The sequence below is a fragment of the Citrobacter sp. C6_1 genome (assembly GCF_014596835.2).
Taxonomy (GTDB): domain Bacteria; phylum Pseudomonadota; class Gammaproteobacteria; order Enterobacterales; family Enterobacteriaceae; genus Citrobacter; species Citrobacter pasteurii.
In genome coordinates this window covers 345,051-457,528 of record NZ_CP115031.1, presented here as the reverse complement: position 1 = coordinate 457,528, position 112,478 = coordinate 345,051, and the positions used below count along the sequence as shown (strand labels likewise).

At 51.8% G+C, this 112,478-nt stretch carries 127 protein-coding genes, 3 tRNA genes, 4 rRNA genes and 1 pseudogene (2 of these 135 cut by a window edge); 41 read left to right on the top strand and 94 right to left on the bottom strand.

The features are described 5' to 3' along the window. The 7 genes from yhdP to csrD all read right to left on the bottom strand — a co-directional run. A protein-coding gene (gene yhdP, locus IB196_RS02305) for an AsmA2 domain-containing protein YhdP (RefSeq protein WP_188231853.1) crosses the window boundary here: on the bottom strand, positions 1-528 show its 5' end (the start). 3,273 nt of this gene lie to the left of the window's left edge; only the first 528 of its 3,801 coding nucleotides appear in the window; the start codon lies at positions 526-528; its stop codon lies off the left edge, out of view. A 111-nt stretch (positions 529-639) separates the two neighbouring features. Next, a complete protein-coding gene (rng, locus tag IB196_RS02300; protein WP_005121368.1) occupies positions 640-2,109 on the bottom strand; it encodes a ribonuclease G in 1,470 nt (489 codons plus the stop codon). Further along, positions 2,099-2,692 carry a nucleoside triphosphate pyrophosphatase gene (locus IB196_RS02295; protein ID WP_005121369.1) on the bottom strand — a complete coding sequence of 198 codons (594 nt, stop codon included), beginning with the start codon at positions 2,690-2,692 and terminating at the stop codon, positions 2,099-2,101. The genes rng and IB196_RS02295 overlap by 11 nt, the downstream gene beginning before the upstream one ends. Before the next feature lie 8 nt (positions 2,693-2,700). Continuing rightward, positions 2,701-3,189 carry a rod shape-determining protein MreD gene (gene mreD / locus IB196_RS02290; RefSeq protein ID WP_040234168.1) on the bottom strand — a complete coding sequence of 163 codons (489 nt, stop codon included), beginning with the start codon at positions 3,187-3,189 and terminating at the stop codon, positions 2,701-2,703. Next, positions 3,190-4,212 carry a rod shape-determining protein MreC gene (mreC, locus tag IB196_RS02285; protein WP_040234170.1) on the bottom strand — a complete coding sequence of 341 codons (1,023 nt, stop codon included), beginning with the start codon at positions 4,210-4,212 and terminating at the stop codon, positions 3,190-3,192. 63 nt (positions 4,213-4,275) lie between these two features. Further along, positions 4,276-5,319: a rod shape-determining protein MreB gene (mreB, locus tag IB196_RS02280; protein WP_000913396.1), complete on the bottom strand. Its 1,044-nt coding sequence runs from the start codon at positions 5,317-5,319 to the stop codon at positions 4,276-4,278. 306 nt (positions 5,320-5,625) lie between these two features. Beyond that, positions 5,626-7,566 (bottom strand): RNase E specificity factor CsrD, encoded by a 1,941-nt coding sequence (csrD, locus tag IB196_RS02275; protein ID WP_005121373.1) that lies wholly within the window; start codon positions 7,564-7,566, stop codon positions 5,626-5,628. Positions 7,567-7,791: 225 nt separating this feature from the next. Between csrD and IB196_RS02270 the strand changes: the two genes are divergently transcribed. From IB196_RS02270 to IB196_RS02215, 12 genes are all read left to right on the top strand, one after another. Next, positions 7,792-8,766, top strand: coding sequence for an MDR family oxidoreductase (locus IB196_RS02270; protein WP_005121374.1), 975 nt, complete (start codon positions 7,792-7,794; stop codon positions 8,764-8,766). 119 nt (positions 8,767-8,885) lie between these two features. Further along, on the top strand, positions 8,886-9,890 hold the full coding sequence (gene msrP / locus IB196_RS02265) for a protein-methionine-sulfoxide reductase catalytic subunit MsrP (RefSeq protein ID WP_005121375.1): 1,005 nt from the start codon (positions 8,886-8,888) through the stop codon (positions 9,888-9,890). Beyond that, positions 9,891-10,490 carry a protein-methionine-sulfoxide reductase heme-binding subunit MsrQ gene (gene msrQ / locus IB196_RS02260; RefSeq protein ID WP_005121376.1) on the top strand — a complete coding sequence of 200 codons (600 nt, stop codon included), beginning with the start codon at positions 9,891-9,893 and terminating at the stop codon, positions 10,488-10,490. A 392-nt stretch (positions 10,491-10,882) separates the two neighbouring features. After that, entirely contained in the window at positions 10,883-11,353 is a 471-nt protein-coding gene (gene accB / locus IB196_RS02255) for an acetyl-CoA carboxylase biotin carboxyl carrier protein (protein WP_005121378.1), read from the top strand. A 10-nt stretch (positions 11,354-11,363) separates the two neighbouring features. Then, positions 11,364-12,713 (top strand): acetyl-CoA carboxylase biotin carboxylase subunit, encoded by a 1,350-nt coding sequence (accC, locus tag IB196_RS02250; protein WP_003828838.1) that lies wholly within the window; start codon positions 11,364-11,366, stop codon positions 12,711-12,713. A 107-nt stretch (positions 12,714-12,820) separates the two neighbouring features. After that, complete coding sequence (locus IB196_RS02245) at positions 12,821-13,063, top strand: YhdT family protein (RefSeq protein ID WP_005121379.1); 243 nt, start codon at positions 12,821-12,823, stop codon at positions 13,061-13,063. After that, positions 13,053-14,504: a sodium/pantothenate symporter gene (gene panF / locus IB196_RS02240; protein WP_005121380.1), complete on the top strand. Its 1,452-nt coding sequence runs from the start codon at positions 13,053-13,055 to the stop codon at positions 14,502-14,504. The genes IB196_RS02245 and panF overlap by 11 nt, the downstream gene beginning before the upstream one ends. A gap of 11 nt (positions 14,505-14,515) precedes the next feature. Beyond that, complete coding sequence (gene prmA / locus IB196_RS02235; RefSeq protein WP_005121381.1) at positions 14,516-15,397, top strand: 50S ribosomal protein L11 methyltransferase; 882 nt, start codon at positions 14,516-14,518, stop codon at positions 15,395-15,397. Positions 15,398-15,757: 360 nt separating this feature from the next. Beyond that, positions 15,758-16,723, top strand: coding sequence for a tRNA dihydrouridine synthase DusB (gene dusB, locus IB196_RS02230; protein WP_003025224.1), 966 nt, complete (start codon positions 15,758-15,760; stop codon positions 16,721-16,723). Positions 16,724-16,748: 25 nt separating this feature from the next. After that, complete coding sequence (gene fis, locus IB196_RS02225; RefSeq protein ID WP_000462905.1) at positions 16,749-17,045, top strand: DNA-binding transcriptional regulator Fis; 297 nt, start codon at positions 16,749-16,751, stop codon at positions 17,043-17,045. An 88-nt stretch (positions 17,046-17,133) separates the two neighbouring features. Further along, the gene (gene yhdJ / locus IB196_RS02220; protein WP_005121383.1) at positions 17,134-18,018 is read left to right on the top strand and encodes an adenine-specific DNA-methyltransferase; all 885 of its coding nucleotides are present in this window, start codon (positions 17,134-17,136) and stop codon (positions 18,016-18,018) included. A gap of 82 nt (positions 18,019-18,100) precedes the next feature. Continuing rightward, a complete protein-coding gene (locus IB196_RS02215) occupies positions 18,101-18,265 on the top strand; it encodes a DUF2556 family protein (RefSeq protein WP_003025279.1) in 165 nt (54 codons plus the stop codon). A 45-nt stretch (positions 18,266-18,310) separates the two neighbouring features. Here IB196_RS02215 and envR read toward each other — a convergent pair whose 3' ends face one another. Next, the gene (envR, locus tag IB196_RS02210; RefSeq protein WP_040234175.1) at positions 18,311-18,967 is read right to left on the bottom strand and encodes an acrEF/envCD operon transcriptional regulator; all 657 of its coding nucleotides are present in this window, start codon (positions 18,965-18,967) and stop codon (positions 18,311-18,313) included. A gap of 408 nt (positions 18,968-19,375) precedes the next feature. On the opposite strand from envR, the gene IB196_RS02205 reads away from it, so the two are divergent. The 7 genes from IB196_RS02205 to IB196_RS02175 all read left to right on the top strand — a co-directional run bounded on the left by IB196_RS02205 (position 19,376) and on the right by IB196_RS02175 (position 28,770). After that, complete coding sequence (locus IB196_RS02205) at positions 19,376-20,536, top strand: efflux RND transporter periplasmic adaptor subunit (protein WP_121585126.1); 1,161 nt, start codon at positions 19,376-19,378, stop codon at positions 20,534-20,536. 11 nt (positions 20,537-20,547) lie between these two features. Continuing rightward, positions 20,548-23,661: an efflux RND transporter permease subunit gene (locus tag IB196_RS02200; protein ID WP_040234177.1), complete on the top strand. Its 3,114-nt coding sequence runs from the start codon at positions 20,548-20,550 to the stop codon at positions 23,659-23,661. A gap of 271 nt (positions 23,662-23,932) precedes the next feature. Further along, positions 23,933-24,154: a lipoprotein gene (locus tag IB196_RS02195; protein ID WP_003025292.1), complete on the top strand. Its 222-nt coding sequence runs from the start codon at positions 23,933-23,935 to the stop codon at positions 24,152-24,154. 460 nt (positions 24,155-24,614) lie between these two features. Further along, positions 24,615-25,640, top strand: coding sequence for an amino acid ABC transporter substrate-binding protein (locus tag IB196_RS02190; protein ID WP_005121390.1), 1,026 nt, complete (start codon positions 24,615-24,617; stop codon positions 25,638-25,640). Positions 25,641-25,709: 69 nt separating this feature from the next. Further along, the gene (locus tag IB196_RS02185) at positions 25,710-26,891 is read left to right on the top strand and encodes an amino acid ABC transporter permease (RefSeq protein WP_005121391.1); all 1,182 of its coding nucleotides are present in this window, start codon (positions 25,710-25,712) and stop codon (positions 26,889-26,891) included. 9 nt (positions 26,892-26,900) lie between these two features. Then, positions 26,901-28,004 carry an amino acid ABC transporter permease gene (locus tag IB196_RS02180; protein WP_155021905.1) on the top strand — a complete coding sequence of 368 codons (1,104 nt, stop codon included), beginning with the start codon at positions 26,901-26,903 and terminating at the stop codon, positions 28,002-28,004. A 7-nt stretch (positions 28,005-28,011) separates the two neighbouring features. Beyond that, complete coding sequence (locus IB196_RS02175) at positions 28,012-28,770, top strand: amino acid ABC transporter ATP-binding protein (RefSeq protein WP_040234179.1); 759 nt, start codon at positions 28,012-28,014, stop codon at positions 28,768-28,770. A gap of 88 nt (positions 28,771-28,858) precedes the next feature. On the opposite strand, the gene rrf (IB196_RS02170) is transcribed toward IB196_RS02175, so the two are convergent. The 7 genes from rrf (IB196_RS02170) to IB196_RS02140 all read right to left on the bottom strand — a co-directional run bounded on the left by rrf (IB196_RS02170) (position 28,859) and on the right by IB196_RS02140 (position 34,298). After that, positions 28,859-28,974, bottom strand: a 5S ribosomal RNA gene (rrf, locus tag IB196_RS02170). Positions 28,975-29,012: 38 nt separating this feature from the next. After that, positions 29,013-29,088 (bottom strand) — tRNA-Thr (locus IB196_RS02165). Between the two features lie 14 nt (positions 29,089-29,102). Then, positions 29,103-29,218, bottom strand: a 5S ribosomal RNA gene (gene rrf, locus IB196_RS02160). Positions 29,219-29,312: 94 nt separating this feature from the next. Continuing rightward, positions 29,313-32,219, bottom strand: a 23S ribosomal RNA gene (locus IB196_RS02155). A gap of 208 nt (positions 32,220-32,427) precedes the next feature. Continuing rightward, positions 32,428-32,503 (bottom strand) — tRNA-Ala (locus IB196_RS02150). A 105-nt stretch (positions 32,504-32,608) separates the two neighbouring features. Next, positions 32,609-32,685, bottom strand: a tRNA-Ile gene (locus IB196_RS02145). A 71-nt stretch (positions 32,686-32,756) separates the two neighbouring features. Further along, positions 32,757-34,298 (bottom strand): 16S ribosomal RNA (locus IB196_RS02140). The 16S, 23S and 5S rRNA genes sit together here with 3 tRNA genes alongside, the layout of an rRNA operon. Positions 34,299-34,768: 470 nt before the next feature. Between IB196_RS02140 and IB196_RS02135 the strand changes: the two genes are divergently transcribed. Beyond that, a complete protein-coding gene (locus IB196_RS02135) occupies positions 34,769-35,323 on the top strand; it encodes a gamma carbonic anhydrase family protein (protein WP_188232189.1) in 555 nt (184 codons plus the stop codon). Here the strand turns inward: IB196_RS02135 and IB196_RS02130 are convergent. Genes IB196_RS02130 through dprA form a run of 6 tightly spaced genes read right to left on the bottom strand, consistent with a single transcriptional unit; the run spans position 35,299 to position 39,091 of the window. Next, positions 35,299-35,556: a DUF1488 domain-containing protein gene (locus tag IB196_RS02130; RefSeq protein WP_005134093.1), complete on the bottom strand. Its 258-nt coding sequence runs from the start codon at positions 35,554-35,556 to the stop codon at positions 35,299-35,301. The two genes, IB196_RS02135 and IB196_RS02130, sit on opposite strands and share 25 nt — an antisense overlap. After that, positions 35,553-36,374, bottom strand: a complete 822-nt coding sequence (gene aroE, locus IB196_RS02125) for a shikimate dehydrogenase (protein WP_040232022.1) — start codon at positions 36,372-36,374, stop codon at positions 35,553-35,555. The genes IB196_RS02130 and aroE overlap by 4 nt, the downstream gene beginning before the upstream one ends. A 1-nt stretch (position 36,375) precedes the next feature. Next, positions 36,376-36,948, bottom strand: a complete 573-nt coding sequence (gene tsaC / locus IB196_RS02120; RefSeq protein ID WP_005134086.1) for an L-threonylcarbamoyladenylate synthase type 1 TsaC — start codon at positions 36,946-36,948, stop codon at positions 36,376-36,378. Between the two features lie 4 nt (positions 36,949-36,952). Then, entirely contained in the window at positions 36,953-37,495 is a 543-nt protein-coding gene (locus IB196_RS02115) for a type I DNA topoisomerase (RefSeq protein ID WP_101743186.1), read from the bottom strand. Positions 37,496-37,521: 26 nt separating this feature from the next. Then, positions 37,522-37,995: a DUF494 family protein Smg gene (gene smg, locus IB196_RS02110; protein ID WP_005134083.1), complete on the bottom strand. Its 474-nt coding sequence runs from the start codon at positions 37,993-37,995 to the stop codon at positions 37,522-37,524. Next, on the bottom strand, positions 37,967-39,091 hold the full coding sequence (gene dprA, locus IB196_RS02105) for a DNA-protecting protein DprA (protein ID WP_188232188.1): 1,125 nt from the start codon (positions 39,089-39,091) through the stop codon (positions 37,967-37,969). Before dprA ends, smg begins: the two co-directional genes overlap by 29 nt. A 129-nt stretch (positions 39,092-39,220) precedes the next feature. Here dprA and def point away from each other — a divergent pair, with 129 nt between their 5' ends. The 5 genes from def (at position 39,221) to mscL (ending at position 43,988) form a co-directional block, all read left to right on the top strand. Beyond that, positions 39,221-39,730 carry a peptide deformylase gene (gene def, locus IB196_RS02100; protein WP_040232019.1) on the top strand — a complete coding sequence of 170 codons (510 nt, stop codon included), beginning with the start codon at positions 39,221-39,223 and terminating at the stop codon, positions 39,728-39,730. A 14-nt stretch (positions 39,731-39,744) separates the two neighbouring features. After that, complete coding sequence (gene fmt / locus IB196_RS02095) at positions 39,745-40,692, top strand: methionyl-tRNA formyltransferase (RefSeq protein WP_005134080.1); 948 nt, start codon at positions 39,745-39,747, stop codon at positions 40,690-40,692. 53 nt (positions 40,693-40,745) lie between these two features. Continuing rightward, positions 40,746-42,035 (top strand): 16S rRNA (cytosine(967)-C(5))-methyltransferase RsmB, encoded by a 1,290-nt coding sequence (gene rsmB, locus IB196_RS02090; protein ID WP_149692335.1) that lies wholly within the window; start codon positions 40,746-40,748, stop codon positions 42,033-42,035. Positions 42,036-42,056: 21 nt separating this feature from the next. After that, positions 42,057-43,433 carry a Trk system potassium transporter TrkA gene (trkA, locus tag IB196_RS02085; protein ID WP_003031153.1) on the top strand — a complete coding sequence of 459 codons (1,377 nt, stop codon included), beginning with the start codon at positions 42,057-42,059 and terminating at the stop codon, positions 43,431-43,433. Positions 43,434-43,574: 141 nt separating this feature from the next. Continuing rightward, on the top strand, positions 43,575-43,988 hold the full coding sequence (mscL, locus tag IB196_RS02080; RefSeq protein ID WP_003031152.1) for a large-conductance mechanosensitive channel protein MscL: 414 nt from the start codon (positions 43,575-43,577) through the stop codon (positions 43,986-43,988). On the opposite strand, the gene arfA is transcribed toward mscL, so the two are convergent. From arfA to rpsJ, 31 genes are all read right to left on the bottom strand, one after another. After that, entirely contained in the window at positions 43,985-44,203 is a 219-nt protein-coding gene (gene arfA / locus IB196_RS02075) for an alternative ribosome-rescue factor ArfA (protein ID WP_040232015.1), read from the bottom strand. The genes mscL and arfA overlap by 4 nt on opposite strands. A gap of 57 nt (positions 44,204-44,260) precedes the next feature. Then, positions 44,261-44,686 (bottom strand): Zn(2+)-responsive transcriptional regulator, encoded by a 426-nt coding sequence (gene zntR, locus IB196_RS02070; protein ID WP_005134075.1) that lies wholly within the window; start codon positions 44,684-44,686, stop codon positions 44,261-44,263. 10 nt (positions 44,687-44,696) lie between these two features. Further along, positions 44,697-45,065, bottom strand: a complete 369-nt coding sequence (locus IB196_RS02065) for a DUF1992 domain-containing protein (RefSeq protein WP_040232014.1) — start codon at positions 45,063-45,065, stop codon at positions 44,697-44,699. A gap of 107 nt (positions 45,066-45,172) precedes the next feature. Continuing rightward, positions 45,173-45,556, bottom strand: coding sequence for a 50S ribosomal protein L17 (rplQ, locus tag IB196_RS02060; RefSeq protein WP_001216370.1), 384 nt, complete (start codon positions 45,554-45,556; stop codon positions 45,173-45,175). Positions 45,557-45,596: 40 nt separating this feature from the next. Continuing rightward, positions 45,597-46,586, bottom strand: a complete 990-nt coding sequence (gene rpoA, locus IB196_RS02055) for a DNA-directed RNA polymerase subunit alpha (RefSeq protein WP_003031139.1) — start codon at positions 46,584-46,586, stop codon at positions 45,597-45,599. Between the two features lie 25 nt (positions 46,587-46,611). After that, positions 46,612-47,232 (bottom strand): 30S ribosomal protein S4, encoded by a 621-nt coding sequence (gene rpsD, locus IB196_RS02050; RefSeq protein ID WP_003031138.1) that lies wholly within the window; start codon positions 47,230-47,232, stop codon positions 46,612-46,614. A gap of 33 nt (positions 47,233-47,265) precedes the next feature. Further along, positions 47,266-47,655 carry a 30S ribosomal protein S11 gene (rpsK, locus tag IB196_RS02045; RefSeq protein ID WP_003031137.1) on the bottom strand — a complete coding sequence of 130 codons (390 nt, stop codon included), beginning with the start codon at positions 47,653-47,655 and terminating at the stop codon, positions 47,266-47,268. A 16-nt stretch (positions 47,656-47,671) separates the two neighbouring features. After that, on the bottom strand, positions 47,672-48,028 hold the full coding sequence (gene rpsM / locus IB196_RS02040) for a 30S ribosomal protein S13 (protein ID WP_003031135.1): 357 nt from the start codon (positions 48,026-48,028) through the stop codon (positions 47,672-47,674). 146 nt (positions 48,029-48,174) lie between these two features. Beyond that, a complete protein-coding gene (rpmJ, locus tag IB196_RS02035) occupies positions 48,175-48,291 on the bottom strand; it encodes a 50S ribosomal protein L36 (protein WP_000868187.1) in 117 nt (38 codons plus the stop codon). 30 nt (positions 48,292-48,321) lie between these two features. Further along, positions 48,322-49,653: a preprotein translocase subunit SecY gene (secY, locus tag IB196_RS02030; protein ID WP_001118864.1), complete on the bottom strand. Its 1,332-nt coding sequence runs from the start codon at positions 49,651-49,653 to the stop codon at positions 48,322-48,324. A gap of 7 nt (positions 49,654-49,660) precedes the next feature. Beyond that, positions 49,661-50,095 (bottom strand): 50S ribosomal protein L15, encoded by a 435-nt coding sequence (rplO, locus tag IB196_RS02025; RefSeq protein ID WP_003031132.1) that lies wholly within the window; start codon positions 50,093-50,095, stop codon positions 49,661-49,663. Positions 50,096-50,098: 3 nt separating this feature from the next. After that, a complete protein-coding gene (gene rpmD / locus IB196_RS02020; protein ID WP_001140434.1) occupies positions 50,099-50,278 on the bottom strand; it encodes a 50S ribosomal protein L30 in 180 nt (59 codons plus the stop codon). 3 nt (positions 50,279-50,281) lie between these two features. Further along, positions 50,282-50,785: a 30S ribosomal protein S5 gene (gene rpsE / locus IB196_RS02015; RefSeq protein ID WP_003031131.1), complete on the bottom strand. Its 504-nt coding sequence runs from the start codon at positions 50,783-50,785 to the stop codon at positions 50,282-50,284. A gap of 14 nt (positions 50,786-50,799) precedes the next feature. Further along, positions 50,800-51,153, bottom strand: a complete 354-nt coding sequence (gene rplR / locus IB196_RS02010) for a 50S ribosomal protein L18 (protein WP_000358960.1) — start codon at positions 51,151-51,153, stop codon at positions 50,800-50,802. Between the two features lie 9 nt (positions 51,154-51,162). Next, complete coding sequence (gene rplF / locus IB196_RS02005; RefSeq protein WP_003031129.1) at positions 51,163-51,696, bottom strand: 50S ribosomal protein L6; 534 nt, start codon at positions 51,694-51,696, stop codon at positions 51,163-51,165. Between the two features lie 12 nt (positions 51,697-51,708). Beyond that, positions 51,709-52,101 carry a 30S ribosomal protein S8 gene (gene rpsH / locus IB196_RS02000; protein ID WP_003031127.1) on the bottom strand — a complete coding sequence of 131 codons (393 nt, stop codon included), beginning with the start codon at positions 52,099-52,101 and terminating at the stop codon, positions 51,709-51,711. A gap of 30 nt (positions 52,102-52,131) precedes the next feature. Then, positions 52,132-52,437 carry a 30S ribosomal protein S14 gene (gene rpsN / locus IB196_RS01995; protein ID WP_003031125.1) on the bottom strand — a complete coding sequence of 102 codons (306 nt, stop codon included), beginning with the start codon at positions 52,435-52,437 and terminating at the stop codon, positions 52,132-52,134. Positions 52,438-52,451: 14 nt separating this feature from the next. Beyond that, a complete protein-coding gene (gene rplE / locus IB196_RS01990) occupies positions 52,452-52,991 on the bottom strand; it encodes a 50S ribosomal protein L5 (RefSeq protein WP_003031123.1) in 540 nt (179 codons plus the stop codon). Between the two features lie 14 nt (positions 52,992-53,005). Then, the gene (gene rplX, locus IB196_RS01985; RefSeq protein ID WP_003031122.1) at positions 53,006-53,320 is read right to left on the bottom strand and encodes a 50S ribosomal protein L24; all 315 of its coding nucleotides are present in this window, start codon (positions 53,318-53,320) and stop codon (positions 53,006-53,008) included. A 10-nt stretch (positions 53,321-53,330) separates the two neighbouring features. Next, the gene (gene rplN, locus IB196_RS01980; protein ID WP_000613954.1) at positions 53,331-53,702 is read right to left on the bottom strand and encodes a 50S ribosomal protein L14; all 372 of its coding nucleotides are present in this window, start codon (positions 53,700-53,702) and stop codon (positions 53,331-53,333) included. A 163-nt stretch (positions 53,703-53,865) separates the two neighbouring features. Further along, the gene (gene rpsQ / locus IB196_RS01975) at positions 53,866-54,120 is read right to left on the bottom strand and encodes a 30S ribosomal protein S17 (protein WP_003031120.1); all 255 of its coding nucleotides are present in this window, start codon (positions 54,118-54,120) and stop codon (positions 53,866-53,868) included. Next, the gene (gene rpmC, locus IB196_RS01970) at positions 54,120-54,311 is read right to left on the bottom strand and encodes a 50S ribosomal protein L29 (protein ID WP_000644742.1); all 192 of its coding nucleotides are present in this window, start codon (positions 54,309-54,311) and stop codon (positions 54,120-54,122) included. The genes rpsQ and rpmC overlap by 1 nt, the downstream gene beginning before the upstream one ends. Continuing rightward, complete coding sequence (gene rplP, locus IB196_RS01965) at positions 54,311-54,721, bottom strand: 50S ribosomal protein L16 (RefSeq protein WP_000941208.1); 411 nt, start codon at positions 54,719-54,721, stop codon at positions 54,311-54,313. Before rplP ends, rpmC begins: the two co-directional genes overlap by 1 nt. A 12-nt stretch (positions 54,722-54,733) precedes the next feature. Next, a complete protein-coding gene (gene rpsC / locus IB196_RS01960) occupies positions 54,734-55,435 on the bottom strand; it encodes a 30S ribosomal protein S3 (protein WP_000529945.1) in 702 nt (233 codons plus the stop codon). 17 nt (positions 55,436-55,452) lie between these two features. Beyond that, entirely contained in the window at positions 55,453-55,785 is a 333-nt protein-coding gene (rplV, locus tag IB196_RS01955) for a 50S ribosomal protein L22 (RefSeq protein WP_000448832.1), read from the bottom strand. A 14-nt stretch (positions 55,786-55,799) separates the two neighbouring features. Further along, on the bottom strand, positions 55,800-56,078 hold the full coding sequence (gene rpsS, locus IB196_RS01950; RefSeq protein WP_001138115.1) for a 30S ribosomal protein S19: 279 nt from the start codon (positions 56,076-56,078) through the stop codon (positions 55,800-55,802). A 16-nt stretch (positions 56,079-56,094) separates the two neighbouring features. Further along, on the bottom strand, positions 56,095-56,916 hold the full coding sequence (gene rplB / locus IB196_RS01945) for a 50S ribosomal protein L2 (RefSeq protein WP_000301869.1): 822 nt from the start codon (positions 56,914-56,916) through the stop codon (positions 56,095-56,097). A 17-nt stretch (positions 56,917-56,933) separates the two neighbouring features. Continuing rightward, complete coding sequence (gene rplW / locus IB196_RS01940) at positions 56,934-57,236, bottom strand: 50S ribosomal protein L23 (protein ID WP_000617546.1); 303 nt, start codon at positions 57,234-57,236, stop codon at positions 56,934-56,936. Next, complete coding sequence (gene rplD / locus IB196_RS01935; protein ID WP_003031119.1) at positions 57,233-57,838, bottom strand: 50S ribosomal protein L4; 606 nt, start codon at positions 57,836-57,838, stop codon at positions 57,233-57,235. Before rplD ends, rplW begins: the two co-directional genes overlap by 4 nt. A 10-nt stretch (positions 57,839-57,848) precedes the next feature. Next, positions 57,849-58,478 carry a 50S ribosomal protein L3 gene (gene rplC / locus IB196_RS01930; RefSeq protein WP_003031117.1) on the bottom strand — a complete coding sequence of 210 codons (630 nt, stop codon included), beginning with the start codon at positions 58,476-58,478 and terminating at the stop codon, positions 57,849-57,851. Between the two features lie 32 nt (positions 58,479-58,510). Beyond that, on the bottom strand, positions 58,511-58,822 hold the full coding sequence (gene rpsJ, locus IB196_RS01925; RefSeq protein ID WP_001181005.1) for a 30S ribosomal protein S10: 312 nt from the start codon (positions 58,820-58,822) through the stop codon (positions 58,511-58,513). Positions 58,823-59,201: 379 nt separating this feature from the next. Here rpsJ and IB196_RS01920 point away from each other — a divergent pair, with 379 nt between their 5' ends. Further along, positions 59,202-59,669 carry an A24 family peptidase gene (locus tag IB196_RS01920; protein ID WP_040232012.1) on the top strand — a complete coding sequence of 156 codons (468 nt, stop codon included), beginning with the start codon at positions 59,202-59,204 and terminating at the stop codon, positions 59,667-59,669. Here IB196_RS01920 and bfr read toward each other — a convergent pair. The 11 genes from bfr to fkpA form a co-directional block, all read right to left on the bottom strand. Next, positions 59,666-60,142 carry a bacterioferritin gene (bfr, locus tag IB196_RS01915; RefSeq protein WP_040232010.1) on the bottom strand — a complete coding sequence of 159 codons (477 nt, stop codon included), beginning with the start codon at positions 60,140-60,142 and terminating at the stop codon, positions 59,666-59,668. The genes IB196_RS01920 and bfr overlap by 4 nt on opposite strands. Before the next feature lie 71 nt (positions 60,143-60,213). After that, positions 60,214-60,408, bottom strand: coding sequence for a bacterioferritin-associated ferredoxin (gene bfd / locus IB196_RS01910; RefSeq protein WP_003031111.1), 195 nt, complete (start codon positions 60,406-60,408; stop codon positions 60,214-60,216). 185 nt (positions 60,409-60,593) lie between these two features. Then, the gene (gene tuf / locus IB196_RS01905; protein ID WP_003031109.1) at positions 60,594-61,778 is read right to left on the bottom strand and encodes an elongation factor Tu; all 1,185 of its coding nucleotides are present in this window, start codon (positions 61,776-61,778) and stop codon (positions 60,594-60,596) included. Between the two features lie 69 nt (positions 61,779-61,847). Then, a complete protein-coding gene (gene fusA, locus IB196_RS01900) occupies positions 61,848-63,962 on the bottom strand; it encodes an elongation factor G (protein WP_188232021.1) in 2,115 nt (704 codons plus the stop codon). Positions 63,963-64,058: 96 nt separating this feature from the next. Continuing rightward, positions 64,059-64,529, bottom strand: coding sequence for a 30S ribosomal protein S7 (rpsG, locus tag IB196_RS01895; protein ID WP_003023657.1), 471 nt, complete (start codon positions 64,527-64,529; stop codon positions 64,059-64,061). A 95-nt stretch (positions 64,530-64,624) separates the two neighbouring features. After that, complete coding sequence (rpsL, locus tag IB196_RS01890; RefSeq protein ID WP_003023654.1) at positions 64,625-64,999, bottom strand: 30S ribosomal protein S12; 375 nt, start codon at positions 64,997-64,999, stop codon at positions 64,625-64,627. A 125-nt stretch (positions 65,000-65,124) separates the two neighbouring features. After that, positions 65,125-65,412 (bottom strand): sulfurtransferase complex subunit TusB, encoded by a 288-nt coding sequence (gene tusB / locus IB196_RS01885; protein WP_005121679.1) that lies wholly within the window; start codon positions 65,410-65,412, stop codon positions 65,125-65,127. A gap of 7 nt (positions 65,413-65,419) precedes the next feature. Further along, positions 65,420-65,779, bottom strand: a complete 360-nt coding sequence (gene tusC, locus IB196_RS01880) for a sulfurtransferase complex subunit TusC (protein ID WP_005121678.1) — start codon at positions 65,777-65,779, stop codon at positions 65,420-65,422. Then, positions 65,779-66,165, bottom strand: coding sequence for a sulfurtransferase complex subunit TusD (gene tusD / locus IB196_RS01875; RefSeq protein ID WP_005121677.1), 387 nt, complete (start codon positions 66,163-66,165; stop codon positions 65,779-65,781). The genes tusC and tusD overlap by 1 nt, the downstream gene beginning before the upstream one ends. Continuing rightward, complete coding sequence (locus IB196_RS01870; protein ID WP_003023643.1) at positions 66,165-66,887, bottom strand: transcriptional regulator; 723 nt, start codon at positions 66,885-66,887, stop codon at positions 66,165-66,167. The genes tusD and IB196_RS01870 overlap by 1 nt, the downstream gene beginning before the upstream one ends. Before the next feature lie 167 nt (positions 66,888-67,054). Next, positions 67,055-67,873 (bottom strand): FKBP-type peptidyl-prolyl cis-trans isomerase, encoded by an 819-nt coding sequence (gene fkpA / locus IB196_RS01865; RefSeq protein WP_003023641.1) that lies wholly within the window; start codon positions 67,871-67,873, stop codon positions 67,055-67,057. A 232-nt stretch (positions 67,874-68,105) separates the two neighbouring features. Here fkpA and IB196_RS01860 point away from each other — a divergent pair, with 232 nt between their 5' ends. Then, positions 68,106-68,324, top strand: coding sequence for a protein SlyX (locus tag IB196_RS01860; protein WP_003023639.1), 219 nt, complete (start codon positions 68,106-68,108; stop codon positions 68,322-68,324). A 113-nt stretch (positions 68,325-68,437) separates the two neighbouring features. On the opposite strand, the gene slyD is transcribed toward IB196_RS01860, so the two are convergent. From slyD to kefG, 4 genes are all read right to left on the bottom strand, one after another. Further along, positions 68,438-69,043, bottom strand: a complete 606-nt coding sequence (slyD, locus tag IB196_RS01855; protein WP_003023634.1) for a peptidylprolyl isomerase — start codon at positions 69,041-69,043, stop codon at positions 68,438-68,440. 94 nt (positions 69,044-69,137) lie between these two features. Next, a complete protein-coding gene (locus tag IB196_RS01850) occupies positions 69,138-69,338 on the bottom strand; it encodes a YheV family putative zinc ribbon protein (RefSeq protein ID WP_005121675.1) in 201 nt (66 codons plus the stop codon). Between the two features lie 9 nt (positions 69,339-69,347). Further along, entirely contained in the window at positions 69,348-71,153 is a 1,806-nt protein-coding gene (gene kefB / locus IB196_RS01845) for a glutathione-regulated potassium-efflux system protein KefB (RefSeq protein WP_040231766.1), read from the bottom strand. Continuing rightward, complete coding sequence (kefG, locus tag IB196_RS01840; protein ID WP_005121673.1) at positions 71,153-71,704, bottom strand: glutathione-regulated potassium-efflux system ancillary protein KefG; 552 nt, start codon at positions 71,702-71,704, stop codon at positions 71,153-71,155. Before kefG ends, kefB begins: the two co-directional genes overlap by 1 nt. Positions 71,705-71,836: 132 nt before the next feature. Between kefG and IB196_RS01835 the strand changes: the two genes are divergently transcribed. From IB196_RS01835 to IB196_RS01820, 4 genes are all read left to right on the top strand, one after another. Continuing rightward, entirely contained in the window at positions 71,837-73,738 is a 1,902-nt protein-coding gene (locus IB196_RS01835) for an ABC transporter ATP-binding protein (RefSeq protein ID WP_188232020.1), read from the top strand. An 81-nt stretch (positions 73,739-73,819) separates the two neighbouring features. After that, a complete protein-coding gene (locus IB196_RS01830) occupies positions 73,820-74,842 on the top strand; it encodes a hydrolase (protein ID WP_040231765.1) in 1,023 nt (340 codons plus the stop codon). Continuing rightward, positions 74,839-75,057 carry a YheU family protein gene (locus IB196_RS01825; protein ID WP_040231763.1) on the top strand — a complete coding sequence of 73 codons (219 nt, stop codon included), beginning with the start codon at positions 74,839-74,841 and terminating at the stop codon, positions 75,055-75,057. The genes IB196_RS01830 and IB196_RS01825 overlap by 4 nt, the downstream gene beginning before the upstream one ends. A 53-nt stretch (positions 75,058-75,110) precedes the next feature. Further along, positions 75,111-75,980, top strand: a complete 870-nt coding sequence (locus IB196_RS01820) for a phosphoribulokinase (protein ID WP_003827751.1) — start codon at positions 75,111-75,113, stop codon at positions 75,978-75,980. A gap of 98 nt (positions 75,981-76,078) precedes the next feature. Here IB196_RS01820 and IB196_RS01815 read toward each other — a convergent pair whose 3' ends face one another. Further along, positions 76,079-76,483, bottom strand: coding sequence for an OsmC family protein (locus IB196_RS01815; RefSeq protein WP_040231761.1), 405 nt, complete (start codon positions 76,481-76,483; stop codon positions 76,079-76,081). A 306-nt stretch (positions 76,484-76,789) separates the two neighbouring features. On the opposite strand from IB196_RS01815, the gene crp reads away from it, so the two are divergent. Continuing rightward, positions 76,790-77,422, top strand: coding sequence for a cAMP-activated global transcriptional regulator CRP (gene crp / locus IB196_RS01810; RefSeq protein WP_000242758.1), 633 nt, complete (start codon positions 76,790-76,792; stop codon positions 77,420-77,422). Positions 77,423-77,473: 51 nt separating this feature from the next. Then, positions 77,474-79,561: a YccS/YhfK family putative transporter gene (locus IB196_RS01805; RefSeq protein WP_005121667.1), complete on the top strand. Its 2,088-nt coding sequence runs from the start codon at positions 77,474-77,476 to the stop codon at positions 79,559-79,561. 95 nt (positions 79,562-79,656) lie between these two features. On the opposite strand, the gene argD is transcribed toward IB196_RS01805, so the two are convergent. The 5 genes from argD to ppiA all read right to left on the bottom strand — a co-directional run bounded on the left by argD (position 79,657) and on the right by ppiA (position 82,993). Continuing rightward, complete coding sequence (gene argD / locus IB196_RS01800) at positions 79,657-80,874, bottom strand: bifunctional acetylornithine/succinyldiaminopimelate transaminase (protein WP_188232019.1); 1,218 nt, start codon at positions 80,872-80,874, stop codon at positions 79,657-79,659. Between the two features lie 85 nt (positions 80,875-80,959). Next, positions 80,960-81,523 carry an aminodeoxychorismate synthase component 2 gene (gene pabA / locus IB196_RS01795; RefSeq protein ID WP_040231757.1) on the bottom strand — a complete coding sequence of 188 codons (564 nt, stop codon included), beginning with the start codon at positions 81,521-81,523 and terminating at the stop codon, positions 80,960-80,962. A gap of 31 nt (positions 81,524-81,554) precedes the next feature. Beyond that, positions 81,555-82,157, bottom strand: coding sequence for a putative adenosine monophosphate-protein transferase Fic (locus tag IB196_RS01790; RefSeq protein WP_040231756.1), 603 nt, complete (start codon positions 82,155-82,157; stop codon positions 81,555-81,557). Then, positions 82,147-82,314: a YhfG family protein gene (locus tag IB196_RS01785; protein WP_188232018.1), complete on the bottom strand. Its 168-nt coding sequence runs from the start codon at positions 82,312-82,314 to the stop codon at positions 82,147-82,149. The genes IB196_RS01790 and IB196_RS01785 overlap by 11 nt, the downstream gene beginning before the upstream one ends. A gap of 106 nt (positions 82,315-82,420) precedes the next feature. After that, complete coding sequence (gene ppiA, locus IB196_RS01780; protein ID WP_003023595.1) at positions 82,421-82,993, bottom strand: peptidylprolyl isomerase A; 573 nt, start codon at positions 82,991-82,993, stop codon at positions 82,421-82,423. Between the two features lie 264 nt (positions 82,994-83,257). Here ppiA and tsgA point away from each other — a divergent pair, with 264 nt between their 5' ends. The 6 genes and pseudogenes from tsgA (at position 83,258) to IB196_RS01750 (ending at position 90,426) form a co-directional block, all read left to right on the top strand. Beyond that, positions 83,258-84,439 (top strand): MFS transporter TsgA, encoded by a 1,182-nt coding sequence (gene tsgA / locus IB196_RS01775; protein ID WP_005121661.1) that lies wholly within the window; start codon positions 83,258-83,260, stop codon positions 84,437-84,439. A 303-nt stretch (positions 84,440-84,742) separates the two neighbouring features. Continuing rightward, positions 84,743-87,286: an NADPH-nitrite reductase large subunit gene (gene nirB, locus IB196_RS01770; protein ID WP_188232017.1), complete on the top strand. Its 2,544-nt coding sequence runs from the start codon at positions 84,743-84,745 to the stop codon at positions 87,284-87,286. Next, entirely contained in the window at positions 87,283-87,609 is a 327-nt protein-coding gene (nirD, locus tag IB196_RS01765) for a nitrite reductase small subunit NirD (RefSeq protein WP_005121659.1), read from the top strand. Before nirB ends, nirD begins: the two co-directional genes overlap by 4 nt. 180 nt (positions 87,610-87,789) lie before the next feature. After that, entirely contained in the window at positions 87,790-88,599 is an 810-nt protein-coding gene (nirC, locus tag IB196_RS01760) for a nitrite transporter NirC (RefSeq protein ID WP_005121658.1), read from the top strand. Positions 88,600-88,610: 11 nt separating this feature from the next. Continuing rightward, positions 88,611-89,984: a siroheme synthase CysG gene (gene cysG, locus IB196_RS01755; protein WP_188232016.1), complete on the top strand. Its 1,374-nt coding sequence runs from the start codon at positions 88,611-88,613 to the stop codon at positions 89,982-89,984. A gap of 272 nt (positions 89,985-90,256) precedes the next feature. Further along, positions 90,257-90,426: pseudogene (locus tag IB196_RS01750) on the top strand (YhfL family protein). 67 nt (positions 90,427-90,493) lie between these two features. Here the strand turns inward: IB196_RS01750 and IB196_RS01745 are convergent. From IB196_RS01745 to IB196_RS01650, 20 genes are all read right to left on the bottom strand, one after another. After that, positions 90,494-91,588: an aminotransferase class I/II-fold pyridoxal phosphate-dependent enzyme gene (locus tag IB196_RS01745; RefSeq protein WP_182289722.1), complete on the bottom strand. Its 1,095-nt coding sequence runs from the start codon at positions 91,586-91,588 to the stop codon at positions 90,494-90,496. A gap of 13 nt (positions 91,589-91,601) precedes the next feature. After that, complete coding sequence (locus IB196_RS01740; protein ID WP_005121654.1) at positions 91,602-92,906, bottom strand: YhfT family protein; 1,305 nt, start codon at positions 92,904-92,906, stop codon at positions 91,602-91,604. 11 nt (positions 92,907-92,917) lie between these two features. Further along, the gene (locus IB196_RS01735; RefSeq protein WP_040231750.1) at positions 92,918-93,271 is read right to left on the bottom strand and encodes a DUF2620 domain-containing protein; all 354 of its coding nucleotides are present in this window, start codon (positions 93,269-93,271) and stop codon (positions 92,918-92,920) included. 10 nt (positions 93,272-93,281) lie between these two features. Next, entirely contained in the window at positions 93,282-94,160 is an 879-nt protein-coding gene (locus IB196_RS01730; protein ID WP_188232015.1) for a phosphotriesterase-related protein, read from the bottom strand. Beyond that, positions 94,157-95,383 carry a phosphopentomutase gene (locus IB196_RS01725; protein ID WP_188232014.1) on the bottom strand — a complete coding sequence of 409 codons (1,227 nt, stop codon included), beginning with the start codon at positions 95,381-95,383 and terminating at the stop codon, positions 94,157-94,159. Before IB196_RS01725 ends, IB196_RS01730 begins: the two co-directional genes overlap by 4 nt. Beyond that, positions 95,383-96,546: a YhfX family PLP-dependent enzyme gene (locus tag IB196_RS01720; protein ID WP_155021669.1), complete on the bottom strand. Its 1,164-nt coding sequence runs from the start codon at positions 96,544-96,546 to the stop codon at positions 95,383-95,385. The genes IB196_RS01725 and IB196_RS01720 overlap by 1 nt, the downstream gene beginning before the upstream one ends. 83 nt (positions 96,547-96,629) lie before the next feature. Further along, positions 96,630-96,992, bottom strand: coding sequence for a PRD domain-containing protein (locus IB196_RS01715; protein ID WP_182289718.1), 363 nt, complete (start codon positions 96,990-96,992; stop codon positions 96,630-96,632). 15 nt (positions 96,993-97,007) lie between these two features. Further along, positions 97,008-97,913 carry a GntR family transcriptional regulator YhfZ gene (gene yhfZ, locus IB196_RS01710; protein WP_182289716.1) on the bottom strand — a complete coding sequence of 302 codons (906 nt, stop codon included), beginning with the start codon at positions 97,911-97,913 and terminating at the stop codon, positions 97,008-97,010. A 165-nt stretch (positions 97,914-98,078) separates the two neighbouring features. Then, positions 98,079-99,083, bottom strand: a complete 1,005-nt coding sequence (trpS, locus tag IB196_RS01705; RefSeq protein ID WP_155021671.1) for a tryptophan--tRNA ligase — start codon at positions 99,081-99,083, stop codon at positions 98,079-98,081. Beyond that, positions 99,076-99,834: a phosphoglycolate phosphatase gene (gph, locus tag IB196_RS01700; protein WP_182289714.1), complete on the bottom strand. Its 759-nt coding sequence runs from the start codon at positions 99,832-99,834 to the stop codon at positions 99,076-99,078. Before gph ends, trpS begins: the two co-directional genes overlap by 8 nt. Then, positions 99,827-100,504, bottom strand: a complete 678-nt coding sequence (gene rpe / locus IB196_RS01695; protein WP_040231743.1) for a ribulose-phosphate 3-epimerase — start codon at positions 100,502-100,504, stop codon at positions 99,827-99,829. The genes gph and rpe overlap by 8 nt, the downstream gene beginning before the upstream one ends. 17 nt (positions 100,505-100,521) lie before the next feature. Beyond that, positions 100,522-101,358 carry an adenine-specific DNA-methyltransferase gene (dam, locus tag IB196_RS01690; protein WP_040231742.1) on the bottom strand — a complete coding sequence of 279 codons (837 nt, stop codon included), beginning with the start codon at positions 101,356-101,358 and terminating at the stop codon, positions 100,522-100,524. 117 nt (positions 101,359-101,475) lie between these two features. Beyond that, complete coding sequence (gene damX, locus IB196_RS01685) at positions 101,476-102,780, bottom strand: cell division protein DamX (RefSeq protein ID WP_188232013.1); 1,305 nt, start codon at positions 102,778-102,780, stop codon at positions 101,476-101,478. A gap of 96 nt (positions 102,781-102,876) precedes the next feature. Continuing rightward, entirely contained in the window at positions 102,877-103,965 is a 1,089-nt protein-coding gene (gene aroB / locus IB196_RS01680; protein ID WP_005121642.1) for a 3-dehydroquinate synthase, read from the bottom strand. Between the two features lie 57 nt (positions 103,966-104,022). Beyond that, complete coding sequence (gene aroK / locus IB196_RS01675; protein WP_003023552.1) at positions 104,023-104,544, bottom strand: shikimate kinase AroK; 522 nt, start codon at positions 104,542-104,544, stop codon at positions 104,023-104,025. 404 nt (positions 104,545-104,948) lie between these two features. After that, a complete protein-coding gene (gene hofQ, locus IB196_RS01670) occupies positions 104,949-106,187 on the bottom strand; it encodes a DNA uptake porin HofQ (protein ID WP_005121641.1) in 1,239 nt (412 codons plus the stop codon). Then, the gene (locus IB196_RS01665; protein ID WP_072041457.1) at positions 106,099-106,503 is read right to left on the bottom strand and encodes a HofP DNA utilization family protein; all 405 of its coding nucleotides are present in this window, start codon (positions 106,501-106,503) and stop codon (positions 106,099-106,101) included. Before IB196_RS01665 ends, hofQ begins: the two co-directional genes overlap by 89 nt. Next, positions 106,493-106,960 carry a hypothetical protein gene (locus tag IB196_RS01660; protein ID WP_005121640.1) on the bottom strand — a complete coding sequence of 156 codons (468 nt, stop codon included), beginning with the start codon at positions 106,958-106,960 and terminating at the stop codon, positions 106,493-106,495. The genes IB196_RS01665 and IB196_RS01660 overlap by 11 nt, the downstream gene beginning before the upstream one ends. Beyond that, on the bottom strand, positions 106,944-107,483 hold the full coding sequence (locus tag IB196_RS01655) for a PilN domain-containing protein (protein ID WP_188232012.1): 540 nt from the start codon (positions 107,481-107,483) through the stop codon (positions 106,944-106,946). The genes IB196_RS01660 and IB196_RS01655 overlap by 17 nt, the downstream gene beginning before the upstream one ends. Beyond that, positions 107,483-108,262: a hypothetical protein gene (locus IB196_RS01650; RefSeq protein ID WP_005121638.1), complete on the bottom strand. Its 780-nt coding sequence runs from the start codon at positions 108,260-108,262 to the stop codon at positions 107,483-107,485. Before IB196_RS01650 ends, IB196_RS01655 begins: the two co-directional genes overlap by 1 nt. Before the next feature lie 120 nt (positions 108,263-108,382). On the opposite strand from IB196_RS01650, the gene mrcA reads away from it, so the two are divergent. After that, on the top strand, positions 108,383-110,935 hold the full coding sequence (gene mrcA, locus IB196_RS01645; protein ID WP_005121637.1) for a peptidoglycan glycosyltransferase/peptidoglycan DD-transpeptidase MrcA: 2,553 nt from the start codon (positions 108,383-108,385) through the stop codon (positions 110,933-110,935). A gap of 120 nt (positions 110,936-111,055) precedes the next feature. Here the strand turns inward: mrcA and nudE are convergent, their stop codons facing one another. Next, a complete protein-coding gene (gene nudE, locus IB196_RS01640; protein WP_040231782.1) occupies positions 111,056-111,616 on the bottom strand; it encodes an ADP compounds hydrolase NudE in 561 nt (186 codons plus the stop codon). A 322-nt stretch (positions 111,617-111,938) separates the two neighbouring features. On the opposite strand from nudE, the gene igaA reads away from it, so the two are divergent. Then, positions 111,939-112,478, top strand: the beginning of a protein-coding gene (gene igaA, locus IB196_RS01635; RefSeq protein WP_188232011.1) for an intracellular growth attenuator protein IgaA. It continues 1,596 nt past the right edge of the window; 540 of the gene's 2,136 nt are visible here — the first part of the coding sequence; its start codon is at positions 111,939-111,941; the stop codon falls past the right edge of the window.

Here is a 112,478-nt window from a genome sequence, read left to right as displayed (position 1 = left end):
TTTACCGTTCAACCAGGTTAGCTGAGGGATCGCCAGTTCCGCGCGCTGGCCTGACAGGGTCAAAAAACTGACCTGGCTGTCGCGAAGATCAAAATGGTCAAACTGGCGCAGGAACAGATCGCTGATGTGGCTGGTTTCAATCCCGTCGCCGCTATCGCCGCGTTGGATCGGCGTATTGGTGCGCAACTGCAGTTGCCAGAAGGTGAGATCGCGAAACTGCCAGCGCATGTGCAGCAAACTTTGCCAGACATCCAGCGCCAGCGTGACACGCTTTACCGAGAATTCGCCACCGTCTTTCAGCTGTGCATGAATATCGAGTGCTTCGAGCGTAGGGCCAAAATTTTGCCAGTTAGCAGAAAGCTGGCTGGCGGAAACGGGAATACCGGTGGCAGATTCGATCTTACCCAGAATGGTCGGACGCCAGCTATCGAGATGCGGCAGAGCAAGGCGCAGCCCACTGACCAGCAGCGCTGCGACGACAACGAATGCGGCTCCAGTGAGCAGTAAAATCCCCGGCAATCGCCTCACGCGCCTCTCCTTGTCTGCCAAAAAATGTGACTCACACCCCTTGAGTGAATATTGCCGGATAGCGGCGCTTATGCCTTATCCGGCCTACATGCGCGGGTGCCACTACACGATTTACATCATGACCACGTCAAACTGCTCCTGGTTATAGAGCGGTTCGACTTGTACTTTGACCTGTTTGCCGACAAAGATTTCCACTTCCGCCAGCGCATGCGATTCTTCACTCTTCAGGGCTTCAGCCACCGCAGGAGAGGCATAAACCAGGAAACGATCGGATTCATATGCATGGTGAACGCGCACAATTTCACGCATGATTTCATAGCACACGGTTTCCACCGTTTTCACCGTGCCACGTCCGTGGCAGGTTGGGCACTCGTTACACAGCACATGCTCCACGCTTTCGCGCGTGCGTTTGCGCGTCATCTCTACCAGACCCAGCTGTGAAAAACCGTTGATACTGGTTTTTACGCGATCCTTGCTCAGCGCCTGCTCCAGAGAGTGCAGCACCCGGCGACGGTGGTCTTCATTATTCATGTCGATAAAATCGATAATAATAATGCCGCCGAGGTTACGCAGACGCAGCTGACGGGCAATGGCCTGCGTTGCTTCAATATTAGTATTAAAGATAGTGTCGTCGAGATTACGATGCCCAACAAACGCGCCGGTATTGATGTCGACGGTGGTCATCGCTTCGGTTTGGTCGATGATCAGATAGCCGCCGGACTTCAGCTCAACTTTACGTTCGAGCGCGCGCTGGATTTCATTCTCAACGTCAAAGAGATCAAAAATAGGCTGGCGTCCGCTGTAATGTTCCAGTTTGCTGGTCATCTCAGGGATGTATTCCGCCGTAAATTCCAGCAACGCTTCATAGGTCAGGCGGGAATCGACACGAATTCGGTCTAACTGAGCATCGGCAAAATCACGCAGAACGCGCTGCGCCAGTGCCAGTTCACCATACATCTGGTAGCGCGTTTGCGGGCGCTTCTTACGCTCCATGACCTTCGTCCAGACACGCTTCAGGTAAGCAGCATCAGAGGCAAGGTCTTCTTCACATACGCCTTCAGCCGCCGTGCGAATGATGAATCCGCCCTGCTCGTCGCAGTAATCCGCCACCACTTTCTTCAGTCGCTCGCGTTCAGTTTCGCTCTCGATTCGCTGAGAAACCCCCACGTGCGAGGCGCCAGGCATAAAAACAAGATAACGGGAAGGAAGCGTGATATCCGTCGTCAGGCGTGCGCCCTTCGTGCCCAGAGGATCTTTCACCACCTGTACCATCAGGTCTTGCCCCTGACGCACCAGTTCGGAGATATCGCGCACAGTGAACTGTTTTTGTTCTTCACCCGCTACGCATTCGGTATGCGGCATGATGTCTGATGCGTGGAGAAATGCGGCTTTATCCAGCCCAATATCTACAAAAGCCGCCTGCATACCCGGAAGTACACGACTTACACGACCTTTGTAGATATTGCCTACGATTCCGCGTCGCGCCTCACGTTCAATATGAATTTCCTGCAGAATACCGCCATCAATGTACGCCACCCGCGTTTCCGATGGCGTTACGTTTACCAACAATTCAGCCGTCATGTTTATCCCTTTTCTCACGCAGTGCGTTAAAATTGCTCAGCAACTCATACGTTTCTACCAGCGGTAAGCCGACTACGGCGTGATAGCTGCCATTGATCTTCCTGACAAAACAGCCACCCAACCCTTGAATACCGTATGCACCTGCTTTATCCATAGGCTCACCGCTGGCAACATAACCCGCGATGTCCTCATCTGTTAGTGCTCTGAATGTCACTTCCGTCACCACCAGACAGTCCAGGCTGTGCTGGCGATCGGCTAATGCGACAGCCGTCATGACCTGATGCGTTTTACCTGACAGTTTGTGCAGCATCGCTGCTGCATGGTCGGCATCATGTGGTTTTTCCAGCACTTCGCCATTAAGGATCACAATGGTATCCGCTCCCAGCACAGGTAAATCGCGCTCAGCCAGTGCTACGCCCGCTTGCGCTTTTTCACGCGCCAGACGAACAACATACTGCTGGGCGCTTTCCTGCGGGTGCCGCTGTTCTTCAATTCCAGGAACCACCCGTTCAAACGTAACACCAAGCTGAGCGAGCAACTCCTGACGACGTGGAGAACCTGAAGCAAGATACAGAGTATTCATATCAACCTTTATTGCACCGCAAACTGCTGGCGGACTTTACGCATCAGTAAGAATAGCCATGGCCAAAGCACACCATTTACTACACTACTCCAGAACACTTCAGGTCTGAAAGAGACGTTGATCACTAAAAACTCGGCCCAGAAAACAATAATATCCACGACCAGTGACAACAACATAACTACCAGCGCCTGCTGCCAGAGCGCGAGGTTACGGAAGAGCTGAAATTTCAGTGCGACCAGATAAGCAATGATACTCATCGACAATGCCCGCACACCAAGCGTAGAGCCGCTAATGAGATCCAGTATGGCACCCACGATAAATCCTGTGCCCACATTTACGCGATGCGGCAGCGCCAGGATCCAGTACAGCAGAATGAGCAGCACCCAGTTCGGCCGGAAAACGAGGATCTCGTCCGGCCAGGGCATGACTTGCAGCAGAAATGCAATTAGGAACGAGAGCCAAATGACCCAACGTCCCTGGTGACGGATGCTTGCCACTTACTGCCCTCCCGGCTTACGCGGAGCAGGTTGTGACGGCGTGGTTGTTGCAGGAACCGGCGTTACACCTGTCGCCGGAGCAGGAACTGGCGCAGGAGGCCCCATGGCATCCGGTGCCGGCAGGACTTGCGGCATCATTTGCATCAGACGTTCATTAGCTACACGGTGCACTTCTTCCGGCGTCATCGGGTTAGCGCCATTGCGATCGGCCCCCCACAGCAGCAGCAGATAACGTAAACGCTGTAAACCCGCCGTCGGACGCGCCTGAATCACGGTGTATGCGCGCTGGGTATCCAGCTTCACAGAGGAAACGACACCGACGGGATAGCCTTCAGGGAAACGCCCACCCAGACCGGAGGTCACCAGCACATCGCCAACGCGAATGTCAGTATTAGCCGGCAGGTGTTCAAGCTGAAGATCGTCCGTGCAACCGTTACCGGCAGCGATCACGCGAATATCGTTACGCAATACCTGGATTGGCAGCGCATGCGTCGCGTCACAAATCAGCAGTACGCGGCTGGTCAGTTTAGCCACCGCAACGACCTGGCCCACTACGCCTTTATCGCTGATGACCGGCTGACCTTCATAAACGCCGTTAACACTCCCTTTGTCGATCACAACCTGATCGCTGTAAGGATCGTTAACCGTTGAGATGACCTGCGTCACCATTTTTTGTTCGTCCTGGCGCAGCGGCGATCCCAGCAGCTCACGCAAACGCGCATTCTCCTGTTTATATTGCCCCAGCATCAGCAGTTCACTGTTTTTCAGCAGCAGTTCCTGACGCAACGCCCGGTTTTCAAGTTCGAGTTGGTCACGAGAAGCCAGCGTTTGCGACACGCCGTCGAGTAATTCACGGGGACCATTAGAGATAAAGTAGAAAGGACTGACGGCGGTATCCATATACGTTCGGATTTGACTAAACGTACCCAGGCGGCTGTCGGCAATAATAACGCCGAGCGCCACCAGCACCGCCAGAATAAGGCGAATCTGTAGCGACGGGCCACGGCTAAAAATTGGCTTCATAGTCTATGCGTATTCTCGCATCAGAGCGGAAGAGCAACCCATGGCTACCCTTCCTGCATCCGATTACTCTTCGCTGAACAAGTCGCCGCCGTGCATATCGATCATTTCCAGTGCTTTACCGCCACCGCGAGCCACACAGGTCAGCGGATCTTCGGCAACAACAACTGGAATACCGGTCTCTTCCATTAACAGACGATCAAGGTTACGCAGCAGCGCACCACCGCCGGTCAGGACCATACCGCGTTCTGAGATGTCAGACGCCAGCTCTGGCGGGCACTGTTCCAGTGCAACCATCACCGCGCTTACGATACCGGTCAGGGGTTCCTGCAGCGCTTCCAGGATCTCGTTAGAGTTCAGGGTAAAGCCACGTGGAACACCTTCTGCCAGGTTACGACCGCGAACTTCAATCTCGCGTACTTCGTCGCCAGGATAAGCAGAACCGATTTCGTGCTTAATACGTTCCGCGGTAGCTTCACCGATCAGCGAGCCGTAGTTACGGCGAACATAATTAATGATGGCTTCGTCGAAGCGGTCACCACCAATACGCACGGAGGAGGAGTAAACTACGCCGTTCAGAGAGATAACGGCGACTTCTGTGGTACCACCACCGATATCGACAACCATTGAGCCGGTTGCTTCAGAAACAGGCAGGCCCGCACCGATCGCTGCCGCCATCGGCTCTTCGATCAGGAACACTTCACGAGCACCTGCGCCCTGAGCGGATTCACGGATGGCACGGCGTTCAACCTGAGTTGCTCCAACCGGTACACACACCAGTACGCGCGGGCTTGGGCGCATGAAGCTGTTGCTGTGCACTTGTTTGATAAAGTGCTGGAGCATTTTTTCAGTCACGAAGAAGTCAGCGATAACGCCATCTTTCATTGGGCGAATTGCAGCGATATTGCCCGGCGTACGACCCAGCATCTGCTTCGCATCATGACCTACTGCAGCCACGCTTTTCGGCGAACCGGCACGATCCTGACGAATGGCCACAACGGAAGGCTCATTCAATACGATGCCTTGTCCTTTTACATAAATAAGGGTATTCGCGGTACCCAGGTCAATGGACAGGTCATTGGAAAACATGCCACGAAATTTTTTCAACATACTAAGGGATAATCCTGAAAGCTGGGGCGGAAAACAAAATCCGCTTACTTTACCAACCACACGCAGCAGCGACAAGGCGCAAAAATCATCTGCTACGGTGAAAATTAGTGCAGTTCGTTTCCTTTGTTACAAAACCGGCCTGAGTCCATCAGGGCTGAAAAACTCAGCAGCAGTCCTCGCTTTTGTTTGCAACCTGTCAAAGGTCATTCACCTGCATGTTTGCTGTTACAACCTGGCGAGCAGACAAGCACACCCCCAGAAGGCACAGCGCGCGTTATTCTACGTGAAAACAAATTAAACGGCAGGTTAAACCGAGTATCTTTGCGAATATTTTTTCACGTTTGTGTCAAGTGGCTGTGATGCGGCAAAAAAATCACCCTGCCCACCCGCGACTCCACGTTCGGTCAGGGTATGCCACTCGCTGCGCGAACGAACGCCCGTGGCATAAACCTGCGTTGGCGTTCCGGTACACGTCTCTACCAGGCTCTGAACCAGCAACTGATTTTCCGTTCGCTTATCAATGTTTCTCACCAGACTGGGATGAAGCTTCAACAATTCGACATTCAGCTCTTTGATCCAGCTGGTACTCACCAACGTTAAACCGGCCTGCGTAACGGCGATACGTACGCCAAGCGCATCCATCAATCGGATAACCGGTTGTAACCGGCTGATGTGTTGACAAACATCCGCCTCAGCAAGTTCAATAATTATGCGTTTACGTAGCGATTTTTCGCACTGCATCAGCGTATCTCGCAGCCAACGCTGAAAACGTGGGCGAATGAGCGATTCAACCGTCGTCTGCATCGCCAGATTTTCCTGCGGCCAGTAACCCAAAAGCAGGATGAGACGGCTTAACTGCAGACGGTCATACTCTTCCGCCAGACCAAATTGCAGCACCATCGGCATATATTCCGCCGAGATGACCTCTTCGCTGCCATCGAAAATACGGCACATAAGCTCGCGATGGTGCACCCGCCCTTCACGCGTTACGGCAGGTTTTTGATAAATTCGCGGTCCGCCCCGACTGAGCATCTGCTCAATCAGCGTTCGCCAGCGCACATTGCCCCGGCCTTTTTCCGGCAGAGAGTCGTCATACACCGACCAACTGTTCCCGCCTTGTAATACTGAATTCCGGGTGGCCGCCTCAGCGTGATCCATAACTTGTTCAGTAGATTGACCGCTGCGACAGACACAAATGCCAATATGAACCATATCGGCACGATCGATCATTTTATTAGCCGGAAGTGCATCCACCGCCTTTAAGAGTTGCCCGGCAATGCTTTCCGCTTCTTTTAACGTGCGGTGTGGCAGCAGGATGGCAAAATCACTTCGGTGGTAACGCGCTAACAGTGCGCCTGGATAGCGCATCATAAAGGTGGACAACAAATTGATAAGCGTTGAAATTTGTTCTTCCGCCTGGGTAATGCCCCAGCTCTCGCGTAGCAGCGTAAAGTCCGGCAGACGAACCATCATCACCACACCATGCGAGCCGACTTTTTCCTGATCCTCCAGCAGCGTCGCCAGTTGGTTATCAAAGAACAAGCGGTTGCTCAGCCCCGTTTTTGTATCCTGCGCGACATAGGAGCGAATTAGCGTATCCAACCTGCTGCGCTGCTCACGAGCATTTTGAATTTCGGTCAGTAGCATGTCGAGCGCACTACTGGTACGCGCTGGCCACTCATAGACCGTTCCCCGCACATTTGGCCCGCGTTCACCGTTGAGGATCCGCGTTGAACGAATCTCCAGTAATTCCTGTCCGGACAGTTGACGTTGAAGCCAGCGTACCGACAAAAACAGCATCAGGATAATAAAGCCTATCGATAGCGTAAGCGGTGCCGTGGTCATCAACGAATGGAAATAGTTGCCCATCGGATCCTGGTAAACCATACGCAGCGACATCCCCGGATGCTTGACCAATGGCACGGTGAGATCGCGATAAAGGTTATTCGTCCCCGCCGGGCGGTAGCTGCTGGTTCGGGAATGGCTATAAACAACGCGGTCACCCTGAAGCAATTCAATACGGACGATATCAACCGAAATCATTAATTCATCAATTTGCGGCGTTAAGGACACGACATCCCTGGTGACCAGATGGGTATCGATCGCCGTCGCGACGGCATGGACGCGAGTGGTGAACTTATATTGAATAGCGTTATAGAAACTCAGCGAGCAACCTATCAGCGTCACGAAAATCGTTAACCCGGTAAGCAGCGTGACAAAGGCTGAAAATTTCGTCGTTAATCGCATCCTTGTGTTAACTCCGACAGTGATGAATCAGGTGTGAAAGTGAAAAAGCGACACGAAAATGCAAAACTGAACGCGAAATCCGTCAATTTACACAAATAATGTGGGCATACTACCAAATCAGGTATATCTGGCAATTTATTGCGCAGAATCGGCATCATGTTTTAATTAGCGAGTATAGTCTTCACAGATAATTTTCCAATCCACTATATGAATTGAGGACAGGTTATGCAGGCTTTGATCTTAGAACAGCAGGACGGAAAAACCCTCGCATCCGTTCAACCCCTCGACGAAAATCAGCTACCTGAAGGCGATGTGACGGTGGATGTTCACTGGTCGAGCCTGAACTATAAAGATGCCCTCGCCATCACCGGCAAGGGTAAAATTATCCGCAATTTTCCGATGATTCCTGGTATCGATTTCGCCGGTACCGTACGCACAAGTGAAGATCCTCGTTTTCATGCAGGTCAGGAAGTCTTACTGACCGGATGGGGCGTGGGTGAGAATCATTGGGGTGGGCTGGCCGAACGCGCTCGTGTGAAAGGCGACTGGCTGGTTGCGCTGCCAAAAGGACTGGACGGTCGCAAAGCCATGGTCATTGGCACCGCCGGTTTTACCGCGATGCTGTGCGTCATGGCGCTTGAAGATGCCGGTATCCGCCCGGAAGACGGCGAAATCGTCGTCACCGGCGCCAGCGGTGGTGTAGGCAGTACTGCCGTTGCGCTACTGCACAAACTGGGTTACCAGGTTGCGGCAGTATCGGGCCGCGAAAGCACCCACGACTACCTGAAAAGCCTGGGAGCCAACCGCATTCTGGGTCGTGATGAGTTTGCTGAATCTCGTCCGCTGGAAAAACAACTGTGGGCGGGTGCCATTGATACCGTTGGCGACAAAGTGCTGGCAAAAGTACTGGCGCAGATGAACTATGGCGGTTGTGTTGCCGCCTGTGGTCTGGCTGGCGGTTTTGCGCTACCCACCACGGTGATGCCGTTTATTCTGCGCAACGTGCGTTTACAGGGCGTCGACTCCGTGATGACGCCTCCGGCTCGTCGTGCACAGGCCTGGCAACGTCTGGTTAACGACCTGCCAGAGTCGTTCTATACCCAGGCAGCGACAGAAATCACGCTTGCCGATGCACCGAAGTTTGCCGATGCCATCATCAATAACCAGGTGCAGGGCCGTACGCTGGTGAAGGTGCAATAAAACAATTCGCAGATACAAATTTACATTTAATTAACTAAATTTCTCTGCACATTGACGGACTCCCTGCCATAGTAACTACGCGCCAGTATGAGCCTTTGCGCGTATGTCGGGAGTCCGTTATGAAGAAAATACGTCCGTTCACTGAAGCCGATGTAACAGCCGAGTCGGCTTTTTTTATGCAGCGCCGCCAGGTGTTGAAAGCGCTGGGTATCAGCGCCGCCGCTTTGTCTTTGCCCTTTTCTGCCGAGGCCGATCTTCTGAGCTGGTTTAAAGGCAATGACCGTCCGCCCGCGCCTGCCGGTAAACCCCTTGATTTCACCAAGCCGACAGCCTGGCAAAATACGCTTCCTTTAACACCAGAAGATAAAGTTTCTGGCTATAACAACTTCTACGAGTTCGGCCTCGACAAAGCCGATCCTGCAGCCAATGCCGGCAGTCTGAAAACCGATCCCTGGACGCTGAAAATCAGCGGTGAAGTCGCTAAACCGTTGACGCTCGATCATGATGACTTAACCACCCGTTTCCCACTGGAAGAGCGTATATATCGAATGCGCTGTGTTGAAGCCTGGTCGATGGTCGTACCGTGGATTGGTTTTCCTTTACATAAACTGTTAGCGCTGGTTGAACCCACCAGCAATGCAAAATATGTCGCGTTCGAAACACGCTATGCTCCCGAAGAGATGCCGGGACAGAAAGATCGCTTTATTGGCGGTGGGTTAAAATATCCCTATGTTGAAGGGCTACGTCTGGATGAGGCCATGCATCCGCTCACGCTGCTTACCGTGGGCGTGTATGGCAAGGCACTTCCGCCACAAAATGGTGCCCCTATTCGCTTAACGGTGCCATGGAAATACGGGTTTAAAGGCATTAAGTCGATCGTCAGTATTAAACTGACGCGTGAACGCCCGCCAACCACCTGGAATATGGCTGCGTCCGATGAATACGGTTTTTATGCCAATGTGAATCCGCATGTCGATCATCCCCGCTGGTCACAAGCGACTGAACGCTTCATCGGCGCGGGCGGCATACTGGATGTACAGCGCCAGCCCACGTTGCTGTTTAACGGCTATGCAAAGGAAGTCGCTTCCCTGTACCGGGGTCTCGATCTGCGGGAGAATTTTTAAGTGCGCCTGACTGCAAAACAGATTACCTGGCTGAAAGTTTGCCTGCATCTTGCCGGACTTTTACCGTTTCTCTGGCTATTTTGGGCGGTAAATCATGGGGGACTGAGCGCCGATCCGGTCAAAGACATTCAGCACTTTACCGGTCGGACAGCTCTGAAATTCTTACTGGCTAGCTTGCTGGTTGCGCCGTTGGCGCGCTACGCTAAACAGCCATTATTGATACGCACGCGTCGCCTGTTAGGGCTATGGTGTTTTGCCTGGGCGACATTACATTTAACCAGCTATGCGCTCCTGGAGCTGGGCATTAATAATCTGGCGTTGTTAGGACGGGAGTTAATCACGCGACCTTATTTGATGCTGGGCATTGTCAGTTGGGTCATCTTATTCGCCCTCACCTTAACCTCTACACAGGCAGCCCAGCGAAAACTGGGTAAATATTGGCAGTATCTGCACAACTTCGTCTATCTTGTGGCGATCCTGGCACCCATACATTATATGTGGTCGGTAAAAATTATCTCTCCACAACCGATTATTTATGCCGCACTTGCAGCGGTGCTGTTAGCCTACCGCTACAAGAAGTTTCGCCAGTGGTGGCGGTAGTTTCACGATATGTGCAGTACGTTGCAAAACACAGACGAACCCATGTTCTTTACATGCCAGCGGTTGATTATCTTCCCTGATAAGACCAGTATTTAGCTGCCAATTGCTACGAAATAGTTATAATGTGCGCCTTTGCTCTCCCCGGTAGCGTTTTTACAGCGCAGAAAGGGTGACAATCGCATATTGAAGGTATATTTTGTCTTTTACCCGAAAATGACAGAAGATAGCCGCACAATGACTAACAAGTCTGGCAATCTCATATAATGGCCGCAGCACGCAGTGCAACGCCTGAGATGCGTGGCATCTTGTCACTCACTGTTATAAAAATGCTATACAGACGGCGGTAAAACGCCTGTCACAATCTCACTAAACAAAGAGTACGGAACCCACTCATGGATATTCGTAAGATTAAAAAACTGATCGAGCTGGTTGAAGAATCAGGCATCTCCGAACTGGAAATTTCTGAAGGCGAAGAGTCTGTACGCATCAGCCGTGCAGCGCCAGCTGCAAGTTTTCCAATGATGCAACAGGCTTATGCTGCACCAGTGATGCAGCAGCCAGCTCTGTCTAACGCTGTTGCACAGACTGCTACTCCAAGTATGGAAGCGCCGGCAGCAGCGGAAATCAGTGGTCACATCGTACGCTCCCCAATGGTTGGTACGTTCTACCGCACCCCGAGCCCGGACGCGAAAGCGTTCATCGAAATCGGCCAGAAAGTCAATGCGGGCGATACCCTGTGCATCGTTGAAGCCATGAAAATGATGAACCAGATCGAAGCCGACAAATCCGGCGTAGTGAAAGCGATTCTGGTAGAAAGTGGTCAACCGGTAGAATTTGACGAGCCGCTGGTCGTCATCGAATAACGAGGCGAACATGTTGGATAAAATTGTCATCGCTAACCGCGGCGAGATTGCCTTGCGTATTCTTCGTGCCTGTAAAGAACTGGGCATCAAGACTGTCGCAGTGCACTCAAGCGCGGATCGCGATTTAAAACACGTATTGCTGGCGGATGAGACGGTCTGTATTGGCCCGGCTCCGTCCGTAAAAAGCTATCTGAACATCCCGGCAATCATTAGCGCCGCTGAAATCACCGGCGCGGTGGCAATTCACCCGGGTTATGGCTTCCTCTCTGAGAACGCCAACTTTGCTGAACAGGTAGAACGTTCCGGCTTTATCTTCATCGGCCCGAAAGCCGACACTATCCGCCTGATGGGCGACAAAGTGTCTGCGATCACCGCCATGAAGAAAGCTGGCGTACCGACCGTTCCAGGCTCTGACGGCCCGCTGGGCGATGACATGGACGCTAACCGCGCGCATGCTAAACGCATCGGCTATCCGGTTATCATCAAAGCCTCCGGCGGCGGCGGCGGTCGCGGTATGCGCGTCGTGCGCAGCGATGCCGAACTGGCACAATCCATCTCCATGACCAAAGCGGAAGCGAAAGCGGCTTTCAACAACGACATGGTCTACATGGAGAAGTACCTGGAAAACCCACGCCACATCGAAATTCAGGTGCTGGCAGACGGTCAGGGTAACGCGATTTATCTGGCTGAGCGTGACTGCTCCATGCAGCGTCGTCACCAGAAAGTCGTCGAAGAAGCACCAGCACCGGGCATTACCCCGGAACTGCGTCGCTACATCGGCGAGCGTTGCGCCAAAGCGTGCGTTGATATCGGCTATCGTGGGGCAGGTACTTTCGAGTTCCTGTTCGAAAACGGCGAGTTCTACTTCATTGAGATGAACACCCGTATTCAGGTTGAACACCCGGTAACTGAAATGATCACCGGCGTTGACCTGATCAAAGAGCAGCTGCGTATCGCTGCGGGACAACCGCTGTCCATCAAGCAGGACGAAGTTGTGGTTAAGGGCCATGCGGTGGAATGCCGTATCAACGCCGAAGACCCGAACACCTTCCTGCCAAGCCCGGGTAAAATCACGCGTTTCCACGCGCCGGGTGGATTTGGTGTGCGCTGGGAGTCTCATATTTACGCAGGCTACACTGTACCTCCGTACTATGACTCAATGATCGGTAAGCTGATTTGCTACGGCGAAAACCGCGACGTCGCTATCGCCCGCATGAAAAACGCATTGCAGGAACTGATCATCGATGGCATCAAAACCAACGTTGATCTGCAGATCCGCATCATGAATGACGAGCACTTCCAGCATGGTGGAACCAATATCCACTATCTGGAGAAAAAACTCGGACTTCAGGAAAAATAAGCGTGCGTTAATCGAAAAGGCCGGAAATTCCGGCCTTTTGTTTTTCTCCCCTCCCGTACGCGCCATAAGGTACAATCCCCGCTTTCTTTATCCACAAGGGACAAAAAATGGACGCTCGTTTTGTTCAGGCCCATAAAGAGGCGCGCTGGGCGCTGTGGCTGACCCTTTTATACCTTGCCGCATGGTTAGTGACTGCTTACTTACCAGATTCAACCCTCGGTTTTACCGGCTTACCGCACTGGTTCGAAATGGCCTGCCTGCTAACACCGTTGGTTTTCATCGTACTGTGCTGGGCGATGGTGAAGTTTATCTATCGCGACATTCCGTTGGAGGATGACGATGCAGCTTGAAGTTATTTTGCCGCTGGTCGCCTATCTGTTGGTGGTCTTCGGTCTCTCTGTTTACGCCATGAGAAAGCGCATGACCGGCACTTTCCTGAATGAATATTTCCTCGGCAGCCGCTCGATGGGCGGGGTCGTGTTAGCCATGACGCTAACAGCAACCTACATTAGCGCCAGCTCGTTTATTGGCGGCCCTGGCGCCGCTTATAAATACGGGTTGGGATGGGTATTACTGGCGATGATCCAGTTGCCTGCAGTTTGGCTCTCTTTGGGGATCCTCGGGAAGAAATTCGCCATTCTGGCGCGCCGTTACAACGCCGTAACCCTTAACGACATGCTGTTTGCCCGCTACCAGAGCCGTCTGCTGGTCTGGCTGGCAAGTCTTAGCCTGCTGGTCGCGTTTGTCGGAGCAATGACCGTACAGTTTATTGGCGGCGCACGTTTGCTGGAAACCGCCGCGGGCATTCCTTACGAAACCGGTCTGCTAATCTTTGGCGTCAGTATCGCCTTGTATACGGCGTTCGGTGGATTTCGCGCCAGCGTACTGAATGACACGATGCAGGGCATGGTGATGCTGATTGGTACTATCGTTCTGCTGGTCGGCGTCGTTCATGCCGCCGGTGGCCTTAGCAATGCAGTGGTAACCCTGCAAACCATCGACCCTAAACTGGTCTCGCCGCAGGGCGCGGATGACATTCTGTCACCCACGTTTATGACCTCATTCTGGGTACTGGTGTGCTTTGGCGTCATTGGCCTGCCGCATACGGCGGTACGCTGTATCTCCTATAAAGACAGCAAAGCGGTGCACCGCGGAATTATCATCGGCACCATCGTAGTGGCGATCCTGATGTTTGGGATGCATCTGGCGGGTGCATTGGGACGTGCGGTGATCCCTGACCTGACGGTACCGGATCTGGTTATCCCAACCCTGATGGTCAAAGTGTTGCCACCGGTAGCTGCCGGTGTCTTCCTCGCAGCGCCCATGGCCGCGATCATGTCGACGATCAATGCCCAATTGCTGCAGAGCTCCGCTACGATCATTAAGGATCTGTACCTGAATCTTCGTCCGGAACAGTTGAAAAACGAAACCCGGCTGAAGCGCATGTCGGCCGTGATTACCCTGCTGCTCGGCGCGTTACTGCTGCTGGCTGCCTGGAAACCGCCAGAGATGATTATCTGGCTTAACCTGCTGGCATTTGGCGGGCTGGAAGCGGTCTTCCTGTGGCCGCTGGTGCTGGGCCTGTACTGGGAGCGCGCAAACGCGGCAGGCGCATTGAGCGCGATGATTGTCGGCGGCGTGTTGTATGCCGTACTCGCGACCTTTAACGTTCAGTACCTGGGCTTCCATCCGATCGTGCCCTCGTTGCTGATAAGCTTGCTGGCTTTCCTGATCGGCAACCGTTTCGGTTCCACCGTTCCGCAAGCCACCATATTGACTACTGATAAATAAAGAGTTTTGCCATGCCATGGATCCAACTAAAACTGAACACGACCGGTGCCAACGCTGAAGAGTTAAGCGATGCGTTGATGGAAGCGGGCTCCGTTTCCATCACTTTCCAGGATACGCATGATACGCCGGTGTTCGAGCCTCTGCCGGGCGAGACTCGCCTGTGGGGCGATACCGATGTTATCGGCTTGTTCGACGCAGAAACCGACATGAAAGAAGTCGTTGCCATTCTGGAGCAGCATCCGCTGCTGGGTGAAGGCTTCACGCATAAAATCGAACAGCTTGAAGATAAAGACTGGGAACGCGAATGGATGGATAACTTCCATCCGATGCGCTTTGGCGAACGCCTGTGGATTTGCCCGAGCTGGCGCGATGTCCCGGATGAGAATGCCGTCAACGTGATGCTGGACCCGGGTCTGGCGTTTGGTACCGGCACTCACCCCACCACCTCTCTGTGCCTGCAATGGCTGGATGGTCTCGATCTTAACGGCAAAACGGTTATCGACTTTGGCTGCGGCTCCGGCATTCTGGCCATTGCGGCACTGAAACTGGGCGCAGCGAAAGCCATCGGCGTGGATATCGATCCACAAGCGATTCAGGCCAGCCGTGATAACGCCCAGCGTAATGGCGTTTCTGAGCGTCTGGAGCTTTATCTGCCGAAAGACCAGCCAGAAGCGATGAAAGCCGACGTAGTGGTCGCCAACATCCTCGCGGGCCCATTACGTGAACTGGCGCCGTTAATCAGCGTACTGCCCGTTGAGGGAGGTTTACTGGGGCTTTCAGGCATTCTTGCCAGCCAGGCTGACAGTGTCTGCGAAGCCTATGCCGATCTCTTTACGCTCGATCCGGTCATCGAAAAAGAAGAGTGGTGTCGTATTACCGGTCAGAAAAAATAATCTTCACTCGTTACTATCGCTAGCCCCATAATCGCTTTCGTTTTCGCAAAATGATTTGCGGAAATGAGAGCGAGATCGCATTACAAAGTCACTATTTGTTCACAAAAACAGCTTTTTATCCTGATGTCCTGAGCCTGAGCGCAATAAAAAAAGAGAAGTTTTCGGAATTTATAAACAGATGATAAATCAGCGCAACCACGTATCATAATGATTATTAAAGCTTTTAATTTGAAACTGTGTACTTAGTCAGCAATTCATTGATCCACCTCAGTGGATTGGTCAAAGTTTGGCCTTTCATCTCATGCAAAAAATGCGTAATATACGCCGCCTTGCAGTCACAGTATGGTCATTTCTTAACTCATGCGCATCGGACAATACCAGCTCAGAAATCGCCTGATCGCAGCACCTATGGCTGGCATCACTGACAGACCATTCAGGACGCTGTGCTATGAGATGGGAGCAGGATTGACGGTATCCGAGATGATGTCTTCTAACCCGCAGGTTTGGGAAAGCGACAAATCTCGTTTACGTATGGTGCACGTTGATGAGCCAGGAATTCGCACGGTGCAAATTGCCGGTAGCGACCCTGTTGAGATGGCTGATGCCGCACGTATTAACGTGGAAAGCGGCGCCCAGATTATTGATATCAATATGGGGTGTCCGGCTAAAAAAGTGAATCGTAAGCTCGCAGGTTCAGCCCTCTTGCAGTACCCGGATTTAGTGAAATCGATACTAACCGAGGTCGTCAATGCAGTGGACGTTCCTGTCACACTCAAGATTCGCACCGGCTGGGCTCCGGAACACCGTAACTGCGTAGAGATTGCCCAACTGGCTGAAGACTGTGGCATTCAGGCTCTGACCATTCATGGACGCACCCGCGCCTGTTTGTTCAATGGAGATGCTGAGTACGACAGTATTCGGGCAGTTAAGCAGAAAGTTTCCATTCCGATTATCGCGAATGGCGACATTACTGACCCGCATAAAGCCAGAGCTGTACTCGACTATACGGGGGCGGATGCCCTGATGATAGGACGTGCAGCTCAGGGAAGACCCTGGATCTTTCGGGAAATCCAGCATTATCTGGACACTGGGGAGCTGCTGCCCCCGCTGCCTCTGGCAGAGGTGAAGCGCTTGCTTTGTGCGCATGTTCGGGAACTGCACGACTTTTATGGTCAGGCAAAAGGGTACCGAATTGCGCGTAAACACGTATCCTGGTATCTCCAGGAACACGCTCCGGATGACCAGTTTCGGCGCACATTCAACGCCATTGAAGATTCCAGCGAACAGCTGGCGGCGTTGGAGGCATACTTCGAAAATTTTGCGTAAACAGAAATAAAGAGCTGACAGAACTATGTTCGAACAACGCGTAAATTCTGACGTACTGACCGTTTCTACCGTTAACTCTCAGGATCAGGTAACTCAAAAACCCCTGCGTGACTCGGTTAAACAGGCACTGAAGAACTATTTTGCTCAATTGAATGGTCAGGATGTTAACGATCTCTATGAGCTGGTACTGGCTGAAGTAGAACAGCCCCTGTTGGACATGGTGATGCAATACACCCGCGGTAACCAGACCCGTGCTGCCCTGATGATGGGCATCAACCGTGGTACGCTGCGTAAAAAACTGAAAAAATACGGCATGAACTGATACTAATCAGTTAAATGTTTGTTTTAAAAGGCGCTACTCGGCATGGGGAAGCGCCTTTTTTATTGACGTCATACGGGAGGCTTTGGCGATGAACGCGAGATGTGAACCTGTCTATTTTGGCGATGAATCTAAAAAGATAATCCTGGGTGATGCGCTGACCGAACTGAAAAAGCTGCCGTCTGAAAGCGTCGAGCTCGTTTTTGCCGACCCACCTTATAATATCGGTAAAAACTTTGACGGGATGGTGGAATCCTGGGATGAAGAGAGCTTTTTGGCATGGCTGTTTGAATGCATTGACGAGTGTCATCGGATTCTCAAACCACACGGCACCATGTACATCATGAACAGTACGGAGAACATGCCGTACATCGACCTCAAATGCCGCCAGCTTTTTACCATCAAAAGCCGTATTGTGTGGGCCTATGATAGCTCAGGGGTACAGGCCAAAAAGTACTTTGGTTCGATGTATGAACCGATCCTGATGATGGTAAAAGATCAGAAAAACTATACGTTTAATCGCGATGATATTCTGGTGGAAGCCAAAACGGGCGCTCAACGCGCGCTGATAGACTACAGAAAGAACCCACCCCAGCCATACAATCAGAAAAAAGTGCCTGGCAATGTCTGGGAGTTTCCCCGCGTTCGCTATCTGATGGACGAATACGAAAACCACCCCACGCAGAAACCCAAAGCCCTGCTGGAGCGCATCATTCTGGCTTCCTCCAACCCAGATGACAAAGTGCTGGATCCGTTTGCCGGTAGCTTCACAACCGGTGCCACTGCCGTGGAATTAGGTCGCAAGTTTGTCGGGATTGAAATCAATGCCGAATACGTAAAAATGGGGCTCAGAAGATTGAGTATTGGTTCTCATTTTTCAGAGATTGAACTTGCAAAGGTGAAAAAGCGTAAGACCAAAAATCTGTCTAAAAAGAGTCGATTACCAGAAAAGAGCGGTGGAATTTCAGCAAAGTAAAAGCATTGTAAGTCTGCTTTTCAGCTTTTAGATTTCGTGTATATTCCCTGCACGCTTGGGCATGAATACACAGGATTTGGTAATGATTCGCAAGTATTGGTGGCTGGTTGTTTTTGCGGTTTTCGTTTTTCTTTTTGATGCGCTACTTATTCAGTGGATAGAGCTGATGACGACAGAGCACGACAAGTGTCGGAATATGAACTCGGTGAATCCCCTTAAGCTGGTCAACTGCGTCGATCTCGAATAGCGCCACCAACCCCGCTTCAGCAGCCGTCAGGCCTGGCGGCTAAAACTACCCTACCTGACTCTCACTCTGCGTTAATTGCCTTACGATACCATCTGGGCTTAACATTTTTAATACATTATCAACTAATACTGGCGCTTGTTTATAAAGATCATAACTCATTGGATTAATGAGCCAGTTTTTAACGATGCCACTAAAACTGCCATGAAGAATAATTATTATAATGTCTAAATCAAGACCGGTGGCGATAAGCCCGTCGTCCATACATTTCTGCAAGGCAATACGCATACCAAGATGGTTGATACCAATTTTTTCACGAATAGCCTGTTCCGATATCATATCATTATGGAATTCACATTTATGATATAAAATCTGCATTAATGCCTGCTGTCGAGGATTCTCAGCAATATATTGCAAACCCACAACTAATCTTTCTTGTAGCCGCTGTAATGGGTTATCTCCCCAACGGCCCACAAGCCGCTCTTGAATAAGATCGCGCAAGGGCGGCTGCTGTAACCAAAGCTCATTAAAAAGCTGCGTTTTATTTTCGAAATGCCAATAGAGCGCTCCCCGCGTAACATTGGCCGCATCCGCGATGTCGTTGAGCGTCGTATTACTCACACCACGCGCGGCGAACTGTACAATCGCTGTTTCAATCAGGAGCTGACGCGTTTTGAGGGCATCGGCTTTCGTTTTTCTGACCATAGTTTCGAATGCCTGAGGCAGAGTAGATAATGATTAACTTTCTTATTTAATATTTACTATACGGAATAAATGTACCACCGGGCAATTATTTAAACGAGTTCTAAACTATTTCATTGCGTGGATTACACACAAATAATCAAAACGAATAAAAAACATCAATCCATTCACCAATTATATAATCATTTCAATATGTATTTATACGCATCATAACATTGCGATTAACAACATAATAAATCAGTACTTGATTACTCTTTTTTGTTTTTATGTGCCGTGCATCGTCCCCGTAAATAAGTATTGCTTACATCGCAAGCTAATAATTTGTAGGATAGCCAACTATTATTTTTGTGCACGTTATCTCCCTTGCCTCACCCGGTAAATAACGAGCTTTCGGTTTTTTAAGGAATCGTAATGACGAAAAATGCCAGGTTCTCACTCCTGCCCTCATTCATCATCATCTCCGCTGCATTACTCGCCGGTTGTAACGATCAGGGGGATACACAAGCTCATCCTGCCGAGCCACAGGTTACTGTCCATGTCGTTGAGTCGGCCCCTTTAGCCGTGACGACTGAATTACCGGGACGAACAACCTCATTCCGTATTGCTGAAGTCCGTCCTCAGGTCAGCGGGATTGTACTTAAACGGAATTTCACCGAAGGGAGTGATGTTGAAGCAGGTCAATCGCTTTATCAGATCGATCCCGCAACCTACCAGGCAGACTATGACAGCGCCAAAGGTGAGCTGGCGAAGAGTGAAGCGGCTGCTGCAATTACGCATTTAACGGTAAAACGTTATGTTCCGCTGGTTGGCACTAAGTACATCAGCCAGCAAGAGTACGATCAGGCCATTGCTGATGCCCGCCAGGCCGATGCATCCGTAATAGCAGCAAAAGCCGCGGTCGAAAGCGCACGTATTAACCTGGCCTACACCAAAGTGACATCGCCCATTAGCGGACGGATCGGTAAATCTAACGTCACCGAAGGCGCATTAGTCACGAATGGTCAGGCAACAGAGTTAGCCACCGTTCAGCAACTTGATCCTATTTATGTCGATGTCACGCAGTCCAGCAACGACTTTATGCGCCTCAAGCAATCAGTTGAGCAAGGGAGCCTGCATAAAGACGATGCCAGCAGTACCGTCGAACTGGTGATGGAAAATGGCCAGTCGTACCCGCTGAAAGGCTCTTTGCAATTTTCTGACGTGACGGTTGATGAAAGCACCGGTTCGATCACCCTCAGGGCCGTATTCCCTAACCCGCAGCACACGCTGCTACCGGGCATGTTTGTGCGCGCGCGCATTGATGAAGGCGTCCAGCCGAATGCCATTCTTGTTCCGCAACAGGGAGTAACGCGTACGCCTCGCGGCGATGCCACCGTGATGATCGTTAACGACAAGAGTCAGGTTGAGTCTCGCGCCGTCGTTGCCGCACAAGCCATTGGCGACAAGTGGCTCATCAGCAAAGGCCTGCAACCGGGAGACAAAGTTATCGTGAGCGGCTTACAGAAAGCACGCCCTGGCGTTCAGGTTAAAGCAACCGCCGATACCGAAACCCCAGCCACGAAAGCCCAATAAGGTAACCGGACATGGCTAACTTTTTTATCAGGCGTCCTATTTTTGCCTGGGTACTGGCCATCATTCTGATGATGGCGGGGGCTCTGGCAATCATGCAACTCCCTGTGGCACAGTACCCGACCATTGCTCCCCCTGCGGTTGCCATTACCGCCACCTATCCAGGTGCGGATGCGCAGACGGTACAGGACACTGTTACGCAGGTTATCGAACAGAATATGAACGGTATCGATAACCTGATGTATATGTCCTCCACCAGCGACTCCGCCGGGAGTGTGACCATCACGCTGACCTTCCAGTCTGGTACCGACCCCGATATCGCCCAGGTTCAGGTGCAAAACAAACTGCAACTCGCCACGCCGTTACTGCCGCAGGAAGTCCAGCAGCAGGGGATCGGCGTTGAGAAATCCAGCAGCAGCTTTTTAATGGTCGCGGGGTTTGTTTCTGATAACCCGCAAACCACGCAGGATGACATTTCCGACTACGTCGCCTCAAACGTTAAAGACTCAATCAGCCGTCTTAATGGCGTGGGTGACGTGCAACTGTTTGGCGCGCAGTACGCTATGCGTATTTGGCTGGATGCGAACTTGTTGAACAAGTACCAGCTTACGCCGGTTGATGTGATCAATCAGTTGAAAGTCCAGAACGATCAAATTGCCGCGGGTCAGTTAGGGGGGACGCCTGCATTACCTAACCAGCAGCTTAACGCTTCTATCATTGCGCAAACGCGACTGAAAGATCCTGAAGAGTTCGGCAAAGTCACTTTACGTGTGAACAGCGATGGTTCGGTTGTTCACCTGAAGGATGTTGCGCGGATCGAGTTGGGTGGTGAGAACTACAACGTCGTGGCGCGTATTAACGGTAAGCCTGCATCTGGCCTCGGTATTAAGCTGGCAACCGGGGCAAACGCGCTGGATACCGCTAACGCCATCAAAGCCAAGCTGGTTGAGCTGCAACCGTTCTTCCCGCAGGGAATGAAGGTAGTCTATCCGTACGACACCACGCCGTTTGTGACCATCTCCATTCATGAAGTGGTGAAAACGCTGTTTGAGGCGATCGTACTGGTGTTCCTGGTCATGTATTTGTTCCTGCAGAACATCCGGGCAACACTCATTCCAACTATCGCGGTACCCGTCGTGTTGTTGGGTACATTTGCCGTACTTGCCGCGTTTGGCTACTCGATAAACACCCTGACGATGTTCGGGATGGTGCTCGCCATTGGTCTATTGGTCGATGATGCGATAGTGGTGGTGGAAAACGTCGAACGTGTGATGATGGAAGATAATCTGCCGCCTAAAGAGGCGACGGAAAAATCTATGTCACAAATTCAGGGAGCGTTGGTCGGTATCGCCATGGTGCTGTCTGCGGTCTTTATCCCGATGGCCTTCTTTGGCGGATCAACCGGGGCTATCTACCGGCAGTTCTCCATCACCATCGTCTCCGCCATGGCGCTTTCTGTACTGGTCGCACTGATCCTGACTCCCGCACTTTGCGCAACGCTGCTGAAGCCGTTATCAGCCGAGCATCACGAGAAAAAAAGCGGTTTCTTTGGCTGGTTTAATGCCAAATTTGATCACAGCGTCAATCACTACACCAATAGCGTCAGCGGTATTGTGCGTAAAACCGGGCGTTACCTGGTTGTCTACCTGATCATCGTGATCGGCATGGCGGTGCTGTTTATGCGTCTGCCGACCTCCTTCCTGCCGGAAGAAGATCAGGGCGTATTTATGACCATGATCCAGCTCCCGGCGGGGGCAACACAAGAGCGCACCCAGAAAGTGCTGGATCAGGTCACCCAGTATTATCTGAACAATGAGAAAGCTAACGTCGCAAGCGTCTTCACGGTTAACGGCTTTAGCTTCAGCGGTCAGGGGCAAAACTCCGGTCTGGCGTTCGTCAGCCTCAAGCCCTGGAATGAGCGTAGCGGAGAGGAAAACAGCGCCGAAGCGGTCATTGCGCGCGCCACTCGCGCCTTCAGCCAGATCCGCGATGGACTGGTCTTCCCCTTCAACATGCCGGCTATTGTTGAGCTGGGTACCGCAACCGGCTTCGACTTCGAGCTGATCGATCAGGGTGGTCTGGGACATACGGCGTTAACGCAAGCACGTAACCAACTGCTGGGTATGGTGGCTAAACACCCAGACTTGTTAGTCCGCGTGCGTCCGAACGGCCTGGAAGATACTCCCCAGTTCAAACTGGACGTCGATCAGGAGAAAGCGCAAGCGCTGGGCATTTCGCTGTCGGACATTAACGAGACGATCTCTGCATCGTTGGGCGGCTATTACGTCAATGACTTTATTGACCGCGGCCGGGTGAAGAAAGTGTACGTTCAGGCGGATGCTAAATTCCGCATGCTGCCAACGGACATCAGTAATCTGTATATCCGCAGTGCCAATGGTGAGATGGTTCCGTTCTCTGCGTTCAGCGCATCGCATTGGATCTATGGTTCACCCCGCCTGGAGCGTTACAACGGTATGCCATCCATGGAAATACTGGGGGAAGCCGCGCCGGGTCGAAGTACCGGTGAAGCGATGGCGCTGATGGAAAGCCTGGCGGAAAAACTGCCAAACGGCATTGGTCATGACTGGACGGGTATGTCCTATCAGGAACGACTGTCAGGTAACCAGGCGCCTGCGCTGTATGCCATCTCGCTAATCGTTGTCTTTCTTTGCCTTGCTGCATTATATGAAAGCTGGTCGATTCCCTTCTCGGTTATGCTGGTTGTACCGCTCGGTGTGGTTGGTGCGTTGTTAGCTGCATCGCTGCGTGGGATGAATAACGACGTCTACTTCCAGGTGGGTCTGCTAACCACTATTGGACTCTCGGCTAAAAACGCCATCCTGATCGTTGAGTTTGCCAAAGACCTGATGGATAAAGAGGGCAAAGGGTTGATCGAAGCCACTCTGGAGGCATCGCGCATGCGTCTTCGCCCTATTCTGATGACATCCCTGGCATTTATTCTGGGGGTTATGCCACTGGTTATCAGCCACGGTGCGGGTAGCGGGGCGCAAAACGCTGTCGGCACAGGCGTAATGGGGGGAATGCTGACCGCAACATTGTTGGCTATCTTCTTTGTCCCCGTCTTCTTTGTTGTCGTCAGACGGCGTTTTAGTCGGCACAATGATTAATTTGTAAAATAAAGGCGTCTTCGGACGCCTTTTTCACCGATGATGCCCCTCTTTATTTATTAATAAGATAGCCATTTATTTCTTTTTAATCCTTCCTGGATGCTCGCTCGCCGCCTTTCTTTTTATCCATTATTTTTACAATCCACATGAATTGAGATTATTCCTCATGTCAGTCTTTTTTTAAGCGGTGGTAAAATAATTGCCGGGTTCGCAGATGGCTTAGCGTTTGTCTTTGCTCAATTAGCGAAACGCTTATTTTTGAGGTAACACCATGAAAAGATTAATATCCGTTGCATTGCTAACCGCATTTCTGGCCGGCTGCGCACACGATTCTCCTTGCGTACCTGTATACGACGATCAGGGGCGCCTGGTTCATACCAATACCTGTATGAAAGGCACTACGCAGGATAACTGGGAAACTGCCGGTGCCATCGCCGGTGGCGCAGCAGCCGTTGCCGGGCTGACGCTTGGGATAGTCGCCCTGACCAAATAAATCTTCTTAAAAGCGCGGTGATTACCGCGCTTTTTGCAATAAAATTTAAATTTTCATATAAGACAAAAAGTTGGAATATAGCACTCAACGTATAATAAAATTATTATAGATTTCCCTCACATATCCACGATTTGAAATTAGCATTTTTTCTGATCTTCGTAACACCACATTTTCTTTCCATTACTCTCACGCTATCAATATTAACGTCCGAAATCGTTATCATGCGTCCTGTCTGATTTTTAAATTTTTTGCGCCAAAATGTGGCTTACGTTTCAATTTTGCACCACTTCAGGGCGCTGCATTTATTTTTTCCTGTCTACACTCTGCATATTGCGTCGAATAATCGTGCGCAAAAACCTGGCACTACCTTTGCTTAGAAGAGTATGGCCATAGCCACAGACAGGAAAAAGACGTTTTCAGAACGTTTCCATAACAATAATTCCTCCACACAGGATGCTCTATGAAAAAGATGATAATAGCCAGCCTGGCTACGGCCGGCGTGCTGCTTGCGGTTGCAAATCAGGCACATGCCGGCGCAACTCTCGATGCCGTAAAGAAAAAGGGGTTTGTGCAGTGTGGTATCAGTGATGGCCTGCCTGGTTTTTCTTACGCTGATGCAAGCGGTAAATTCTCTGGTATTGATGTCGATGTATGTCGTGGCGTTGCCGCTGCCGTATTTGGTGATGACAGCAAAGTAAAATATACCCCACTCACCGCCAAAGAACGCTTTACCGCACTACAATCTGGCGAAGTCGACATGCTCTCTCGTAATACCACATGGACCTCCTCTCGTGATGCAGGAATGGGAATGTCTTTCACTGGCGTAACGTATTACGACGGCATTGGTTTTCTTACCCACAATAAAGCGGGCCTGAAGAGCGCTAAAGAACTGGATGGCGCAACGGTTTGTATTCAGGCAGGAACAGATACTGAACTGAATGTGGCCGACTACTTTAAAGCCAATAACATGAAGTATACCCCTGTCACCTTTGATCGTTCTGATGAGTCCGCTAAAGCGCTGGAATCAGGGCGCTGCGATACGCTTGCTTCCGACCAGTCTCAGTTGTACGCCCTGCGGATCAAACTGAGCAACCCCGCAGAATGGATTGTACTGCCAGAAGTTATTTCTAAAGAACCACTGGGGCCAGTCGTGCGTCGTGGTGACGATGAGTGGTTCTCGATTGTTCGCTGGACGTTGTTCGCTATGCTGAACGCCGAAGAGATGGGTGTTAACTCAAAAAATGTTGACGAAAAAGCGGCAAATCCTGCAACACCGGATATGGCGCACCTGTTAGGTAAAGAGGGGGACTATGGCAAGGATCTGAAACTTGATAACAAATGGGCTTACAACATTATCAAGCAGGTAGGTAACTACTCGGAGATCTTTGAACGTAACGTTGGATCGGAAAGCCCGTTGAAGATCAAGCGTGGACAGAACAACCTCTGGAATAACGGCGGCATTCAATATGCGCCACCAGTGCGCTAATGCGTAGTGATGTAATGGGCGCCGCTTCCGCGGCGCTTAGTCCAGAGTCATAGTTACCGAGGTTTTCTTATGTCCCATCGCCGCTCAACCGTAAAAGGATCGTTATCCTTTTCTAACCCTGCGGTCCGCGCCTGGTTATTTCAAATACTCGCTGTGATTGCGGTCGTTAGCATTGCGGTCTATCTCATCCATAACACTATTAATAACCTGAGCAGTCGCGGTATTACCTCGGGATTTTCTTTTCTCGAACGCAGTGCCGGATTTGGTATCGTCCAGCATCTGATTGATTACGAGCAAGGCGATACATATGGCCGCGTCTTTATCGTCGGTCTGCTTAATACACTGTTAGTCTCCGCATTGTGCATTGTTTTCGCATCATTTCTCGGCTTTTTTCTCGGACTGGCACGGCTGTCGGATAACTGGTTACTACGAAAGCTCTCTACGATCTACATCGAAACGTTCCGCAATATCCCGCCATTGCTGCAGATCTTCTTTTGGTATTTTGCCGTATTACGGAATTTGCCCGGACCGCGGCAGGCTGTTAGTGCCCTGGATCTGGTCTTTCTGAGCAATCGTGGGCTCTACATTCCGGCACCACAGATGGGAGAAGGTCTGATTACCTTCTGTGCCGCAATCGTGCTTGCCGTCATCATCACCATTGGGTTATTCCGCTTCAACAAAATGCACCAGACCAAAACAGGCCAGTTACGCCGAACATGGCCAACAGCCCTGGTGCTAATCATGTTTCTACCGATGATTTCACATTGGATTTTCGGTGCGGCGCTGCACTGGGATATCCCTGAACTGCGCGGGTTTAACTTCCGGGGCGGTATGGTGCTTATTCCCGAACTGGCTGCCCTGACGCTGGCGCTTTCGGTGTATACCTCAGCGTTTATTGCAGAAATTATTCGGGCAGGAATTCAGGCTGTTCCTTATGGGCAACATGAAGCCGCACGTTCGCTGGGCCTGCCAAATCCGGTAACGTTGCGCCAGGTGATCATCCCGCAGGCGCTGCGCGTCATCATTCCCCCATTAACCAGCCAGTATCTGAACATCGTCAAAAACTCCTCACTTGCGGCCGCCATTGGCTACCCGGATATGGTGTCATTGTTTGCCGGTACTGTGCTCAATCAAACAGGACAGGCCATCGAAACTATTGCCATCACCATGTCGGTGTACCTGATCATCAGCCTGAGCATTTCTCTGCTGATGAATATTTATAACCGCCGTATTGCACTGATTGAGCGCTAAAGAGCCATGATGACAAAAGCACTGCTGCCTCACCCCGCGCGCCAGAGCAGCAACCCGGCTAGCCGCAGTCTACTCTGGGTGCGTAAAAACCTGTTCTCCAGCTGGTCAAATAGTCTGCTCACGCTGTTATGCGTATGGCTGATTTGGTCATTTCTTCCGCCACTGCTGAACTGGGCATTCCTGCAGGCCAACTGGGTCGGTTCGACCCGAGCAGACTGTACCAAAGCCGGAGCCTGCTGGGTGTTCATTCATGAACGCTTTGGGCAATTCATGTATGGACTTTATCCCCACGATCAGCGCTGGCGCGTCAATCTGGCCCTGATTATTGGTCTGCTTTCCATCATCCCGATGTTCTTGAAAATCATCCCTCACCGTGGCCGCTATATCGCCATCTGGGCAGTAGTGTATCCCCTTACAGTCTGGTGGCTAATGTACGGTGGTTTTTTCGGGCTTGAGCGCGTAGAAACCCGCCAGTGGGGTGGATTAACACTGACGCTTATCATCGCATCCGTGGGTATTGCAGGTGCGCTTCCGTGGGGCATTTTACTGGCGTTAGGCCGCCGTTCTCATATGCCGATCGTGCGTGTTTTATCGGTCATTTTCATTGAATTCTGGCGTGGAGTACCGCTTATAACCGTCCTGTTTATGTCCTCAGTCATGCTCCCGCTATTTATGTCGGAGGGTACAACTATCGACAAACTTATTCGGGCACTGGTTGGTGTCATTCTTTTCCAGTCAGCCTATGTTGCTGAAGTGGTACGCGGAGGATTACAGGCCTTACCAAAAGGTCAATATGAAGCGGCTGAATCACTGGCGCTCGGGTACTGGAAAACGCAGGGGTTGGTTATTCTTCCCCAGGCGCTGAAGCTGGTCATTCCAGGCCTGGTCAATACCATCATCGCGCTATTCAAGGATACCAGCCTGGTCATTATCATCGGCCTGTTTGATCTCTTTAGCAGCGTCCAGCAAGCAACTGTCGACCCGGCCTGGCTGGGAATGTCGACAGAAGGATATGTTTTCGCTGCACTGATTTACTGGGTTTTCTGTTTCAGCATGTCGCGCTATAGCCAGCATCTGGAAAAACGTTTTAACACCGGGCGTACACCGCACTGAGGAATTTATGAGCCAAATAGTAATGCCGTCCACTGACGCGATGATTACGCTGGAAAACGTCAACAAATGGTATGGGCAGTTTCATGTCCTGAAAAATATCAACCTGCAGGTAAAACAGGGAGAGCGTATCGTATTGTGCGGGCCTTCTGGTTCCGGAAAATCGACGACTATCCGCTGTATTAACCATCTGGAAGAACATCAGCAAGGGCGTATTGTCGTGGATGGAATCGAGCTCAACGAAGATATCCGCAATATCGAACGTGTCAGACAGGAAGTTGGCATGGTCTTTCAGCACTTTAATCTCTTTCCCCATTTGACGGTCCTGCAGAACTGCACGCTGGCACCTGTCTGGGTGCAAAAGATGCCGAAAAAAGAGGCGGAAGCTCTGGCAATGCACTACCTTGAGCGAGTTCGCATTGCTGAACATGCGCATAAATATCCCGGGCAAATCTCTGGTGGGCAGCAACAGCGCGTGGCCATTGCACGCTCGCTGTGCATGAAACCCAAAATCATGTTGTTTGATGAACCCACATCAGCGTTAGATCCTGAAATGGTAAAAGAAGTACTGGATACCATGATAGGTCTGGCGCAATCGGGCATGACCATGCTGTGTGTTACCCATGAAATGGGCTTTGCCCGCACGGTGGCTGACCGGGTGATCTTTATGGATCTTGGTGAGATTGTTGAACAGGCGCCGCCAGATGAGTTTTTTGCGCATCCAAAATCTGAACGTACACGCGCCTTTTTGTCGCAGGTTATTCATTAAATACATCGGCTGGCTACAGTTCCGGATTTTGTTCCGCGTATAAACGCAAAAAGGCCATCCTGACGGATGGCCTTTTCACTTATTTGATGTCTGGCAGTTCCCTACTCTCGCATGGGGAGACCCCACACTACCATCGGCGCTACGGCGTTTCACTTCTGAGTTCGGCATGGGGTCAGGTGGGACCACCGCGCTACAGCCGCCAGACAAATTCTTTTCTAAGTGCCGAACTTTAACCGAAAAACTGGTGCTGATACCCAGAGTCGAACTGGGGACCTCACCCTTACCAAGGGTGCGCTCTACCAACTGAGCCATATCAGCACACTAAATTTGATGCCTGGCAGTTCCCTACTCTCGCATGGGGAGACCCCACACTACCATCGGCGCTACGGCGTTTCACTTCTGAGTTCGGCATGGGGTCAGGTGGGACCACCGCGCTACAGCCGCCAGGCAAATTCTGTTTATCAACACGCCCTGGCATGTCGATGTCATCTGTAATCAGGCTGAAAATCGTCTCAATTCCGCCAAAACATCTTCGGCGTTGTAAGGTTAAGCCTCACGGTTCATTAGTATCGGTTAGCTCAATGTATCGCTACACTTACACACCCGACCTATCAACGTCGTCGTCTTCAACGTTCCTTCAGGAGACTTACAGTCTCAGGGAGAACTCATCTCGGGGCAAGTTTCGTGCTTAGATGCTTTCAGCACTTATCTCTTCCGCATTTAGCTACCGGGCAATGCCATTGGCATGACAACCCGAACACCAGTGATGCGTCCACTCCGGTCCTCTCGTACTAGGAGCAGCCCCCCTCAATTCTCCAGCGCCCACGGCAGATAGGGACCGAACTGTCTCACGACGTTCTAAACCCAGCTCGCGTACCACTTTAAATGGCGAACAGCCATACCCTTGGGACCTACTTCAGCCCCAGGATGTGATGAGCCGACATCGAGGTGCCAAACACCGCCGTCGATATGAACTCTTGGGCGGTATCAGCCTGTTATCCCCGGAGTACCTTTTATCCGTTGAGCGATGGCCCTTCCATTCAGAACCACCGGATCACTAAGACCTGCTTTCGCACCTGCTCGAGCCGTCACTCTCGCAGTCAAGCTAGCTTATGCCTTTGCACTAACCTCCTGATGTCCGACCAGGATTAGCTAACCTTCGTGCTCCTCCGTTACTCTTTAGGAGGAGACCGCCCCAGTCAAACTACCCACCAGACACTGTCCGCAACCCGGATTACGGGCCCACGTTAGAACACCAGCCATTAAAGGGTGGTATTTCAAGGTTGGCTCCATGCAGACTGGCGTCCACACTTCAAAGCCTCCCACCTATCCTACACATCAAGGACCAGTGTTCAGTGTCAAGCTATAGTAAAGGTTCACGGGGTCTTTCCGTCTTGCCGCGGGTACACTGCATCTTCACAGCGAGTTCAATTTCACTGAGTCTCGGGTGGAGACAGCCTGGCCATCATTACGCCATTCGTGCAGGTCGGAACTTACCCGACAAGGAATTTCGCTACCTTAGGACCGTTATAGTTACGGCCGCCGTTTACCGGGGCTTCGATCAAGAGCTTCTCCTTACGGATAACCCCATCAATTAACCTTCCGGCACCGGGCAGGCGTCACACCGTATACGTCCACTTTCGTGTTTGCACAGTGCTGTGTTTTTAATAAACAGTTGCAGCCAGCTGGTATCTTCGACTGATTTCAGCTCCATGAGTAAATCACTTCACCTACATATCAGCGTGCCTTCTCCCGAAGTTACGGCACCATTTTGCCTAGTTCCTTCACCCGAGTTCTCTCAAGCGCCTTGGTATTCTCTACCTGACCACCTGTGTCGGTTTGGGGTACGATTTCGTGTTACCTGATGCTTAGAGGCTTTTCCTGGAAGCAGGGCATTTGTTACTTCAGCACCGTAGTGCCTCGTCATCACACCTCAGCGTTAAAAAGGTACCGGATTTACCTGGAACCTCCGCCTACATGCTTAAACCGGGACAACCGTCGCCCGGCTAACATAGCCTTCTCCGTCCCCCCTTCGCAGTAACACCAAGTACAGGAATATTAACCTGTTTCCCATCGACTACGCCTTTCGGCCTCGCCTTAGGGGTCGACTCACCCTGCCCCGATTAACGTTGGACAGGAACCCTTGGTCTTCCGGCGTGCGGGTTTTTCACCCGCATTATCGTTACTTATGTCAGCATTCGCACTTCTGATACCTCCAGCATGCCTCACGACACACCTTCAACGGCTTACAGAACGCTCCCCTACCCAACAACACATAGTGTCGCTGCCGCAGCTTCGGTGCACAGTTTAGCCCCGTTACATCTTCCGCGCAGGCCGACTCGACCAGTGAGCTATTACGCTTTCTTTAAATGATGGCTGCTTCTAAGCCAACATCCTGGCTGTCTGTGCCTTCCCACATCGTTTCCCACTTAACTGTGACTTTGGGACCTTAGCTGGCGGTCTGGGTTGTTTCCCTCTTCACGACGGACGTTAGCACCCGCCGTGTGTCTCCCGTGATAACATTCTTCGGTATTCGCAGTTTGCATCGGGTTGGTAAGTCGGGATGACCCCCTAGCCGAAACAGTGCTCTACCCCCGAAGATGAATTCACGAGGCGCTACCTAAATAGCTTTCGGGGAGAACCAGCTATCTCCCGGTTTGATTGGCCTTTCACCCCCAGCCACAAGTCATCCGCTAATTTTTCAACATTAGTCGGTTCGGTCCTCCAGTTAGTGTTACCCAACCTTCAACCTGCCCATGGCTAGATCACCGGGTTTCGGGTCTATACCCTGCAACTTAACGCCCAGTTAAGACTCGGTTTCCCTTCGGCTCCCCTATGCGGTTAACCTTGCTACAGAATATAAGTCGCTGACCCATTATACAAAAGGTACGCAGTCACCCCATTAAGAGGCTCCCACTGCTTGTACGTACACGGTTTCAGGTTCTTTTTCACTCCCCTCGCCGGGGTTCTTTTCGCCTTTCCCTCACGGTACTGGTTCACTATCGGTCAGTCAGGAGTATTTAGCCTTGGAGGATGGTCCCCCCATATTCAGACAGGATACCACGTGTCCCGCCCTACTCTTCGAGTTCACAACCTGTGCATTTTGGTGTACGGGACTATCACCCTGTACCGTCGGACTTTCCAGACCGTTCCACTAACACACAAGCTGATTCAGACTCTGGGCTGCTCCCCGTTCGCTCGCCGCTACTGGGGGAATCTCGGTTGATTTCTTTTCCTCGGGGTACTTAGATGTTTCAGTTCCCCCGGTTCGCTTCATTACGCTATGTATTCACGTAATGATAGTGTGACGAATCACACTGGGTTTCCCCATTCGGAAATCGCCGGTTATAACGGTTCATATCACCTTACCGACGCTTATCGCAGATTAGCACGTCCTTCATCGCCTCTGACTGCCAGGGCATCCACCGTGTACGCTTAGTCGCTTAACCTCACAACCCGAAGATGTTTCTTTCGATTCATCATCGACTTGCAAAAATTTGAGAGACTCGAACACACCGCTTTTCATTTCTTATTACGGAGAAATGAAACAGTGTGTCGTTTCAATTTTCAGCTTGATCCAGATTTTTAAAGAGCAAAACTTCGCAGTGAACCTTTTCAGGTACACTCTGAAGTTTTCTTGTATTGTTGCAGTAAAGATGGTGGAGCTATGCGGGATCGAACCGCAGACCTCCTGCGTGCAAAGCAGGCGCTCTCCCAGCTGAGCTATAGCCCCATCGTAGTTATCTCATTCACCTTAATTCTTGCTGAGACAAGGCGTGGAGCGGCGAAGCATACTGAAGTATGCGAGTCGTTTCACAACGCGGTATCAGAAAGAATTTGGTAGGCCTGAGTGGACTTGAACCACCGACCTCACCCTTATCAGGGGTGCGCTCTAACCACCTGAGCTACAAGCCTGCAGAGATTTTCTTACTGCTAATTTTCATCAGACAATCTGTGTGAGCACTACAAAGAACGTTTCTTTAAGGTAAGGAGGTGATCCAACCGCAGGTTCCCCTACGGTTACCTTGTTACGACTTCACCCCAGTCATGAATCACAAAGTGGTAAGCGCCCTCCCGAAGGTTAAGCTACCTACTTCTTTTGCAACCCACTCCCATGGTGTGACGGGCGGTGTGTACAAGGCCCGGGAACGTATTCACCGTGGCATTCTGATCCACGATTACTAGCGATTCCGACTTCATGGAGTCGAGTTGCAGACTCCAATCCGGACTACGACATACTTTATGAGGTCCGCTTGCTCTCGCGAGGTCGCTTCTCTTTGTATATGCCATTGTAGCACGTGTGTAGCCCTACTCGTAAGGGCCATGATGACTTGACGTCATCCCCACCTTCCTCCAGTTTATCACTGGCAGTCTCCTTTGAGTTCCCGACCGAATCGCTGGCAACAAAGGATAAGGGTTGCGCTCGTTGCGGGACTTAACCCAACATTTCACAACACGAGCTGACGACAGCCATGCAGCACCTGTCTCACGGTTCCCGAAGGCACTAAAGCATCTCTGCTAAATTCCGTGGATGTCAAGAGTAGGTAAGGTTCTTCGCGTTGCATCGAATTAAACCACATGCTCCACCGCTTGTGCGGGCCCCCGTCAATTCATTTGAGTTTTAACCTTGCGGCCGTACTCCCCAGGCGGTCGACTTAACGCGTTAGCTCCGGAAGCCACGCCTCAAGGGCACAACCTCCAAGTCGACATCGTTTACGGCGTGGACTACCAGGGTATCTAATCCTGTTTGCTCCCCACGCTTTCGCACCTGAGCGTCAGTCTTTGTCCAGGGGGCCGCCTTCGCCACCGGTATTCCTCCAGATCTCTACGCATTTCACCGCTACACCTGGAATTCTACCCCCCTCTACAAGACTCTAGCCTGCCAGTTTCGGATGCAGTTCCCAGGTTGAGCCCGGGGATTTCACATCCGACTTGACAGACCGCCTGCGTGCGCTTTACGCCCAGTAATTCCGATTAACGCTTGCACCCTCCGTATTACCGCGGCTGCTGGCACGGAGTTAGCCGGTGCTTCTTCTGCGAGTAACGTCAATCGTTGCGGTTATTAACCACAACGCCTTCCTCCTCGCTGAAAGTACTTTACAACCCGAAGGCCTTCTTCATACACGCGGCATGGCTGCATCAGGCTTGCGCCCATTGTGCAATATTCCCCACTGCTGCCTCCCGTAGGAGTCTGGACCGTGTCTCAGTTCCAGTGTGGCTGGTCATCCTCTCAGACCAGCTAGGGATCGTCGCCTAGGTGAGCCGTTACCCCACCTACTAGCTAATCCCATCTGGGCACATCCGATGGCAAGAGGCCCGAAGGTCCCCCTCTTTGGTCTTGCGACGTTATGCGGTATTAGCTACCGTTTCCAGTAGTTATCCCCCTCCATCGGGCAGTTTCCCAGACATTACTCACCCGTCCGCCACTCGTCACCCAAGGAGCAAGCTCCTCTGTGCTACCGTTCGACTTGCATGTGTTAGGCCTGCCGCCAGCGTTCAATCTGAGCCATGATCAAACTCTTCAATTTAAGTTTGATGCTCGTGAATTAAACTTCGTAATGAATTACGTGTTCACTCAGAGACTTGGTATTCATTTTTCGTCTTGCGACGTTAAGAATCCGTATCTTCGAGTGCCCACACAGATTGTCTGATAAATTGTTAAAGAGCAGTTGCGACGCGCTTTAGCGCTCTGTCGCGAGGTGGCGTATATTACGCTTTCCTCTTTCAGAGTCAACCCTGAATTTCAGGATTTTTCTCTTCAACCGGACCGGCTGTTTGCTTGAAGTGATTCACATCCGCCGTGTCGATGGAGGCGCATTATAGGGATCCCATTTTTTAGCACAAGTGTTTTTTGGATCTTTTTTGCCGAATGCTTGTTTTTCACTCCTTTCGCTACATTCCTGTGCAATTTGGCTGATTTTTGATAACTAAATCACTTGCACAGTCTCAATAATCCAACCAAAGTCTTCATTACCGCCCTATTTTCATTGAGGTAAACATGTCTGATGTACTGCGTCCTTATAAGGATCTTTTCCCACAGATCGGCAAACGCGTCATGATCGATAGTAGTAGTGTTGTCATTGGCGATACTCGTCTGGCTGATGATGTCGGAATTTGGCCACTGGTTGCGATTCGTGGCGACGTGAACTACGTACAGATTGGCGCCCGTACAAACATTCAGGATGGCAGCGTGCTGCATGTCACACATAAATCCACATCTAATCCGCAAGGTAACCCCCTGATCGTAGGCGAGGATGTGACGGTCGGTCATAAAGTCATGTTGCACGGTTGCATCATTGGCAACCGCGTTTTAGTCGGTATGGGATCGATTTTGCTCGATGGCGTAGTAGTAGAAGATGACGTCATGATCGGAGCGGGAAGTCTGGTCCCGCAAAATAGGCGCCTGGAGAGCGGATATCTGTATCTGGGAAGCCCGGTTAAACAAATCCGCCCACTAACTGACGAAGAGAAAGCAGGCCTACAGTACTCTGCTGACAACTACGTGAAGTGGAAAGATGAGTATTTAGGTCAGGATAACCAGACCCAACCCTGAGAGTCTTCCTGCTGGTCCTGGATCAATGCTTCAGCCTCTTCTTCCAGATCCCAGCGATATTCGCGAAAAGTTTCAAGCCACTGTTCAGGCGTGTCGCCACCAAAGCGATGCGCCAACGTCTCTCCTTTTATGGCACATTTTAGCTGCATGCCATGAACCATCGCAGGGAAGACGACGGAATTAATATCCGCCACCCACTCTTCCCTATCAGGGAATTGAATCGCCTGATTCATGCAGAAAGTTCCTGTTGCAGTGTTTTAATCACAGGCTCAATCTCCGGCAGTACACCATGCCAGAGCAAAACAGCATGTGCCGCTTGCCCCACCAGCATTCCCAAACCATCGGCACAATGTTTTGCACTATGCGATACGCACCATGAAAGGAACGGGGTATTACCCTTTTGATAGAACATGTCGTAGCAATAGACCGAAGGATGAATAAGCGATGCAGGAATGGCTGGAACATCACCGCTAATACCACTGGACGTTGCGTTGATGATCAGATCGAAGGTGTAATTATCCAGCTCATCCATTCCTACCGCCTGAACGCTGCCGGTATGGGAGAAGATCTGCGCCAATTCTTCAGCACGTGAGGCGGTACGATTAACAATAGTCACCGCGCAATCCATAGACAAGAGAGGCAGCAACACGCCACGGGACGCTCCACCAGCCCCAATCAACAGGATACGAGACCCGGGATGAATGAAAGACAAACGCTCAAGATCGCTAAGCAGGCCGATACCATCTGTGTTATCACCCAGTAAACGCCCATCCTCCAGCCGTTTTAGAGTATTGACCGCCCCAGCCAGCGATGCCCGCTCTGTGAGTTCATCAGCACGCGCAAACGCCTCTTCTTTAAAAGGAACGGTAACATTAGCCCCTTTCCCCCCATCAGCAAAAAAGGCATTGAGCGTATTCACAAAGTTATTGATGGGCGCCAACACCCGACCATAAGAGTGATCAATCTTCAGCTGCTCTGCAAATTGCTGATGAATAAAAGGCGATTTGCTGTGCGCTACCGGATTACCAAAAACAGCATAGGCTTCTTTCATATTACCCCTGTCGAAACTGTTCACCCGTCAAAGCATCTCTGATTTCCGAGGGATTCAAACGTCCGCCGGTATTACCTTCAACCACTGGAAAATCTTCCCCGAACTGCGCTCGTACTTCCTCTACCGTTCTGCAGGGTGCCAGCCCACTCAGATTGGCACTTGTAGAAACTAATGGCTTGCCATAAGCCTGGCACAATGCAACCACCAGCGGGTGATCCGTGACGCGCACGGCGAGCGAATCAAAACGACCGGTTAGCCAACGCGGCGTTGTCGCAGGAGCCGGGAAAACGAAGGTGACAGGGCCAGGCCAGCGTGCGAAAACAGCTTCACGTTGAGCATCGGTGAGCATACTGTCATCAATATACGGTTTGAGTTGATCAAAGTTTGCCGCAATCAAAATCAAACCTTTATCAATTGGACGTTGTTTGAGTTCCAACAGACGCATTACCGCCGTTTCGCTGTCAGGATTGCAACCGACACCAAAAACGGCTTCTGTTGGATAAGCGATGACATTTTCTTGTTGCAGAACCTCTATCGCGGCAGCGATAGGGTCTGTAGGCAGGTTTTTATTCACTTTTTTATTCCGCCGGGATCGGCTTTCCACATTGTTTACTGGCACAGAAATGCTTCGCACCCTGCGCGGTTTTCTTTTCGATGAGTAGCGGATAGTGGCACTCTGGACACTCTCCCGCTAACGGTTTGAAGTTAATGACAAACTGACACTCCGGATAGCGATCGCAGGAGTAGAAGGTTTTGCCATAACGTGAACGCCGCTGAACCAAATGGCCCGTCTGGCATTGGGGGCATACTATTGCGGTTTCATCAGGCTTATCGATAAGCTCAGTGTGATCGCAGGCAGGGTAATCACTGCACCCAATAAACATACCGAATCGTCCCTGCCTCAGCACCAGTTCAGCGCCACATGCAGGGCAGAATTTACCCTCCAGAACTTTGACTATATGTCCGTCCGCAGATGATTTCAGCGGACGGACATAATCGCATTCTGGATAGTGTGAGCAACCAAGAAACGGGCCGTGTTTCCCGGAACGAATAACCAGTTCAGCCCCACATTGTGGGCAGGGCTCGTTTTTACGCACCGTAAACAGTGCTGATTTAGCCATAACAACTCATACTGAATGAAGATTGATTAATGCAGCATACCTTCATTCACTTCAAAGAGTAATTCTTCCATTTGCTGATAGGCATTTTCGCAGCCTGGAATGTTGAACAGAACCATCAGGATCACCCACTTCAGGTCTTCCAGATCAAACTCAGCCGTATCCAGCGCAAGTACGCGCTCTATCACCATTTCTCGCGTTTCGAGGTTTAGCACCTGAATCTGCTCCAGGAATAGCAGGAACCCCCGACAGCTCGCATCCAGCCGATCGCACTCTTCTGCAGTATAAATACGTACAGAAAGGGGATCTGATGCAAGCTGCATAGGTTCTGCAAGGCCGTCCTGATAATCAGCAAGTTTTTCCAGCCACAGTAACGCGTTGTAGATGTCTTCACGATCAAAACCAGCGTCGGTAAGATCCCGTTCCAGTTTGTCCTGATCCACACGCAGCTCAGCTTCGTTATGGATATATGTCTCAAACAAATACATTAGTACGTCGAACATGGCTTGCCCTCCTCAATCGGACATAGCCGCCGGGTACAGCTGCGATCCATCCTGCTAACTCCAGTTCGAGCAGTTGAGCCACTATCACTGGCACAGGTTGGCCGGCACGTTCAGCGACGACGTCAACAGGTGTTACCTCATCTCCTACGTTAGCCAGGAGCTCTGAAAATGGCAATGCCACCTCTTCGTGATCCGGCGAATAAATTGATTTTTCAGGCTCATCTGGCAACCATTGCAGCCCATATTGCAAACTTTCCAGTATTTCCTCTGGTGCCGTCACAAGCATGGCTCCCTGCTGAATGAGCCAATGGGGACCTTCACTTCCCGGGCTCCCTATCGGTCCAGGCAAAGCAAAAACCTCCCGTCCTTGTTCCAGCGCACAGCGTGCAGTGACTAATGAGCCACTACGCTGTGCCGCTTCAACAACCAGTACTCCCTTACTTAGACCACTAATAATGCGATTTCGTCGGGGAAAATTACGCGGTAACGGGAGCATATCCAAAGGAAACTCGGACACCAGCGCGCCTCCGGCCTCTATCAAACTTTCAGCAAGACGAACATGTCGCCGTGGATATATGGTTTCCAGACCATTTCCCAGTACCGCAATACTGGCCCCGTGTGTGTTTATCGCTGCAGTATGCGCCACACCGTCAATCCCTTTAGCCAGTCCGCTAGTGATCGTCACACCACATGCTGCAAGCTTTTCACAGAACAGCCGCGCCCATCGTTCGCCATACCAGGAGTACAGCCGACTGCCGACAACAGCAACTTGAAATGAGTGAAGACACTCAGGGTGGCCAACAATGAAAAGTACGCCAGGGTAATCCTCAATAGCACGCAGCTGTGGCGGAAAATACTTGCTGTCGGCAAAAACCAGATGATGATGGGGTAACTCAAGCCAACGCAGCGTTTTTTCCAATGACTGCTCAGAAAAGGCCTGAAAACGTTCGACCTGGCGAGGAGTGAGCCCTGCATGCCGAAGTACCGTATTATTAATACTCGGTTGAGCGATAAGCCAGTGAGCAGTGCGCACCATCTCATCACCATACAGTTCATTCACTTGTGCTAAACGTAACCAAATCTCAATATGGGTCATCCCTGTTCCCCCGCCACAAGCAGTCCTGGCAATCTTTGCGATTGGTCACTGATGCTGTCAATCAGAGCGGGTTTTGTCTAGAATAGAGGTAATAATCTTTCCAATTCCTGAACACAACTCTGGATAACTATGTCAGTTTTGCAAGTGTTACATATTCCGGACGAGCGTCTTCGCAAAGTCGCAAAGCCGGTTGAAGAAGTGAATGCAGAAATTCAGCGTATCGTTGATGATATGTTCGAAACGATGTACGCCGAAGAAGGTATCGGTCTGGCGGCAACACAGGTCGATATTCATCAGCGCATCATTGTTATTGATGTCTCTGAAAACCGTGACGAGCGTCTGGTACTCATTAACCCAGAGCTGCTGGAGAAAGACGGCGAAACCGGCATTGAAGAAGGCTGCCTGTCTATTCCTGAACAACGTGCATTAGTACCGCGCGCTGAAAAAGTAAAAATTCGTGCGCTCGATCGCGACGGCAAGCCTTTTGAACTGGAGGCCGACGGCCTGTTGGCTATCTGCATCCAACATGAAATGGATCACCTGGTCGGTAAACTGTTTATCGATTATCTGTCTCCGTTGAAGCAACAACGTATTCGTCAGAAAGTTGAAAAACTCGACCGCCTGAACGCCCGAGCTTAAGGACAAGAATCAACGTGTCAGACTCACTACGTATTATTTTTGCGGGTACACCTGACTTTGCAGCGCGTCATCTCGACGCGCTGTTGTCTTCTGGACATAACGTCGTTGGGGTGTTTACCCAACCGGACCGCCCTGCGGGACGTGGTAAAAAGCTGATGCCCAGCCCGGTAAAAGTGCTGGCGGAAGAAAAAGGGATACCCGTTTTCCAACCTGTATCTCTTCGCCCTCAGGAAAACCAACAACTGGTTTCTGATCTGCACGCAGATGTAATGGTGGTGGTGGCATATGGCCTGATTCTGCCAAAAGCCGTACTGGACATGCCGCGTCTGGGTTGTATCAACGTTCACGGTTCTCTGCTTCCACGCTGGCGTGGGGCCGCGCCGATCCAGCGTTCATTGTGGGCAGGCGACACCGAAACCGGTGTAACCATCATGCAGATGGATGTCGGTCTGGACACAGGCGATATGCTGCATAAGCTGTCGTGCCCAATTACGGCAGAAGATACCAGCGGTTCGTTATACGACAAGCTGGCAGATTTAGGGCCTCAGGGGCTGATTGAAACGCTAAAACAGCTTGCTGCTGGCACAATAAAACCAGTTGTTCAGGATGAATCTCTGGTTACACATGCAGAAAAACTCAGCAAAGAAGAGGCACGTATCGACTGGTCGCTTTCGGCCGCTCAGCTGGAACGATGTATCCGCGCCTTTAACCCGTGGCCAATGAGCTGGCTTGAAATCGAAGGTCAGCCAGTGAAAGTCTGGAAAGCTTCTGTTATTGCTGTGAACACACAGTCTGCACCAGGCACCATCCTCGAGGCGACAAAGCAGGGCATCCAGGTCGCAACAGGCGACGGCATCCTGAATCTCATCGCTTTACAGCCTGCCGGTAAGAAAGCGATGAGCGCACAGGATCTGCTCAATTCGCGTCGGGAGTGGTTTGTGCCCGGGAATCGTCTGATCTGACGGTTCATCTCTTTTAAAGCCCGGAGCCTCCGGGCATTTTTATTTTTGCGCTTATGAAAAAACATCTTAATTTACGCAGTATGGCGGCTCAGGCTGTCGAACAGGTTGTCGAAAAGGGCCAATCGTTGAGTAACGTGCTGCCCGCCATGCAGCAAAAAGTTGCTGATAAAGACAAAGCGCTGTTGCAGGAACTTTGCTTCGGTGTATTGCGTACGCTCTCCCAGCTGGAGTGGATGATCCAGCAGTTGATGGAACGTCCAATGACGGGCAAACAGCGCACCGTTCACTATCTGATCATGGTGGGCTTCTACCAACTGCTGCATACCCGTATTCCACCGCATGCTGCATTGGCAGAGACCGTAGAAGGCGCGGTCATTATTAAGCGCCCGCAGTTAAAAGGGCTGATCAACGGCGTATTGCGCCAGTTTCAACGCCGTCAGGATGAACTGCTGGCCGAGTTCGCGCAAAGCGATTTACGTTTCTTACACCCCTCCTGGCTGGTGAAACGTATTAAGGCCGCTTATCCGCAGCAGTGGGAAGCCATTCTTGAAGCCAATAACCAAAGACCACCGATGTGGCTGCGTGTCAATCGTAATCACCATACGCGCGATGCCTGGCTGGACCTGCTTAGCGAAGCGGGATTAACCGGCTTCCCGCATCCGGATTATCCCGATGCAGTGCGTCTGGAAACGCCGGCTCCTGTGCACGCCCTGCCTGGTTTTGACGAAGGTTGGGTAACCGTCCAGGATGCTTCGGCTCAAGGATGCGTAACCTATCTGTTGCCGGAGGACGGCGAACAAATTCTCGACTTGTGCTGCGCGCCGGGCGGGAAAACCACTCACATTCTGGAAGTTGCTCCGCACGCTAACGTAATGGCCGTCGATGTCGATGAGAAACGCTTATCGCGCGTTTACGACAATCTTAAACGTCTGGGCATGAAGGCAACCGTAAAACAGGGTGATGGTCGATATCCACAGCAATGGTGTGGCGAACAACAGTTTGACCGTATTTTGCTGGATGCTCCGTGTTCTGCCACCGGCGTTATTCGTCGCCATCCAGACATCAAATGGCTGCGTCGCGACCGGGATATTGCCGAACTTGCGCAGTTGCAGGCCGAGATCCTGAATGCAACCTGGTTACATCTTAAACCTGGCGGCACGCTGGTTTATGCAACGTGCTCTATCCTGCCAGAAGAAAACCAGCAGCAAATTGCTGCCTTCCTGGCATGCACGCCAGATGCGGTATTAAGCGAAACCGGTACGCCGGAAAAACCCGGACGTCAGAATTTACCGGGAGCGGAAGATGGTGATGGCTTCTTTTACGCTAAGCTAATCAAAAAGTGATGAGATAACGGGTCGCGACTGATGAAAATTATCATTCTGGGCGCAGGGCAAGTTGGCGGTACGCTGGCTGAAAACCTGGTCGGAGAGAACAACGATATCACGGTAGTCGATACCAATGGTGAGCGCCTGCGCAGCCTGCAGGACAAGTTTGATCTCCGCGTCGTGCAAGGGCACGGTTCACATCCTCGCGTACTGCGTGAAGCTGGGGCCGACGATGCCGATATGCTGGTTGCCGTAACCAGCTCAGATGAAACAAATATGGTTGCCTGCCAGGTAGCTTATTCACTGTTTAATACACCTAATCGCATCGCCCGTATTCGTTCACCGGATTACGTTCGTGATGCGGACAAGCTATTCCAATCCGATGCGGTACCTATCGATCACCTGATTGCGCCTGAGCAACTGGTTATCGATAGCATTTATCGACTAATTGAGTACCCTGGTGCGTTGCAGGTGGTAAATTTTGCCGAAGGTAAAGTCAGTCTGGCGGTGGTCAAAGCCTATTACGGCGGGCCATTGATCGGCAATGCACTGTCGACAATGCGTGAACATATGCCGCACATTGATACCCGCGTGGCGGCGATTTTCCGTCATGACAGACCGATCCGTCCGCAAGGTTCTACCATTGTTGAAGCGGGTGATGAAGTCTTCTTTATCGCAGCATCACAGCATATTCGCGCCGTAATGAGCGAATTGCAGCGTCTGGAAAAACCGTACAAACGCATTATGTTAGTGGGTGGCGGTAATATCGGCGCGGGTCTGGCACGTCGTCTGGAAAAAGATTACAGCGTCAAACTGATCGAGCGCAATCAGCAACGGGCATCCGAGCTTGCGGAGAAATTGCAAAATACGATCGTCTTTTTCGGTGATGCCTCGGATCAAGAGCTGCTGGCTGAAGAACATATTGATCAAGTTGATCTGTTCATCGCAGTGACCAACGATGATGAAGCGAATATCATGTCGGCGATGCTTGCCAAACGGATGGGTGCCAAGAAAGTGATGGTGTTAATCCAACGCAGAGCATACGTCGATCTGGTGCAAGGTAGCGTGATCGATATTGCTATTTCACCGCAGCAGGCGACCATCTCCGCGCTGCTCAGTCACGTACGTAAAGCTGACATTGTCGGTGTTTCTTCACTACGCCGTGGCGTCGCGGAAGCCATTGAAGCCGTCGCACACGGGGATGAAACAACATCTCGGGTTGTGGGGCGTTCAATTGATGAAATTAAACTTCCCCCTGGAACCATTATTGGCGCCGTTGTGCGTGGTAATGATGTGATGATTGCCAACGATAACCTGCGCATTGAGCAGGGCGATCACGTAATTATGTTCCTGACAGATAAAAAGTTTATTACCGACGTCGAGAGACTATTCCAGCCAAGTCCTTTCTTCCTGTAATAATTTGGGCGCTAATACAGCGCCCTTTTTATTTCCCTTTATATTTCATGGTCTAATAAATTTTCCTTTCGGCAATACATAAATGGAAATTGCCTAAACATTTGTTAAACTTATAAACGTCAGCTGCATAGGGAGAATAAAATGAGCATTATTAAAGAGTTTCGCGAATTCGCGATGCGCGGGAATGTTGTCGATTTGGCAGTGGGTGTCATTATTGGTGCGGCATTCGGTAAGATTGTTTCATCACTGGTTGCCGATATCATCATGCCGCCACTGGGGTTGTTAATTGGTGGGATTGATTTTAAACAGTTTGCTTTAACGCTACGTGATGCACAGGGAGACATTCCTGCCGTGGTCATGCATTACGGTGTATTTATTCAGAATGTCTTCGATTTCATTATTGTTGCGTTTGCTATCTTTATGGCAATCAAACTGATCAACAAACTGAACCGTAAAAAAGCGGAGGAGCCGGCAGCACCGCCAGCTCCATCGAAAGAAGAAGTATTACTGAGTGAAATTCGTGACCTGCTGAAAGAACAGAATAATCGTTCTTAAACGCTCACTGAAACAAGAAGGCCAGTGGTAAAAAAGTGATTCACTTTCTTGCCACTGGCCTCCCAGTTACCCCGATTGCCATGTTTACCTTTACGCAGGTAACTACCTTTCCCTTTTTTATTTTTCTCAACTCGCTGCCTGAACAGTGGATCATGCAGTAGCGCCTCAATGGCGTTGTCCTTTATCTGCCCTTTGGTGTGCTGATAACGACTCATAATATCTCCAGTTTGTAATAATTTACGCCGCGAGTGTAGACCTGACCGTTCAATAAATCAACAGCCTGATGTTGTTCCGCTGGCGCCTTGTTCAAGAGCTTCAAGGATAGAGCAGTAAACGCTGCTATGTGCCTTTCCACAGCATGCATCATTCAATCGCTGCAACGATCGTTGCATCGTTTGAAGTTCGGCTATACGGGCTTCGACTTCCTGCAATCTTTCCTGAACAATCCCTTTTGATTCCTGGCAGGTATGGTGCTCTGGGTCGACACGGATCGAAAGTAATTCACGGATAGACTCAAGCGTAAAGCCTAGCTGTCTCGCGTAACGAATAAACTTCAGCCGTTGCAGATCGCTTTCTGTATAGAGGCGAAACCCACCTTCTGTACGTATTTCATGTTCCATCATCTGCTGCTTTTCATAGTAGCGGATAGTATCAGGCGTCACGTCAGCCAGTTTCGCTAATTCTCCAATACGGTACATGCTCTCTCCGCTAATCGTCATTGATCTTCTGTAGCAGCTTATCTGCATATTCACCGTGTAAAAACTCGGTGCTGACTCCAGCCTGTCGGAGTTTGAGTTCCAGTAGTGACAGTCTTCGACTTACCTCCTGATAACCAGGATCATCTTTGCGGATCCCTGCGAGTAATTCAAGCAGCTGTATTGCCTCTCTGCGCTGCTCAAGCTCAGGAGGAAGACAGCCTGCATTTTTTAATAAACGGAATCCGGCTCGCAGTTCCGGCGGAACATGGGAATCGTCATCAAGAACCAACGGCTCACCTGCACCAGGCAAACCATCAAACTCACCTTTAGACTGTGCATCAATAATATGCCGCTCTGCCCACTGGTCCAGTAACCACATACAACACTCCAGGGAATGAACAAAAAGAATACAGATATTGTAGATAAGTGGGGATATGACGGATATAAAAAAACCCGCCGAGGCGGGTTTTTTTACGTTACTACAGATTACTCTGCAGCAGCTTCTGTTTTCTCTGAACGATCAACCAGCTCGATGTATGCCATCGGCGCGTTGTCGCCTGCACGGAAACCACACTTCAGAATGCGAGTGTAACCACCGGCGCGGCTCGCGAAACGCGGGCCCAGTTCGTTAAACAGTTTTGCCACGATCTCGTTATCACGAGTGCGGGCGAATGCCAGACGACGATTAGCTACGCTATCAGTCTTGGCAAGAGTAATCAGCGGCTCAACTACGCGACGCAGCTCTTTCGCTTTCGGCAGAGTCGTCTTGATGATTTCATGACGAACCAGTGAACCTGCCATATTGCGGAACATAGCCTGGCGATGGCTGCTGTTGCGGTTCAGTTGACGACCACTCTTACGATGGCGCATGACCTTATCCTTCTCAGTAAAACCTTAACCTGTGATCCGGTTACTCGTCAGCGATGCTTGCCGGTGGCCAGTTTTCCAGGCGCATGCCCAGAGACAGTCCACGGGAAGCCAGCACGTCTTTAATCTCAGTAAGAGATTTTTTACCAAGGTTAGGCGTCTTAAGAAGCTCAACCTCAGTACGCTGTACCAGATCACCGATATAGTGGATAGCTTCTGCTTTGAGGCAGTTAGCAGAGCGGACAGTCAATTCCAGATCGTCAACAGGGCGCAGCAGGATCGGATCGAATTCTGGTTTCTCTTCTTTAACTTCCGGCTGACGAACATCACGTAAGTCAACGAAAGCTTCAAGTTGTTCAGCCAGAATGGTTGCCGCACGACGAATCGCCTCTTCAGGATCGATTGTGCCGTTGGTTTCCATTTCGATGACCAGCTTGTCCAGGTCGGTACGCTGTTCTACACGCGCTGCTTCAACATTGTAGGCAATACGCTCTACAGGGCTGTAGCATGCGTCGACCAGCAGACGGCCGATTGGGCGCTCATCTTCTTCCGAATGAATTCGGGTAGAAGCCGGCACATAACCACGACCGCGCTGAACTTTGATGCGCATGCTAATAGATGCGTTCTCATCGGTCAGGTGGCAGATCACGTGCTGTGGCTTGACGATTTCGACATCCCCATCATGGGTAATGTCGGCTGCAGTCACAGGGCCAATGCCAGATTTATTCAAGGTAAGAATAACGTCATCTTTACCCTGAACTCTCACCGCCAGCCCTTTCAGGTTGAGCAGGATTTCCAGGATATCTTCCTGAACGCCTTCTTTGGTGCTGTACTCATGTAGTACACCATCAATCTCAACCTCGGTCACCGCGCAACCCGGCATCGATGAGAGCAGAATACGGCGCAGTGCGTTACCCAAAGTATGGCCAAAGCCACGCTCTAAAGGCTCAAGGGTCACCTTGGCGTGCGTCGAACTCACTTGCTCGATATCTACCAGGCGCGGTTTTAGAAACTCTGTCACAGAACCCTGCATTGTGTCCTCTCTTTGGTACTAAGCTTTACTTGGAGTAAAGCTCGACGATCAGGTGTTCGTTAATGTCCGCAGACAGATCAGAACGCTCCGGCTTACGCTTGAACGTACCTTCCATCTTGCCAGCATCAACTTCCAGCCAGGTTGGCTTTTCACGCTGCTCAGCCAGCTCCAGAGCGGCTTTCACGCGAGACTGCTTCTTCGCTTTCTCACGAATGCTAACAACGTCATTCGGACTAACCTGATAAGAAGCGATGTTAACAACACGACCGTTTACCATAATTGCTTTATGGCTGACCAGCTGACGTGCTTCTGCACGAGTGGCACCGAAGCCCATACGGTATACAACGTTGTCCAGACGACCTTCCAGCAGACCCAGCAGGTTTTCACCGGTGTTGCCTTTCAGACGTGCTGCTTCTTTGTAGTAGTTACGGAACTGACGCTCCAGCACACCGTAGATACGGCGAACTTTTTGCTTTTCACGCAACTGCACACCATAGTCAGACAGACGCGGTTTACGCGCACCGTGCTGGCCAGGAGCTTGTTCAATTTTACACTTGGTATCGATCGCGCGAACGCCAGACTTAAGGAATAAGTCAGTGCCCTCACGACGGCTCAGCTTGAGCTTAGGACCCAAATATCTTGCCATTTTCTTTCTCCAACAATCCTAGAAACGACAGCGTTATACGCGACGTTTTTTCGGCGGACGACAACCGTTATGAGGGATCGGAGTCACATCAGTAATATTAGTGATGCGGAAACCAGCGGCGTTCAGAGCACGAACAGTAGATTCGCGACCTGGACCCGGTCCTTTGACCATAACTTCCAGATTCTTGATACCGTATTCTTTTACGGCTTCAGCGCAACGCTCTGCTGCAACCTGAGCTGCAAACGGAGTGGATTTGCGAGAACCACGGAAACCGGAACCACCGGCTGTTGCCCAACCCAGTGCGTTACCCTGACGATCAGTAATGGTAACGATGGTGTTGTTAAAAGAAGCATGGATATGAGCCACGCCGTCAGAGACTTGTTTTCTTACACGTTTACGTGCACGAATTGGTGCCTTTGCCATTATTCAATCACCCCGATTATTTCTTGATCGGTTTGCGCGGACCCTTACGGGTACGTGCGTTGGTCTTGGTACGCTGACCGCGAACCGGGAGACCACGACGATGACGCAAACCGCGATAGCAACCAAGGTCCATAAGGCGCTTGATGCTCATGCTAACTTCACGGCGCAGATCACCTTCAACGACAAATTTGGCAACTTCGTCACGCAGCGTGTCGATTTGTTCTTCAGACAGCTCACTGATCTTAACATCTTCAGCGATACCCGCGGCAGCCAGAATGGCTTTAGAACGGGTCTTGCCGACGCCGTAGATCGAAGTTAATGCGATCACAGCATGTTTCTGATCAGGAATGTTAATGCCTGCTATACGGGCCACTATGCACTCCTACTATTTAATATGTACGCACCATGCTGAAAAGCCCGTTTTCAGGATACTCAAATGGAAACGCACAGACATACAAAAGATTGGCTGGCTAATCTAGCCAGCTCAACCCAACTTTGCAAGAAAAATATGCGAATAAATCAGCCTTGGCGCTGTTTATGCTTCGGCTCGGCACTGCAAATCACACGGATGACACCATCACGCTTAACGATTTTGCAGTTACGGCATAATTTCTTGACGGAAGCACGAACTTTCATTTTTACTCTCCGTAACTTCTCGGGCGACTGTTAACGGCCGTAGCCTTTCAGATTCGCCTTCTTCAATGCAGACTCGTACTGACTTGACATCATCAGAGTTTGCACTTGAGCCATAAAGTCCATAATCACGACAACAACGATAAGCAGTGAGGTCCCACCGAAGTAGAACGGTACTTTCATTGCATCACGCATGAACTCCGGGATCAGGCAGATAAAAGTAATGTAGAGCGCACCAACCAAAGTCAGGCGGGTCATTACTTTATCGATATACTTCGCCGTTTGCTCTCCCGGACGAATTCCTGGTACAAATGCACCGGACTTCTTCAGGTTATCTGCTGTTTCACGCGGGTTGAAAACCAACGCCGTGTAGAAGAAACAGAAGAATATGATTGCAGACGCATAGAGTAACACATAAAGCGGTTGCCCAGGCTGCAAATACAGCGAAATTGTTGTCAGCCAGTTCCAACCAGTCCCGCCCCCGAACCATGACGCGATGGTCGCCGGGAACAGAATAATACTGGAAGCGAAGATTGCCGGGATTACCCCCGCCATATTCACTTTCAGCGGTAAATGTGTGCTCTGTGCAGCATAGACACGACGACCTTGCTGACGTTTCGCGTAGTTTACCACAATGCGGCGTTGACCACGCTCAACAAATACAACAAAGAACGTCACTGCGAATACTAATACTGCAACCAACAGCAACACGAGGAAGTGCAGGTCGCCTTGACGCGCTTGCTCGATAGTATGGGCAATGGCTGGCGGGAGTCCCGCGACAATACCGGCGAAGATAATGATTGAGATACCGTTGCCGATACCACGTTCAGTAATCTGTTCACCCAACCACATCAGGAACATCGTCCCTGTAACCAGACTTACAACAGCGGTGAAATAGAATGCAAAGCCTGGGTTCATCACCAGACCCTGCATACCAGGCATATTCGGCAGACCGGTAGCAATACCGATCGACTGGAATATAGCCAGCACCAGAGTACCGTAGCGGGTGTACTGGCTGATCTTACGACGACCAGACTCCCCTTCTTTCTTAATTTCTGCCAGCGTTGGATGAACCACCGTCAGCAACTGGATAATGATCGACGCCGAAATATACGGCATGATCCCCAGAGCAAAGATAGAAGCACGGCTGAGTGCACCACCAGAGAACATGTTAAACATTTCAATGATGGTGCCTCGCTGTTGCTCAAGCAGTTTGGCAAGTACAGCGGCATCAATACCAGGGATCGGAATGAAAGAGCCAATACGGAACACAATCAGCGCGCCGATTACAAACAGCAGTCTGCGTTTCAGCTCGCCTAAGCCACCTTTGGCACTTTGAAAATCTAATCCCGGTTGTTTAGCCATCTGCTACTTATTCCTCGATTTTACCGCCAGCAGCTTCGATAGCAGCACGAGCGCCTTTAGTAACACGCAGGCCACGAACAGTTACCGGAGTAGTGACTTCACCAGCCAGGATCACTTTCGCGAACTCGATCTGGATACCGATAATGTTGGCTGCTTTCAGCGTGTTCAGGTCTACAACACCGCCTTCAACTTTAGCCAGGTCAGACAGACGAACTTCGGCTGTAATCGCTGCTTTACGTGAAGTGAAGCCGAATTTCGGCAGACGACGGTACAGAGGCATCTGACCACCCTCGAAACCGCGACGTACGCCACCGCCAGAACGAGATTTCTGACCTTTGTGACCACGACCACCGGTTTTACCGAGGCCAGAACCGATACCACGACCCAGGCGGCGAGCCGCTTTTTTAGAGCCTTCGGCCGGAGACAGAGTATTTAAACGCATCTCTTACTCCTCAACTTTAACCATGAAGGAAACCGCGTTGACCATACCACGAACAGCAGGAGTATCCTCGCGCTCTACGGTGTGACCAATACGACGCAGACCCAGGCCAAGCAGCGTTGCCTTGTGTTTCGGCAGACGACCGATTGCACTGCGGGTTTGAGTAATTTTAATAGTCTTTGCCATGGTTTATTTCCCCAGAATTTCTTCAACGGATTTACCACGCTTGGCAGCGACCATTTCCGGAGATTTCATATTTTCCAGACCATCGATAGTTGCACGAACCACGTTAATCGGGTTAGTGGAACCATACGCTTTAGCCAGAACGTTACGAACTCCAGCGACTTCCAGAACGGCGCGCATTGCACCACCGGCGATGATACCGGTACCTTCGGAAGCCGGCTGCATGAATACACGAGAACCCGTGTGAGTACCCTTAACCGGGTGCTGCAGGGTGCCGTGGTTCAGCGCGACGTTAATCATATTGCGACGGGCTTTTTCCATCGCTTTCTGGATCGCTGCTGGAACTTCACGCGCTTTACCGTAACCAAAACCAACGCGACCGTTACCATCACCAACTACAGTCAGAGCTGTGAAGGAGAAAATACGACCACCTTTAACGGTTTTAGATACGCGGTTAACCGCGATCAGCTTTTCCTGCAGTTCGCCAGCTTGTTTTTCGATGTGAGCCATCTTACACCTCTACCTTAGAACTGAAGGCCAGCTTCACGGGCAGCATCTGCCAGTGCCTGGACACGACCATGATATTGGAACCCGGAACGGTCAAAAGAAACATCTTTGATGCCTTTTTCCAGAGCGCGTTCAGCAACAGCTTTACCTACAGCTGCAGCAGCGTCTTTGTTACCGGTGTACTTCAATTGTTCAGCGATAGCTTTTTCTACAGTAGAAGCAGCTACCAGAACTTCAGAACCGTTCGGTGCAATTACCTGTGCGTAAATATGACGCGGGGTACGATGTACCACCAGGCGAGTTGCACCCAGCTCCTGGAGCTTGCGGCGTGCGCGGGTCGCACGACGGATACGAGCAGATTTCTTATCCATAGTGTTACCTTACTTCTTCTTAGCCTCTTTGGTACGCACGACTTCGTCGGCGTAACGAACACCCTTGCCTTTATAAGGCTCAGGACGACGGTAGGCGCGCAGATCTGCTGCAACCTGACCGATCAGCTGTTTATCAGCGCCTTTCAGCACGATTTCAGTCTGAGACGGACATTCTGCAGTGATTCCCGCAGGCAGCTGATGGTCAACTGGGTGAGAGAAACCTAAAGCCAGGTTTACTACATTCCCTTTAACCGCTGCACGATAACCTACACCAACCAGCTGAAGCTTCTTAGTGAAGCCTTCGGTAACACCGACAACCATTGCATTCAGCAGGGCACGCGCGGTACCAGCCTGAGCCCATCCATCTGCGTAACCATCACGCGGACCGAAGGTCAGTGCATTATCTGCATGATTTACTGCAACAGCATCGTTGAGAGTACGAGTCAGCTCGCCGTTTTTACCTTTGATCGTAATAACCTGACCGTTGATTTTTACATCAACGCCGGCAGGAATAACGACCGGTGCTTTAGCAACACGAGACATTTTTTCCTCCGATTAGGCTACGTAGCAGATAATTTCGCCACCAAGACCAGCCTGGCGCGCTGCACGATCAGTCATAACACCTTTAGAGGTAGAAACAACTGCGATACCCATGCCAGCCATAACTTTCGGCAGCTCGTCTTTACGCTTATAAATGCGCAGACCTGGGCGACTGACACGCTGAATGCTTTCTACAACAGCTTTACCCTGGAAATACTTGAGAGTAAGTTCCAGTTCCGGCTTGGTGTCGCCTTCAACTTTAAAATCTTCAATAAAACCTTCTTCCTTCAGCACGTTGGCAATTGCCACTTTCAGCTTGGAGGAAGGCATGGTGACCGCAGCTTTATTCGCGGCCTGACCGTTACGGATACGGGTCAGCATATCCGCGATCGGATCTTGCATGCTCATCTGTCTTTACTCCCGTGATTCAATTGGTAATTACCAGCTAGCCTTTTTCAAGCCTGGTACTTCACCGCGCATGGCGGCTTCACGCAGTTTGATACGGCTCAACCCGAACTTGCCCACATAGCCATGCGGACGACCTGTTTGACGGCAGCGGTTACGCTGACGGGACGGGCTGGAATCACGCGGCAGAGACTGCAGCTTGAGAACTGCGTTCCAACGATCTTCGTCGGTCGCGTTCACATCAGAGATAATAGCTTTCAGTTCAGCGCGTTTTGCGAAGTACTTATCAGCTAAAGCTACGCGCTTTACTTCGCGTGCTTTCATTGATTGCTTAGCCATTCAGTAACCCTACCTTACTTGCGGAACGGGAAGTCAAAGGCAGCCAGCAGAGCACGGCCTTCTTCGTCAGATTTCGCAGTAGTGGTAATGGTAATATCCAAACCACGCACGCGGTCGACTTTATCGTAGTCGATTTCTGGGAAGATGATCTGCTCACGGACACCCATGCTGTAGTTACCACGACCGTCGAAAGACTTAGCGGACAAGCCACGGAAGTCACGGATACGTGGAACAGCAATAGTGATCAGGCGCTCAAAGAACTCCCACATGCGTTCGCCACGCAGAGTTACTTTACAGCCGATCGGATAGCCCTGACGGATTTTGAAGCCTGCAACTGATTTGCGTGCTTTGGTGATCAGCGGTTTTTGACCGGAGATTGCTGTCAGGTCAGCTGCTGCGTTATCCAGCAGTTTCTTGTCAGCGATCGCTTCACCAACACCCATGTTCAGGGTGATCTTCTCGACCCGAGGGACTTGCATGACAGAATTGTAGTTAAACTCAGTCATGAGTTTAGCGACTACTTCGTCTTTGTAGTAATCATGCAGTTTCGCCATCGTACTACTCCAAATTACTTGATAGTTTCGCTGTTAGATTTGAAAAAACGGACTTTTTTGCCGTCTTCGAATCTAAAGCCTACACGGTCAGCCTTGCCGGTTGCCGCGTTGAAGATAGCAAGGTTAGAGATCTGAATAGCTGCTTCTTTCTCTACGATGCCGCCTGGTTGGTTCAGGGCCGGAACCGGCTTCTGATGTTTCTTAACCAGGTTGATACCTTCAACAATGACCTTGCCGGAAGACAGGACATTCTTAACTTTACCGCGTTTACCTTTATCTTTACCGGTTAACACGATAACTTCGTCATCACGACGGATCTTCGCTGCCATGATTCGCTCCTTAGAGTACTTCTGGTGCCAGAGAGATAATTTTCATGAACTTCTCGTTACGAAGTTCACGAGTTACCGGCCCAAAAATACGCGTACCGATAGGTTGCTCGCTGTTATTGTTTAAAATAACGCATGCATTACCATCGAAGCGAATGACAGAACCGTCCGGGCGACGAACACCCTTCTTGGTGCGCACCACTACCGCCTTCAGCACATCACCTTTTTTGACCTTACCACGCGGAATTGCTTCCTTGATGGTGATCTTGATGATATCGCCGACGCCTGCGTAGCGACGGTGCGAGCCACCCAGAACCTTGATACACATTACGCGACGTGCACCGGAGTTGTCGGCGACGTTCAGCATAGTCTGTTCTTGGATCATTTTAGTGCTCCGCTAATGTCAACTACTACTGAGACCCGAAAATCAGGTCGTTAAAAAAGCCCCATATCGGGGGCGCGGCATTATAACACCGCTTCAACGATATGGGTAGAAAAAATAAACGGCTCATCGCTGAGCCGTTTATTCGTTGAGAATGCCTACTGTATTACAGAACGGCTTTCTCTACAACGCGAACCAGCGTCCAGGACTTAGTCTTGGACAGCGGACGGCATTCGCGGATTTCAACCACGTCACCAGTACCGCATTCGTTGTTCTCGTCATGTACGTGCAGTTTGGTCGTACGCTTAATGAATTTACCGTAGATCGGGTGTTTCACAAAACGTTCGATAGCAACAACGATGGATTTCTCCATTTTATCGCTAACAACGCGACCTTGCAGAGTACGGATTTTATCGGTCATTACGCACCCGCCTTCTCAGTCAGTAAAGTCTTAACGCGTGCGACGTCACGACGCACTTGCTTCAACAGGTGAGACTGTTGCAGCTGGCCACTTGCAGCCTGCATACGCAGGTTGAACTGCTCACGCAGCAGATTCAGCAGCTCGGTGTTCAGCTCTTCAACACTCTTCTCACGCAGCTCTTTTGCTTTCATTACATCACCGTCTTAGTTACAAAGGTGGTTTTAATCGGCAGTTTCGCTGCTGCCAGCTTGAATGCTTCACGGGCCAGCTCTTCCGGTACGCCGTCCATTTCATACAGGACTTTACCCGGCTGAATCAAGGCAACCCAATACTCCACGTTACCTTTACCTTTACCCATACGCACTGCCAGCGGCTTTTCAGTGATCGGTTTGTCCGGGAATACACGGATCCAGATCTTACCTTGACGCTTAACTGCACGGGTCATAGCACGACGTGCTGCTTCGATCTGACGGGCAGTCAGACGACCACGGCCAACAGCTTTCAGACCGAAGCTGCCGAAGCTAACATCCGCGCCAGCAGCCAGACCGCGGTTACGGCCTTTGTGCATTTTACGGAATTTTGTACGCTTTGGTTGTAACATCAGCGACGCTCCTTATTTACGGCCTTTACGCTGCTGCTTTTTAGGTTGCGCAGCCGGTTTTTCCGGTTGTTCAACAGCAGCCATACCACCCAGGATCTCGCCTTTGAAGATCCACACTTTAACGCCGATTACACCGTAAGTGGTGTGCGCTTCAGAGGTGTTGTAGTCGATGTCAGCACGCAGAGTGTGCAGAGGTACGCGACCTTCGCGGTACCATTCGGTACGTGCGATTTCCGCGCCGCCCAGACGGCCGCTAACTTCAACTTTGATACCTTTAGCGCCCAGACGCATTGCGTTCTGTACAGCACGCTTCATAGCACGACGGAACATAACGCGACGTTCCAGCTGAGAAGTGATGCTGTCAGCAACCAATTTTGCGTCCAGTTCAGGCTTACGCACTTCGGCGATATTGATCTGAGCAGGAACGCCAGCAATATCCGCTACGACTTTGCGCAGTTTTTCTACGTCTTCGCCTTTCTTACCGATAACGATACCCGGGCGAGCGGTGTGAATGGTCACACGGATGCTCTTAGCCGGACGCTCGATAACGATACGAGATACAGACGCTTTAGCCAGTTCCTTAGTCAGGTACTGACGTACTTTAAAATCGCTGTCCAGGTTGTCAGCGAATTCTTTGGTGTTCGCAAACCAGGTTGAGTTCCATGGTTTTACAATACCCAGGCGAATACCATTAGGATGTACTTTCTGACCCATTGCTAGTCTCCAGAGTCTCAGCGATCGGACACAACCACAGTAATGTGGCTGGTGCGCTTCAGGATGCGATCTGCACGACCTTTTGCACGCGGCATAATGCGCTTCATGCTCGGGCCTTCGTCTACGAAAATTTTCGTAACTTTCAGATCGTCAATGTCAGCGCCATCGTTGTGTTCAGCGTTAGCAATGGCAGATTCTAGGACTTTCTTAACCAATACAGCCGCTTTCTTATTGGTGTAGGTCAGAATATCCAGAGCCTGCGACACTTTCTTACCGCGAATCAGGTCTGCAACAAGGCGAACCTTCTGAGCAGAAGAACGAGCATGGCGATGTTGAGCTAAAGTTTCCATCTCTTCCTCCTACCTTATTTCTTCTTCGCTTTTTTATCAGCAGCGTGGCCGCGATAAGTACGAGTCGGTGCGAATTCACCCAGTTTGTGACCGACCATTTCGTCGGAAACAAATACCGGAACGTGCTGACGACCATTATGGACAGCGATGGTCAAACCGATCATGTTAGGAAAGATCGTTGAACGACGGGACCAAGTGCGCAGGGGCTTCTTGTCTCCGCTTTCCACCGCTTTCTCTACCTTCTTCAGCAAGTGCAGGTCAATAAAAGGACCTTTCTTGAGAGAACGTGGCATGGCTTATCCTCTAAAATTATTTGCTACGGCGACGTACGATGAATTTATCAGTACGCTTGTTGCTGCGGGTCTTCTTACCTTTGGTCTGAACGCCCCACGGAGTTACCGGGTGCTTACCAAAGTTACGACCTTCACCACCACCATGTGGGTGATCGACTGGGTTCATCGCAGTACCGCGAACGGTAGGACGAACACCACGCCAGCGTGCAGCACCTGCTTTACCCAGAACGCGCAGCATATGCTCAGCATTGCCAACTTCGCCCAGAGTCGCACGGCAATCTGCTTCGACTTTACGCATTTCACCAGAACGCAGACGCAGGGTGACATAAGCACCATCACGAGCAACGATCTGAACGTAAGTACCAGCGGAACGTGCCAGCTGACCGCCTTTACCTGGTTTCATTTCTACGTTATGAACGGTAGAACCAACCGGGATATTGCGCATCGGCAGGGTGTTACCTGCTTTGATTGCAGCATCAACGCCAGATTGAATCTGGTCGCCAGCTTTCAGGCCTTTAGGGGCCAGAATGTAACGGCGTTCACCGTCTTTGTACAGAACCAGCGCGATGTTCGCGGAGCGGTTCGGATCGTACTCAAGACGTTCAACAACTGCCGGGATACCGTCTTTGTTGCGTTTGAAGTCAACAATACGATAAGCCTGCTTGTGACCACCACCGATGTGACGAGTGGTGATGCGGCCATTGTTGTTACGACCACCGGATTTGCTGTTTTTTTCAACCAGCGGAGCAAAAGGTTTGCCCTTGTGCAGCTCTGGGTTGACCACTTTAACAACGTGGCGACGACCCGGAGATGTCGGTTTACATTTAACAACTGCCATTGTATTACTCCTCCGACTTACTCAGCGCCGCCGACGAAGTCCAGATTCTGGCCTTCCTTCAGGGTGACGTAAGCTTTTTTCCAGTCGCTACGACGACCGATACGCTGTCCGTGACGTTTAACTTTCCCTTTAACTACCAGGGTGTTAACGACTTCGACTTCGACTTCAAACAGTTTCTGCACAGCAGCTTTGATTTCTGCTTTAGTCGCGTCTTTAGCAACTTTGAGAACGATGGTGTTAGTTTTTTCCATCGCAGTAGACGCTTTTTCAGAAACGTGCGGTGCGCGCAGCACTTTCAGCAGACGTTCTTCACGAATCATGCCAGCATCTCCTCAACTTGCTTAACAGCATCAGCAGTCATTACGACTTTGTCGAAGGCGATCAGGCTAACCGGGTCGATACCCGTTGCATCGCGAACGTCAACCTTGTGCAGGTTACGTGCTGCGAGGAACAGATTTTCGTCCAGCTCACCGGTGATGATCAGCACATCTTCCAGAGCCATGTCTTTCAGTTTCTGTGCCAGCAGCTTAGTTTTAGGCGCTTCAACAGAGAATGATTCGACAACGATCAGACGATCCTGACGTACCAGTTCGGACAGAATGCTTTTCAGCGCGCCGCGGTACATCTTTTTGTTAACTTTTTGACTGTGGTCCTGTGGACGAGCAGCGAAGGTCACGCCACCTGAACGCCAGATCGGGCTCTTGATAGAACCTGAACGCGCACGGCCGGTACCTTTCTGGCGCCACGGCTTTTTGCCTGAACCAGTTACTTCAGCACGAGTCTTCTGAGCACGAGTACCCTGACGAGCACCAGCTGCATAAGCAACAACAACCTGGTGAACCAGCGCTTCGTTGAAATCACGACCGAAGGTAGTTTCGGAAACAGTCAGCGCGCTCTGCGCGTCTTTCAATACTAATTCCATTGCTATCCCCTTACGCCTTCACAGCTGGTTTAACGATCAGGTCGCAACCGGTCGCACCCGGAACACCACCTTTAACCAGCAGCAGGTTGCGCTCAGCGTCAACACGTACTACGTCCAGGCTCTGAACGGTTACACGTTCGTTGCCCAGCTGACCTGCCATTTTCTTGCCTTTGAACACTTTGCCCGGAGTCTGGTTCTGACCGATAGAACCCGGAACGCGGTGAGACAAGGAGTTACCGTGAGTAGCGTCCTGGGTACGGAAGTTCCAGCGCTTAACGGTACCAGCGAAACCTTTACCTTTAGAGGTACCGGTTACGTCAACTTTTTTAACGTCAGCAAACAGTTCAACGCTAATGTTCTGACCAACGGTGTATTCTTCACCATCTGCCAGACGGAACTCCCACAGGCCACGGCCAGCTTCTACGCCAGCTTTAGCAAAGTGGCCAGCTTCCGGCTTAGTTACGCGGTTAGCTTTTTTAGCACCGGTGGTAACCTGAACAGCGCGATAGCCATCGTTAGCCAGATCTTTAACCTGAGTAACGCGGTTTGCTTCAACTTCGATAACGGTTACTGGGATAGATACGCCATCTTCAGTGAAGATGCGGGTCATACCCACTTTTTTACCGACTAAACCAATCATTGTATCAACCTCTCAATCGCTCGATGACCTGATTAACCCAGGCTGATCTGCACGTCTACACCGGCAGCCAGGTCCAGACGCATCAGAGCATCAACGGTTTTTTCAGTTGGCTCAACGATGTCAACCAGACGCTTGTGAGTACGAATCTCGTACTGATCACGCGCGTCTTTGTTAACGTGCGGGGAGATCAGAACGGTGAAACGCTCTTTGCGGGTCGGCAGCGGGATCGGACCACGAACCTGCGCACCAGTGCGCTTGGCAGTCTCGACGATTTCCGCGGTTGATTGATCGATCAGACGATGATCAAACGCTTTCAAACGGATACGGATTCTTTGGTTCTGCATGAGACCAGAGCTCCAATTATTTTATAGACGAAATAGTTACTCCTCAAACCCATTACGATTGATGGGAGAGTGTAACCGTTCTTACAGAGTTCCCCAATTGGGAACATTGTCAGATAGTCAAATCGACTATCAGTGGTCCTGATTGAACCAGCCGTCAATTAAGACAAGCCCGCGCATTATACGTAAATCTCAGCCTGACGCAAGTGCCGTGTAGAAATTAATCACTCTTACGCAGATGCGAGTGCTGTTCCACTCTGATTGTATTCACTTTCACGCGGCGAAAATTCTCTGGAAAGACGTCAGCAAAATGGATATTCGGGCATTGTGCAGCTAGCGCGACTTGCCTGAGAGTTACATCTTTCTCGCACCGGATTGAGACATGAATACTGAACTTCCCTTTTTGCTGATTTATATCTCTCTATCCGGACTGCTTGGGGTTCAGGATTTGCGTACTGGGCTATTGCCCGACAAATTCACCTGCCCTCTTCTCTGGAGTGGTCTTCTTTTTCATCAATGTTGCAACCCCACACAGTTGTCTGATGCACTTTGGGGTGCCATTGCAGGGTATGGTGTATTTTCTCTCTTCTATTGGGGATACCGCCTGGCATGGCACCAGGAAGGATTAGGCTATGGGGACGTAAAATTTCTCGCCGCACTTGGCGCGTGGCATCGATGGGACTCATTACCTCTGTTGATCTTACTTGCCGCCGGACTGGCTTGCTGCATAACAGGCGTAGCATTTATGACGCATGGAAAAAAGAAATTAAAAAACCCGCTGCCTTTTGGGCCATATCTGGCGGCTGCGGGTTTTGTTGTTGGCTGGCTAAATCTGATACAGGGAGGTTAGTCGCTGACCTTAATTTGCGATTGCAGATAGTTTTGCAATCCAAGTTTTCCAATCAGATCCAACTCCGTTTCGAGCCAATCAATATGCCCTTCTTCTTCAGTCAGGATCTCAATCATCATGTCCCGACTAACATAGTCATGAACGCTATCGGCATAAGCAATGGCTTCGCGTAAATCTTTCGCACCATCAAGCTCGAGTCGAAGATCGGATTGCAGCATCTCTTCAACATCTTCACCAATCCCCAACTTACCTAGATCTTGTAAGTTTGGAAGACCTTCTAAGAATAAAATACGCTCAATATATTTATCCGCGTGTTTCATCTCATCTATTGATTCATGGTACTCAACATCATTGAGGCGAGTCAGTCCCCAGTTTTTAAACATACGGGCATGGAGAAAATACTGGTTGATTGCGACAAGCTCATTTCCCAATAGTTTATTGAGATAATTTATGATTTTAACATCACCTTTCATTTTATAGTCCCTCCGCTTCCACTCTTAGAGCGTAGATGGGGCTACAGGGATGTCAAAAAAAAGAGTGTGACTTAGGCGATCTCTTTAAATTCTGGCATTTGAGTTAATTCATCCTGCATGACTTCACGCGCAGCACGAATGCACTTACCACATTGATTTCCAACAGGAATAAACTTACGTAATTGCTGAAAGGACTGAGGATGAAACTGGCGAACAGCCTGGCGAATTTTTTTATCACTTATCGCATTACACAAACAAACGTACATGATCGCTCCCGTTCAATTTCTGCGCAAAGTGTAAATGAGAATGGTTATGATTACAATAGCACAACGCTATTTACGCGATGGAAGAATGAACAAAAAATGCGAACAAATATGACAACGGTTAAATCACAGGTAGCAAAAAGGGCGCCTAAGCGCCCTTTTTAAGCTCAAAGCTAATTAAGCAATAATTAGCTCATTACTTTAGCAACAACGCCCGCGCCAACGGTACGGCCGCCTTCACGGATTGCGAAACGCAGACCGTCATCCATCGCGATCGGGTGGATCAGGGTAACAACCATTTTGATGTTGTCGCCCGGCATTACCATCTCTACGCCTTCCGGCAGTTCAATGGTACCTGTCACGTCAGTAGTACGGAAGTAGAACTGCGGACGGTAGCCTTTGAAGAACGGAGTATGACGGCCGCCTTCGTCTTTGGACAGAATGTACACTTCAGATTCGAACTTGGTGTGCGGCTTGATAGAGCCCGGCTTAGCCAGTACCTGACCACGTTCGATTTCTTCACGTTTGATACCACGCAGCAGAACACCAACGTTCTCACCAGCACGGCCTTCGTCCAGCAGTTTGCGGAACATTTCAACGCCAGTACAGGTAGACTTGGCAGTCTCTTTGATACCAACGATTTCAACTTCTTCACCAACTTTGATGATACCGCGCTCTACACGACCGGTAACAACGGTACCACGACCGGAGATGGAGAATACGTCTTCGATTGGCAGCAGGAACGGCTTATCGATAGCACGTTCTGGTTCCGGGATGTAAGAATCCAGGAAGCCAGCCAGTTCGATGATTTTCGCTTCCCACTCTGCTTCGCCTTCCAGCGCTTTCAGAGCAGAACCACGAACGATCGGCGTGTCATCGCCCGGGAAATCGTACTGAGACAGAAGTTCACGAACTTCCATTTCTACCAGTTCCAGCAGCTCTTCGTCATCAACCATGTCGCATTTGTTCAGGAACACGATGATGTACGGAACGCCTACCTGACGACCCAGCAGGATGTGCTCACGAGTCTGCGGCATCGGGCCGTCAGTCGCAGCAACAACCAGGATCGCGCCGTCCATCTGCGCAGCACCGGTGATCATGTTTTTAACATAGTCGGCGTGGCCCGGGCAGTCTACGTGCGCGTAGTGGCGAGTCGGGGTGTCATATTCAACGTGAGAAGTGTTGATGGTGATACCACGAGCTTTTTCTTCCGGAGCGTTATCGATCTGGTCGAAAGCACGAGCAGCACCGCCGTAGGTTTTAGCCAGTACGGTGGTGATTGCAGCGGTCAGGGTAGTTTTACCGTGGTCAACGTGGCCGATGGTGCCGACGTTAACGTGCGGTTTTGTACGTTCAAATTTTTCTTTAGACACGGCTATATTCCTTACTATAGTGCTCTCCCCTGTGGAGAGAGCACGGGACTTAGGTTTTAATCCTGTGGCTTATTTACCACGGGCTTCAATAACGGCCTGAGCAACGTTGTTCGGCGCATCGTCGTACTTCAGGAACTCCATGGAGTAAGAAGCACGGCCTTTGGTCAGAGAACGCAGTTGGGTTGCATATCCGAACATTTCAGACAGCGGAACTTCAGCGTGGATAACAACGCCAGTGACGTTGGATTCCTGACCACGAAGCATACCACGACGGCGGCTCAAGTCACCGATAACGTCACCAGTGTTCTCTTCCGGAGTCTCTACTTCAACCTTCATGATAGGTTCAAGCAGAACTGGTTTCGCTTTCTTAAAGCCATCTTTGAAGGCGATAGAAGCGGCCAGTTTAAACGCCAGCTCAGAGGAGTCAACGTCATGGTAAGAACCGAAGTGCAGACGCACGCCCAGATCAACAACCGGGTAACCAGCCAGCGGGCCAGATTTCAGCTGTTCCTGGATGCCTTTATCAACGGCCGGGATGTATTCGCCAGGAATTACACCACCTTTGATGTCGTTGATGAACTCGTAGCCTTTCGGGTTTGAACCCGGCTCCAGCGGGTACATGTCGATAACAACATGACCGTACTGACCGCGACCACCAGACTGCTTAGCGTGTTTACCTTCGATATCGGTAACTTTCGCACGAATCGCTTCGCGGTAAGCAACCTGAGGTTTACCGACGTTCGCTTCAACGTTGAACTCACGCTTCATACGGTCAACGATGATGTCGAGGTGCAGCTCACCCATACCGGCGATAATGGTCTGGTTAGATTCTTCGTCAGTCCATACACGGAAAGACGGGTCTTCTTTAGCCAGACGGCCCAGAGCCAGACCCATTTTTTCCTGGTCAGCTTTGGTTTTCGGTTCAACTGCGATGGAGATTACCGGTTCAGGGAATTCCATACGTTCCAGAATGATCGGGTGATCCGGGTCACACAGAGTGTCACCAGTGGTCACGTCTTTCAGACCGATTGCAGCCGCGATATCGCCCGCGCGAACTTCTTTGATCTCTTCACGTTTGTTGGCGTGCATCTGAACGATACGGCCAAAACGCTCACGTGCAGTTTTGACGGAGTTCAGGATGGTGTCACCGGAGTTAACCACACCAGAGTACACACGGAAGAAGGTCAGGTTACCCACGAACGGGTCGGTAGCGATTTTGAATGCCAGAGCAGCGAACGGCTCGTCATCGCTAGCATGACGCTCAGCAGGAGTATCTTTACCGTCGTCCAGAATACCGTTGATCGCAGGTACGTCGACTGGGGATGGCAGGTAATCAATTACCGCATCCAGCATCGCCTGAACACCTTTGTTCTTGAACGCAGAACCACAGGTTACCAGGATGATTTCATTGTTCAGAACACGCTGACGCAGAGCTTTTTTGATCTCTTCTTCAGTCAGTTCTTCACCACTCAGGTATTTCTCCATCAGCTCTTCTGAAGCTTCCGCAGCGGACTCGATCAGGTTCTGGTGCCATTCTTCAGCCAGTTCCTGCATGTCAGCCGGGATATCTTCATAAGTGAAGGTTACGCCTGCATCTTCTTCGTTCCAGTTGATGGCTTTCATTTTCACCAGGTCAACAACACCGGTGAACGCTTCTTCAGCGCCAATTGCCAGCTGCAGCGGAACAGGGTTCGCGCCCAGACGGGTTTTGATCTGACCAACAACTTTCAGGAAGTTCGCACCCATACGGTCCATTTTGTTAACGAACGCAATGCGCGGAACTTTATATTTGTTTGCCTGACGCCATACGGTTTCAGACTGAGGCTGAACACCACCAACTGCGCAGTAAACCATTACCGCACCATCAAGCACACGCATGGAACGTTCTACTTCGATTGTGAAGTCAACGTGCCCCGGGGTGTCGATGATGTTTACGCGATGCGGTTCGTACTGCTTAGCCATACCAGACCAGAATGCAGTAGTCGCTGCGGAGGTGATAGTAATACCACGCTCCTGCTCCTGCTCCATCCAGTCCATGGTGGCTGCGCCGTCATGAACTTCACCGATTTTATGGTTTACACCGGTGTAGAACAGAATACGTTCGGTAGTAGTGGTTTTACCGGCGTCGATGTGCGCACTGATACCGATGTTACGGTAGCGCGCGATGGGTGTTGTACGAGCCATTTGATTCCTCGTTTATCTTTTAGGCGTTCAATTTAAGTAGCCCAAAGCGGGCTGCTTACTAGAAGCGCCCGCCTGGTGACTAAAACTCCGAAGGGATTACCAACGGTAGTGTGCGAACGCCTTGTTGGCTTCTGCCATACGGTGAACGTCTTCACGTTTCTTAACTGCAGTACCTTTGTTTTCTGCAGCATCAGAAAGTTCGTTCGCCAGGCGCAGAGCCATGGATTTATCACCGCGTTTACGAGCAGCTTCAACGATCCAACGCATTGCCAGGGCATTACGACGGACCGGACGGACTTCAACTGGTACCTGATAAGTAGAACCACCAACGCGGCGAGACTTAACTTCGACAGTCGGGCGCACGTTTTCGAGAGCTACTTCGAAAGCTTCCAGTTCGTTTTTACCAGAACGCTGAGCCAGGGTCTCCAGCGCGCTGTATACGATAGTTTCGGCAGTAGATTTTTTACCATCTACCATCAGGATATTTACAAATTTAGCCAGCAGTTCTGATCCGAACTTCGGATCCGGCAGAATTTTACGCTGACCAATGACGCGACGACGTGGCATGGAAATACTCCGTTGTTAATTCAGGATTGTCCAAAACTCTAAGAGTTTAGTTTGACATTAATATAAAACGTTTGGCCTTACTTAACGGAGAACCATTAAGCCTTAGGACGTTTCACGCCATACTTGGAGCGTGATTGCTTACGGTCTTTAACGCCGGAGCAGTCAAGCGCACCACGAACGGTGTGGTAACGAACACCCGGGAGGTCTTTTACACGACCGCCACGGATCAGGATCACGGAGTGCTCCTGCAGGTTGTGACCTTCACCACCGATGTAGGAAGTCACTTCAAAACCGTTAGTCAGACGAACACGGCAAACTTTACGCAGTGCGGAGTTCGGTTTTTTAGGAGTGGTAGTATATACACGAGTACATACGCCACGTTTCTGCGGGCATGCTTCCAGCGCAGGCACGTTGCTTTTTGCAACTTTGCGTGCACGTGGTTTGCGTACCAGCTGGTTAACTGTTGCCATTAAATAGCTCCTGGTTTTAGCTTTTGCTTCGTAAACACGTAATAAAACGACCTCATACAATATGAGGACGCAGAATTTTAGGTCGGTGTCGAAAAGGTGTCAAGAAATATACAACGATCCCACAATTACCAGGTCATCTGGCTGAGATGCTTCACCGTAAGTCTGACGAAGTCAGTATAGCCAACCCTGACGACACTGTCTGAAATTTGACCACCCAACCCGCGAGCTTTAATGTCTTCTTCCAGTACATAGACCTTAATGGAGGCATTTTTCAGACTTTCAAGGAAACGACTGCCTTCTATTGCTGCAGTGACGCCATCCTGAAGCAGTAAAAGCTCGTCATCTTCAGCGATCAGACGCAGGAGGGAGGAGAAGTCGGTTAGCCACGCAGAGCGATGTAAAATATGCAGCATGAGAGCCTCAAAACCTCAAAATGACGTCATAGTTGCCAAGCTCACGCCGCAAATCTTCCGGTTCGAGCGCCGTCGCATCAACCACAAAATTCGCCCCCTCTGCCAGGCCTCGCTCACGCAATGAGGCCGCACAAAGCCAGCATTGTTCTATATCGTACAATCCTAACAGTTTGAAAGTAGCAATATAGTCTCGCGCCAGAACGACATCCGGCTGCTGACCCTGGAGGATTTGGAAAACGCCATCACCGATGAAAAATACGCCGAGATCATCCGTTAAAGCCGATGTCGCCAGTAAGGCATCTAACCCTTCGCGGCCGGATGCGCTACCGTGCGGCACAGTAGAAAAAACAAAGGCAACTCGTTTCATTAAAACTGCACCACGCGATCGCACGTCAGGGATGCTTCAGCCAGCGATCCAAGACCGCTGAGAGTAAATCCTGATTGTAAATTAGCACCAGACAACCCTAGCCGTGTTGCCTCAGTCTCATCAACAACACCACGCCGCAAGGCTGCCGCAACGCAGATATTCAGCGCCACGCCATGCTGTTGGTGAAGCTTTTGCCAGGCTCGTACTAAATCAAATTCATCACTGGCGGGCGATGTCAGAACGTTCGCGTTATACACGCCCTCACGATAAAAGAAGACGCTACACAACTCGTGTCCTTCTTCGAGTAGCGCATGCGCAAATTGTAATGCGCTACTCGCTTGCTGTGTGCCGTAGGCGGGCCCGGTTACCATGATGGCAAAACGCATTACTTATCTTGCCCCTGGAAATCACCGCTTTTGAACTGGCGAATATAGAGGTAGACCGTGTGCTTAGAGATGTTCAGACGATCGGCGACCTGATTGATCGCATCTTTAATATCGAAGATCCCTTTCTCATACAGGTTCAGGACAATCTGACGATTCTTGGCATTGTTGGAGACATTACGATCGGCGTTCACTTCTTCAATGGTGAACTCCAGCGTCTGCGTCACCAGATCTTCGACTGAGGACGCGAAGTTCACAGCTGATCCCACTTCCGGGGTCTCTGGCGGGATAAAGGTATTCATTATCTGCGAGAAAGGAACATCAAGGTTCATGTTGATGCACAGCAGACCAATCACGCGATGCTCACGGTTGCGAATAGCAATCGTCACCGACTTCATCAAGACACCGCTTTTCGCGCGTGTGAAATAACACTTCGACACGCTGCTATCCGCACCCGTCATATCATGCAGCATACGCAACGCAAGGTCGGTAATCGGCGAGCCAATTTTACGGCCCGTGTGTTCACCGTTAGCGATGCGAATGGCCGAGCATTTCAAATCCTGCAAAGAGTGCAATACGATTTCACAATGGGAACCAATGAGCATCGCCAACCCGTCCACTACCGCTTCATAGGATTTAAGGATATCGAAGTCGGTTTGATCGAAAGGACGTTGATCCAGTAAATCTAGCTCACTGGTTTCGTTGGTTAAAAGCGACCTGGACATGGAAAAAAGCACTCCTTTTCAGGAGCCTGTCGTTATGTTGTCAGGGCAGGCTCATCACTATTATAGGGGCATCTAAAGTAATACAGCGCACAAGGCGCTTTCCAGTATTAATTATATCCTGTCGATAATAAAAAACCGCCGCCCTGTGGGCGGCGGTTTCTGTTAGCTTATTTTTTGCTGCTGTCTGCAGCTTTATCTGCCGGCGCAGCATCTGGCTGCGCGTCAGCTTTCGGTGCCGGTTTGATATCTAACAGTTCAACATCAAAGACCAGCGTAGAGTTGGCCGGAATGCCCGGAACGCCGGTTTTGCCGTAAGCCAGATCCGGTGGGATAACCAGCTGGATTTTGCCGCCTTTCTTGATGTTTTTCAGGCCCTCAGTCCAGCCCGGGATTACACCGTCAAGACGGAAAGAGAGCGGCTCACCACGGGTGTAAGAGTTATCAAACTCTTTACCATCGATCAGCGTGCCTTTGTAGTTCACGACCACCGTATCGCTGTCTTTCGGAGCGGCACCGGTACCTTCTTTCTCCACTTTGTAGACCAGGCCAGTGGCAGAGGTTTTAACGCCTTTCTCTTTAGCAAATTTCTCGCGGTATACTTTACCTTTGGCTTCGTTGTCAGCCGCGTCTTTTTCCATTTTTGCCTGAGCGGAGCTCTTCACGCGCGCTTCAAATGCCTGCAGAGTTTGTTCGATTTCCTGGTCAGACAGTTTGCTCTTATCTGCAAACGCATCCTGAACACCCGCGATCAACTGATCTTTATCCAGTTTGATGCCCAGTTTTTCCTGTTCTTTCAGGGAGTTTTCCATATAACGACCCAGGGACGCGCCCAGCGCGTAAGCGGCTTTTTGGTCGTCATTTTTGAATGCTGCTTTGCTGTCAGCGGTAGCGGCTGGTTTCGCAGCATCAGCAGCGAAGGTGATCGGGGCATGCAGTGCAACGGCCATTGTGGTCGCCAGCAGCGTTACTTTAAACAGTGATTTCATCCATCTCTCCAGGGCCGGGGCATCTCACCCCAGGGTTAACTAACATAAAAATGTACTATAAAGCGTTGCAGAACAAATCAACATACAGGCACGCCCTATTATCACCACTTTTCAGACTCTTTTTGTTTAAATTAGTTTCGTGACCGAAGATTGTGTGCTGTGCAAACAGGCAAAGTTAAGTAGAATTCGCCGCAGTCCGCGATCTGCCGGAGAAAAACAGAAGAGGTGAATCATGCAGGATACTACGATGGAAACTCGCCTGGCTGAGCTGGAGAGTCGCCTGGCGTTTCAGGAAATAACCATTGAAGAGCTGAACGTAACCGTGACCGCGCATGAACTGGAAATGGCCAAACTGCGCGACCATCTGCGTCTGCTGACAGAAAAGCTCAAAGCCACTCAGCCGTCTCATATCGCGTCACAGTCTGAAGAGACCCCGCCGCCACATTATTGAGACGTAAAAAAAGCGGGATATTCCCGCTTTTTTTGTGCCCGATGACGACGTAAACGCCTTATCCGACCTACCGTAGGCCTGATAAGCGCAGCGCCATCAGGCAAACATACGGCTTAGTGGCAACCGCAGCCGCCGCCGTTACCTTTACCGCCACCGCCGCAGCAGCCTTCGCCGCCGTGCTCGTGACCATGGTCGTGACCGTGACCACCGCAGCAACCGTCATGACCGTGGTCATGATCGTGGTCGTGGCCGTGCGCACCGTGAACGTGGCCATGAGCCAGTTCTTCTTCGGTCGCTTCACGGATCGCGACAACTTCGACGTTGAATTTCAGATTCTGGCCAGCCAGCATGTGGTTACCGTCAACCACAACGTGGTCGTCTTCCACTTCGGTAATTTCTACCGGTACCGGCCCCTGGTCAGTTTCAGCCAGGAAACGCATGCCAACCTGCAGTTCGTCAACGCCCATGAAGACGTCTTTAGGAACGCGCTGCACCAGATTTTCATCATACTGACCGTAAGCGTCGTTTGCGCCTACAGCAACATCGAATTTATCGCCAACTTCATGACCGTCCAGCGCTGTTTCCAGGCCAGAGATCAGGGAACCGTGACCATGCAGGTAGTCCAGCGGTGCACTCACCGGAGACTCATCAACCAACACACCGTCTTCTGTACGTACCTGATAGGCCAGGCTGACCACCAGGTCCTTTGCTACTTTCATGATATCTCCTGAGCGTGGAAAGAATAGTGGCGCAGATTGTAGCGGAATTCTGCACCTGTGTACCCTCTAGCTTAAAAAAAGCTGCGGCATATCGCTAGTCCGGATGAAAAATCCCGATCACTTGCTCTTCTTTGCGAACGTGCTCGCGCGCCTCTTTATCGGCCTCACGCATCTGATGACCGCACTTAACACACTCAACAATATCGATATTATTTTCACGCCACATCGCCAGCGAATCCTGCGCCTGGCAGGACGGACATTTTGCACCTGCAATAAAACGTTTACGAATTGCCATGGTTATCCTCTACTCAAATTCATCCCAGCCATCCAACTGGCGCCGTTCATTCTGCATCTCCCGCTGAAAAATCTCCTCCAGCTCACGGCGGGCCTCTCTGGCTCGAGAGATTTGCACCGTATCGGTGTGCATCGGGATCAATTCCCGTAGCATGTGCATATCGAGTCGACGAAAATGCAACTGGGCACGCTGCGCCTGATGCGGATGCATCCCCAACGACACCAGCGCTTTGCGCCCCAGTTCCAGTGCGCTCGAGAAGGTTTCACGGGAAAACTGCGTGACACCGGCCTGTAATAGCTCATGCGCCTCTACACGTCCGCGCGCACGCGCAAGAATATGCAAATGCGGAAAATGTTGTTGGCACAATTCCACCAGCTTCATCGTGTCTTCAGGTTCATTGCAGGTGATCACAATAGACTGCGCCGCCTCTGCGCCAGCGGAACGTAAAAGCTCCACCTGCGTGGCGTCACCGTAATAGACTTTATAGCCATATTTACGCATCAGATTCACCGCACTGATATCCCGCTCCAGGACGGTAATACGCATTTTATTGGCCATCAACAGGCGTCCAATAACCTGACCGAACCGCCCGAAGCCCACCACAATCACCTGCGGTTTATCATCTTCCACCCAGGGTTTTTCATCTTCTTCTTCCGGACCGTTAAACTGGTGGGAGAGCCATTTATCAATCAGCTTCATCAGCAGTGGCGTGGTCATCATCGACAACGTGACAGTCACCAGCAAAAGTGCCATTTGATCGCCCTGAAACAACCGCTGGGAAGATGCTGTTGAAAACAGCACGAAGGCAAATTCTCCGCCCTGGCTTAGCACCCCCGCAAATTGCATCCGCTCCGAGCTTCTCATGCCGTTCAGCCGCGCCAGTACATACAGCACCAGCGTCTTCACAATGACCAGTACTATCACGCTCGCCACTACCCACAAAATATGGGTATAAAGCACGCCAAGGTTAAGTGACATCCCCACCGAGATGAAAAATAACCCGAGCAAAAGCCCTTTAAAGGGATCAATCGCCGTTTCCAGTTCATGTCGATATTCGCTTTCTGCCAGCAGCACGCCCGCAATAAACGTTCCCAGCGCCATCGACAGGCCCAGCGCATCCATGAATAACGCAGAGCCCAATACCAGTAGCAATGTGGCCGCAGTAAACACTTCCCGCACGCCGGACCCCGCAATAAAGCGAAATACAGGACGCAGCAGATAGCGTCCGCCAATCAACATGCCAGCAAAAGCCAACACTTTCATGCCCACTTTGATCCAGTCAAAATGTTCATCGGCTGATCCTGCTAACAGCGGAACCAGCGCCAACGCAGGGATCACCGCCAAATCCTGGAACAACAGCACCGAAAAGCCCAGTTGTCCGGATTCGCTGCGGTTCATCCCCTTTTCCCGCATCAGCTGTAACGCCATTGCCGTCGATGACATCGCCAAACCAATCCCACCGACTACCGCCGCCTGCCAGGAAAAGTCAGTGAGCATCAATAACCCTGCCAGGACAAGCGCGCTAAGTAACACCTGCGCGGCACCGACACCAAAAATTGAACGCCGCAATTGCCATAGTTTGGCCGGGTTAAGTTCCAGCCCAATGATGAACATCAGGAAGACCACGCCCAGCTCGGAGAAATGCAGAATTTCATCCACGTCACTGATGAATCCAAGTCCCCATGGGCCAATCGCGATCCCCGCCAGCAAATAACCCAACACCGGTCCAATACCCAGCCGCGATGCCAACGGCACCGCAGCCACCGCCGCGAAAAGGAATAGCACTCCCGCAGTCAATAAATCAGAACCTTCCATCAGCGGCCTCCCACTGGAATCGGATTCGCCAGCCAGTCACCATACGCTTTCGCATGGCTGTCCAGCGCCTGCTTCGTTTGCCGTCTGGCCCAGTAAACGATGATGGGGCTCATCCAGTGCATCCGGCACATTCCTGCCGTCAGCTCAAAAGGACGTAGCACATCACTCATCGGATAGCGGTTCAGCGCGTCATACCGATACGCACTTTCCGGTTCACCAGTGGTGATCACACTCCGCCAATACTTTCCCGCCAGTTGGTTCCCCCCGGGGCCACTGGCAAACCCACGGCTCAGTACGCGGTCAAGCCACTCCTTTAGCAGGGCCGGGCAGCTATAGGTATAGAGCGGATGCTGAAAAACAATCACGTCATGCTCACGCAGCAGTTCCTGCTCGTGAGAAATATCGATAAAAAAATCGGGATAGTGCGCGTAAAGATCGTGCACGGTAACATTACTGAGCTGCATGGCCGGTTTAAGCAGAACCCGGTTCGCGACCGAGTCCTGAGATTCCGGATGGGCATACAGCAGCAACACTTTCGCTGGCTGGGACATCATCCCCCTCCCGGTTTTGTCTTTTGTCTATTTTCGGCGTTTTGGGCTACCATTGCGCCTCGGTGCGGCAAACGGCCCACACATTACATTATCATAATGATAAATTAACATAGTCTGAACATACGGCGCCTTATGATTGTTTTCTCATCGTTACAAATTCGTCGCGGCGTGCGCGTCTTGCTGGACAATGCCACGGCCACCATTAATCCAGGGCAGAAGGTTGGCCTGGTGGGTAAAAATGGCTGCGGTAAATCTACCCTGCTGGCATTGCTGAAAAATGAAATCAGCGCTGACGCCGGCGGATTTACGTTCCCGGGAAACTGGCAACTCGCATGGGTGAATCAGGAAACACCTGCGTTACCACAGCCTGCGCTGGAATACGTGATTGATGGCGACCGCGAATATCGCCAACTGGAAGCCCAGCTAAACGATGCCAACGAACGTAACGATGGGCACGCCATTGCCACCGTACACGGAAAGCTGGACGCCATAGACGCCTGGACCATTCGCTCACGCGCGGCCAGCCTGCTGCACGGTCTCGGTTTCTCTAACGAGCAGCTCGAACGCCCGGTCAGCGATTTCTCTGGTGGCTGGCGTATGCGTCTCAACCTGGCCCAGGCGCTGATTTGCCGTTCAGATTTGCTACTGCTTGATGAACCAACCAACCACCTCGATCTCGATGCGGTAATCTGGCTGGAAAGATGGTTGAAAAGCTATCAGGGCACGCTGATTTTGATTTCCCACGACCGGGATTTCCTCGACCCGGTGGTGGATAAAATTATCCATATCGAACAACAAACCATGTTCGAGTACACCGGCAACTACAGCGCGTTTGAAATCCAGCGTGCAACCCGCCTCGCGCAGCAACAGGCCATGTACGAAAGCCAGCAGGAGCGTGTGGCGCATCTGCAAAGCTATATCGATCGTTTCCGCGCTAAAGCAACGAAAGCAAAGCAGGCGCAGAGCCGTATCAAAATGCTGGAACGCATGGAGCTGATTGCCCCAGCGCACGTGGATAACCCGTTCCACTTTAGCTTCCGTGAGCCGGAAAGCCTGCCAAACCCGCTGTTGAAGATGGAAAAAGTCAGCGCTGGCTACGGCGATCGCGTCATTCTCGATTCGATCAAACTGAATCTGGTGCCGGGATCCCGCATCGGCCTGCTCGGTCGTAACGGTGCGGGTAAATCAACGTTGATCAAGCTGCTGGCTGGCGAACTGGCTCCCATCAGCGGCGAGATTGGTCTGGCGAAGGGCATCAAACTGGGTTACTTCGCACAGCACCAGTTGGAATTTTTGCGCGCTGATGAATCCCCCATTCAGCACCTGGCACGAATGGCGCCACAAGAGCTCGAACAGAAACTGCGTGATTACCTCGGTGGATTCGGCTTCGAGGGCGATAAAGTCAGCGAAGAAACCCGCCGCTTCTCCGGTGGCGAAAAAGCACGTCTGGTGCTGGCGCTGATCGTCTGGCAACGCCCGAACCTGCTGCTGCTCGATGAACCGACCAACCACCTGGATTTGGATATGCGCCAGGCGCTGACCGAAGCGCTGATCGATTTCGAAGGCGCACTGGTCGTGGTTTCGCACGACCGTCACCTGATTCGCTCCACCACCGACGACCTCTATCTGGTGCACGACAAGAAAGTCGAGCCGTTTGACGGCGATTTGGAGGATTATCAGCAGTGGCTGAGCGATGTGCAAAAACAGGAAAGCCAGGGCGACGAACCGGCGAAAGAGAGCGTTAACAGCGCCCAGGCGCGTAAAGACCAGAAGCGTCGTGAAGCTGAACTGCGCACCCTGACGCAACCGCTGCGTAAAGAGATCACTCGTCTGGAAAAAGAGATGGAGAAATTGCACGCACAGCTGGCGCAGGCGGAAGAGAAACTTGGCGACAGCGAACTGTACGATCAAAACCGCAAGGCCGAACTCACGGCGTGTTTGCAGCAACAGGCAAGCGCGAAGTCCGGGCTGGAAGAGTGTGAAATGGCCTGGCTGGACGCGCAGGAACAGCTTGAGCAGATGCTGGCCGAATAAGCACAAAATCACATATTGGCTAACCCGCACGCGCTGCGCGCGGTATAGTTATTCTTTCCGATTATTAATTGCTCTGGTGTTATGGTTGAAATCACGTCCACAGAAATGACCCCACCTATCGGCGATTCGCGAGATTTCCGCCCAATGCGCGGTATCAGTAACCGCCATCTGCAGACGATGCTGCCGCGTTTAATTCGCCGCAAGGTGAAGTTCAATGCCCACTGGCAGCGTCTGGAATTGCCTGACGGTGACTTTGTCGATCTGGCGTGGAGTGAAGATCCGCAACAGGCGAAACACAAGCCACGTCTGGTGGTTTTTCACGGTCTGGAAGGCAGTCTGAACAGCCCCTACGCCCACGGACTGATTGAGGCGGCGCAAAAGCGCGGCTGGCTGGGTGTGGTGATGCATTTCCGTGGCTGTAGCGGCGAACCCAATCGTCTGAACCGTATTTATCACTCCGGTGAAACAGAAGACGGCACCTGGTTTTTAAACTGGCTGGAGCGTGAGTTCGGTCGTGTACCCACCGCTGCAGTAGGTTATTCGCTCGGTGGAAACATGCTGGCCTGCCTGCTGGCAAAAGAAGGGAACACGATCCCCATTGATGCGGCAGTTATCGTCTCTGCACCGTTTGTGCTGGAAGCCTGTAGTTATCACATGGAGAAAGGTTTCTCCCGCGTCTACCAGCGCTACCTGCTCAATCTGCTGAAAGCCAACGCCTCACGGAAACTGGAAGCCTACCCGGGGTCGCTGCCGGTGAGCCTCGCGCAATTAAAATCCCTGCGCCGTATTCGCGATTTCGACGATTTGATCACAGCTAAAATCCACGGTTTTGCTGACGCTATAGATTACTATCGTCAGTGCAGCGCCATGCCACTGTTGAATCGGATCGCCAAACCGACGCTGATTATCCATGCCAAAGACGATCCGTTTATGGATAGTCATGTCATCCCGCAACCCGAGAATCTGCCCCCGCAGGTGGAGTATCAACTCACCGAGCACGGTGGACACGTCGGATTTATTGGCGGCACGTTACGTCGCCCTGAGATGTGGCTGGAATCCCGTATTCCCGACTGGCTGACAACATATCTGGAGGCATCATCATGATGATTCCCTGGCAAGACATCTCCCCGGACGCGCTGGACAACCTGATTGAAAGCTTTGTCTTGCGCGAAGGCACCGATTATGGTGAACATGAACGCTCGCTCGAACAAAAAGTCGCCGACGTCAGACGCCAGTTACAATCTGGCGAAGCCATCCTGGTATGGTCAGAACTGCATGAAACGGTCAACATTATGCCGCGGAAACAGTTTCGCGAATAATCGGTTGTCGACGGCTGACTATAATAAAAAACCAACCTGTTTATGGAGTTGTTATGTCTGCCAAACATCCGGTGATTGCGGTAACAGGATCCAGCGGCGCGGGGACCACCACCACCAGCCTCGCGTTTCGTAAAATTTTCGCACAGTTAAATCTGCGCGCCGCCGAGGTGGAAGGTGACAGTTTTCACCGCTATACCCGTCCGGAGATGGACATGGCGATTCGCAAAGCACGCGATGCCGGGCGGCATATCAGCTACTTCGGCCCCGAAGCTAACGACTTCGGTCTGCTGGAGCAAACCTTCATTGAATACGGCCAGACGGGCAAAGGTCAGTCGCGTAAATACCTGCACACCTATGATGAGGCCGTACCGTGGAATCAGGTTCCGGGGACATTCACGCCCTGGCAGCCGCTGCCTGAACCGACGGATGTCCTGTTCTATGAGGGACTTCACGGCGGCGTAGTAACCCCGCAACAAAATGTGGCGCGGCATGTCGATCTGCTGGTTGGCGTGGTGCCGATCGTCAACCTGGAGTGGATCCAGAAGCTGACCCGCGATACCAGCGAGCGTGGACACTCGCGCGAAGCGGTGATGGATTCGGTGGTGCGCTCAATGGACGATTACATCAATTACATCACGCCACAGTTTTCCCGTACGCATATCAACTTCCAGCGCGTACCGACCGTCGACACCTCTAATCCCTTTGCCGCCAAGAGCATTCCGTCACTCGATGAAAGCTTTGTCGTGATTCATTTTCGTAATCTGGAAGGGATCGACTTCCCGTGGCTACTGGCGATGCTGCAGGGCTCATTCATTTCGCATATCAATACGTTGGTCGTACCGGGCGGAAAAATGGGTCTGGCGATGGAATTGATTATGCTGCCGCTGGTCCAGCGACTGATGGAAGGCAAAAAGATAGAGTGATATGTGGAAAGCGCCCGATGGCGCTTCGCTTATCGGGCCTACGACTCAACATCACCCTGTAGGCCGGATAAGGCAACGCCGCCATCCGGCATCAGCAATTACGCGGCAACCACTTCATAGGAATGGGTGATATTCACCGCCTTTTCCAGCATCAGCGCCACGGAGCAATATTTTTCCGCCGAAAGATCTACCGCACGCGCGACGGAAGCATCTTTCAGGTCGCGACCCGTTACGATGAAATGCAGGTTAATGTGGGTAAACAGACGCGGCGCTTCTTCACGACGCTCAGAGGTGAGCTTCACTTCGCAGTTGGTGACATCCTGACGACCCTTTTGCAGGATCGACACCACATCAATGGCGCTACACCCCCCTGCCGCCATTAACACCATCTCCATCGGACTCGGCGCTTTATCACCAGAGTTACCGTCCATCAAAATTTGGTGGCCTGAGGCGGACTCACCGAGGAAGGTTAGCCCCTCAACCCACTTTACACGCGCTTGCATATTTCGTAACTCCAATGTTTCAATTTTCCTGACAGATTACGCGTACATAACAATTCTCGCAACGGAAGGCGACCTGCGTCATGCTGAAGCGAGACACCAGGAGACACACGGCGAAAGCTATGCTAAAACAGTCAGGATGCTACAGTAATACATTGACGCATTGCATGTATGCAGAGGACATCACATTACAGGCCGTCGCACGTATTGACAGCCCCCTTCCCAGGTAGCGGGAAGCACATTTTTGCAAACCCAGAGACAGGTTGTTTTTTGGCTCTGGAGACAGCTTATAACAGAGGATAACCGCGCATGGTGCTTGGCAAACCGCAAACAGACCCGACTCTCGAATGGTTCTTGTCTCATTGCCATATTCATAAGTACCCATCGAAGAGCACGCTGATTCACCAGGGTGAAAAAGCGGAAACGTTGTATTACATCGTTAAAGGCTCAGTGGCAGTGCTGATCAAAGATGAAGAAGGGAAAGAAATGATCCTCTCTTATCTGAATCAGGGCGATTTTATTGGTGAATTAGGCCTCTTCGAAGAAGGCCAGGAACGTAGCGCCTGGGTACGTGCCAAAACCGCATGTGAAGTCGCTGAAATTTCCTACAAAAAATTTCGCCAATTAATCCAGGTCAACCCAGATATTCTGATGCGTCTGTCTTCTCAGATGGCTCGTCGTCTGCAGGTAACGTCTGAAAAAGTAGGCAACCTTGCCTTCCTCGACGTAACTGGTCGTATCGCCCAGACTCTGCTGAATCTGGCGAAACAGCCTGACGCAATGACCCACCCGGACGGCATGCAGATTAAAATCACCCGTCAGGAAATTGGCCAGATCGTTGGCTGTTCCCGTGAAACCGTTGGTCGTATCCTGAAAATGCTGGAAGATCAGAATCTGATCTCCGCGCATGGTAAGACCATCGTCGTCTACGGCACGCGTTAATCCCATCGACATGGCGTGTTACGTAGTAATGCGCCATTTTTGTTTGCTCCGATGTGGCGAAGACTGATTTATCACCCCGAGATCAACTACGCACTACGACAGACGCTGGTGCTATGTTTACCTGTGGCTGTCGGTCTGATCATCGGTCAGCTTCATCTGGGGCTCTTATTCTCCCTCGTCCCTGCCTGCTGCAATATTGCCGGTCTTGATACCCCGCATAAGCGCTTTTTCAAACGTTTGGTTATAGGCGCGTCGCTGTTTGCCGGCTGCAGCCTGATTATGCAGTTACTGCTGGCACAGACTATACCGCTGCCGCTGATCCTCACCGGCCTGACGCTGATTCTCGGTGTGACCGCCGAGCTAAGCCCGTTACATGCGCGACTTCTGCCCGCCTCGCTGATCGCGGCGATTTTCACACTGAGTCTGGCCGGCAACATGCCCGTCTGGGAGCCACTGCTGATCTATGCGCTGGGGACAGTATGGTACGGCCTGTTCAACTGGTTCTGGTTCTGGATGTGGCGCGAGCAGCCGCTGCGCGAATCGCTCAGTTTGTTGTACCGCGAATTAGCCGATTACTGTGAGGCCAAGTACAGCCTGCTGACCCAGCATGCCGATCCCGAAAAAGCGCTGCCTCCCCTACTGGTGCGCCAACAAAAAGCGGTGGATTTGATTACCCAGTGCTATCAGCAAATGCATATGCTGTCGGCACATCGCAACAACGATTATAAGCGCCTGCTACGTGCCTTTCAGGAGGCGCTCGATCTACAGGAACATATTTCCGTTAGCCTCCACCAGCCGGAAGAGGTGCAAAAGCTGGTCGAACGTAGCCACGCCGAACAGGTGATTCGCTGGAATGCGCGCACCGTCGCCGAACGCCTTCGCGTTCTGGCTGATGACATTTTGTATCACCGCTTGCCGACGCGTTTTTCAATGGATAAACAAATTGGCACGCTGGAAAAAATCGCCAACCAGCATCCGGACAATCCGGTAGGACAATTTTGCTACTGGCACTTCAGCCGTATTGCCCGCGTGCTACGCACCCAGCGCCCGCTGTATGCACGGGATTTAATGGCTGACAAGCAGCGTCGGCTGCCGCTGATCCCTGCCCTGAAAAGCTACCTGTCATTGAAATCCCCGGCGCTGCGTAATGCCGGACGCATCAGCGTCATGTTGAGCATTGCCAGCCTGATGGGCAGCGCCTTACACCTGCCCAAACCCTACTGGATTTTGATGACAATCCTGTTCGTCACGCAAAATGGCTACGGGGCAACCCGGGTGCGTATTTTACACCGCTCGGTGGGCACGCTTGTCGGCCTGGTGATTGCAGGTGTTACGCTGCACTTTCATATTCAGGAAGGTTACACGCTGGCAGGCATGCTGCTGATAACCCTGGTGAGTTATCTGACCATCCGCAAAAACTACGGCTGGGCTACCGTCGGCTTTACGGTTACGGCGGTATATACCCTACAGTTACTCACGTTGAATGGGGAGCAGTTTATCGTGCCGCGGTTTGTCGACACCGTGATCGGCTGTTTGATCGCCTTTGGCGGTACGCTCTGGCTGTGGCCGCAGTGGCAGAGCGGTTTGTTGCGTAAAAACGCCCACGATGCGTTAGAAGCCGATCAGGAGGCCATTCGCCTGATCCTCAGCAACGATCCGCAGGCCACGCCGCTGGCGTATCAACGCATGCGGGTCAACCAGGCGCATAACACGCTGTTCAACTCACTGAACCAGGCGATGCAGGAGCCCGGATTCAACTCGCACTATCTGGCAGATATGAAACTGTGGGTTACGCACAGTCAGTTCATCGTCGAGCACATCAATGCAATGACTACCCTGGCAAGGGAGCACACGATGCTGACGCCGGATCTGGCGCAGCGATATCTGGAATCCTGCGAAATTGCGATCCAGCGCTGCCAGCAGCGGCTGGAATATGACGGCCCCGGAAGCTCCGGCGATGTGAACATTCTTGAGGCGCCAGAGATGCTGTCCCATGGGCCTTTAAGCACCCTTGAGCAGCATCTACAGCGGATATTGGGGCATCTGAATACCATGCACACCATTTCGTCGGTAGCATGGCGTCAGCGACCGCACCATGGGATCTGGCTGAGCCGCCGGTTGCGGGATATGAAGGGTTAAGAGATTTGCCGGATGGCGGCGTAAACGCCTTATCCGCCCTACAGAGTAAGGTGTGATTCGTAGGCCGGATAAGCGTAGCGCCATCCGGCAATCCGTCAACCCACCACTTTCGCCACGGCCTGCGCGAAGCGCTGCATCCCTTCATCAATATCGGTCTGCTCCACCACCAGCGACGGCGCGAAACGCATCACGTCCGGTCCGGCGTTCAGCACCATCACCCCTTCATTCGCCGCGGCGTACAAGAAATCACGCGCATGGCCTTTAAACTGCGGCTTCAACTCAGCGCCAATCAACAGTCCCATGCCGCGAATATCGCTGAAAATATCAAACTGCTGATCAATTTTCTGCAAATGCTGCACAAACGCCTGGCGTTTGGCCTGAATACCTTCCAGCACTTCCGGCGTGTTGATGATATCAAACGCCGCTCCCGCAACCGCGCAGGCCAATGGGTTACCACCGTAGGTCGAACCATGCGAGCCAACATGGAATGCGGAGGCTATCTCCAGCGTCGTCAGTACCGCGCTCACCGGGAAGCCGCCGCCAAGAGCCTTAGCGCTGGTGAGGATATCCGGCGTCACGCCGTAGTGCATATAGGCAAACAAATCGCCGGTACGCCCCATCCCGCTCTGCACCTCATCAAATACCAACAACGCCTGGTGCTGATCGCAGAGTTCGCGCAAACCTTGCAGGAATTCCGGCGTTGCCGCAGTAACGCCGCCCTCCCCCTGAATTGGCTCAACCACCACCGCGCAGGTGTGATCGTCCATCACCGCTTTGACCGCATGCAGATCGTTAAACGGTACATGGATGATATCTGCCGGCTTTGGTCCAAAGCCGTCGGAATATTTCGGCTGCCCGCCGACGGATACGGTAAACAGCGAGCGGCCGTGAAACGCGTTATGGAAGGCAATGATTTTGGTTTTGAACGGGCTATGACGCACGCAGGCATAGTGGCGCGCCAGCTTAAAGGCGGTTTCGTTAGCTTCGGTACCGGAGTTCATGAACAGTACGCGCTCGGCGAAAGTCGCATCAATGAGTTTACGACCTAAGCGTAACGCCGGTTCGTTGGTGAAAACGTTGCTGGTATGCCAGAGGGTTTCACCCTGGGTTTTTAACGCCTCAACCAGTACCGGATGGCAATGCCCTAACGCGGTAACTGCAATGCCGCCCGCGAAATCAACGTACTCTTTACCCTGTTGATCCCAGATTCGACTTCCTTTCCCCTTTACCGGAATAAACTCTGCCGGTGCATAAATCGGCAGAATTACTTCATCGAATGTTGCGCGCGTAATTGCAGTTTGTTCAGTTGCCATGTCATTGCCACCCTGTTAAGCAGAAATGTTAGTGAAATTATAATCACAAAATATGAATAAAAAATCACTGAATAGCAACCACAAATCACCGGTTGAGGAAATTAGCCAGCAGCTGATGCCCCTGTTCGCTGAGAATACTCTCCGGGTGAAACTGCACCCCCTCCATATCCCACTCCCGGTGGCGAATACCCATGATCTCCTGCGTTTCACTCCACGCAGTCACTTCAAAGCACTCAGGCAACGTCTGAGGTGCGACCACCAACGAATGGTAGCGCGTCACCGTTAGCGGGTTTGCCAATCCCTGAAAAACGCCCTGCCCGTTATGCGTAATCGGCGACGTTTTACCATGCATCACTTTCGCCGCCCGTACAACGGTCGCGCCAAAGGCCTGCGCCATCGCCTGATGGCCCAGACAAACGCCCAGCAGAGGGATCTTACCCGCATAATGGCGAATGACATCCAGCGAGATGCCCGCATCATCCGGCGTGCATGGCCCCGGGGAAATGACGATTTTCTGCGGATTCAGCGCATCAATTTGCGCCAGCGTCAGCGCGTCATTGCGTCTGACAAGAACATCTGCGCCCAGTTCGCAGAAGTATTGATACAGGTTCCAGGTAAAAGAATCGTAGTTATCGATAAGCAGGATCATGGCGGCTCCGGTACAGAAGAACCGCGCTATTCTACTCAGTTTCCAGGGCTTCGCTTACCACTTTACGAAATATCGCCTGCAGTGCGGACAGGTCCCCCATGGCGCCGCTTTGATTTGCCTGGTTCCACTCCTCAACCTGGATGCCCTCCCAGTTGAGTATATACCCGGCATGAATCGCCAACTGTTCGAAGAAAATACGCTGCGCCAGACCACTGCCGATGCGAAACGGGTGTAGCACGTTAATTTCACAGTAGTAGTGTGCGAGGCGGTCGACAAACTTGTCTTCCGATAACCCCACCAGCCAGGACTCGTCTTCCAGGTCCTGCATCAGCGCATTGCCCTCTTTCTCGATATAAGCGAAATGGCAAAAACGGGTATCACCCTGGTAAATATCGACTTCTCGCAGATGTCCCGCCCAGTCAAAAATGTCCCGATAGAGTTGGCGATGAATAGCGCACAGATGCGGCAAACCTCGTTTAAGCGGGCCCAATTCGATAGTGGCCGCGCGCAATGCCGTCAACTCATAAGCTGCCTGCGCCAGACGCTGTGCCTGGTGAATTCCCAGGCGGTTACGCATGACATTCAGGCCCGGATACAAATAGGGGTCACGTCCATCACCGAATTTATCGCTCATAGTGCCTCCTCAACACTTCAACACGCGCCAGCGCATCTTCAGCGCTCAGGGTAACTCGTGGAATATCCACGCCTTCCAGCCGCCGACTGGCCTGGAAATTGGCGTTTCGCCGTTGTTCCCAGATCCTGGACTTTTGTTTATCGGTGAGTTTTTTCACGTGACCTCCCTGAATGAGCCGACACTTGCCACAAGTATAAGCAGCAATTTCGGGTTACGCAGAGAAGGGAGAGAACGCGGGCAAGCGCTGCCCGCGCAAAATACGATTACGGCAGGACTTTGGCAGAAAGGATAACAATCGGTTTTGACGGAACATTCTGGTAAGGACCCACATCATGGGTCTGAACCTGAGAGATCTTATCTGCGACATCCATACCTTTCACAACTTTACCAAAGACGGCGTAACCAAAATCACGCTGGCCATGATCGAGGAAAGCGTTGTCTGCAATATTGATAAAGAACTGGCTGGTCGCGCTGTCTTTATCTGCAGTGCGCGCCATAGCAATCGTGCCACGGGTATTACGCAGCCCGTTATCGGCTTCATTCTTGATTGGCGGGTTAGGTTTCTTCTGCTGCATCTGCTCGGTAAAACCACCGCCCTGCACCATAAAACCCGGGATCACACGGTGGAACGTGGTGTTGTTATAGAAACCGCTGTTGACATAATCGACAAAGTTTTGCACTGAAACCGGGGCTTTCTGACTGTTCAGCTCCAGCTCAATGTTACCGGCAGACGTTGTCAGCAGGACATGCGGGTCCCCTTTTGCTGCCAGTGCTGCGGGAGAGAGAGCAGAAAGAGCGAGAACAGCTGCAACAGCCGCCAGAGTCGATTTGAGCATGAGAATTCCTTAACAAGAGCAGAAATGAAGCAAGTGAATTGATTCTAAAGAGCCTTCAAGGACAAGGCCATCCCTTTACCTAATTTTACGTACTTGAAACAAATGTAACCTTACTGCCGCATGACTCAATGTGATTTAGATCACATACAAAAATGTAATAAACCAAGTCATTGCTAATAAATATTTAAATACATCACAAAAGCGCCTAAAATCTGCCCGCTCACGGCGCAGTCAATGCGCCTTACACTTCTATACAGGCCAGTCATGACTAACAGCAATCGCATTAAGCTCACATGGATTAGCTTTCTCTCCTACGCCCTGACAGGTGCGTTGGTCATTGTCACCGGGATGGTGATGGGAAACATCGCAGACTATTTCCATTTGCCGGTTTCCAGTATGAGTAACACTTTCACCTTCCTGAATGCCGGCATTCTGATCTCTATCTTTCTGAATGCATGGCTGATGGAAATTGTGCCACTGAAAACCCAACTGCGCTTTGGCTTCATCCTGATGGTCCTGGCAGTCGCCGGGCTGATGTTCAGCCATAGCCTGGCCTTGTTCTCTGCCGCCATGTTTGTACTGGGTGTGGTGAGTGGTATCACCATGTCGATTGGTACATTCCTGGTGACCCAGATGTACGAAGGTCGCCAGCGCGGTTCCCGCCTGCTGTTTACCGACTCCTTCTTCAGCATGGCGGGCATGATTTTCCCGATGGTGGCAGCGTATCTGTTAGCACGCAGCATCGAGTGGTATTGGGTCTATGCCTGCATCGGCCTGGTCTATGTCGCCATTTTCCTGCTGACCTTTGGCTGCGAATTCCCGGCGTTGGGTAAACACGCACAGCAACAGGACGCGCCGGTAGTGAAAGAAAAATGGGGGATTGGCGTGCTGTTCCTGGCGATCGCCGCACTGTGCTACATCCTCGGTCAGTTGGGCTTTATCTCCTGGGTACCAGAATACGCTAAAAGCCTGGGCATGAGCCTGAACGATGCGGGTAAACTGGTCAGCGACTTCTGGATGTCTTACATGGTTGGCATGTGGGCGTTTAGCTTTATCCTGCGATTCTTCGATCTGCAGCGCATCCTGACCGTACTGGCAGGTCTGGCCACCGTTCTGATGTATCTGTTCATCACCGGTACGCCGGAACATATGCCGTGGTTCATTCTGACGCTGGGCTTCTTCTCCAGCGCGATTTATACCACCATTATTACCCTCGGCTCACAGCAGACGAAGGTCGCCTCACCAAAACTGGTTAACTTCGTTCTGACCTGCGGCACTATCGGTACTATGCTCACCTTCGTGGTCACCGGCCCTATCGTGGCCCACAGCGGCCCGCTGGCGGCATTGCAGACGGCGAACGGTTTGTATGCCGTCGTATTCGTGATGTGCTTTATTCTTGGGTTCGTCACGCGTCATCGCCAGCATAACGCGCCAGCCACGCATTAATCTCACTGCCGGATGGCGATGCTAACGCATCTTATCCGGCCTACAAGAGCAACTGTTCGTAGGCCGGATAAGGCAACGCCGCCATCCGGCATATTCTCGCGCCTTATTCCCCCCCAAAACCCCTTAAATTGTACGCTTTTTATACAAACACGAAAAGCCAGTTAATTCCGTAACTTATAAAAATGCTGACAAATCAGTTATATACCTCTTAAGGAGTATATAAGGCCGAATTTGATTTGTATCAATAAGCGCGGTTGCTGAATCGTTAAGGTAGGCAGTAATAGAAAAGAAATCGAGGCAAAAATGAGCAAAGTCAGACTCGCTATTATCGGTAATGGTATGGTCGGCCATCGCTTTATTGAGGATCTTCTTGATAAATCCGACGCTGCCAATTTTGATATTACCGTCTTCTGTGAAGAACCCCGCAAAGCGTACGACCGTGTACACCTGTCTTCCTACTTCTCCCACCACACCGCCGAAGAGCTTTCTCTGGTGCGTGAAGGGTTCTACGAGAAGCACGGCGTTAAGGTATTAGTGGGCGAGCGTGCAATTACCATCAACCGCCAGGAGAAGGTAATCCACTCCAGCGCGGGTCGTACGGTCTATTATGACAAGCTGATCATGGCGACCGGTTCCTATCCGTGGATCCCACCGATTAAAGGTTCCGAAACCCAGGACTGCTTCGTTTACCGTACCATTGAAGACCTCAACGCTATTGAGTCTTGCGCGCGCCGTAGCAAACGCGGCGCCGTTGTCGGTGGAGGCCTGCTGGGTCTGGAAGCCGCTGGTGCCCTGAAAAACCTCGGCGTGGAAACCCACGTGATTGAATTCGCCCCGATGCTGATGGCTGAACAGCTGGATCATATGGGTGGCGAGCAGTTACGTCGTAAAATTGAAAGCATGGGCGTGCGTGTGCACACCAGCAAAAACACCAAAGAGATCGTCCAGGAAGGCACCGAAGCGCGCAAAACCATGCGTTTTGCCGACGGCAGCGAGCTGGAAGTTGATTTCATCGTCTTCTCCACCGGTATTCGTCCACGCGACAAACTGGCAACCCAGTGCGGTCTGGACGTCGCGCCGCGCGGCGGGATCGTGATTAACGACAGTTGCCAGACATCTGACCCGGATATCTATGCGATTGGCGAATGCGCCAGCTGGAACAACCGCGTGTATGGTCTGGTCGCTCCTGGATACAAAATGGCGCAGGTTGCCGTGGATCATATTCTCGAAACCGAGAACGCCTTTGAAGGCGCGGACCTGAGCGCCAAGCTGAAGCTGCTCGGCGTTGACGTCGGCGGTATCGGTGACGCGCATGCTCGCACGCCGGGCGCACGTAGCTATGTCTATCTCGACGAAAGCAAAGAAGTCTACAAACGCCTGATCGTTAGCGAAGATAACAAAACCCTGCTCGGCGCGGTTCTGGTTGGCGACACCAGCGATTACGGCAATCTGCTGCAATTGGTGCTGAACGCCATTGAACTGCCGGAAAATCCGGATTCACTAATTCTGCCAGCACACGCGGGCAGCGGTAAGCCATCTATCGGTGTCGATAAACTGCCGGACAGCGCGCAGATTTGCTCCTGCTTTGACGTCACCAAAGGCATGCTGGTTGCCGCTATCAACAAAGGTTGTCACACCGTTGCGGCGCTGAAAGCCGAAACCAAAGCCGGTACCGGCTGCGGCGGTTGTATCCCGCTGGTGACGCAGGTCCTGAACGCCGAACTGGCGAAACAGGGTATCGAAGTGAATAACAACCTGTGTGAACATTTCCCGTACTCACGTCAGGAACTGTTCCACCTGATCCGCGTAGAAGGCATTAAAACTTTCGAAGAGTTGCTGGCTAAACACGGTAAAGGTTACGGCTGCGAAGTGTGTAAACCCACCGTCGGCTCCCTGCTGGCCTCCTGCTGGAATGAGTACATCCTCAAACCACAGCATACACCGCTGCAGGACACCAACGACAACTTCCTGGCCAATATCCAGAAAGACGGTACCTACTCCGTGATCCCGCGCTCTGCGGGCGGTGAAATTACCCCGGAAGGCCTGGTGGCTGTCGGTCGTATCGCGCGTGAATTTAACCTGTACACCAAAATTACCGGCTCCCAGCGTATTGGTCTGTTCGGCGCGCAGAAAGATGACCTGCCGGAAATCTGGCGTCAGTTGATTGAAGCGGGCTTTGAAACCGGTCACGCGTACGCTAAAGCACTGCGTATGGCGAAAACCTGCGTCGGTAGCACCTGGTGTCGTTATGGCGTCGGCGATAGCGTCGGCTTCGGCGTGGAACTGGAAAATCGCTACAAAGGTATTCGTACCCCGCACAAAATGAAATTCGGCGTCTCCGGCTGTACCCGTGAATGTGCGGAAGCTCAGGGCAAAGACGTGGGTATTATCGCCACAGAGAAAGGCTGGAACCTGTACGTTTGTGGCAACGGCGGGATGAAACCGCGTCATGCAGACCTGCTGGCGGCCGATGTCGATCGTGAAACGCTGCTCAAGTACCTTGACCGCTTTATGATGTTCTACATCCGTACTGCGGACAAACTGACCCGTACTGCGCCGTGGTTAGATAACCTGGAAGGCGGCATCGACTATCTGAAATCAGTCATCATCGACGACAAACTGGGGCTGAACCAGCACCTGGAAGAAGAGATGGCTCGTCTGCGTGAAGCGGTGGTGTGTGAGTGGACAGAAACGGTCAACACGCCATCCGCACAGGTTCGCTTTAAACACTTTATCAACAGCGATCAACGCGATCCGAATGTTCAGGTTGTACCTGAGCGCGAACAACATCGTCCGGCTACGCCTTATGAACGTATTCCGGTGACTCTGGTGGAGGAAAACGCATGAGCCAGTGGAAAAACATCTGCAAAATCGATGACATTCTGCCTGCGACAGGCGTCTGCGCCCTGTTAGGTACTGAGCAGGTTGCTATTTTCCGCCCGTATCACAGCGATCAGGTGTTTGCGATCAGCAACATTGACCCATTTTTTGAGTCCAGCGTGCTGTCGCGTGGGTTGATTGCTGAACATCAGGGTGAGCTGTGGGTCGCCAGTCCGCTGAAAAAACAGCGTTTTCGCTTAAGCGACGGTCTGTGCATGGAAGACGAACAGTTTTCCGTGAAGCATTACGAAGCGCGAGTGAAAGACGGCACGGTACAACTGCGCGGTTAATGAATTTTTGGGAGGCGCAACGCCTCCCCTTTTTTGACGTATTTGTAGGTCTTTTATTGGTAGGCCTGATAAGCGTAGCGCCATCAGGCAATTGCAAAAGCACATTGCCGGATGGCGGCATAAATGCCTTATCCGGCCTACGGTTACGATTTCTTTTTGTACTTCAAGGATAATCAACACATGTTTACAGACACTATCAATAAGTGTGCGGCTAACGCTGCGCGCATCGCACGCCTGTCGGCAAATAACCCGCTCGGGTTCTGGGTCAGCTCAGCAATGGCAGGGGCCTACGTTGGTCTCGGCATCATTCTTATTTTTACGCTCGGTAATTTGCTTGACCCATCCGTGCGCCCGCTGGTGATGGGTGCAACCTTTGGTATTGCATTGACGCTGGTGATTATTGCCGGTTCCGAACTGTTCACCGGACACACGATGTTCCTGACGCTCGGCGTGAAAGCGGGCACCATCAGCCACGGTCAAATGTGGGCGATCCTGCCGCAAACCTGGCTCGGCAACCTCGTGGGGTCTGTGTTTGTCGCTCTGCTGTATAGCTGGGGCGGTGGCAGTCTGTTGCCGGTCGACACCAGCATCGTACATACGGTCGCGCTGGCGAAAACCACCGCACCTGCAACAGTGCTGTTCTTTAAAGGCGCGCTGTGTAACTGGTTGGTTTGCCTGGCAATCTGGATGGCAATCCGCACCGAAGGCGCGGCGAAGTTCCTTGCAATCTGGTGGTGTCTGCTGGCGTTTATCGCGTCCGGCTATGAACACTCCGTAGCCAATATGACGCTGTTTGCCCTTTCCTGGTTCGGCCATCACAGCGAGGCTTATACCCTGTCCGGAATTGGTCATAACCTTCTGTGGGTGACACTCGGTAATACTTTGTCCGGTGTCGTATTCATGGGGTTGGGTTATTGGTATGCTACGCCAAAATCGGAGCGTCCGGCTCCGGCAAAAATCAACCAGCCAGAGGCTGCTGCCAATAATTAAGGGGTAATGTCGTGGATCATTTGCCTATATTTTGTCAACTACGTGACCGCGACTGCTTGATCGTCGGCGGTGGTGATGTCGCAGAACGCAAAGCGCGGTTACTGCTGGAAGCTGGCGCCCGTTTAACGGTTAATGCGCTGGCGTTTATTCCGCAGTTCAAAGTATGGGCAGATGAAGGCATGCTGACGCTGGTTGAGGGACCGTTCGATGAGTCCCTGCTCAACACCTGCTGGCTGGCTATCGCCGCTACTGATGACGATGCCGTTAACCTTAGCGTCAGCACCGCCGCGGAGTCACGCCGTATCTTCTGCAACGTGGTCGACGCGCCAAAAGCGGCCAGTTTTATCATGCCCTCCATTATCGACCGCTCGCCGCTGATGGTGGCGGTCTCCTCAGGCGGTACATCCCCTGTTCTTGCCCGCCTGCTGCGTGAAAGACTCGAATCCGTATTGCCGCAGCATCTGGGCCAGGTCGCACAATATGCAGGGCAACTGCGCTCCCGCGTGAAAAAACAGTTTGCCAGCATGGGTGAACGTCGCCGCTTCTGGGAAAAATTGTTTGTTAATGACCGCCTGGCGCAGTCACTGGCGAACAACGACCAGCAAGCCGTAGAGGAAACCACCGAGCAGTTGCTCAGCGAACCGCTGGATCACCGGGGTGAAGTGGTGCTGGTTGGCGCCGGTCCTGGCGATGCCGGACTATTGACGCTGAAAGGGTTACAGCAGATCCAGCAAGCTGATGTTGTGGTGTATGACCGTCTGGTTTCCGACGATATCATGAACCTCGTGCGTCGCGATGCGGATCGTGTGTTCGTAGGCAAACGTGCGGGTTATCACTGCGTACCGCAGGAAGAGATCAACCAGATCCTACTGCGTGAAGCGCAACAAGGTAAACGCGTAGTACGACTGAAAGGCGGCGACCCGTTCATCTTTGGCCGCGGCGGCGAAGAGCTGGAAACCCTGTGTCATGCCGGTATTCCATTCTCTGTCGTGCCAGGCATTACCGCGGCCTCTGGCTGTTCTGCTTATTCCGGTATCCCACTAACCCATCGCGACTATGCACAGAGCGTACGCCTGGTCACTGGGCACCTTAAAACAGGCGGTGAGCTGGACTGGGAGAGCCTGGCGGCAGAGAAACAAACGTTGGTGTTCTACATGGGGCTGAATCAGGCGGCAACGATTCAGGAAAAACTCATCGAGTTTGGTATGCAAGCCGATATGCCGGTTGCCCTGGTCGAGAACGGTACTGCCGTAACACAGCGCGTCGTCAGCGGTATGCTGACACAGCTCGGTGAACTGGCACAACAGGTTGAAAGTCCGGCGCTGATTATTGTCGGTCGCGTGGTTGGACTGCGTGATAAACTCAACTGGTTCTCGAACCATTAATTGAACGCTAAATAGATGCCCTTAATATCAGGGCATCTATTTATGATTCACAAAAGTTAATCTTTGATCTAAATAACACATCATCCATAGCATTCATCAATTTATTAATTACAGATACATTTCATAGTATTTTAATTCATTAAAAATATATTTTACCCAAACATTATCATGTCCTTATTCGGACTATTTAAAATTTTCCTTAGTTGATATCTTAATTGTCGAGAAATGGATTTCATCCATTTAAAAAATAGATATTTTACAAGGATTTTATCATGTTTAAACTTGCAAAAATCACCATCGTTGCTGGTGTTCTGGCTACGTTGACTGCATGTACTGGTCATATCGAAAACAAAAAAATAATTGCAGCTACGATTACTTACTGCATCCGGCAATTTCAATTTCTAAAATTATTGGTGGCTGTGGCCCGGCTGCAGACCAATAATAGAAGCGATTGCGCAGATACAAAAAAACCGGGAATTTCCCGGTTTTTGCATTTATAGATTAGATACTCATTCACACATCATCGCACTCACGCTCTCGCGCAAAATACGTAGCACGGTCTCTTCTCCACTGCGGTTAGGATTAATGCGAATCGCATAATCACCCAGCAACGGATTTGCTTCGCGAAACGTCCCCGAAAGGCGATAGAACAGCGGCGGAATTTCATATTTCGATTCCGCTCCTACCGGATACGGCAGCGCACCTCTTTTTTGTGCCTCTCCCAGCACACCAGCGGCAATCGGCTGGTGAAACTCCACGATCAGCACCTTCGACTGGGCATTGGCAATAACAGCCTGTTTCACCTCGGGTAGCACTCCACTATTGAGCATCGTTAGCAGCCGTTCAGATACCCCAGCCTGTACCGCATGCATCACCGGGGCGAAAACCAGGCCACGTAGCACCTCCAGTGCCTGCACGCCCTGGATCTGGCTGCCGCCGGAATACATCGTTGCGCGGATCCTGGCAATGGCTGCTGCCTCCCCCACCACGGCGCCGACGCCTTCCGGGCCAAACAGCTTAAAACAGGAAAAGGTAGACAGCGTCGCCCCGCATTCACAACCGATACGCTCTACCTTCATCACCGCGTAGTTATCATCGGTCAATGTCGGTACGCCATTTTGCGCTATCTCTGACAACACCTCAGCTAAATCGTAGCTATCCTGCGGCTGCTGACGCGTATGCTGCACCAGCGCGGCATCAGGGCGATGCTGCGTAATAGCCCGCGCGATTGCCGGGAGGCAGTTGAAATCAACCCTGACCAGAGTGATGCCCATCTGCTCGATGAGCACCTGTGTTGTAGGATACACAGGTGCGTCGTGTACCAGCAGTAGCTGGCCGGGTTTGAGGAGTGCAGCCAACCCGGCGCGAATAGCCCCGGTGCCAGCGCCCTGAACCAGCACGGCGGCTTCAGCATGAAACGCCTCGGCCAGCACCTTTTCCACACGCTGCGTGACCCGGGGCTGATTCAGCCCCGGGGCCAGCCCCAAATCGCCACCGGCCAGAAAATCAGCGCCAGGGAAGTGACAGCAGAGCGTATCCACCAGCGCGAACTGCTTCTGCTGCGCCTGCGCGAGCGTCAGGCTTTGCAGGGGAAACGTCTTCATGTTTTACGCCTCCTCAGGCCGGAACAAACAGACCAAGCCAGTAGAGAATATTCAGCACAATACCGGTGATCATCACCGCTACAACCGGGGCTGCCATCTTCTGCACCGGACGCCCTATCGATTCGTTGAGGAAGTAAATCGCTACCGCAATCGAGAAGCCGGTGTAGCCCGCCATCTTGATGGCGGCAAATATAGAACCTACCAGCAACGCCATTTCCATCAGCATATTCATCGCATTACGAATATTGTCCGACGCGTTACGCACTGACGGATAACGCCCCAGCCATTTGCCAATGGAGCGCAGCAGCAGCACTTCCGCGGAAATCACGATAGCGCCAAGGAGTGCCGCTATCCACGGGTTCGGAGCCAGATAGCCAACGGAATAAACAAAGGTAAAGCCCGCAACCGCGTATACACCGGTTGCCAGCGCGGTGGTGGCAATCAACGGCACAAAACCCAACCCACGCATAAATTCCGCCAGCGCCGCCTGGTTAACCAGCGTCTGCGATTGCTCCGGCGTAATCCCCGCCGAATAGGCTTTTTCCAGCGTAAAAATTGAGACTTCGCTGCCAGCGAAAATCTTCATACTGGCGACGGCGGCAATCAACGCGCCGACAATCGCGATGTACGGCAGGTTTTTAATAATCCTCGAGGTTCGCTCCTCAAAGACCGATAGCCCGCTGGCATCCATCTCTTCATCGCCACGGTGGCGAATATCATGCGTAATGGCAATCACCAGCAGCATCATCATCCCCACAAAAATCTCAATTGATTCCGGGTTCAGATGCGGGAAGTAACGCACCACCACCACGCGGGTCATCAGTACTACCACCGCCGCGATAATGCTGTGTTTCCAGCCAAACTGGTAGAAAATCGCCACCAGCGGGAAAAGTGCGAATGCGGAAACGACCGGAGAACTCAGCTCGCCAAGGCTACCCAGTACATCAACCGGCAACGCTGTGAGCAGATGGTTCACCGGTAGCAGGCAGGTCAGAATCAGCACGCCCCAGATAGCGCCCAGTCCGAACGCCAACAGGCTGTTCATCGCCAGCACGCCGAGAATATCCGTCGGCAGGAACAGCAGCCAGGCGTTGAGTAAGCCGGTTTTCAGGGTAAAGGAGATCCCAACCGACGCGACAAAGCCAATGCTCAGACCAAATGCGATACTTCCCGCCTCACGGCGATTCATGTACCCCTCGATCAGCTGCGGCAGAATCGGACGGATGCCGTCATGAAAGACGGCCGCCGAGCGATGTGCCAGAAGTGACGTCATGCCGGTCAGGCAGGCCACCACCACAATCTGAATATACAGATCCATAGTCATGCCTTTTATTTCAGATGGTTAACCAGCATCGGAATCGCATGTTCAACATGTTCGACGGAGAGACCAAATGCCACTTTCCCTTCCGCAACCATTTTTGCGATATGTTCGTCTTTCGCCTTAATACCCGGCTTGGCGATAGTGCAGCTTTTGTTGTAGCCAATCACCGCGATGGCGATCGACAGCGCTGCGCCCGCGCCGGTGTTACACGCACCGATGTAGTAATCCAACTGTCCGGATTTTACCTTCATCGCCGCTTCCATATCGTTATAAATGGAGACTTCAAAGCATCCCGGAGCGGCGGTTTCGATAGTTTTTTTAATCTGCTCACGCTGTAAGCCAGCAACACCAATCTTTTTCATGATTCTGTCCTTATTGGAAAAATTTTGAGGGGTTATCACGTAACATCGTGTCCACATCGGCCTGACTGAATCCTGACTGGCGCAGCTGTGGGATAAAGGTGGTTAACAGGTAGTCGTAGCCATTACCGCCATTGGCTTTTAAATGCGAGCGGCGGGTAATATCCATAGAGAGCATGACGTGGCTAAGCAGTCCGCGATCGCGTAGCGCATGCAGCATGGCGATGCGTTTCTCGTCCGGGTAATAGTTGTTTTTACCGATGGTATCGAACTGCACATACGCGCCGAGATCGATCATGCGATAGATGTTGTCGAGGTTATCTTTCAAATCGCAGTGACCCACGGTCACGCGGGAAAGGTCGACGCCGTGCGCCTTCAGCAGAGCCAGCTGTTCCAGGCCCATCGTGCTAAATGAGGTGTGGGTCGAGATAGGGCGTCCGGTTTCGCTATGCGCCCGCGCTGCGGCGATAAATACCTTCTCCTCAAGCGGCGTAATTACCCCTTCGCTGGAGCCGATTTCCGCGATAATTCCGGCTTTCAATTCAGTGCCATCAATACCGACGACAATCTCATCGACCATGTCCTGCGCGAGCTGTTCCACGCTGCGGGCCGAGACATGTTCAGGAAAAAACGCATCCTGGTAATAGCCTGTACAGGCCATAACGTTAATCCCGGTATCGCGCATCAGTGAGAGCATGAATTGCGGATTACGTCCCATATAGCGGTTGGTCATCTCAATAATGTTGCTGACGCCTGACGCCCGGAGCTCCTTCATCTCCTGACAGATGAGATCGTACTGATCTAACCGGCAGTCGAGGTTATTCTTGAACCCGGAGAGATCGATATGCAGATGCTCGTGGACCCAGGTGTAGCCCGTCGGATCAAAATTCATAAGGTGTCTCCTGAAAGCCGTAAAGCCGAAAGAAAAGAGCTGCCGTTTTGCGGTCGCTGCGCGCCAAAAAAGTCACACACCGTCGCGCCAACATCGGATAACGTCGTCCGAATGCCTAATTGCGCAGGCTCCAGCCCCTGCTGATACACCAAAACTGGCACCACTTCCCGGGTATGATGGCTGTGCCCAATGGTCGGATCGTTGCCGTGATCGGCCATGACCACCAGACAGTCATTGGGATCCATAGCGGCCAGAAGGCGCGAAAGATTAAGGTCAACAAGCTGCAATCGTTCGGCATACCGCGCGACGTCTTCAGCGTGTCCGGCAAGATCGGTTTCCTGAATGTTGGTACAGATAAATACCGTCGACTCAGCGTTAAATTCGTTAAGGGTGATATCCATGATCTGCTGGCTATCCACCAGGTTTTGCCAGTTGCGCCCGTGCGCGTTGCCAACAATATCCGCCACTTTACCGACCAGCACGGTAGGGATTCCGGCGTCATACAGTTTTTGCGGCACCTGTACCTGCTCATCTACGCCAAAGCCCATATGCCTGACCTGAAAACCGCTTTCATACGCGCCGGAGCGTGGGGCATTAATGCCGACAAAGCGCCCTTCCATCGTTTCGGCGGCATCCAGAATGCGCTGGCTGTTCGTAAGCTGACCGCCAAAGGTGATAACGCGCCCGACCTGAACCTGCTCGCGCACGACGCGGCCAATCTTTAGCACCTCATCAAACGCAATGGCGGACAGGTTAGCTGTGACGTTGTAGACCTGACCTAAATCCGCCTCGAGGTTATCGCCCACCGCAACCGCATCGTTGACCCACAGAAACGCCAGCTCGCCACCACGACGTTCCACCTGCCAGCCAGCCGCTTTCAGTGCTTGCTCAACACCATCGATGACGTCGTTAAATGGCATCCGCAGCGGCGCCTGAGGCCGTGTGCCTAAAATTTCCTGATGCCCCATAAAGGTATCGCCACCTTCATGCTGCAACTCTGCAACGCCCCAGACTGCCGATGCTGACGGTTTCATCACGCCCGGCGCATAGCCCAGGGCGTTTATCAGCCCCAACTTTTCCAGCGTTGGCAGCCGTAACTGCGGAAGTTCACCCAGGATATGTCCACAGGTATTCGCCCCGGCATCCTGGGGTCTGACCCGCGCGACGTCTTTCATTGCGCCGACGCCAAAACTGTCGATTACCAACACCACGAATCGGGCCATTAGTCCTCCAGAATATTGCCGAGACTGTCATAACGCGCGACGATTTCAGCCGCGCCACGCTGGATACCCGACACCAGCACCACGTCGCTACGCGTCACGAAGATCTGTGTGCGGAAGCAGAAGATCACTGCGCTGCTCACCGGAAACTCACCAGCCACAGGCAGGTAGTAATCGATACTGCTGTCGTCCACGGGCTTTAGCTTCGCGGCTATGGGGACGTCATTTTCCGGCGTAAAGACCAGCGCATTTTGCGCATGGCCGCGACGGTAATAGCCCCCGCCGTAGCAATAACTGTCCCCGCGAAACGTGTGTGAGACCTCGCTCAGCCACAGCATCGCAATACGCTCAGGCTGGTCACCCTTTTGATTGGAAGGAATGGTGCCAGTCAGCGCATGACCCGGCTCGGCGTGGGTGACGCCATATTCCGCAAGCAAGGGTAATGATGTGCAGCTACTGGCTGACGGCGCATTAAGCTGATCAATGGTAATTCCGGCTTGTGACAACTGACGTCGGGCGCTCACCAGCGTGTGCAGATTAGGCGTCGGTATCGTCTGCGCGGAGTTTTCATCCCATAACAGGCATGGGAAATGGGTGAGGCCGCTCAGGCGCAGGCCTGGCAGTCTGCGGATTTCATTGACCACATCCGTCAGATACATCAGCGGAAATCCGCTTTCTTGCCCCGGATAGAGAAAATCATCCTTGTCATACACCTTTAGCATCACGTTTTGCTGGCAACCGGCCTTCACCGCCGCCGCCGAAACTTCGCGCGCTTTCTCCAGCGAAAACAACGTAATGACCTCGGTTCCTTGTGCGACAGCCTGATTGACCTGTCGCGAAGGGATCTGCACCAGATGTCCCTGATGCGCCACCGGCAACCCGGCACGTCGCATGACGCGACTCTCCTTATAATCCACGACCACAATGCCTTCATAGCCAAGCTGCAACAGCTTGTCGGCCAGCCACGGATTGCGTCCAACCTGTTTGGTCATCAGATACAGCGAGATGCCATGCTGCCTGGCGACGTCCAGCAGGCGTTTGCCATTCTCAATAACCTGGTCAACATCAATAACCCAACTGTCAGGCGCGATCTTTCCCTGCTGCCACAGCGCGACAGCGGCGGAGATTAGCGCGGGGTTCTGGCGTTTCAATGCGTCTATAAACATTTCTCTGCCTCGTTTCTAATCCTTCAGCTAAATATTCATTTTTTTGAATATTTAAGATGCAATAAGCTATTTCTCCATTGATTTCAGACGCCTTCGTTCTCCGCCATCCACAATCCATACAAGTTTGCCAGCATGTAGCCTTCTTCATTCGCGTGCAGCGCCACCGTAAACTCTTTCAGCAGTGCCTGATGGATCAATAAAATAGTCGGCCAGAGATGAGATTGCGCCAGCTCCTCCAGCAGCTCACCATCCAGCGCTTCAATCACCTCGCCCTGGCGACTGCGCATTAGCGCACTCGCCATATGCATCATCGCCATGGTTCCTTGCTCGCTGTGAACCGGCAAACGCCATTCTTCTTCCAGCCGCCTGACTACCTGCAGCATACCGCTGCAAATATCCTTGTCGATAACACCTGCTTCACACAGCAGGCTCAGCCTGTTTTCCATGTCGTTCGCCTTCACCTAATAACTGGGTTCCTGTTCACCGTTCGCCACACGTTGTTGGTGGGCAAGCAGCGCCTCTTTATTAACAACTGCCCGCAGTAGCTGTTGCATCGGATAATCCTCTGCCCGGGTCAGCACTACCGCCTCCGTGGCCTGCAGAAATCGCGGATCGTTGGTAAGCGGTGTGGCTTCTAATCCCAGTACCGCCAACTCAGCTTCTGCCACCACGTTCCAGATCACCGCATCGACATCTCCTTTCGCGATGCGCTGCAAGCTCTCGTGATAGGGCATATCGATCAGTTCAACGTCCCGGCCACCAAAACAGGCATCGGTCATGATTTTCTGATCCGCCGAGCGATTATCGAGTCCGACCCGTTTTACCGCGGCACATTCGCCCTTGCGACAAATCAACTGGTGTTCGCCGACGTAGGTATGCGGCCCCAGCGCCAACGTGATGCGCAATCCATCCCGGGCAAGGTAACTTTCCGCCGCCAGACGAGAAACCACCGCCATGTCGTAGACGCCGTTTAGCAGGCATTCCACGCGAATATCAGCCCCACGCATGTGTGCGTAATAAAACGGGATCCCATCGAACTGCGCTTTCAGCCCACTCGCCAGCCCTTCATATAAACGGGTGTAAGGCAGCGGCATCGCACAGACCACGTTATTAATATCCACATGCTTAAGCAGCGTACGATTATCCATCTCCACCAGGTAACTACCATTACGCCCACGACGCTCAATACGGATAGCCCCTGACGATTCCAGTGTTTTTAGCGCGGCCTGCGTTAATCCCACCGACGAGTGGCATTCGCTCGCCAGTTCATCAATGGTTTTCAAACGGTTACCACACTTTTCACCGAGCAGGTAACGGGCCAGAGTTGTCAGTACAACCCCTTCCTTCTTGATAAATGTCCGACTCATTATATATTTTCAGTAAATTGAATATTTATATCTTCATTAAAATGAAGATATAACGCAAAGAGGAAATATGCAAACGGCGAGGTGCTTCACAGTTTTTGCTACTCACAAACGAACAGGCGAAAAAAAACCGGGTGTAACCCGGTTTCTTCAGCAACGCAGAAAGTATTACGGCCTGGCAACAAAGCCAATAGCTTCATACACGGCTTTCAACGTAACAGAGGCCCGCGCGCTGGCTTTTTCCGCACCCTCTTTCATCACTTTCTGCAGGAAGGCTTCATCGTTACGGAAACGGTGATAGCGCTCCTGGAGTTCCGTCAGCATGCCGGAGACAGCTTCTGCGACTTCACCTTTCAGATGACCATACATTTTGCCTTCGAAGTGCTGTTCCAGCTCCGGAATGCTCTGGCCGGTGACCGCAGAGAGGATATCCAGCAGGTTGGAGACGCCCGCTTTTTCTTTCACATCGTAACGAACAACAGGCGGCTCTTCCGAGTCGGTCATCGCGCGTTTGATTTTTTTGACGACTGATTTCGGGTCTTCCAGCAGGCCGATGACGTTGTTGCGGTTGTCATCAGATTTTGACATTTTCTTCGTCGGCTCCAGCAGCGACATGACGCGCGCGCCGGATTTTGGAATGAACGGCTCCGGCACTTTGAAAATGTCGCCATACAGGGCGTTGAAGCGCTGGGCGATGTCGCGGCTCAGCTCCAGATGCTGTTTCTGATCTTCGCCAACCGGGACCTGGTTGGTCTGATACAGCAGAATATCTGCCGCCATCAGTACCGGATAATCAAACAGGCCGGCGTTGATGTTCTCCGCATAGCGTGCGGATTTATCTTTGAACTGGGTCATACGGCTCAGTTCACCGAAATAGGTGTAGCAGTTCAGTGCCCAGCCTAACTGTGCATGTTCCGGCACGTGCGACTGGACGAAGATGGTGCTTTTTTCAGGATCGATACCGCATGCCAGGTACAGCGCCAGCGTATCCAGCGTGGCTTTACGCAGCTGCTGAGCGTCCTGACGAACGGTGATAGCATGTTGGTCAACGATGCAGTAGATGCAATGGTAGTCATCCTGCATGCTCACCCACTGACGCAGCGCACCCATATAGTTGCCAATGGTCAATTCACCTGAGGGCTGTGCGCCACTAAAAACGATGGGCTTAGTCATTTTTTGATTCCTGATTTTCGCTATGCGGAAGCCCGAGAGCGGGCAGTAGTTCATTAATACGGTCGTAAATAACGTCAGGCTGGCTCAGCGCGATCGACTCGCCGTAGTTGTAGCCATACGTCAGGCCAACGGATGGACAACCAGCAGCTTTTGCCGCCTGAATATCATTGCGTGAATCCCCTACGAAGAGCATTTGCTCAGGCTTGATGCCAAGCCGGCTTGCCACCAACAGCAGCGGGTCCGGATGAGGTTTTTTATTCTGCACGTCGTCACCACCGATGACCACGCTAAAGTATTTGGCGATATCTAACGCCTCAAGCAATGGCGCGACAAACGGCGTCGGTTTGTTGGTTACCAGACCCAGCGGCAATCCTTTCGCATGCAGTGCGCCCAGCGTGTCGGCAACATCAGGGAACAGGAATGTCCCCTCTTTTGCGACATCGCCGTAGTATCTGTCGAACAGCTTGCGCAAAATACGCACCTGTTCCTCGGCGGGGATATCATCATCAACGGGCGGTTTGCCCATCGTTTTACGTAAGGTCGCACGCTCCTGACGAGACCACGCCAGCGCGCGCTCCATCAGGACATCTGCGCCGTTACCAATCCAGGTGATAACGCGTTCTTCACCGGCCACCGGCAGTTCCAGCGCATACAGCGCCATATCTACCGCAGCGGCTAATCCCGGCGCGCTGTCAACCAGCGTGCCGTCGAGGTCAAATGCTACGCCCCGAATATCCTGAAACTTATCCATGACTTACCTTCGCCAGTTCATTGCGCATTTCATCAATGACTTTTTTGTAGTCTGGTTGGTCGAAAATAGCAGAGCCTGCGACAAACATATCCGCACCCGCAGCCGCGATCTCACCAATGTTATTCACCTTAACGCCACCGTCCACTTCCAGACGAATGTCATAGCCAGACTCATCAATACGACGACGTACTTCGCGCAGCTTATCCAGCGTTTGCGGGATAAAGGACTGTCCACCAAAACCTGGGTTAACAGACATCAGCAGGATCACATCCAGCTTATCCATGACATAGTCCAGATAGCTCAGCGGCGTTGCAGGGTTGAACACTAGCCCCGCTTTACAGCCATGCTCTTTGATCAGTTGCAAAGTGCGATCGACGTGTTCGGAGGCTTCCGGGTGAAAAGTAATGATGCTGGCACCGGCCGCTGCGAAGTCAGGGACAATACGATCAACAGGCTTCACCATCAGATGAACATCAATCGGAGCGGTGATGCCATATTTACGCAGCGATTTCAGTACCATCGGGCCGATGGTCAGGTTCGGCACGTAGTGGTTGTCCATGACGTCGAAGTGAACGACATCAGCGCCCGCGGTCAGCGCTTTCGCGGTGTCCTCACCCAGGCGGGCAAAATCAGCCGACAGAATTGAGGGGGCAATCAAATACTGTTTCATCCGCTTCTCCTTGAGAATTATTTTTTCGCAGGCGTTGCGACTCCTGGTTTGTATAGTGCCAGCAGTTCGTTCACCTTTTTACGTGTGCCGCCGTTGCTGCTTATACTGCGCCGCACTTTGACCTGAAAATGTTTCGCCGCTCGATACCATTCGCGGGTATCCGGCGTGTCATGATTCGAAATTAACACCGGGATCTGCTTACTGACCAACTTTTCTGCCATCTCGGCCAGATGCGCCTGCTCTTTCGGGCTAAAGCTGTTGGTATGATACGCGGTGAAATTTGCCGTCGCCGAGAGCGGTGCATATGGCGGGTCACAGTAGACCACAGAGTTGATATCCGCGCGATCCATGCACTCTTCATAGGAGAGGCAATGGAACTCTGCATTTTGCGCTTTTTCGGCAAAATGGTACAACTCGGCTTCCGGGAAATAGGGTTTTTTATAACGACCAAAGGGGACGTTAAACTCACCGCGCAGGTTATAACGGCATAACCCGTTATAGCCAAAACGGTTGAGATATAAGAACAGCACTGCACGTCGGAACGGGTCCTGGCAGGCATTAAATTCTTCCCGGAACTGGTAGTACACCTCAGCCTGATTCGTTTCAGGCATAAACAGCTCACGTGAAGCCTGCACATACTCATCGGTACGCGTCTTCACGATGTTATAGAGACTGATAAGGTCGCTGTTGATATCGGCAAGAATATAACGAGAAAAGTCGGTGTTGAGAAACACCGACCCGGCACCCACGAAGGGTTCAATCAGGCACTCACCCTTAGGTAAATGCCGTTTGATATCATCAAGCAGGGGATATTTCCCCCCTGCCCATTTCAAAAAAGCGCGATTTTTTTTCATGCTGACTAACTAATTACACCTTCTCCGGCTGTGGAGAAAGCTCCGACAGCATCCTGCGCTTTAGTCTTTGTCCCGCAATTGGGCGAAACAGCAAACCATTGCAGAACATATCCTATCTTACTTCAAATCGGCCTGAACCTGGTGCAGCGGTTTTGCCCACGGGTTTTTCGCCTGAATGTCGGCGGGTAACGTAGACACTGCACGTTTCGCATCTTCTTTAGACGCATACACGCCCGTCACCAAAACATACCACGGTTGACCGTTACGCGTCGTCTGGTACACCACGTAGTTCTTCAGGTTCTCTTTCTTCGCCCAACCATTCAGGTTGTCGTAGTTAGAGGAACTGCTGAGCTGCAGCGTGTAGTGACTGGATGGCGCTGATTTTAACGCGCCAACGTTCCCTGCACTTTTCGCACCACCAGCAACCGGTGTTGCTGTCGTTGGTGCGGGTGTTGCAGTCTGCTGAGCTGGCGCGGTGCTTGCCGTTGCTTTTGGCTCAGTTGACGCTTTAGGTGTAGCGGTTACCACTGGCGCTTTCGTTGTTGTCGTCGGCGCGGTCGCGGTCACAGTCGGTTTCGTCTGAGCGACAGGTTTCGGCTCTGTCGGTGTCGCTTTTACCGTGGTCTGCGGCTTGCTCTTCGGCTCAATAACAGCCTGTTTGCGTTCCTGATGTGCAGCTGAAGTACGTTCTGCTGGCTCAGTCTTCGCAGTCTGACGCCCTGCATTGCCATTGCGAACTGGTGCTACGGTAGCAGGTTCAGTTGGCAGCGTAGAGTTGACTACGACGTTGTTAACCTGTGCCTGACCTTGCGGCTGCGTCAGCGCATTGTTCAGATCGCCCTGAACTTCAACGCGCTGCTGACCTTCTGCTGTGACAGGTGCCTGGCCTTGAGTCGGGGTTGAGGAAATCGGCGGCAGAGAAACATCCTGCTGCGTATTGCCAGCGGTCTGCTCAGCACCCGTCGCAGGCATTGTGGTGTTCGCCTGATCCGTCGCATTGCTGCCAGAAAGATCGATGCTCTTCTCACCAGGCGCAGCCTGTTCGCTGGAAGAGGAAGATGAGGGGGCCTTCAGTGCGGAACCGATACCGACAATCAGCAGCAGCAGTACCAGAACACCCACACCCATCATAATGTACTGACGGGAGGCTGGTTTACTGACCGCTTTTTTACGCTTGCGTGGGCGACGTTCTACACGTTCTTCATCCACAGCATCGTCATCAGATTCATAGTCTTCTTCAATGTCCTGCTCTTCATCACGCTCTTTACGTGCCCGCGCAGGACGGCGATCGTCGGCATCCAGATCAACATCATCAAAATTGATTTGCGGCTCATTATCGCGTTCAGACGATTGACGAGAACGACCAGTACGACGATCGCTGGGATCGGGTTTCAGCTCGTCTTCTGGTTTGAATTCATCCATTTAACACCCCACTCAAAGGTTAATGCTTACGACTTTGCACATAACCTGAAGCTAAAAGACTTACGCTTTACAACGCAAGCCTGACCTTTCTTGTTGTTACGCCTGCTGGCAATCAGCAATCGCGTTAAGAACCACCTCGTGCGACACTCCGCCGCGCACTTCACTCTTCCCTATCGCCTGCGGAAGCACTAAACGAATCTCTCCCGCCAACACTTTTTTATCTCGCAGCATGTGCGGCAAATAAGCCTGTGTAGACATTTCACGCGGCCCATTCACCGGTAAACCTGCGCGCTGCAACAGCGTAATAATGCGCTGCGTTTCAGCGGAGGTAAACTGGCCCAACCGTTCTGACGTGCGGGCAGCCATTACCATACCTGCTGCGACGGCTTCACCATGTAACCAATTGCCATAACCCATTTCAGCTTCGATAGCATGGCCAAACGTGTGTCCCAGATTCAGTAAAGCACGTAAGCCCATTTCGCGCTCGTCCGCTGCGACAACTTCTGCTTTCAGCTCACAACAACGGCGAATACAGTACGCCATTGCCGGACCATCCAGACGTAATAATGCGTCCAGATTTTCTTCCAGCCAGCTGAAAAATTCACCGTCAAGGATGATGCCGTATTTGATCACTTCCGCCAGGCCCGATGCCAATTCACGCGCAGGAAGCGTTTTCAGACAGTCGAGATCCACCACCACGGAAGCTGGTTGGTAAAACGCGCCAATCATGTTTTTACCGAGGGGATGGTTTACGGCGGTTTTACCGCCTACGGAGGAGTCAACCTGCGACAACAGCGTTGTCGGGACTTGAATAAAACGAACACCACGCTGATAGCTGGCTGCTGCAAAACCGGTAAGATCGCCAATCACGCCGCCGCCAAGTGCGACCAGCGTGGTATCGCGACCATGCGGTTTTTGCAGTAACGCAGTGAAGACCGTATCCAGAACCGTCAGACTTTTATACTGCTCGCCATCGGGAAGGATAACGCTATCTACGTTAACACCCGCCTGTTCAAGTACGCCGCGAACCTTATCGAGATAAAGGGGAGCCAGGGTTTCGTTGGTCACCAACATAACCTGATCGCCCGATTTCAGCGGTAAGAATGAAGCTGGCTCATTAAACAAACCAGCCGCGATGGTGATAGGGTAACTACGTTCCCCGAGAGTGACTGTAATCCTCTCCATTACGCGACATCCACCTTAGTTACTTGTACCCGCAGACGAGTGTGTATTCAGCCAGAACTAGTTGCTTTCCAACATATGAATAATCTGGTTTGCTACGACTTTCGCGCTCTGATCGTCGGTGCGAATGGTCACGTCGGCAATCTCTTCATACAGAGGGTTGCGTTCGTCAGCCAATGCTTCCAGAACTTCACGCGGCGGCGATTCTACCTGCAGCAGCGGGCGTTTCTTGTCACGTTGAGTACGTGCAAGTTGTTTTTCAATTGTCGTTTCAAGATAGACCACGACGCCACGCGCGGAAAGACGGTTACGTGTTTCACGTGATTTTACAGAGCCACCGCCAGTTGCCAGCACAATACCCTGTTTTTCCGTCAACTCGTTGATGACTTTTTCTTCGCGATCACGGAAGCCGTCTTCACCTTCTACATCGAAGACCCAGCCCACATCAGCTCCGGTTCGTTTCTCAATCTCTTGATCAGAATCGTAAAATTCCATATTGAGTTGTTGAGCTAACTGGCGCCCAATAGTGCTTTTTCCGGCACCCATAGGCCCAACCAGAAAGATATTGCGTTTCTCTGCCATTTTTTCGGTACTACTAAGACTATTCGTTAATGGTAAACCCGCTTCGCAGACACCCAGCGCAGCAGGACATGAACTGAAACCTCATAAGATATTGCGAGAGTCAGACTGAAAATTATCTCAATACTCAAGCGGGTTTGGCAACTGAATAAATCACCAAACCTTACGCATTTCTGGTCGTGGCAGGCATGCTACCCTGCAAACATCTGACCTGACGACGTGTCGTGTAGCCAAATGACGCCAAATAAGCCTATGACACACCACCGGAAAGGCGAAGCGTATTCACTGCTGCATAAGTAAAGAAAAGTCCCGACACTCAAATCGGTACTCCTTGTATGCTAAATACACCCGCACGTCAAATCTCTGAAACGTGTTCAGCGCAAAAACAACGGGTTTTCATGCATAAGTTATTCTGTTGGGACCAGTCTGGGCGTGATAAAAACCACTAACTCACGCCGCTCATCTTCTTTACCATCATGACGAAAAAAATGGCCGAGCAACGGAATGTCGCCGAGTAACGGCACACTGTCAGCGGCTGATTTATTTTTATGTGAAAAAATCCCGCCCAACGCGATCGTTTCACCGCTCTTAACCTCCACCAGGGTTTCAATTTCCTGCTTATCGATAGCCAGCACTTCGCCATCAGCCTGCTGTAGCACCTGCCCGGGGACATTCTGGCTAATATGCAGTTTCAGTCTGATCCGCCCTTTCTGCAGCACAGTCGGCGTTACCTCCATCCCCAGCACCGCTTCTTTAAATTCGACGGAAGTCGCGCCGCTTTCACCACTGGAGACCTGATACGGGATTTCACTACCCTGCTTAATACTGGCAGGTTGCAGATGAGAAGCCAGTAATCGAGGGCTGGCAATGATGTCGAGCTGCTGTTTTTGCTCCAATGCGGACAACTCAAGCTCCAGCAAACGACCATTAATGCGGCCAATATTAAATCCCACCCGCGATGTTGCAGTAGACACGGAAAGATCGCTGGCAAGCGTGGTGACATTCCCCACCGCCCCTGGCAATTGTGCATCTGCCAGCGACCACTTCACCCCCAGCTCACGCAAACTTTTTTCATTAATCGTGACGATATGCGCCGCCAGCTCGACCTGTTCAACGGGCAAGTCCATTTGCGCCACCCACTGTTCCAGTATGTTTAGCGCAACAGGATTGTCTCGCAGCAGTAAGCGGTTGGTACGTTTATCGACCGTTATACTTCCTTTAGTACTCAGCAGTTTTTCACCGGCTTTTGCCAACTCGGCGGCATCCGCGTATTGCAAAATTATGCTGCGATGTTCCAGCGGCAAACCGGCCTGAATCCGCGCTTGTTCACTCTCCTGACGGGCTGTATTGTCGTTTTGCCAGCGTACAGTATGCACATGCAGGATGTTTCCCTCCTGACGTAACACCAGTCCGGCGCTTTTTATCACCGTCTGCAATGCCTGTTTCCACGGCACATCCGTCAGATGCAATGACAGCACGCCACTGACATCCGGTGACACCACCAGATTTTTCTTCTCCTGCACCGCCAGCGCCTGCAGCACCTGTACAACGGGAACATCATCCACCACCAGCGTCACGTTTTGTGCTTTCCCAGCCAGCACGCTGGGTATTACGGTCATCAGCACGATGACTATCCACCGCTTCATTCGCCTCTCCTTGTCGTTGCCACTGCCACCGTGATGGCTCACAATCGTTCCCTGTGTCGATAGTTACGCTTTGGGCTGTCACCTGAGATACCCTCCAGATGCTATTCAGAACATCTCGTTGCTCGACCCTCCGCCATTTGTGTTGACCATCCTGCATAAAACCAATTGAGCGCCCTCCCTGGATCACCGCCCCCTGATAACGCCATGCCGACAACTCAGCCAGCCGGCAGAGATCCTCTGGTGGCTGAAAGGGATTGCGCATGCCGGTCAACAGCAGCACGCTAAAACACGCGAACAGCCAGCGCTTAGTCATCATTCAGACGCTCCAGCTGTATCGTCAACAACACGTCAGCATCTTCTGCACTAAGAGAAAACTGACTCGTACTCATCCCCTGCTCCGCCAGTCGGGCAAACACCTGAGGGACCGCATCCCACGCAGTTTTCAGCGCCAGTTCGCCTCCCCGTACGGAGGGTTGCCAGTGGATCAGACGTGTAAGAGAGCTTTGATATACCAATGGGGAAAAAGGAACCGGCCTCGCTTCAGAAGGAGAAAAGGGCTGTTCAACCGATGACGCCAGCAGATACAGATTGCGCCATTGTTCCTGAATCGCCACGCGTTGACGGACTAATGCTGCCTGCTGCGCTTTGCGTTGCTGCTCTGCAGGATAAAGGCACAACAGCGCAGCTGCGATCAGAACCAACATCCAGCCGCCCCAGCACAAAAGTCGAAACCGCGGCGTCTGCGCTAACCAGCCATCACAAAGCGTCTGCATGCATAACGCTCCGTATCAGACGATAGTGAAACTGCCAGTGTCCCTGCGCATCTTGTCGCGTTTCCCCTGAGCTTCCCAACTGAAAACCAGGGTGTTTACGTAATTGCGACTCCAGTCTATGAAGCACAGCAACGTTCAGCGTCAGCCCTGTCAGCTCCAGCGTATCCTGCTGCCAGGTCATTCCTGTTAACCACGCCTGTTCTGGCAGCAACCCGGCCACCCCTTGTAAAACAGACTGCCAGCTTCGCATCTGTTCACGCCGTTTTTCTCTTTGTTGCGCCTGCTGCCATTGTTGTTGACGCTGTTGCAGGCGCGGCTTGAGCGCTATCAGGGTTTCAGCCCGCATTTTTTCGGCATCAGCCAGCAGTACATCGACCCGATTATCTACGCGAGAAAGCGCGTAATAACCCAATGCGATACCCACAATTGCCAGTAAAGATCCACTCAATAACGCTCCCCACCATTGCAGACGGTCATATCGCCGTGACTGACGCCAGGGCAAAAGATTGATGGTCGCCGTCATCAGTACACACCTCCCATCGCCAGCCCAAGCGCAACAGCAAAGTTGTGGCTATCCGTAGGAATCGGTGGCTGGCGAACGGACACCGCATTTAAAGGATCAAAACCACCGGCGTCACATAGCGCAATATCCGCAGGGCAAAGAGATAATGCCGCGGCAAGCGCGTCGATATCGTCAATTTCCCCCGTTGATTTACGTCCCCATGCCGAACGGGTCGCCCATAACCACTGGGCGTCATCACGCCAGACCAGACACTGTTGATGTTCTGGCAGGTAGGGAATTAATCGCTGTAACGCGCTGGCATCCGGCGTAATGGCCGTAACCTGTACTTTCAGGGGATGCATCAGTGTCAGGAGTGCCGATATTTCTTTGCTTTGTGCCGCCGTCACGTTGAACGCCGGGCTTAGCGTGTCTTCGCTATAATCAAACTGCAGCGCATCCGGCTCCATATCCAGTTCGCGAGCCATTGCCCCAGACAACCATGCCGTTTGCTCTGGTTCGCGCAGGGTCATTGCTGGACGGGGTAACTTTTTTTGTAACGTCCTGTTGGCCGGAAAAGAAAGGTGAATATGGTGCCTGTGCGGTAGCTCACGGCTCCACGGCAGGAGCACCGCAGTAAGCTGTTCCGGCTCACGAATGAGCCCATCAACGACAACCTGATGTGCCAACGGCATACGCCACCAGCGTTGTAGGAGCCAACCGGATGCGTCACGGACGATAGCGACAGCCAGCACGTCATGTTGCTGAATATGCAGACCAATTTCCCATATACGAAAAGCCATTGCTGATGATCTCCTTATCACCCGTTCCTTCCACGGGTATATCAATGCGTCTGGCTTGCCTTTATACTACCGCGCGTTTGTTTATAAACTGCCCAAATGCCACTAAATGGGAAATCTCCAGTGAAGTTCGTAAAGTATTTATTAATCCTTGCAGTATGTTGCATCCTGCTGGGAGCAGGCTCGATCTATGGCCTCTATCGCTATATCGAGCCACAATTACCTGACGTCGCGACGCTAAAAGATGTGCGTCTGCAGATCCCAATGCAGGTTTACAGTGCTGACGGCGAACTCATCGCGCAATATGGCGAGAAACGTCGAATTCCGGTTACGCTGGATCAAATGCCGCCGGTAATGGTTAAAGCCTTTATCGCCACAGAAGACAGCCGCTTCTATGAGCACCACGGGGTGGACCCGGTGGGGATCTTCCGTGCGGCCAGCGTCGCGTTGTTCTCCGGCCACGCCTCACAAGGGGCAAGTACCATTACCCAACAGTTGGCGAGAAACTTCTTCCTGAGTCCGGAACGTACGCTGATGCGTAAGATTAAAGAAGTGTTCCTGGCTATCCGTATTGAGCAATTGCTGAGTAAAGACGAGATCCTTGAGCTTTATCTGAACAAGATCTATCTGGGGTATCGCGCCTATGGCGTGGGTGCTGCCGCGCAGGTCTATTTCGGTAAAACGGTGGATCAACTCAGCTTAAGCGAAATCGCGGTGATTGCCGGTCTGCCAAAAGCGCCGTCAACCTTCAACCCGCTCTATTCGATGGACCGGGCAACTGCGCGCCGTAACGTTGTACTGTCGCGTATGTTGAGCGAAAACTACATCACCCAGGCCCAATACGATCAGGCGCGTAGTGAAGCGATCGATGCCAACTATCACGCGCCGGAAATCGCTTTCTCTGCGCCGTATCTGTCCGAGATGGTGCGCCAGGAGATGTATAACCGTTATGGCGAGAAAGCCTATGAAGACGGGTATCGCATCACCACCACCATTACGCGCAAAGTCCAGCAGGCGGCTCAGCAGGCAGTACGTAACAACGTGATGGATTACGACATGCGCCACGGCTACCGCGGCCCGTCGAACGTGCTGTGGAAAGTGGGCGAAAGCAGTTGGGACAGTAAAAAAATCACCGATACGCTAAAAGCGCTACCGACCTACGGCCCGTTGCTACCCGCGGTTGTCACCAGCGCCAACCCACAGGAAGCAACCGCTGCGTTGGCGGATGGAACATCGGTGTCATTACGTATGGAAGGTATGCGCTGGGCGCGTCCTTATCGTTCGGATACCCAGCAAGGCTCGACGCCGCGTAAAGTAACCGATGTGGTTCAGGCCGGGCAGCAAATCTGGGTACGCCAGGTTGGCGACGCCTGGTGGCTGGCGCAAGTGCCTGACGTTAACTCCGCACTGGTCTCCATCAACCCGCAAAACGGCGCGGTGCTGGCGCTGGTTGGTGGTTTTGACTTCAACCAGAGCAAGTTTAACCGTGCCACCCAGGCATTACGCCAGGTGGGTTCTAACATCAAACCTTTCCTGTATACCGCCGCGATGGATAAAGGTCTGACGCTGGCGAGCATGCTCAACGACGTGCCGATCTCCCGCTGGGATGCTGGTGCCGGCTCCGACTGGCAGCCGAAAAACTCACCGCCGCAATATGCTGGCCCTATCCGCTTACGTCAGGGGCTGGGTCAGTCGAAAAACGTGGTGATGGTTCGTGCCATGCGCGCCATGGGTGTGGATTACGCGGCAGAGTATCTGCAGCGTTTCGGCTTTCCGGCACAGAACATTGTGCATACTGAATCACTGGCGCTGGGTTCAGCCTCGTTCACTCCGCTGCAGGTTGCTCGCGGCTACGCGGTAATGGCAAACGGTGGATTCCTGGTCGACCCGTATTTCATCAGTAAGATTGAAAGTGATATGGGTGGCGTTATCTTTGAGGCAAAGCCAAAAATTGCCTGCCCGGAATGTGATATCCCGGTAATTTATGGCGATACGCAGAAGTCTAACGTGCTGGAAAACAGTAACGTTGAAGATGTTGCGGTATCTCAGGAACAACAAAACGCCGCCGTGCCAATGCCACAGCTGGAACAAGCTAACCAGGCGCTGGTCGCACAAAGCGGAACGCAAGAATACGCACCACACGTCATCAACACGCCGCTGGCCTTCCTGATCAAGAGCGCGTTGAACACCAATATCTTTGGTGAACCAGGCTGGATGGGAACCGGCTGGCGTGCAGGACGCGATTTACAGCGCCATGACATCGGCGGGAAAACCGGGACAACCAACAGCTCGAAAGATGCATGGTTCTCCGGCTACGGCCCAGGGGTTGTGACCTCGGTATGGATCGGGTTTGATGATCATCGTCGCGATCTCGGACATACGACGGCATCCGGCGCGATCAAAGACCAAATCTCCGGCTACGAAGGTGGCGCGAAGAGTGCACAGCCTGCGTGGGATGCCTACATGAAGTCCGTGCTGGAAGGTGTGCCTGAGCAGCCGCTGACGCCGCCGCCGGGTATCGTAACGGTCAATATCGATCGCAGCACTGGTCAACTGGCAAGTGGTGGCAACAGTCGCGCAGAGTATTTCATTGAAGGCACTCAGCCGACGCAGCAGGCGGTGCATGAGGTGGGGACGACCATTATCGATAATGGTGAGACGCACGAGTTGTTCTAATCTTTTGCCGGATGACGACGCCAGGGGCGTCTTATCCGGCCTACATTTTCGGCGCAATTATTTGAAAGTGCTGAACTCTGTAGGCCGGATAAGGCGTCAGCCGCCATCCGGCAATATAAACTACAATCGCCCCAGCCCTTTCAGCCATTCGCGCACGAGGAACAGCGCACTGACATTACGCGCTTCGTGAAAATCAGGATCCTCCAGCAGATCCATCAAATGCGCCAGCGGCCAGCGCACCTGTGGCAATGGCTCGGGCTCGTCACCTTCCAGCGACTCAGGATAAAGATCCTCAGCGACCACAATATTCATCTTGCTGGAGAAATAGGAAGGCGCCATGCTGAGTTTTTTCAAAAACGTCAGGTCCTTCGCACCGTATCCCACTTCTTCTTTCAGTTCACGGTTAGCCGCTTCAAACACGCTTTCACCCGGATCGATTAACCCTTTGGAAAAACCAAGCTCGTAGGATTCGGTTCCGACCGCATACTCGCGAATGAGGATCAGGTGATCATCCACAATCGGCACAATCATTACCGCTTCGCGCGTGGATGGGCGCATACGCTCATAAACACGACGTACGCCGTTGCTGAACTCAAGGTCCACGCTTTCGACTTTAAACAGCCGGGATTGTGCGACGGTTTCCACTTTCAAAATCGTGGGTTTTTGTAATGATTTGCTCATCATGAGGATCTTTGCTGTGAAATCTGGGGTTATTGTGCGATATACAGCACGGTTTCGGCAATGTGAATTGCCGTTTATTTACATTTATGTAACGTACTAAAAGTTAATCCCTATTTCAAATTAAAAGTCAATAGGTTGAAATAACTCCAGGAATTTGCTGATATTCCATTTTTGGTGATTTTGCTATTATTCGCATTTATTGGGCTGTACTTAAAGATGCTCAAGTTCAACTCCACACTTGCCGATAGCCAACCACAGAATCACGAATATTGAACAGGGTGCGACTGACCACGCCTGACAGACTAAGTAAGATGGGGAAAGCATGAGCACCATTCTGATTTTTTTAGCTGCTTTGCTGGCCTGCTCATTGCTTGCAGGGTGGCGATTCAGATCAAAATTCAGACAACAAAAATTACCGTTGAGCAACGTCTTCTCTGACGCCTCTAAGCGCAAACTAACACCCGAAGAACGTGGCGCGGTCGAAAACTATCTCGAAAACCTCAGTCAAATTCAGCAGGTGCCTGGCCCAACAGGTGCCAGTTCGGCACCTGTATCGTTAACCCTGAATGCCCAAAGTAATAGCGTCATCGTACTGACGCATTCAATTACGCGCTATGGCATCACCACCGACGATCCGAATAAATGGCGCTACTATCTCGACTCCGTCGAAGTGCATTTGCCTCCCTTCTGGGAACAATACATCAATGACGAAAACAGCGTTGAGCTGATCCACACCAATACGTTGCCGCTGGTTATCTCGTTGAACGGTCATACGTTGAAAGAGTATATGCAGGAAGCGCGCGGCTACGCCCTACAGCACACCGTGTCTACTCAGGCATCTATTCGTGGTGAAGAAAGCGAG

Bases quoted from the DNA above. Each gene is read 5' to 3' on its own strand.
- rng (WP_005121368.1), bottom strand. From the start codon at position 2,109: ATGACGGCTGAATTGTTGGTAAACGTAACGCCATCGGAAACGCGGGTG.
- IB196_RS02295 (WP_005121369.1), bottom strand. From the start codon at position 2,692: ATGAATACTCTGTATCTTGCTTCAGGTTCTCCACGTCGTCAGGAGTTG.
- mreC (WP_040234170.1), bottom strand. From the start codon at position 4,212: ATGAAGCCAATTTTTAGCCGTGGCCCGTCGCTACAGATTCGCCTTATT.
- mreB (WP_000913396.1), bottom strand. From the start codon at position 5,319: ATGTTGAAAAAATTTCGTGGCATGTTTTCCAATGACCTGTCCATTGAC.
- csrD (WP_005121373.1), bottom strand. From the start codon at position 7,566: ATGCGATTAACGACGAAATTTTCAGCCTTTGTCACGCTGCTTACCGGG.
- IB196_RS02270 (WP_005121374.1), top strand. From the start codon at position 7,792: ATGCAGGCTTTGATCTTAGAACAGCAGGACGGAAAAACCCTCGCATCC.
- msrP (WP_005121375.1), top strand. From the start codon at position 8,886: ATGAAGAAAATACGTCCGTTCACTGAAGCCGATGTAACAGCCGAGTCG.
- accB (WP_005121378.1), top strand. From the start codon at position 10,883: ATGGATATTCGTAAGATTAAAAAACTGATCGAGCTGGTTGAAGAATCA.
- accC (WP_003828838.1), top strand. From the start codon at position 11,364: ATGTTGGATAAAATTGTCATCGCTAACCGCGGCGAGATTGCCTTGCGT.
- IB196_RS02245 (WP_005121379.1), top strand. From the start codon at position 12,821: ATGGACGCTCGTTTTGTTCAGGCCCATAAAGAGGCGCGCTGGGCGCTG.
- panF (WP_005121380.1), top strand. From the start codon at position 13,053: ATGCAGCTTGAAGTTATTTTGCCGCTGGTCGCCTATCTGTTGGTGGTC.
- prmA (WP_005121381.1), top strand. From the start codon at position 14,516: ATGCCATGGATCCAACTAAAACTGAACACGACCGGTGCCAACGCTGAA.
- dusB (WP_003025224.1), top strand. From the start codon at position 15,758: ATGCGCATCGGACAATACCAGCTCAGAAATCGCCTGATCGCAGCACCT.
- fis (WP_000462905.1), top strand. From the start codon at position 16,749: ATGTTCGAACAACGCGTAAATTCTGACGTACTGACCGTTTCTACCGTT.
- yhdJ (WP_005121383.1), top strand. From the start codon at position 17,134: ATGAACGCGAGATGTGAACCTGTCTATTTTGGCGATGAATCTAAAAAG.
- IB196_RS02215 (WP_003025279.1), top strand. From the start codon at position 18,101: ATGATTCGCAAGTATTGGTGGCTGGTTGTTTTTGCGGTTTTCGTTTTT.
- envR (WP_040234175.1), bottom strand. From the start codon at position 18,967: ATGGTCAGAAAAACGAAAGCCGATGCCCTCAAAACGCGTCAGCTCCTG.
- IB196_RS02205 (WP_121585126.1), top strand. From the start codon at position 19,376: ATGACGAAAAATGCCAGGTTCTCACTCCTGCCCTCATTCATCATCATC.
- IB196_RS02200 (WP_040234177.1), top strand. From the start codon at position 20,548: ATGGCTAACTTTTTTATCAGGCGTCCTATTTTTGCCTGGGTACTGGCC.
- IB196_RS02195 (WP_003025292.1), top strand. From the start codon at position 23,933: ATGAAAAGATTAATATCCGTTGCATTGCTAACCGCATTTCTGGCCGGC.
- IB196_RS02190 (WP_005121390.1), top strand. From the start codon at position 24,615: ATGAAAAAGATGATAATAGCCAGCCTGGCTACGGCCGGCGTGCTGCTT.
- IB196_RS02185 (WP_005121391.1), top strand. From the start codon at position 25,710: ATGTCCCATCGCCGCTCAACCGTAAAAGGATCGTTATCCTTTTCTAAC.
- IB196_RS02180 (WP_155021905.1), top strand. From the start codon at position 26,901: ATGACAAAAGCACTGCTGCCTCACCCCGCGCGCCAGAGCAGCAACCCG.
- IB196_RS02175 (WP_040234179.1), top strand. From the start codon at position 28,012: ATGAGCCAAATAGTAATGCCGTCCACTGACGCGATGATTACGCTGGAA.
- IB196_RS02135 (WP_188232189.1), top strand. From the start codon at position 34,769: ATGTCTGATGTACTGCGTCCTTATAAGGATCTTTTCCCACAGATCGGC.
- IB196_RS02130 (WP_005134093.1), bottom strand. From the start codon at position 35,556: ATGAATCAGGCGATTCAATTCCCTGATAGGGAAGAGTGGGTGGCGGAT.
- aroE (WP_040232022.1), bottom strand. From the start codon at position 36,374: ATGAAAGAAGCCTATGCTGTTTTTGGTAATCCGGTAGCGCACAGCAAA.
- IB196_RS02115 (WP_101743186.1), bottom strand. From the start codon at position 37,495: ATGGCTAAATCAGCACTGTTTACGGTGCGTAAAAACGAGCCCTGCCCA.
- smg (WP_005134083.1), bottom strand. From the start codon at position 37,995: ATGTTCGACGTACTAATGTATTTGTTTGAGACATATATCCATAACGAA.
- dprA (WP_188232188.1), bottom strand. From the start codon at position 39,091: ATGACCCATATTGAGATTTGGTTACGTTTAGCACAAGTGAATGAACTG.
- def (WP_040232019.1), top strand. From the start codon at position 39,221: ATGTCAGTTTTGCAAGTGTTACATATTCCGGACGAGCGTCTTCGCAAA.
- rsmB (WP_149692335.1), top strand. From the start codon at position 40,746: ATGAAAAAACATCTTAATTTACGCAGTATGGCGGCTCAGGCTGTCGAA.
- trkA (WP_003031153.1), top strand. From the start codon at position 42,057: ATGAAAATTATCATTCTGGGCGCAGGGCAAGTTGGCGGTACGCTGGCT.
- mscL (WP_003031152.1), top strand. From the start codon at position 43,575: ATGAGCATTATTAAAGAGTTTCGCGAATTCGCGATGCGCGGGAATGTT.
- arfA (WP_040232015.1), bottom strand. From the start codon at position 44,203: ATGAGTCGTTATCAGCACACCAAAGGGCAGATAAAGGACAACGCCATT.
- zntR (WP_005134075.1), bottom strand. From the start codon at position 44,686: ATGTACCGTATTGGAGAATTAGCGAAACTGGCTGACGTGACGCCTGAT.
- IB196_RS02065 (WP_040232014.1), bottom strand. From the start codon at position 45,065: ATGTGGTTACTGGACCAGTGGGCAGAGCGGCATATTATTGATGCACAG.
- rplQ (WP_001216370.1), bottom strand. From the start codon at position 45,556: ATGCGCCATCGTAAGAGTGGTCGTCAACTGAACCGCAACAGCAGCCAT.
- rpoA (WP_003031139.1), bottom strand. From the start codon at position 46,586: ATGCAGGGTTCTGTGACAGAGTTTCTAAAACCGCGCCTGGTAGATATC.
- rpsD (WP_003031138.1), bottom strand. From the start codon at position 47,232: ATGGCAAGATATTTGGGTCCTAAGCTCAAGCTGAGCCGTCGTGAGGGC.
- rpsK (WP_003031137.1), bottom strand. From the start codon at position 47,655: ATGGCAAAGGCACCAATTCGTGCACGTAAACGTGTAAGAAAACAAGTC.
- rpmJ (WP_000868187.1), bottom strand. From the start codon at position 48,291: ATGAAAGTTCGTGCTTCCGTCAAGAAATTATGCCGTAACTGCAAAATC.
- secY (WP_001118864.1), bottom strand. From the start codon at position 49,653: ATGGCTAAACAACCGGGATTAGATTTTCAAAGTGCCAAAGGTGGCTTA.
- rplO (WP_003031132.1), bottom strand. From the start codon at position 50,095: ATGCGTTTAAATACTCTGTCTCCGGCCGAAGGCTCTAAAAAAGCGGCT.
- rpmD (WP_001140434.1), bottom strand. From the start codon at position 50,278: ATGGCAAAGACTATTAAAATTACTCAAACCCGCAGTGCAATCGGTCGT.
- rpsE (WP_003031131.1), bottom strand. From the start codon at position 50,785: ATGGCTCACATCGAAAAACAAGCTGGCGAACTGCAGGAAAAGCTGATC.
- rplR (WP_000358960.1), bottom strand. From the start codon at position 51,153: ATGGATAAGAAATCTGCTCGTATCCGTCGTGCGACCCGCGCACGCCGC.
- rplF (WP_003031129.1), bottom strand. From the start codon at position 51,696: ATGTCTCGTGTTGCTAAAGCACCGGTCGTTATTCCTGCCGGCGTTGAT.
- rpsH (WP_003031127.1), bottom strand. From the start codon at position 52,101: ATGAGCATGCAAGATCCGATCGCGGATATGCTGACCCGTATCCGTAAC.
- rpsN (WP_003031125.1), bottom strand. From the start codon at position 52,437: ATGGCTAAGCAATCAATGAAAGCACGCGAAGTAAAGCGCGTAGCTTTA.
- rplE (WP_003031123.1), bottom strand. From the start codon at position 52,991: ATGGCGAAACTGCATGATTACTACAAAGACGAAGTAGTCGCTAAACTC.
- rplX (WP_003031122.1), bottom strand. From the start codon at position 53,320: ATGGCAGCGAAGATCCGTCGTGATGACGAAGTTATCGTGTTAACCGGT.
- rplN (WP_000613954.1), bottom strand. From the start codon at position 53,702: ATGATCCAAGAACAGACTATGCTGAACGTCGCCGACAACTCCGGTGCA.
- rpsQ (WP_003031120.1), bottom strand. From the start codon at position 54,120: ATGACCGATAAAATCCGTACTCTGCAAGGTCGCGTTGTTAGCGATAAA.
- rpmC (WP_000644742.1), bottom strand. From the start codon at position 54,311: ATGAAAGCAAAAGAGCTGCGTGAGAAGAGTGTTGAAGAGCTGAACACC.
- rplP (WP_000941208.1), bottom strand. From the start codon at position 54,721: ATGTTACAACCAAAGCGTACAAAATTCCGTAAAATGCACAAAGGCCGT.
- rpsC (WP_000529945.1), bottom strand. From the start codon at position 55,435: ATGGGTCAGAAAGTACATCCTAATGGTATTCGCCTGGGTATTGTAAAA.
- rplV (WP_000448832.1), bottom strand. From the start codon at position 55,785: ATGGAAACTTTAGCTCAACATCGCCATGCTCGTTCTTCTGCTCAGAAG.
- rpsS (WP_001138115.1), bottom strand. From the start codon at position 56,078: ATGCCACGTTCTCTCAAGAAAGGTCCTTTTATTGACCTGCACTTGCTG.
- rplB (WP_000301869.1), bottom strand. From the start codon at position 56,916: ATGGCAGTTGTTAAATGTAAACCGACATCTCCGGGTCGTCGCCACGTT.
- rplW (WP_000617546.1), bottom strand. From the start codon at position 57,236: ATGATTCGTGAAGAACGTCTGCTGAAAGTGCTGCGCGCACCGCACGTT.
- rplD (WP_003031119.1), bottom strand. From the start codon at position 57,838: ATGGAATTAGTATTGAAAGACGCGCAGAGCGCGCTGACTGTTTCCGAA.
- rplC (WP_003031117.1), bottom strand. From the start codon at position 58,478: ATGATTGGTTTAGTCGGTAAAAAAGTGGGTATGACCCGCATCTTCACT.
- rpsJ (WP_001181005.1), bottom strand. From the start codon at position 58,822: ATGCAGAACCAAAGAATCCGTATCCGTTTGAAAGCGTTTGATCATCGT.
- IB196_RS01920 (WP_040232012.1), top strand. From the start codon at position 59,202: ATGAATACTGAACTTCCCTTTTTGCTGATTTATATCTCTCTATCCGGA.
- bfr (WP_040232010.1), bottom strand. From the start codon at position 60,142: ATGAAAGGTGATGTTAAAATCATAAATTATCTCAATAAACTATTGGGA.
- bfd (WP_003031111.1), bottom strand. From the start codon at position 60,408: ATGTACGTTTGTTTGTGTAATGCGATAAGTGATAAAAAAATTCGCCAG.
- fusA (WP_188232021.1), bottom strand. From the start codon at position 63,962: ATGGCTCGTACAACACCCATCGCGCGCTACCGTAACATCGGTATCAGT.
- rpsG (WP_003023657.1), bottom strand. From the start codon at position 64,529: ATGCCACGTCGTCGCGTCATTGGTCAGCGTAAAATTCTGCCGGATCCG.
- rpsL (WP_003023654.1), bottom strand. From the start codon at position 64,999: ATGGCAACAGTTAACCAGCTGGTACGCAAACCACGTGCACGCAAAGTT.
- tusB (WP_005121679.1), bottom strand. From the start codon at position 65,412: ATGCTGCATATTTTACATCGCTCTGCGTGGCTAACCGACTTCTCCTCC.
- tusC (WP_005121678.1), bottom strand. From the start codon at position 65,779: ATGAAACGAGTTGCCTTTGTTTTTTCTACTGTGCCGCACGGTAGCGCA.
- tusD (WP_005121677.1), bottom strand. From the start codon at position 66,165: ATGCGTTTTGCCATCATGGTAACCGGGCCCGCCTACGGCACACAGCAA.
- IB196_RS01870 (WP_003023643.1), bottom strand. From the start codon at position 66,887: ATGTCCAGGTCGCTTTTAACCAACGAAACCAGTGAGCTAGATTTACTG.
- fkpA (WP_003023641.1), bottom strand. From the start codon at position 67,873: ATGAAATCACTGTTTAAAGTAACGCTGCTGGCGACCACAATGGCCGTT.
- IB196_RS01860 (WP_003023639.1), top strand. From the start codon at position 68,106: ATGCAGGATACTACGATGGAAACTCGCCTGGCTGAGCTGGAGAGTCGC.
- slyD (WP_003023634.1), bottom strand. From the start codon at position 69,043: ATGAAAGTAGCAAAGGACCTGGTGGTCAGCCTGGCCTATCAGGTACGT.
- IB196_RS01850 (WP_005121675.1), bottom strand. From the start codon at position 69,338: ATGGCAATTCGTAAACGTTTTATTGCAGGTGCAAAATGTCCGTCCTGC.
- kefB (WP_040231766.1), bottom strand. From the start codon at position 71,153: ATGGAAGGTTCTGATTTATTGACTGCGGGAGTGCTATTCCTTTTCGCG.
- kefG (WP_005121673.1), bottom strand. From the start codon at position 71,704: ATGTCCCAGCCAGCGAAAGTGTTGCTGCTGTATGCCCATCCGGAATCT.
- IB196_RS01835 (WP_188232020.1), top strand. From the start codon at position 71,837: ATGATTGTTTTCTCATCGTTACAAATTCGTCGCGGCGTGCGCGTCTTG.
- IB196_RS01830 (WP_040231765.1), top strand. From the start codon at position 73,820: ATGGTTGAAATCACGTCCACAGAAATGACCCCACCTATCGGCGATTCG.
- IB196_RS01825 (WP_040231763.1), top strand. From the start codon at position 74,839: ATGATGATTCCCTGGCAAGACATCTCCCCGGACGCGCTGGACAACCTG.
- IB196_RS01820 (WP_003827751.1), top strand. From the start codon at position 75,111: ATGTCTGCCAAACATCCGGTGATTGCGGTAACAGGATCCAGCGGCGCG.
- IB196_RS01815 (WP_040231761.1), bottom strand. From the start codon at position 76,483: ATGCAAGCGCGTGTAAAGTGGGTTGAGGGGCTAACCTTCCTCGGTGAG.
- crp (WP_000242758.1), top strand. From the start codon at position 76,790: ATGGTGCTTGGCAAACCGCAAACAGACCCGACTCTCGAATGGTTCTTG.
- IB196_RS01805 (WP_005121667.1), top strand. From the start codon at position 77,474: ATGTGGCGAAGACTGATTTATCACCCCGAGATCAACTACGCACTACGA.
- argD (WP_188232019.1), bottom strand. From the start codon at position 80,874: ATGGCAACTGAACAAACTGCAATTACGCGCGCAACATTCGATGAAGTA.
- pabA (WP_040231757.1), bottom strand. From the start codon at position 81,523: ATGATCCTGCTTATCGATAACTACGATTCTTTTACCTGGAACCTGTAT.
- IB196_RS01790 (WP_040231756.1), bottom strand. From the start codon at position 82,157: ATGAGCGATAAATTCGGTGATGGACGTGACCCCTATTTGTATCCGGGC.
- ppiA (WP_003023595.1), bottom strand. From the start codon at position 82,993: ATGCTCAAATCGACTCTGGCGGCTGTTGCAGCTGTTCTCGCTCTTTCT.
- tsgA (WP_005121661.1), top strand. From the start codon at position 83,258: ATGACTAACAGCAATCGCATTAAGCTCACATGGATTAGCTTTCTCTCC.
- nirB (WP_188232017.1), top strand. From the start codon at position 84,743: ATGAGCAAAGTCAGACTCGCTATTATCGGTAATGGTATGGTCGGCCAT.
- nirD (WP_005121659.1), top strand. From the start codon at position 87,283: ATGAGCCAGTGGAAAAACATCTGCAAAATCGATGACATTCTGCCTGCG.
- nirC (WP_005121658.1), top strand. From the start codon at position 87,790: ATGTTTACAGACACTATCAATAAGTGTGCGGCTAACGCTGCGCGCATC.
- IB196_RS01745 (WP_182289722.1), bottom strand. From the start codon at position 91,588: ATGAAGACGTTTCCCCTGCAAAGCCTGACGCTCGCGCAGGCGCAGCAG.
- IB196_RS01740 (WP_005121654.1), bottom strand. From the start codon at position 92,906: ATGGATCTGTATATTCAGATTGTGGTGGTGGCCTGCCTGACCGGCATG.
- IB196_RS01735 (WP_040231750.1), bottom strand. From the start codon at position 93,271: ATGAAAAAGATTGGTGTTGCTGGCTTACAGCGTGAGCAGATTAAAAAA.
- IB196_RS01730 (WP_188232015.1), bottom strand. From the start codon at position 94,160: ATGAATTTTGATCCGACGGGCTACACCTGGGTCCACGAGCATCTGCAT.
- IB196_RS01725 (WP_188232014.1), bottom strand. From the start codon at position 95,383: ATGGCCCGATTCGTGGTGTTGGTAATCGACAGTTTTGGCGTCGGCGCA.
- IB196_RS01720 (WP_155021669.1), bottom strand. From the start codon at position 96,546: ATGTTTATAGACGCATTGAAACGCCAGAACCCCGCGCTAATCTCCGCC.
- IB196_RS01715 (WP_182289718.1), bottom strand. From the start codon at position 96,992: ATGGAAAACAGGCTGAGCCTGCTGTGTGAAGCAGGTGTTATCGACAAG.
- yhfZ (WP_182289716.1), bottom strand. From the start codon at position 97,913: ATGAGTCGGACATTTATCAAGAAGGAAGGGGTTGTACTGACAACTCTG.
- trpS (WP_155021671.1), bottom strand. From the start codon at position 99,083: ATGACTAAGCCCATCGTTTTTAGTGGCGCACAGCCCTCAGGTGAATTG.
- gph (WP_182289714.1), bottom strand. From the start codon at position 99,834: ATGGATAAGTTTCAGGATATTCGGGGCGTAGCATTTGACCTCGACGGC.
- rpe (WP_040231743.1), bottom strand. From the start codon at position 100,504: ATGAAACAGTATTTGATTGCCCCCTCAATTCTGTCGGCTGATTTTGCC.
- dam (WP_040231742.1), bottom strand. From the start codon at position 101,358: ATGAAAAAAAATCGCGCTTTTTTGAAATGGGCAGGGGGGAAATATCCC.
- damX (WP_188232013.1), bottom strand. From the start codon at position 102,780: ATGGATGAATTCAAACCAGAAGACGAGCTGAAACCCGATCCCAGCGAT.
- aroB (WP_005121642.1), bottom strand. From the start codon at position 103,965: ATGGAGAGGATTACAGTCACTCTCGGGGAACGTAGTTACCCTATCACC.
- aroK (WP_003023552.1), bottom strand. From the start codon at position 104,544: ATGGCAGAGAAACGCAATATCTTTCTGGTTGGGCCTATGGGTGCCGGA.
- hofQ (WP_005121641.1), bottom strand. From the start codon at position 106,187: ATGAAGCGGTGGATAGTCATCGTGCTGATGACCGTAATACCCAGCGTG.
- IB196_RS01665 (WP_072041457.1), bottom strand. From the start codon at position 106,503: ATGATGACTAAGCGCTGGCTGTTCGCGTGTTTTAGCGTGCTGCTGTTG.
- IB196_RS01660 (WP_005121640.1), bottom strand. From the start codon at position 106,960: ATGCAGACGCTTTGTGATGGCTGGTTAGCGCAGACGCCGCGGTTTCGA.
- IB196_RS01655 (WP_188232012.1), bottom strand. From the start codon at position 107,483: ATGACGGCGACCATCAATCTTTTGCCCTGGCGTCAGTCACGGCGATAT.
- IB196_RS01650 (WP_005121638.1), bottom strand. From the start codon at position 108,262: ATGGCTTTTCGTATATGGGAAATTGGTCTGCATATTCAGCAACATGAC.
- nudE (WP_040231782.1), bottom strand. From the start codon at position 111,616: ATGAGCAAATCATTACAAAAACCCACGATTTTGAAAGTGGAAACCGTC.